Here is a 115,343-nt window from a genome sequence, read left to right on the forward strand (position 1 = left end):
CGCATAAGGAGGTGTAAAAAATGGTAAGTACTTTAAGAAAAATATATGGTTTTTCCGGCAGAATGCAGGGGACCATGAAAACAGCAATCCTGTTTTCTGTGCTTCATTCCATCTTTGATATGATGACTTTTGCAGCCCTTGCCCTGGTTTTTTCCGGCATAATCGATGGATTTGAGACAGCTGCTATCTGGCAGATATTCGGCATTGCTTTTGCCGGCATGATTCTAAAAATCTGCTGCAGCTATATGACTGATTTTAATAAAGTAAAGATCGGCTACTTTATGTGTGCGGAAAAACGCATTCACATTGGGGACCGCATGAAATATATGCCTATGGGCTATTTCAGCGACCATAATCTCGGCAGCCTCACCTCTGCAGTTACCACGACGATGGGAGATATTGAAAACAACGCCTCCATGGTACTGACAAACATTCTGGGAGGTTATATTCACGCTGCGGTCATCACACTCGTTATGCTCTGTATTGACTGGCGGATTGGACTGACGATTTTCTGCGGCATCCTGTTATTCACTTATTGTATCAGCAGCCTGCAAAAGAAATCGGAAAAGGTTTCACCGGAACGGCAGTCTGCACAGGAAGCTCTTGTTTCCAATGTGCTGGAATATGTACAGGGAATGCTCATCGTAAAATCCTTTAACCTGGGGCGTGACTCCAACAGCAAGATAAAGCATGCAATTGTGGAGAGTAAAAATAAAAATCTGAAGCTGGAGCATTTATTCATTCCCTATACGGTTCTTCAGCAGATCATCCTTTATGGAACCAGCGTCATAGTGATTGTGGAGGCTTTGCTTTTCTACCTGAATGGATCCATGAACCTTCCGATGTGCCTGCTAATGGCAGTGGCCTCTTTTATGCTTTTCGGGCAGCTTCAGTCGGCCGGCAATACCTCTTCCCTGCTTCGCCTTTTGGATGCATCCATGGATAAGGTAGAGGAAATTAATAAAACCCCTGTGATGGATGAACAGGGAAAACCCCAAAAGCCCGTTAACTTTGATATTGCCTTTGAGGATGTATCGTTCTCTTATGGAGATCATAAGATCCTGGATCATGTGAACCTGCTGATTCCTCAAAAGAAAACAACAGCCATCGTGGGGCCCTCCGGATCAGGCAAAAGCACCCTCTGTAATCTGATTGCCCGTTTTTGGGATGTGGACAGCGGACGAATTACAATTGGCGGTATTGATGTCAGGGACTACACCTTGGACAGTCTGTTGACGAATATCAGCGAGGTATTCCAAAAAGTATATCTGTTTGCCGATACCATAGAGAATAACATGAAGTTCGGAAGGCCGGATGTTTCTCATAAGGAAGTGGTACTTGCCGCAAAAAAGGCTTGCTGCCATGATTTCATTATGAGCCTGCCAAACGGATACAAAACCGTGATTGGAGAAGGCGGTGCTACACTGTCAGGCGGGGAAAAGCAGCGGATCTCCATTGCACGCGCCATTTTAAAAGATGCTCCCATCATCATTTTGGATGAGGCCACTTCCAGTGTTGATCCGGAGAATGAGAGTCTGCTGATGAATGCAATTGCAGAATTGACGAAAAACAAAACGGTTATTATGATTGCTCACCGCTTAAAGACAGTTCAGAGAGCTGACCAGATCCTTGTTTTAGCCAATGGGCATATTGTGCAGAAAGGGGCTCATGAAGAACTGGTGAATCAGAACGGTATCTATTCTGATTTCATTGGTATACGGAAAAAGGCAATCGGCTGGAAATTAAAATAAGCCAGGAGGAGAAAATATGCTGCTTTATGCATCAGGTGAGGACTATCTGGAGGCAATTCTTGTGTTAAAGAAGCAAACCGGCGCGGTACGCTCCGTCGATCTTGCCCGATACATGGGATATTCAAAGCCCAGCATCAGTCACGCTGTTGCCATGCTGAAAAAAGGAGGTTTTCTGGATACCGACGAGGACGGGTGCCTTCTTTTGACTGACTCAGGGCAGGAGATTGCAGAAAAGATTTATGAACGTCATTGCTTTTTTAAAAATCAGCTTGTATCAGCTGGAATAGACCCTCAAATCGCAGATAAAGAGGCCTGCCAAATGGAACATATCATTAGCGATGAAACTTTTCAAAAAATCAAAAAGCATTTATGCCAAAGAAATAAAGAGGATAGCCATCACCAGGCGTAAAGCTGAGAATTTAAGATGTTTATCTGCGATGCGGATCAATGTACAAGACATAAAGAGCCTGTCCCATTTATAAAAGGACAGGCTCTTTACATAAACATGTTAGGTTTCTGAATTTTGATGGGATGCGTCATGGTTGTACTCATGATACTGCTTTGTATAATGGTTGATTTTATGAGATACTTTTTCAAGATGCTTATTCATTTCCTGAATCTGAGCTTCCACATTCTTCTTATGTTCGATCAATATATCGCACCGCTGTTTGAGTGTCTCTCTGCCTTCTGCACTTAATTCCACAAATTCCTTGATTTGTTTTAAGGACATGCCTGTGTTCTTGAGACAGCAGATCAATCCCAGCCATTCTAAATCATCTTCAGTATAACTTCGGATGCCGCTTGTGCTTCTGTTGATATTGAACAAAAGACCTTCTTTTTCATAGTAACGCAGTACGTGTGCGCTTAGGTTTGTACGTTCCGATACCTGTTTGATTGTATAACCCATATAGATTTCCTCCCCTTATAATGGAATTATAGTTGTTATTCAAAAAATATAAACATCAGAGATAATTCCTGAAAAAATAGCCCCAAATTTCTGCTTTTTGTGGTTAAACCTTTCATTTTAATAATTTTTCAATTTGTTATTGACTTAGAGTTAAGATTAAGGTTTATGATACCAATATACAATCAAAATAACAGTTTGTCAAATTGCAGATTGGGGGAAAATATAGTGAAAACATTAACAGATTGTTATGAACTTTCAGGCGGTGTGAAAATCCCATGTATTGGCTTCGGCACATGGCAGGCACAAAATGGAGATATGGCCGTCACATCGGTGAAAGAAGCTTTAAAATGTGGTTATCGTCATATTGATACCGCCGCAGGTTATGGGAATGAGGAAAGCGTAGGCATAGCTGTAAAGGAAAGTGGTATTGCCCGCGAGGATATTTTTATTACCAGCAAACTTCAAAATGATATGCATGGATATGAAAATACCATGGAAGCCTTTAAAAAGACGATGAAAAATCTTGAAATGGATTATCTGGATCTTTACCTGATTCACTGGCCTAATCCAATCAAGTACCGTGATCAGTGGCAGGAAGCCAATGCCGGCACCTGGAAAGCTTTTGAAGAGCTTCACAAAGCCGGACTCATTCGCGCGATAGGAGTCAGCAATTTCCAACCTCATCATTTTGATGCGCTTATGCAGACGGCGGCAGTTCAGCCAATGGTCAATCAGATCCGGCTTTGTCCCGGCGATACACAGGATAACGTGGTAGATTATTGCAGAAAGCATTCGATTCTTCTGGAGGCATACAGCCCCCTTGGCGTAGGAAAGATTTTTGAAGTTCCGCAGATGCAGTCACTGGCACAAAAGTACGGAAAGTCCATTGCCCAGATTTGCGTGCGGTGGAGTCTGGAACGCGGATATCTGCCGCTGCCAAAATCCATCACGCCCGAACGTATCCGGGAAAATGCTGATGTATTTGATTTCCAGCTTTCCCCTGAGGATGTGCAGGCAATTGCCGACTTAAAAGGCTGCTGTGGATATTCTGCAGATCCTGATACAATCACATGGTAAAACAGACAAATAAACAAACCAAAAAATAAACCAAAAGAAAGGGTAAAAATAATGCTTAACTTTGATTTCTATTCACCGGCACGTATACTATTTGGAAAAGACACGGAGAATCAGATTGGTGCTCTTTTAAAACCCCATGCAACCAAGGTTCTGCTGCATTACGGTGGAGGCAGCATTAAAAAGAGCGGACTATATGACACAGTGATCACTTCACTGAAAGAGAATGGGCTTTCTTATGTGGAACTGGGCGGCGTGGTGCCAAATCCCCGTCTTTCCCTGGTACATGAAGGAATTGCCTTATGCAAAGAAGAAAAGGTGGATTTAATCCTGGCAGTGGGCGGCGGAAGCGCCATTGATTCTGCCAAGGCCATTGCAATGGGTGTATATTATGATGGTGATGTCTGGGAGATTTACGAACAAGGCAAAGCAATTGAAAAGGCGCTGCCCGTAGCCACAATTCTCACCATTCCTGCTGCTGGAAGCGAAGCAAGCGGTGACACAGTTATCACCAATGAGGAAAAACAGCTCAAATACGGTTATGGCAGCCCCCACCTGCGTCCTTTGCTCAGCGTCATGAATCCGGAATTGTTCTACACCCTGCCAAAGAATCAGATCGCAAACGGTGTGGCCGACATGATGAGCCATGTTTTTGAACGTTACTTTACCAACACCACACATACCGATCTGACGGATGGTTTGTGCGAAACAGTATTAAAGACCATCATAAAGAATGCTCCGCTTGTCCTTGAAAATCCCGGGAACTACGATGCATGGTGCGAGGTAGGTTTTGGAGGTACAGTTGCCCATAATGGTTTGGTGGGTATGGGACGTGAACAGGACTGGGCCTGCCATGGCATGGAGCATGAACTCAGTGCCATCTACGATGTGGCGCACGGAGCAGGCCTGGCGGTACTGACTCCTGCATGGATGCAGTATGTATACAAGGACAACGTGAACATGTTCGTGCAGTTTGCGGTTAATGTCATGGGTGTGAAGGGCAGTTATCGCGATCCGGATGCAATGATCCAGGAAGCGATTTTACGTTTGCGTGAATTTTTTTACAAGATGGGACTCCCGGCAACTCTTGAAGAGCTCGGCATCGACGCCAGCCAGCTTGAAATAATGGCTAAAAAAGCGACAGGTGCTGCATTTGGAAATGAGGGGCCCATTGGCGGCTTAAAAAAGCTGTACTGGCAGGATGTACTTGAGATTTATAAGCTGGCCCAATAAAAATTAGTCTGAAATAAGAGAATACAATTTAATTCAGTTAAGGAGGTACAAGGTCATGAGAACAGTTAAATTAGGAAATTTGCAGGTACCGGTAATTGCAGTCGGCTGCATGCGCATCAATAAACTGGATAAGTCCGAAGCAGAGCATTTCGTACAGGAAGCACTGGATTTAGGCACTAACTTTTTTGATCATGCAGATATCTATGGCGGCGGCGTGTGTGAGGAGATATTTGCAGAAGCGGCCCATATGAACGCATCTGTTCGTGAAAAGATGTTCCTGCAATCCAAATGCGGGATTCGTCCAGGCATTGCGTTTGATTTTTCTAAAAAACATATTTTAGAAGCAGTAGACGGCAGCTTAAAAAGACTGAAAACGGATTATCTGGATGCATTGCTGCTCCATCGTCCGGATGCTCTGGTGGAGCCGGAAGAGGTTGCCGAGGCATTTGACATCCTGCAAAGTACAGGTAAGGTACGTAACTTTGGTGTTTCCAATCAAAACCCAATGCAGATACAGCTGCTTAAGAAGTTTGTTAAACAGCCGATTATTGCGAATCAGCTACAGTTAAGCATTACAAACGCCAACATGATCTCCCAGGGGATTCATGTCAATATGCTTGATGATCAGGCCGTGAACCGGGATGGCAGCGTAATCGATTTCTGCCGCTTAAATGACATCACCATTCAGCCATGGTCTCCGTTCCAGTACGGATTTTTTGAGGGTGTATTCCTTGGCAATGAAAAGTTTCCAAAGCTCAATGCCAAGATTGATGAAATTTCTGCTAAATATGAGGTCAGCAACACGACCATCGCCATGGCATGGCTGCTTCGCCATCCGGCCCATATGCAGCCTGTGACCGGGACCATGAATGTGGAGCGATTGAAGGATTGTGTCAAAGCCGCCGATATTAAGCTGACCAGAGAGGAATGGTACGAGATTTACATTAGTGCAGGGAACATTTTACCGTAAGCAAAAAGATGTAAATATAAGCGGTTATCTTCGAACCGCCATTCATAAACCACCCTGCCGAATTACAGTTTTTTATTCGGCAGGGTGCAATGATGAGCTACTATTCCATTTATTTTTCCAGCAGTATAGAAATTGTTGTGTTATCTGCACGATAAGTGCTGCCTGCAACATCTCCAAACACTTCGCATATTCTAAAACCCACATCAGTTGCTTCTTTCATCAACATTTCTCTTGTAAAACAGGTATTCCATAAATAGTAAGAGATAGCCCCTGTATCGTGAACAATAGAAGTTTGTTCTAGCGTTACATTCTCAGGATACCGATAGCAACCGTTAAATGCAATATAGTTCTCTTTACGCCAAAATCCCCCATCCTGACAAATCTCCCATGTTTGTTTCTCTTCAAAATCGTTATATTTAGCCATTGAAAAAACATCCAATAAGAACCTTCCCCCAGGTTTTAGATGACGATATACCGTGGTCATTACTGTTAACCTGTCTTCAGTTGAAAGAGCACCGTAGTCACAATAGATCATTGTTGAAAAATCATAGTTACGATTCAAATCCATGGTTAAATAATTCTGATATAAGTAATGAATATCTAAATTACTTTTTTTCGCAGATTCTATTGCATAATTTATAGATCGTTTGGAAAAATCAATTCCTGTCACCTGATAGCCCATTTGTGCAAATTTTTCCGCATATATTCCTGGCCCGCAGCCAATGTCAAGAAGCTGCCTGCACTTTGACGGTGGTGCAATCTCTTTTATCCAAATAGCAGATTTATCAATGAACGCTAACTTTCTGCTGGCACCTTCAAAGCCAGGATCCAGATGGGCTTTGAGCATTTGCTTGGATATATGCTCATCATCCCAAAATGGAACGGTTGTTTTCGTGTACAGAGGCGGTTTTTCTAAAAATGGAATTAAACTTTTAAGCATTATGTTTTCTCCTTTCAAAATGAACAAAAGAAAAAGCCGTAGATTTTACTCTACGACTAATCTTCCTAAGAAAAAAAGAAGTTAAGAGTAAAATAAAATCAAACATCAGGCACAAAAACAAAACTGTGTAAACAGCTTGTTTTTAAACCTATTGAATTGATTTTATCTGCTCTTTTCCAGTGATATCCATGCCACCGATTATGTGGCATCAGATATGCCGGACTTCCATCACCTTTTCTTTTAAATTTTATGTTTTCATTTTATAGTACATAACTTACTTTGTCAACAATGTCTGACAGATGTATGGGTTCCCTTTTGAGGGTATAATAATCTTAACATGAGATATCAAATAAAAAAGAGTATTCCCATGGGGCGCACTCTATCTATATGATAACCGATTGGAAAGAAAAAGTCTATATTTTTATAAAATTTCATTATATAATTTTCACTGTTGCAAAAAATAAAAGATTAATAGGAGAATAAAAATGACAAAAACAAAGATAGCCAATATCCCTTATGGACCGTATGTTACTGTTTTAGCAGGGGCTTCTGTAAAGGGAAAGCCAAACTATGCCACCATTGGAGCGTATGGAGTTGTAAGTCAAAAGCCTGTACTTTATATTTCTCTAAAGAATACCCATTACACAACAGCCGGAGTCATAGAAAACGGATACTTCTCTGTAAACATTCCCTCTTCCGATGATATAGAAAAAACGGATTATTGCGGGACTGCAACGGGCAATCAAACAGATAAATCAAACATATTCGAGTCTTTTTACGATAATGCAGGTAATGCACCCATGATAAAAGAGTGCCCGGTAAATTATCTTTGTAAAGTAATTCAGACGATTCCAATCTTTGATTTTACAATGTTTCTTGGAGAAATTGTTGCGACTTATGCGAATGAAGATTGTCTGGAAAATGGCAAACCAAATGCTTTAAAGGTCAACCCTACTATCATGATGGATTCCGGGTATTTTGATATAAAGGATAGAGTGGGTTCCATATTTCAAACATGCAGCGGGAATCGTTAGAATCAAAAAGGAAAACAGGTATTTGTCTGAACCGGCTGAAGAAAATTCTAACATCAGGATAAATCTTTCATAAAACGGTTGACATTGACGCCGCGTAATAGTTTATAGTGGTTTTTGCAAGGGGGTGAAAAGATGGAATACACCATAAATAAACTGGCGAAATTAGCGGGGGTTAGTACAAGAACACTGAGGTATTACGATGAGTTAGGATTGCTTTCACCCGCCCGAGTCAGTTCCAATGGATACCGGATTTATGGGCAAAAGGAGATCGATCGGCTGCAGCAAATCCTTTTTTACCGTGAACTGGGGGTATCGCTGGAAGAAATCCGAAATATTCTTGCTTCCAAAGACTTTGACGGACTATCGGCGCTGGAGAGCCATTTGACTGCCTTGCTTGCCAGGCGAGAGCAATTGAATTTGCTTGTCGCCAATGTCGAAAAGACCATTAAGACCATGAAAGGAGAAATGATAATGAGTGATCAGGAGAAGTTTGAAGGCTTCCTTCAAAAGCTGGTGGACCATAACGAGCATCAATATGGAGAGGAAGCCCGGGCAAAATACGGGGATGAGCGCGTAAACCGCTCCAACGCCAAGGTTTTAAATATGAGCAAGGAACAATTCACTGAACTGGAAAGGCTGACGGAAGATTTGAACGAAACATTAAAAGCGGCCTTTGAGCAAGGCGACCCAGCCAGTGAACTGGCGCAAAAAGCCTGTAAGCTGCATAAAAGATGGCTCTGCTTTTATTGGGACGATTACAGCAAAGAAGCTCATAAAGGCGTGACGCAGATGTATGTGGATGATCCGCGTTTTACTGCTTATTACGATAAGATCTCACCCGGATGCGCAGCGTTTCTGCGGGACGCAGTTGCGATATACTGCAAATAAGTTTATAGAAGGTCCAAAAGATAGAAAGCCCACTTGCTGGAAAGCAGGTGGGCTTTTTCGCTTAATATGCGGGGAGGTTTCAAAAGCTTAGAGTCACCTGCTGCGGAAAACTTCCGATTAACTTAAGGGCAATATCATACAAGCATTCTATTAGAATGTCAGCTCGGAAGATAATTAATAAAATTTGCAATCAGAAAGTCTTGACAAGATATATCATAATAATATATCATAATGATATATTAAGCAAACAAAAGGTGCACAGATGAAAGAAAATACAGGGAAATCAAAATATGTAATGCTGGGAATGCTCGCCCGCATGCCGCAGACTGGTTATACCATAAAAAAATGGATAGAGAACGAATACAGCCATTTCTGGCAGGAGAGTTATGGTCAGATCTATCCGACTCTCAAGAAAATGGTGGCTGAGGGGCTTGCCGTCACCTCTAATAACACGCCGACTGGAAATGGGCGGGGACAGATCGTATACAATATCACTGACGCAGGCAGAAAAGAGCTCTCAGATTGGCTGAGGGAGGAGCCGGAAATCGAGAGGATCAGGTACGAACTATTGCTTAAAGTTTCCTTTGGTGAAAACACGGAGCCGGAGGTGCTGCTTGATCATCTGGACAATTTTATCAGAAGAAATGATAAGCTGGTCAAAGAAATGAACGGCTATATGGAGCTCTGCGGGCAGTTTAAGGAACAAGATATTGACTGCTCCTACAGTCAGCTGACCGCACTTTGCGGCGTTTATGTTTATTCTGCAATGAGGGATTGGGCTGTTGAGGCAAAGAAAATAATTATAGAGAAAGAAGATGATAACTGACAGAATAATTTTTACAATATGTAACCATTAACCGTATAGATGAGTTAAGGAGAGAGGGATCTCTCATAAAATCACCCATTCATCTATACCACAAAAAGAATAAGCCTATAACCCATTTTTTTCCGGCTATAAACTTATTATATGAGGAGAATAGCTATGAGCACTCTGGTTGTATATTTTTCGTTTACTGGCAGTACGAAATTCATCGCAGAAAAGATTGCAGAAACGCTGGGCGCTGACATTACGGAGTTAAAAACAAGCAAAAACTATCCGAAAGAAGGATTCCGGAAATACTTTTGGGGAGGAAAGAGTGTCATATTTGGAGATAAGCCAACATTAACAAATGAACTCGTTGATTTAAATCAGTATGACACGATTATAATTGGAACCCCCATCTGGGCCGGGTCATTTACACCGCCAATGAAAAGCTTTATCAGTCAATACAATATCCAGGGCAAACGGATCGCTCTGTTTGCCAGCCATGCAGGAGGCGGAGCCCAAAAGTGCTTTACAAAACTAAAGAAAGAGCTTTCCGGGAACGAATTCATCGGTGAAATAGATTTTGTAGAACCAAAGAAAAGCTTAGAGGAAAATTTGCCGAAAGCTGTCAGTTGGGCCAAGGGCCTTGCCATCTGATAAATACACGCGATTGTCTGCCATAAGGCAGCAGCCGTCTGTCAGTCATTAAAGATGGCGGGAGATAAGGCGTTATCATAACGGATTTTTAATAAGGTAGATTGGAGATACAAGAATGGGGAATACGGATAAGTTTGAAATGATGGCTGATAGATACGACACTCCGGAAAGAATCCAGATTGCAAAGGTATCATCTAATGCCATTCTTGAATACGTGGTTGATGCAAAAAGTAAGAATGCCATTGATTTTGGGTGTGGAACCGGCCTTGTAGGAATGAATTTGCTAAACGATTTTAATTCTATGCTCTTTCTGGACACATCAAAAAACATGATTCATCAAATAGAGCAAAAAATTTTAAGCTTTAATATACAGAATGCAGCTACATTATGTTTTGACGTTGAAAAAGACAGCCTTACAGATTTACATGCTGACTATATTTTTATGGCTCAGGTGCTACTCCATATCAAAGACTTTGATTTAGTCTTATCAAGATTATATGAGACTTTAGAAAAGGATGGGCATTTAATAATTGTAGATTTTGATAAAAATGAAAAAATCGCCTCAGATATGGTTCATAATGGTTTTGACCAGGCAGAATTAACGGATGTTATGTCAAAAATTGGGTACAGGGATATTCAATCGAAAACAATTTATACAGGAAGTAAAATATTCATGGGGCATGATGCTTCCTTATTTGTTCTTGATTCTCATAAATAGAGCCGGAAAAATCAGATTTTTGGGTTTAGTTCATGCCAAAAACGAATAAAACATTAGAAAAACAGCGCAAAACAAAAAAACATCTTGCAAAGTTTAGAAAAAATCGTTATGATAATTTTAATGATACAAAGGGAGGTGGCTTGATGTCGTCTATTCGCTAAGATAATGAACAATAAAATTTAGCTCTCATATCACGAGGGGTTTTTTGTTGTACTTATTTTGCGGATATATGAAGCTCAGGCTGCCTGTAATTCGGTTGAAAAATTATAGGTTTTATTTGCGCAGGCAATGAATCAGGTGAACATCAATGGAAGTTCGCCAGGAGACTGCCGCAATACCGTGGAAACCAGTAAAGCGTGTTTTTTTACGCTAGGGTGCGATAAGTAAGCAGATAGCTCTAAGTGACAGAGTTATCTGTTTTTTATTGTTCAGAATATCACATAATGGAAATAAATTATTTCGCTCAAAAGGAGAATGTATTTTTTATTATGATCAGAGAATTGAAAGAAACCGATATCGATCAGATTATGAAAATATGGCTTGATACGAATATCAAGGCGCATCATTTTATTGACAGCAGCTATTGGTTAAAAAGCTATGTAACAGTTGAAAAAGTTCTGCCCCAGGCAACTGTTTATGTGTATGATTCCAATGGTCAGATCCAGGGATTCCTTGGACTGAACGGGGATTACATTGAGGGGATTTTTGTTGATGCAGACTATCAATCCAAAGGAATTGGAAGAGAACTGCTTGGTTATGCCAAAGAGAGGCATAACAAACTTCTTTTAAATGTTTATAAACGAAATGAAAGGGCAGCAGCGTACTATTTGAGAGAAGGCTTTGTGGTTATGACGGAACAGATTGAGGAGGATACAAAAGAACGCGAGCTCACGATGGTATGGAAGCCGCTTGAAACAGAAAATACCGCTTATAAATAACCTTTACGAGGGGAGGAAGCATTTTATGATATTTAGCACGGTTAGCTATGCGTAGCAAGGGCTATTGCATGGCATCAGAAAATTGATACTTGTATAGCCTTTGCCCATTCCTGAACATATAGATAGGGAGGAGCATAATGAGCTATATCAAAGCAGCCGATGTGCTGCCAAAAGAAATAATAGATTTAATACAAGATTATATTGACGGTGAATATATTTACGTCCCAAGAAAAGAAATCAATCGAAAAGCATGGGGAGAAAACACCAGTAGCAAAGAGATGATTCTTATCAGAAACATGGAGATCTACGAAAAATATACAAAAGGAATATCAATTGACCATCTTTCGGAGACTTACTATTTATCACCAAAAAGCATACAAAAAATTATTGCAAGATTAAAACGGAAGAACCAGTAAACAAAGAAGCACCATGAAACTGTATGGTGCTTCTTTGCTTCTGAAACGTGAAATCGGTTGCTGTTAAATAGAAACAGAACCTATAATATCTTATGAAAAGAGCAAGTGCAGCCACAGTGCTTGTCCCTGATCAGGAGGTAAAACAGGTGAATAAGAAAAAAGAAAATAAAATCAATAAAGGTATAAATACAGATGCTTTTCAGGCTACGGTTGTAAATATCATGAATAAACAAGTGAAAGTTTTATCAAAAGGTGAAGTCTTTTCTTGCCTGCTTCCCGGTTCATTGATCTCGAATAAGAATTCCCTGGTTGTTGGTGATGAGGTTGAAGTAGGAAATGCCGGAAACGGTCAATATAAACTAATACATGTACTCTCTAGAAAAACCGCCTTATATCGGGGAAATCGCCGTTCTCCAGAGGAGAAGGTACTGGTAGCAGCGAATGTCCAATGTCTTTTGGCAATCGTGACCGCAGATTACCTGCTCAATCAGGCTGGTTACCTGGAATCGGCGATCATTGCCGCCAGACGCGCAGAAATTCAAGTCGGCATATTTATCAGCAAATGGGATTTGATCGGAGAAAGCGCTCAGGCTTTGTTGGAAGCCAAACTGGAACTGTATAAAAATACCGCCGGCTTTGTATTTGCAGGTTCCGCTCGTGAGCGGCAGGAAGAACTATTTAAAACAGTTGAGGGAAAAACTGTGGTTGTCATTGGTGACAGGTCCTGCGGAAAAACAACTCTCATACATGGAAGTGATTCCCGCTGCCCGATGCCAAGCACTCATACCAGTGTATTGGAGGTTGGCCTTAAAGGAACCTTATGGATTGATACGCCCGGATTCCGGGATTTTGCCCTGCAGCAAATCTCCGAGGAGGAGCGAAACGCGGTATTCCCTGAACTGGCACGATTTACAGAAGGCTGTTATTTCAGGAATTGCACCCATGTCCACGAAGATGGGTGTCAGGTACTTGAGGCCCTTCGCACAAAGAAACTTAAAAGGGAACGATATGATGCTTATCAGAAGATGACGGATGTCAAAGCTGCTTCAAGCATTACCCCCAAAATTGATTACCGGCATACCGCCTGCACAGAGAGCTTCACCTGCGAAGTTTGCGGAACGCTTGTGGTGCCGGAAGGTGCCGGGAGCCGGCATCGAAACCATTGTCCGAAGTGTTTATCAAGCATTCATATAGACAATGATCCTGGCGACCGCGCTTCCCTGTGTAAAGGAATTATGGAGCCGGTCAGTGTTTGGGTACGCAAGGGGGGCGAATGGGCGATTATTCACAGATGCCGAACGTGCGGTACTTTGAGCTCAAATCGAATTGCAGCAGATGATAATCCAGCCATGCTCATGTCCATTGCAGTAAAGCCGCTGGCTATGACACCATTTCCACTGAATAAACTGGAGAAGCTGTTTGGTCCGTAAGAGAATCGTTATTAGGGCGGTAGATACATACGCCCTAATTTTTTTTACTGCCGTCAAGCTGCCAGCTTCACAGTTCATATGATTGTGAATACTAGACTTGACAGTAAAATAAAGAAATGTTATATTTGTATGTACAAACAAAGGAGGGAATGTTTTGAATTGTAATTGTGAATCAAACGATCAGGAGTGTATGCTTAATGGCTGCTTGTTTTTTACTTCTGCGAAACTCGCCCGGGAATTGGGAAAAATGGCAGATGAAGCCTTCAGCAAAACCGGGTTGTCACCCAGCCATGCAATGCTCCTGTATATTGTAAACCTCAAAGGTGGTATACCACAGAAAGAAATTGGCGAAATGCTGCATTTGACACCGTCAACCATAACCCGCCTGCTTGAGAGGCTTGAGCGAAAAGGACTTATTGCAAAACAAGCGGAAGGAAAGAATGTATATCTCAATACGACACCAGAGGGCCTTACCATGCAAAATGATATTTTGACAGCATGGAATCAGCTTCAAGAGAAATACAAAGACGTTTTGACAGAAGAAGAAACCCTTAAATTTATAGAAATCAGCAACAAGCTTCTTGAAAGCCTGGACGATAAAAAAATTAAATGAGAAATCAAATTAAGGAGGTCATGTCTATGGAAGAAATTTATATCAGAAGAAGTATTCGTAAGTTTAAAGAGCAGGAAGTGGAACCTGAAAAAATCGATAAGCTGCTGCGCGTAGCTATGCAGGCTCCATCGGCTGCCAATCAGCAGCCCTGGGAATTCATTGTGGTAAAGAATAAGGAAAGACTGGCTCAAATTGCTCAAACTTCTCCTTATGCGAAACTGGCTGAGAATTCCGCTGTAACCTTTGTTTTGCTGGCCAATGACAAAGAATTGAAAGTACCCACCGGTTGGGAGCAGGACATGAGTGCCGCGGCACAAAACATGCTTCTGGAAGCGGTTCATCTGGGACTTGGGGGCGTATGGCTTGGCGTTGCTACATCTGATGTTGTTACAGAAAATGTGAGCCGCTTGTTTCATCTTCCGGATAATATCAGGCCCTTTGCGCTGATTTCTATCGGATACCCTGATGGACAGCATAATGAATTTGTTGACCGTTATAAGGCGGATCGGGTGCATTACGAAATTTGGTGAAAAACGAAAAGGAGAGCTAATAAATCAATGATTAAAGTTGTTGCGGAGAATTTTATTAAATCAGAAAAGGTAGAAGAATTTATTGTATTAGCAAAGCAGCTTGTACAGGATACCCGGCAGAACGACGTTGGCTGCATCCGCTATGAGCTGCTGCAGGATATAAAAGACCCACAGCTTCTGACAATGCTTGAGGAATGGGAAGATCAGGAAGCACTGAACAAGCATATGGCGGCAAAGCATTTTAAGGAAGCCATCGCTTTATTTGCGGATCTCGTGGAAAAACCAGGTAATATTAATCTTTATAAGACGTTAGTCTGAAAAGGGAGGGGCAGCAAACTATGAAAATGGATTTCCCTGTTGCTAAAACAGTCAATGCCCGCAGCAGTGTCAGGACTTATGAGAACCGTGATCTTTCAGCAAATGAAAAGGCTCAAATCAACGCCTATATAGATAACTTATCCAATCCTTTTTCCGCAGATGTTACCTTCCGGCTTCTGGAAAAGGCTTCATCGACCGATGGAGAAAAGCTGGGAACCTATGGTGTCATTAAAGGTGCAGGGAATTATATTGTTGCATCGGCAGCAGATAAAGAACTGGCTTTGGAAGCCCTTGGCTATTCTTTTGAAAAACTGATTCTGTATGCCACATCCCTTGGACTTGGTACCTGCTGGCTTGGGGGGACCTTTAACCGCAGCGGTTTTGCTGCGGCCATGAATCTAAAAGAAGGGGATCTTTTTCCTTGCATTTCTCCCATCGGTTATCCTGCAGGTAAAAAAAGTACTATGGAATCATTGATGAGGTGGGTATCAAAGGCAGATCAGAGAAAAGAATGGAGCGAACTATTTTTTAAACAGAATTTCTCACAACCTTTGACGAAAGATGATGCGGGGGAGTTTGCATTCCCGTTGGAAATGGTGCGTCTGGCTCCTTCCGCTGTTAATAAGCAGCCATGGAGAATCGTTCAGGATAATGATGCGTATCATTTTTATCTGGCAAGATCTCTAAAAAGCGACAACGAAAAAGTTGACCTTCAAAGAGTGGATATGGGCATAGCAACCTGCCATTTTCATATGGCCGTATTGGAAAAGGAATTGCCGGGGAAATTTCAAAAGCTTGCAAAACCCGGGATACAAAGCCCGGAACAGATGCAGTACATCTATTCCTGGATTCCAGGTTAATGGCAAAAATCCGCTGATCCCATGTTACAGATCAGCGGATATTTTAACTTAACAGCTTATATATCTAAATTCTATACTGGTTATAGCTACCGCGCCGGCATAATCATTAAAAGCTGGAATACGGGCAATACTTAGTAATGCAAAATCCTCTGCATGAATAAAATCCTCTAAAAAAAATTCTATTACATAATGATTATACTGCTGGCTGCCAGGTGAATTTTGAACAAGGATGTTCTCCCTGTTAACAGTACTTAAATTAGCGATATCAATTACTTCGTTAGCTTTGGTAAATAATGATGAGAGTCTGATTGAGAATCGGTCTCCTATTGGTATGCTTGAATTATCACTTATTAAATGTACAAACACTCTCGATTGACGGAATCCTTTTCGAGCATCTTTTGGTACACTAAAAGTTAGTGAATATTCATCTGTATCACCTTGCGGCATAAGCCAGCCTAGTATAAAAATTCCGGATCCTCCCAGCTGTTCCGTATCAGGTCCAGTAGTATTAGCATCATTCATATTTCCAGAGTTGAATATTAATGATTTATATTTCAGTATTTTATGATCGCTACAATTACTATTTAACATATTAATATATCTCCTTTCATAATATAGTATATTTTGCATGTCCGAGTAATGTTACTAATTATAGGAACCTCGTTTTCGCTGTAAGTTTAACATAAGTATGTATGGAAGAGATCGCTAATTTATGGATAAAAAGCATATTTCAAAATGTATGAAAGCAGAAAATTTTATAGTTAACAAAGATATCTGAAAGGCTGTAAAAAGGTAAGAAATGACAATCTAATTTAAGCTGTTTTTACCCTGCCATAAATCGAAAGAACGTTGACTTATTCCGAAAACGAGTATATAATCAATTTCAGTCTGAAAAAACATTATCTTAGAAAAATTAAATATTTAAGTGATCTAGGGTTCCGCAGTTTAACTGGTTTGTGACCGAGAGAGAACTCGCAGTTATATTGCTGTGTCACGGAAGGATAAAAGCCTGGGAGATATCAAGATGATATCATTCAGGCTTAAATTTTCTGGAATTTTGGGATTAAAGTTTACTTCTGCATAGTTATATTTCTGCAGGAATACCATTCAAGGAAGGGGAGAAACACCAAATGTTTAGAGAAATGAGAAGAAACAAACAATTATTATCGCCTGAGGATACAATCGCAGTAATGGACAGATGCACCAATGGTATCCTGGCATGCTTCGGGGACGACGATTATCCCTACGCTGTGCCGCTGAGCTACGTATATTTCAATGACAAAATATATTTCCATTCAGCAAAGGCCGGGCATAAAGTTGATGCAATCACAAAATATCCTAAGGTATCTTTTTCGGTCATCGATGAAGATACGATTGTAAGTAAGGAATATACTTCTTACTTCCGCAGTGTTATCGCCTTTGGAAAAGCCAGAATTGTGGAAGGCGATGAACGATCGGAGGCATTTAAGGCTTTGGTGCAAAAATATTCAGGCGATCTGCCGGAAGATGTCAGGAACAAGGAAATAGCCGGATGTACCCATGCTTACGTTATTGCAATTGATATTGAGCACATAACCGGCAAGGAAGCAATGGAGTATGTCAGAGCAAAACAACAATGATTCTTATACACATAATATAAAGCGATGACGTTCAGGCCCCTCCATTCATCATGTTTGACGCTGGGCCTATGGGTTGATGAATGGAGAGCGGCTGGGAACGGCAAACAGATTAATCTGCACATTGGTGTTGTTTCCATCAAAACAACCTTTTTCCATCTGAAATATCTATATCAAATTCTTTAGCAGCACTGGTCTGTTTAAATGGATTTATCTTATCCATTACTCCATCATGTTTAAATAGTGAGCCTGTGTTTTTAAACCAAAATGTTATATTTGCTTTTGCACATTGTTCACGGATATTAAGCACCCAATCATAATCACATTCACGAGCATCCCGACCTGTTTCACCACCAACTGTAACATGGTCGACTCCATGAAGATAAGGTGTTAAATCTATCGCTCCTAAAAGCGGTGAACAGGCTATAAATCGCCGTTTTATCGGATAGGATAAAAATAATGGAAGTCTATAGTCTGCCAGTTCTTGATTTTCAACAGTACACCCAATATTTACATTATCATATCCTGCACCCCAATCCGATGGAAGCGACACGAGAAAACGGTCAATTCGCTTTGTCAAAATCAAAAATTCTAAATCTGTTCTTTTCCTGATCATAGCCCAAATCTCTTTACGCCATTCGTCTGCTTCAGGAAGAAAGAAATCAGTGGCAAAACATGTTGCAAGAATTTTATCTCCTTTAATCCTGTATTCGCCTTTTGCATTAGTCCGTATCGGCCAGTCGAATTTATCTGTTTTTTGTATGGTGTTTTGACCATAGCGTTTCGCATGCGGCCCGTAAAAATAGCAATTTGTGCAGCCATCACTTATTTTGTAGCAGCCTGTCCATGGCTCCCAGTTCATAGGCAACCTCCTTATTTGGTTGGGTGTCATTTATCAAAGCACGATTCATACTGTTTCACAACTTCAATGGGAAACATAGTGCGTTTGGCGACTTCTTCAGCCGACATGCCCTGACTGAAAAAGCGCTTTATAACCGTATTCATATCCTCTGCAATTTCTACAATATGCTTATCAGGGTCATATATCCGAATGTCACGCTGCCCCCACGGGTATTCCTTTATTTCATGTAACCATTGCAAGCCAGATATATTTTTTAATTCGGCATATACTATGTCTAAATCTTCCACTTCAAAATAAACTTGAAAGTTATGTGATTGTTCTTTTACACTATCGATTACTACACCGACGAGTTCGGCATATCCCTGTTGCAGAGAAAAGCCCTCAAAGGTTACATGTGAGCCAATATCCATTACAATATTTTGATGAAGAATTGTTTCATAAAAGTGTTTAGAAACGGATATATCCCTGACCGCTAAAAGACATCCTTGATATTTCATATTTCATTCCTCCTTTGAGGATATTGTATTATATATATCAGTTCCGTCATAGTAAAAATCCGACATGGTTTTCATATATTCTTGAGGGGTAATACCACTAATCGCTTTAAAGTCTTTATCAAAGTGGGCCTGATCAAAATATCCTGCTTGTTGTGACAATACTGCAAAGAAGCAAGGCGATTTTTGAATGTGCTTCAACACATAATTAAAGCGGACTAAGCGTGCATAATCCTTAATATTCATTCCGATTTGTGCAAGAAACAAGCGGTTTAGATGACGCTCGCTATAACTGGATTGCCGGGCGACTTCTTTCACTTGTACTTGTCCATGACTATCAGAAATCACTGAAGTCGCTAATAATAAAGCATCCGAAACAATATGATTTTTCATACGTTCATATAAAATTTTTTCACTTGCGTTTACCAATTCTATACCTGTTTTTGATATTATAAATGCTTGATACAGTGAATTAAAAAGTTCATTGTCAATGTCAGCAAGCGAAATGCGTTTGTCGGCAAACTCCCACTGACTTTGACGTGTAATTTGATATAAACCACAGGACGAAAGCTGAATAAGCAATAGGATATGATAACTATTTGGTTCCTTCCCTAAGAAAACAGGCGTCATAGATGCTCCCCAAAGCTCAGCACTTACAGCGTTTCCATCAAAAGCAAGCGACAATGTTCCGCAAGCATTTGGCATGAGCGTATATTGTGCCATGAATGTATCTCTTTCTGGAAAAACAATGTTGTAATAGAGAATATATTTTCTTATGCCTATGTGTGAGGGAAACATATTGAATTGCTTGTTATTTTTGATAATCAAATCATTTCCCCCCGTTTTTTATAGTGAATATAGCGTTGTTGGTTCCTATTTCTGTCTGTGTTTATATCGATTTTTTCCGTATTAAATCTATAATATTTATATTATATGCCCAGTTGTTAAAAACATCAAGGGCGCTATTCAGGGGTGGCCTCCCCAAACCCGGCTTTTTCTGAGTCATTTCGCTATCGCAATTCCTGGGACAGAGAAAACAAAAAACAAGCGTATCGCCCATTGAGAACGATACGCTTGTTTGACATTTTACTTGACAGTTGCCCATAAACAAGATTTATTTAGTGTAATTATCGAAGTAGCCTTGAACTAATACGATAGGTGTTCCTTTGTCACCACTTCCGGAAGTAAGGTCACAGAGGGAACCGATTAAGTCGGTTAACCGGCGTGGGGGAGTTCCCTGAGATACCATGCTTCCAACTAAATTGCTGTCCTTGCTTTGAATATAATTTGAAATGGCAGCCTTTAATTCCGCCCCGCTTAAATCAGCAAAATCGTTATCAGCAAGATATTTTAATTTTACTTCATTAGGCTGGCCTTCCAGACCTTCTGTATATGCCGGAGAAACCACCGGATCTGCCAATTCCCAAATTTTACCCATAGGATCTTTGAAAGCACCGTCGCCATAAATCATAACTTCAATATGCTTTCCAGTCTTTTCAAGGAGTCCGTCTTGAATCTTTTTAACAATGGGTTCGCAGTTGCGGGGGAATAACTTAACGGTGTCTTCGGTAGCTTTATTGCTGCCAAGTAAGCCGTAATTTTCGTTATATCCACTGCCATCAACCGGTGCGGTTAAGATATCATCGAGACCAAAAACAGTCTCTGCGTTGGCAGCTTTTAATAAGCGTTTCGTTCTAAAACGGGTATGAATATCGCAGTTAAGAACATGCTTTGTATAATTTAAGATTGTGCGGCAGTCATTTGCAAGAATAACTTCTACTTCACAGCCTTCTTTTTGGATAAGCTCCTTGTAGTATTCAATGTAATCAACTCCGGTAAAAGTATGCTTACGATAGCCAAAAAGTTCACGGTAATGTGCCTCGGTTAAAACATCAGTCCAGGGGTTAATGCCTTTTTCATCCAAAGCATCAAGATCGATCAGGTGATTCCCTACCTCATCCGAAGGATAACTTAACATGATCACAATCTTTTTAGCGCCTCTTGCAATTCCCTTTAGACAAATGGAAAAACGGTTACGGCTTAAAATAGGAAATACAATACCGATGGTTTCGTTACCGAATTTATTTTTAATATCAGCGGCGATTTGATCTACAGTAGCATAGTTTCCCTGAGCACGGGCAACAATGGCCTCGGTAGCAGCGACGACATCACGGTCACGCAATTCAAAATTTTCGCTTTTGGCTGCATCAAGTACACTAGAAATAACGATATCTGCAATGTCGTCTCCCTGTCTGATAATTGGAGCACGTACACCCCTTGATACAGTACCTATTAATCTCTCCATATGCATGATTCTCCTTTAAACCCATGACAAATGCTGATGGGATGTATTTAATTCACTTTATTATATCATGATAATTGATATTGGTAAACTTAATGCTTTTTATATATGACATAAGTTGTACTTATATCAGAAGCGATTATCAATCTTTTCCTTCATTCATATTTAGCAAGGCAGGAGCATCTTTCTTATAAATTGAATGCTATAATACCATATAAGAAACGTCAGGAGGGATATACATTGAATTACAGGGAACATATAGAAAAAAGTATTGAGTTCATGGAAGATCATATCAGAGAAAACATTACAATAGAAGAAATTGCAAATCAATCCGGGTACTCTCTTTATCATTTTTGCAGGGTTTTCAATCTATGCATGGGTGTATCGGCCATGGAATACATACGGGAGCGCAGATTGTCTTTAGCATCTACGGAACTATTTAAGGGAAGGAAAGTCATTGACATTGCTGTGGATTATGGGTTTGAGACATCCGGTGGTTTTACAAAAGCTTTCCGTAAAGCGTATGGCTATACGCCCACACAGTATGTGGAGCGGATGTCCGGGTATGCTGATGTAAAAAACGCATGTCCTGTTATTGTAAAAAGACCCGCATTTAAGGTAGCCGGATATGGTATTAAAACCGATATTACCGGAGCTGCCTATACAAAGGATATTGCTTCCTTCTGGAGCAATTATAACGGCGAAAATTTAGAGAGTAAAATGTACAAAATTCTGAATCCTGCAAAGCATGGGGAAGTGGGATTGTATGTTCCTTTATCAGAAGATGGCAATGCTATTTATCTTTTGGGCGTGATTGTGGACGATTTTACAAATGTCGGGGAAGATATGCTGACAGCAGAAATCCCAGATGCCGCGTACGCTGTTTTTACAACCAATCCTGTGGATACCACCAATGATAGGGAACAGAAAGAGTTTGCAAAGGTTATTGCAGGAACATGGAAGTATATTTTTGAAGATTGGTTTCGGGACAGCGGCTATGTTTACGACGAAAGTAAATTTGATTTTGAGTTCTACGATGAACGATGTCATCATAGGCAGGATACGGTTATGGATATCTATATTCCTGTTAAAGAGGCATAATGACAGAATGAGTATGATCAGGAAGGAACGGTGATAAAGGATGTTGAACTATTATGGTAGATTGTCTTCCGAAGTGTATGATTTGGATAAGCCTGTGGGCCATTCTTTTGGTGATATAGAATTTTATTCGGATCGGTTAAAGTCGTGTAAAGGCCCGATTCTTGAACCGGCAACGGGAACCGGCCGTGCTTTGATTCCGCTTTTAGAAAAAGGATTCCATGTTGAGGGATTTGACAGTTCAAAGGACATGCTGCGTATCTGTCATGATAATTGCAAAAGGAGGGGCTTAAATCCTAATCTCTTTGAGGCAAAGATGGAGTCTTTTTCACTGGATAAAAAATATGAAGCTATTATAGTATCGACGGGAACCATTCTTTTATTATACAAAAGAGCTGATTCCATAAAAGCATTACAAAACTTCCATGAGCATCTATCTGACGGCGGCCGGTTAATCGTAGATATATTATTGCAAAGTGATATTTCAAAAGGAATTGTATCCACAAGGACCTGGGAATGTCCGAATGGGGATATTATTACATTAGAAAATAAAATTGTAGAAGTTGATTATATTAATCAATATACGATTTCCCACGGACGGTATGAAAAGTGGCGTGATGGCGCGCTTGTACAAACGGAATTAGAGCGTTTTCCGTTACGGTGGTATGGCGTGGAAGAGTTTCGATCCATACTTGAACGTATTGGATTTAAAGACATCGTGATTTCTTCAGACTATAATTTGGGAAGATATCCAACGACATCAGAAGATATCATCACTTTTGAAGCTGTAGCAGCGAAATAACAAATTAACGTGTTTGCATAACGCAATGCAAAGATTATTGACGAATGATCTCATAAAATATATAATAATAACCAGTTGAAAAGAATATTGTTATATAAAGTAAGAGATTAGGTTTTCTAGGGTTCCGCAGTTTTAACCGGTCTGTGACCAAGAGAGAACTCATAGTTTTATAATTGAGGTGCGGAATAATAAAGGCCTGGGAGATATCTGTATGATATCTTTCAGGCTTTATTGTCACTTGCTGCTGATTCGCCGGCATTGGGAAAGGAGATAATAATATGAAGAAAAAATTTGCATTTTTACTGATGGGAGGTCACTATAACCCAGAGATTCATCAGGCCTGTTTTGAGACAGAGAAACAAATCAGCTATGTATTTACCGTCAGAAATTTTACGGAAGCCTGTGATAAGCTTGTTTTCTTAGAAAGTGAAGGTGTTGGGGCAGTTGAATTATGCGGAGCATTTGGTGAAGAAGGTGCGCAAAAATTGATAGAACTGACAAATAATAAAATTGCTATCGGCTATGTCACCCATAAGCCGGAACAGGATCAGTTATTTGCTGATTTTTTTTCTAGCTTTAATCGATGAAAGGAAAGCCATGCACAGTTCACAAAACAGGAGGTACAAGGTTTTATGAGTGTCATCATTAGACCTATTGAGGAAAACGACGCTGAAGCACTTTGGCATATGATGTCCGCACTTGATGCTGAGACAAAATATATGATGTACGAGCCAAATGAACGGGCGAAAAATATGGATAGAATAAAATCCACCATAAAGGAAGCTGCCGCAGGCAATAATCTGTTTTTAGCTGCCGAAGCAGATCATGAAATTGTTGGATATATATCTGCGCAAAAAGGCATTTTAAGAAGAGTAAAACATTCTGCATATATCGTAGTGGGAATTCGCGCAGCCTATCAGCGGCAGGGGATCGGTACCTCATTTTTTAAGCAGCTGGACAAGTGGGCTGATGAGAAAGGGGTTACCAGGCTTGAATTAACGGTAATGTGTATCAATGATGCTGCGAGACACCTCTACGAAAAAAATGGATTTGTCGTTGAAGGAATAAAGAAAAATTCCATGGTTGTGGATGGAACGTATGTGGACGAATATTATATGGCCAAACTATTATAAGCGATGGATATAATATCAGTCCCATTAACAGGAATTTGGGAGGTGATTTCAATTTGAAGCTGTTTATTATAGAAGACGATATCGTTCTGAGAACAGAATTGATTTCGCTGCTGGAAAGCTATAATTATTCTTGTGAAACAAGTGATAACTTTAAAAATATCATATCAGAAGCAACGGATTCAGACGCAGATTTGATTTTGCTTGATATCAATCTGCCTTATTATGATGGATATCACGTATGCCGGGAGATCCGTAAACGATCGGATGTGCCAATTATGGTTGTGACAAGCCGTAACAATGACATGGATGAACTGATGAGCATGAACCTGGGCGCGGATGATTTTATAACAAAACCCTATAACATTCAGATCTTGCTTGCCAGGATCGGAGCCATACTTAAACGCACCAATCAGAAGAATTATTCATCAGAAGTAGAATATAAGGGTTTAACCTTGTCAATGGCAAAAAGCACAGTATATTATGAAAATAAAGAGGTTGAGCTCACGAAAAATGAATTGCGTATTCTCTCTGTTTTAATGCAAAATGCAAACAGCATTATTTCACGGGATGATTTAATGGACGAGCTTTGGCAGTCGGATGAATTCGTCGATGATAATACACTGACTGTTAATGTCAACCGTCTGCGTAAAAAGTTAGAAGAAATCGGTGCTGCAGATTTTATAAAAACAAAACGTGGCCAGGGGTATATGATATGAAGTTTTCAAGCTTTTTAAAGGATAAGATCCTGTTTTTATTGTCGCAAAGCTTTATCATTGTTTTTTTGGCCTTTCTGTTAGATGTCTACCATATCAGCCGTTATGCCGTAATACTTATTTGTACGACTATTATCATAACCTCATTCGTTGCACTGGCTTACGAATATCTGATACGCAGCAGATATTATAGAAGATTAAATAAAACGCTGGAGTCAATGGAGCAAAAGCAGTACATCGCTTCCCTGTTAGAAGAGCCTAATTTTGCAGAAGCGGAAGTTCTATGTGAAATTCTTAAGCATGTTACAAAAGCAATGAACGATGAAATTGCTTCCTACAAGATATCCCAGGATGAATACCGGGAATATATTGAAACATGGATTCACGAGATAAAGATCCCTATTTCCTGCATCGAACTAATCTGCCAAAATAACCGCAATGACATAACAAAGAGAATATCCGAAGAAACTGTGCGGGTGGATTCTTATATCGAGCAGGCTCTTTATTATGCCCGGAGCAAAAACGTTGCGTCTGACTACAGCATCAGAAGGCTTTCTCTTGACAGCTTAGTGAAGGCTGCGGTAAAGAAACATTCAAAGCAGCTGATAGGGTGCGGCGCACAGGTGAAACTGGACAATCTTGATTATACGGTTTATGCCGATGAAAAGTGGCTTGATTTCATTATTGGGCAGATTATTGCAAATAGTATCAAATATAAAAAAGATGCTTTGACGCTATGGTTTTCTGCTTTAGAAAACCAGGAGAATATTATTCTTTTTATCCGGGATAACGGAATTGGAATTTCTGAAGGCGACCTTGGGAGAGTGTTCGAAAAGGGATTTACAGGAGAAAACGGAAGGGCTTTTGCCAAATCTACGGGGATCGGCCTGTACCTATGCAAAGAACTCTGTAATAAAATGTATCTTGGATTAGAAGTCCAGTCAGCCGCCGGAGACGGTACAACAATTAAAATAACATTTCCAAAAGACAGACAGTCATTCCTGCAGTAAAGGGTCTAGGCGCGATAATTGTGAATTTGAAATATGTACGGTATCATTGCGTTTGAAGCAGAGATATGCAGAAACTTATTAATTATAAGACGGAAGAGGGGGATTCATGGTCATGTTTCGCTATGTACACACAAATATTATTGCTAAAGATGCAAAAAAACTGATTGATTTTTATAAAAAGGTATTTCACTGCAAAAGCATCAATGAAACACGTGATCTGCAAGGGGTATGGTTAGACAGACTAACAGGACTGAAGGATGCACATATTACAGGAGAGCATCTTCTTTTGCCCGGATACGTGGAAGACCATCCAACCCTCGAAATATTTTCATATGACATGCTGGAAGGAACCATACCTTCGGAGATTAACCGACCGGGAATTGCACATATAGCTTTTGAAGTGGATGATGTGGAAGCAACCTTGGCAGAAGTCATTAGGGCGGGAGGAAGCAATGCCGGAGAGCTGGTTACTGCGGCATACCCAAACGGCAAGGAAGCGGTATTTGTTTATGCGCGGGACCCTGAAGGAAATATTCTTGAACTGCAAAGCTGGAGACAGATAAATCAAACCTAAAGAATGAGGCGTTAAATTCAATGTATCGTTGTGTCATGGTAACGCTGAAAGAGCGTATAACACACGATACATTACAATCAAAGTAGTGTGTCAACAAAAAAGGCTGTATGTTCCCTCTGCGGGAGCATACAGCCTTTTATCTTACAAATTTGTTCGATTATCGTAAGTAAAATCTATGGTTCCATGATTCTTCTCCTGTTATACTGAGGAAGCAAACCACGAAAGGAGTAATTTTGATGAAAAATAAAACAATTAGTATCAGTATATTGCTACTTGCTGTCATCAGCTTCCTTATGGGTAGTTTAAAAATATCTCCTATAGTTTCTGCCGGATATGAAATGTATAGGAATGCGACAGAAGCCATAAGCGTGCCGGATAAAGTAGAGGAGCTTAAACAGCAAAACAGTTATATTTCATTTGATGAGATACCGGATGGATATAAAGAACAGGTGTTACAATCAGAAGACAAACGTTTTTACTATCATTTTGGCTTTGATCCCATTGCCATGGCAAGGGCTATGGCAAATAATCTGATCGCAGGAAGCTTCGTGCAAGGGGGGAGCACGGTCACCCAGCAGCTTGCAAAAAATATGTACTTTTCTTTTGAAAAGAAATATGAACGGAAGGTGGCAGAATTATTTGTTGCTTTTCAGCTTGAAAAAGATCTTACAAAGGATGAAATACTGGAGCTTTATTGTAATATCGCTTACTATGGGGAAGGATGTTATGGGCTGAAGCAGGCGGCGAATCATTATTACGGTGTTGAGCCTTTAGACCTGACAAACACGCAGATCAAGGCACTTGTATGGACAATTAAAAGTCCAAATAAGTACAATCCCAATGCTTATAAAGCGATTCCTGTATAATAGACGCAAGCGACTGTTATCGTGCTGCATTTGCAAAATGCTGCTTTGCGGCGCTTGGCTCATTGTTTTCCTGGTATAATAAAAAGTGACAAAAATGTTCGTTCCATGTAAGCAAAATCAATGGCTGGCAGAGGCAGATGGAATTATAATAGACATAATTCAGAAATAGAAAAGGAGATTATAAATGTTACAAAAAGGACTCAATAGTTTTCAGATTAAAATAATTGCTTTGGTGCTCATGGTATTCGATCATATTCACTATACTTTTACAGGTGTTTTCCAGGTTCCGCTGTGGTTTACAATACTGGGCAGATTATCAGCGCCTCTATTCATCTTTGCTACAGCCAATGGCATGAGATACACAAGAAACCCGGTAAAATATTTAATGCGTTTATGGTTTGGATTTGTATTTATGAACTTTGGCAATGATCTGATTAATCATTATTTCCCGTTGCCTAATGGGGGTATTATCATAAATAATATTTTTTCCACGCTATTTGTAATATGTCTGATCATATTCAGTATTCAGCGGATTTCTATATGCAGGAAAGAGAACCGTCCGTTTCTGCAATATATATTTTTAATGCTTGTTCCTGTTTTCAGCAGTATCATCATACTGTTGGCCATGTCTGATCCAGGATTATTCTTTATAACAAGAGGGATAATGCTCTTCGTTCCCTCACTTTTATTCTGTGAAGGCGGTATTGTACTGGTTGTTTTAGGCGTTGGATTATATTTATGCAACCAGGATAAAAAGAAAATCGGTATATTTTATTTTCTGCTCAGCCTTTTGATCTTTGCTATGGGTTATAATCCCGAGATCGGTGTGGAGAGCATGTTTTTGGATAATATTCAGTGGTATATGGTATTTGCCTTACCATTTATGCTGCTTTACAATAAGCAGAAGGGCCGCGGAATGAAATATTTCTTTTATGCCTTTTATCCGGCCCATATTTATATTTTAACGATTTTAGCCTATATTATTTCTATACACTAGAGGAAAGGATGGACATTATGAATACAATCTTAAAGGTTGAGAACCTTCAGAAATATTACGGTAATAAAGGGAATGTAACAAAGGCTGTTGACAATATCAGCTTTAATGTTTCAGAAGGAGAATATATCGGTATTATGGGGGCATCGGGAAGCGGAAAAACCACCATTCTTAATTGTGTTTCCACCATTGATGATGCGACCTCAGGTCATATTTATATAGATGGAATGGATGTCACTGAGATGAAAGCAGAAGCCTTATCAAAGTTCAGACGTGAAAAGCTTGGCTTTATTTTTCAGGACTTCAATCTTTTAGATACCCTGACTGCTCATGAAAATATTGCACTTGCACTGGCAATTATGAAAGCTCCAGCAGGAGAAATGGATGAGCGGATCCACCAGGCTGCCTCCCTTTTAAACATCACGGAAGTATTGCATAAGTATCCGTATCAGATGTCAGGCGGCCAAAAGCAGCGTGTAGCTGCAGCTAGGGCAATTATTACAAATCCGACCCTGATTCTTGCCGATGAACCTACCGGAGCCCTGGACTCCAGGTCTGCAAAGATGCTTTTGGAAAGCTTTAAAAATTTAAATGAACAGATTAATGCTGCCATTTTAATGGTAACCCATGATGCATTTACTGCCAGCTATTGCAAGCGCATTTTGTTCATCAAAGACGGAAAGCTGTTTAATGAGCTTATCCGGGGAAAGGAATCACGCAAGGAATTTTTTGACCGGATCATGGAGGTTATGGCTCTTCTTGGAGGTGATTTAAGTGCTGACTAAGCTTGTTTTTAAAAATGTCGGAAAAAGCATGCAGGATTACACGGTATATTTTTTCACTCTTGTATTTGGCGTTTCTATCTTTTATATGTTTAACTCCATCTATGCGCAGCAGGATATCATGGTTGTGACGGAAATACTAACCGATTCCATGGTTGCACTTAGAAAGATATTATCAGTCATATCAGTGTTTGTTGCAGTGATCCTGGGTTTTTTGATCGTGTATGCAAATAGTTTTTTTATCAGGCGCCGTAAAAAAGAAATGGGTATTTACATGACTCTGGGTATGAGCAAAGGTAAAATTTCTGCCATTCTTGTATTTGAAACTTTTCTCATGGGACTCCTTGCTTTAATTGCAGGGCTGATCATCGGTGTTTTCGGTTCCCAGTTTATGTCCGTGTTCACTGCTAAAATATTTGAGGCAGACATGACCGCCTATAAATTCATATTTTCACCAGATGCAGCGGTGAAAAGTATCCTTTATTTCGCGGTTATTTTTTTGACCGTAATCATTTTCAATACAATTGCAGTCAGCAAGTATAAACTGATTGACTTGATCTATGGCGGCCGGAAAAATGAAAGCTTAAAAATCAGAAGTACCAAATTATCGGTGCTGGTTTTCCTGGTATCTATTGTTTTCTTAGGAACCGCCTATGCATTGGTTTTGAAAAATGGAATTATTAATATTAACCGTATCTTCCTTTGGTCCATTATTTTAGGAACGGCTGGTTCATTACTGTTTTTCTTTTCTCTTTCGGGAATACTTACAAAGCTGGTACAATCTAATAAAAAGCTTTATTATAAAAACCTGACCATGTTTGTAACCCGTCAGCTCACCAGTAAGATCAACACAAACTTTATATCCATATCCGTGGTCAGTATTGTCTTGCTTCTGGTAATCGGTATTTTTTCAACCGGTTACAGCATGAAAAATATTCTGTCAGCCGATTTAAAGGAGACTGCGCCCTATGATGTCAGTTTTTATGGCGATGGGAAAGGGAATTATAAGACCATATATGAAAGCCTGCCTTTGTCAATAAAAGGGATTGATGCAATTAGCCATGAATATAGTATTTACCGCGGGGACCTTCATTATAAGGATTTCCCGGTTGATTATTCTTCCCTGTCCTTTGATATCGGGAAACGTGGCCTCGATTTTGTTATGTTTTCTGATTACCAGAAGTTTTTAGAAATGCAGGGAATGGAAAAAGCCGATCTTCCTGGAAATGGGTATTTCATCATTGCGTCCGGCGACGTTTACCAGCATATTGCGCAGCAGTTCCTTGATAGGAATGTAACAATCTCCCTTGGAGGTAAAACGCTCCAGCCAAAGGGGGAAGTACAAAACATAAAGCTTTCCAACAGTGATTCCGGTATCACGTTTGTTGTAAATGACGGGTTTTCTGAAACCCTTAACAAGTCACCGGATCAGGTGCTTAACATGATATGCAAAACTGGGGAAGGATCAAAGGAACTTCAGGAAAACCTAAATCAATATAGTAACAGCGAGGATTATCAGGAAAAGGGCTTTTGGTACTATTCAAGCAGAGAAGAGATCTATGCTTCATCGCTTGCCATGAAAGCCATCATATCCTTTTTAGCTATTTATCTTGGCATTGTGTTTATGGTTGCCTGCGCGGCAATTCTTGCAATCCAGCAGCTTGCCCAGGCATCGGATAACAAGGAACGTTATGCACTGTTAAGGAAGCTGGGTGCTGAAAAGAAAATGCTGGACAGGGCATTGTTTGTACAAATACTTTGTTACTTTTTACTGCCTTTTATACTTGGAATTGTTCATTCCATTGTTGGGCTTACAGCTGTAAATAATGTAATGATGGCCTTTGAACGTGTGAATGTGATGGATAGCGTTTTTATCCCGGCGTTGTTTATTGTTTTTATTTATGGCGTTTATTTTGGATTGACTTATATCGGGTGTAAGCATATTTTAAGAAGAGATCAATATTAAATGTGTTTGAAAGCCTAAAACAGGTCCGTGTTTTTTATATATTGAAAAACATGGACTTTTTGTAATATTGTTTTTCTTTACGAAACGTAAGACTGGTACTATAATTCATCTATAGCATAAATGAAGTGAGGAGAAAAGATGAAGAAAGAATTGTCCTATTTTAGAGTCGGAGATTCCTTTGGCGGAAATCAGGATTGGTTCCGGGACCCTATGATGCATCTGGGTGGATGTGGGGCGGCGGCAGCCTGTGATGCCTGCATCAATATGGCGCTCCATGACAATAAAACCCATCTGTATCCCTATGATATCAAAAGACTTGACAAGGAAGATTATATAAATTTTTCCAAGATAATGAAGCCCTATTTAAAGCCCCGATTTCATGGAATCGATACACTGGATATATTTATAGACGGGTTTTATAAATATTTGCAGGATGTGGGTGCACCGGATATACAGCTGGCAGGCTGTCCGGGAGAGGTTCCGGCTAAGGAAGCAGCCAGGGAAATCATAAGCCAGATTGACAAGGGTATCTCGATTCCTTTCTTGCTGCTGCGGCATAAGAATGTTAATTTTAAGGATCTGGTCTGGCATTGGTTCATGCTTGTGGGATATGAAGAATTCGAAGATGAGTTTTTTGTAAAAATTGCAACCTATGGCGGGTTTCGTTGGCTGTCTTTTTATGAGCTGTGGGAGACTGGCTTCGGGCGCAAAGGTGGAATGGTATTATTAAGAGTTAAGCAGTCACAGTAAGGTGGTGGCCATAAAACCATGAGGGAGTGTTAAGGACAAACAAACGGCTTCGCCATCCTTGACACCCCCTTACGTCATTTTAAGGTAGTCAGGCGGCAACGCTGACAGAGCGTATAACATTCAGCAATAAATTTTTATGGCTATAAATCATAAAATTGACAAATCCTATTTTAGTGCTATATTTGATGTATGATGAATGTTGAGGAGGCGTATGATTTGCCGGTTGTCATTGAGCTTTATTCCCAGTACATCGGCAAAGATTGGCTTGCAGTTATAAAGTATGACCTTTTGAATAAAAGCATAGAAGGAGGAAATTGTCTTGAGTGAAAATTTAAGTTATATAATTGGGATAATGGGGTTCTCATGGGTTCTTATATTGTTTGCTACTGCTTTTACCCCATATTTTATACAAAAAAATATCTGCTTTGGTATTTCTATACCTGTAAGCGAATATAACGATCCTAAGATAAAATTATTGCGGCGCAATTACTGCATCAGCTGTCTTGTGATTGGTTTGGTATTGGGAATTGGAAGCACTATTTGTTATATCTGGATGCCGGAAGAACGGGCGTTATGGCTCCAGCTGAGCGGTATATTCCTGTATCTCGCTGCCAGTACTTTCATATACTTTTTCGCGCGTTCAGAGATCAAGGCGATCAAACAAGAACGTGATTGGCAGATTGATACGGAGACAGTGACAAATATCAGTGAAAAATCTGATAAAACGATTGGTACTGCGTGGTATCTTTTGTATCTTGTCCCGATTGCCATTGCCGTTATTGCAGCCGTGTTTAAATATCCATCTTTACCCGGGCAAATCCCCATGCATTACAACCTTGCAGGAGAAGTGGACCGCTATGCTGCAAAATCCTTAGGAACGTTTGCTGTGATGCCACTGATCCAAAGTTTCACTGGACTTCTGTTTGCAGGAATCAATTTTGGCATTGGCACGTCCAGGAATCAGCAGAGTCACCGGAGAACTCAGGCCTTCCAGGGTATAATGAGTATTTTCTTATATGCTGTCGGATTTATGGTAATGCTGTTATTTACCTGCATTCAACTTACTATGCTGTCCATAATAAATGAAAAGCTGATGATGGTTCTGCCCTTTGCCTTTTTTGCTGCTATTTTCATTAGCTGCATTTATCTTGGGGTTAAGGTCGGCCAGGGAGGAAGCCGGTTGGATATAAGGGATGATGCGACAGGAAACAAGGTGGACGATGACCGTTATTGGCTGGGCGGTTTTCTGTATTGCAACAAAGAAGATCCATCTCTTTTTGTGGAAAAACGATTCGGAATAGGTTATACCTTAAATTTTGGAAATCCTAAAAGTCTCATAGCGATCGCTGCACTTGTAGTCTTTATTTTGGCAACTACATTGCTTCCATTCATGTTAGAATAAACTGGGATGCGTTTCGTTGAGGAGTGAATCATATGGTAAGATATCTTGCAGCATCAACATTGGTTTTGCTTGTAATGCTTGTTATGATCCGGACCTTTCAATTAAAGAGGCTGGGGATAAAAGCAATTCAATTTGGCGAAAAAGATAAAACGGATTTTCTGATCCTGCCATTTGCATTTCTATTATTCTATATCGTATTTGCAAGTGCTTTTGATCTGCCTGGAATAGGAGTTGAATTGTTTGACGTTACATTCACCGGCTGGATAGGCGCGATACTATGTGTTATGGGTATTTTATTGTTTATATACGCACTGATTTCATTTGGAAAAAGCTTTCGTGTAGGTCTTGATGAAGACCATCCGGGGGAGCTTGTGACCACAGGCGCATTTTCCATAAGCCGAAATCCCATATATACCGCATTTGGATTGGTTTTATCAGGCGTATTTTTCATTATCCCCAATTGGATAATCCTTATCTATGTTTTTGTCGGAATGTGGCTATTTAACCGACAAATCCTTCTAGAGGAACAGTCACTAAAAGGAATATACGGGGAAGAATATATGGAATATTGTAAAAAAGTCAGGCGGTTTTTATAATTTAGGAATGGGAAAGGAGGATTAATCTTGTTAGGAAATAAAATAATAGGGCAGCATGAATACAATATCAGGTTATTGTCTGGCGATGATGAGATAGACGTACAGGATCTATGTGAAAGATGCTCCGACTTTTTTGAATTAACTGAAGGAGGGCCGCCCAAAAAGGATGAAGGAAAAAGCATTCTGTCTGACTTGCCGCCGGGTAAAGCAATGAAAGACAAGTTTGTATTTGGAGTATATAAAAAGAATGTTTTAATTGCTGTAATAGATATGGTTAAAGATTATAAAGCGACTGGTGAGTGGATAATAGGCTTACTTATGCTTGACCCAAAGGAAAGAGGAAACAGTTTGGGAAAAAAATTACATGATTCTATAAAAGACTGGGTTCTGGAAGAACATGGCAGGGCATTAAGAATCGGGGTTTTGGAAGATAACCACATGGGGTATAAGTTCTGGTGTAAGATGGGATATATAGAAGTTGACAGAGTGAAAAAGACCTATGGAAATAGGGAACATACCGTAAAAGTAATGAATTTATTTCTTAAATGATCCGCTGCCCTATGTTACAGGGCAGCGGTTTTATGTATGGGCTCTAACCTGAAACAGTTTTTACTCATGCCGCTGGAGTATTATTTAAGCTGATCGTGAAACGTATTCGCCAGCTGATTGGCGGCTTCCTTACCGGTATATAATGCCCCCTGCATCCAGCCGTGCTTAGTGGATAGGTGTTCACCGGCAAAGTAGACCCTCTGATTAAATTCCGGCTTCAGCATCTCATAGGCAAACAGTTCTTTCTGACCTGGAAGTGTCATAGCAAAAGCTCCCCGGTTATTGGGTTGATTATCCCAAACAACAGTCTTATGGTCTTCTACAATGGAATCTAAGAATCTTCTTGGCAATCCGTGAACTTCCTCCACATTTCTTCTTATCTGTTTATACCGGGGGATTTCGTCCATATTTCCCACCCTTGTTGCATTTAAATGATAATTATAGGAAGCCACCAGTACTCCAGGATCATCCGGCGAACAGGAGGAAACATCAGGGCAAAGGATATGATCTCCCGGATAGAAGATGGACTGAATAGGCAGGTCTGTCTGGGAAAATCCCCCCACCATTCTTCCGTAATCGGTATCCTGCTCCCAAAAACGTTTATTGCACATAAAAAGTGTTTTTTGCGAATTAATATAGTTAAACTCTAAAATAGCCTGCATCTTAAGGTTGCTGAAATATGGCTTGATTTCTACTTCTCTAAGAGTAGAGTAGGGAATCGCACATACAATGTAATCAAATACATCGGTAGTTCTCCTGAGATTCCGTACATTGCGGTGAGTTAGAATGATTTGATTATTATAAGGCGACTGATAAATACCGATAACCGTCTGTCCGGGCTGATATTTAACCGTGCCAAGCTGAGATGCTGGAATATTTTGATACTGGGTCGGATTATCTGCGAGAAGAGATTGGACAAATGCATAGGGCAGATTTACCATTCCGCCTTCGATGGTATAGGTGTTACGGTAATCGAGAGTATATTCCTCATGGGTGATTTCATCATAACTGATATTCAGCAAAGCGCCGGTACCTGGGCTGACCCCAGAGATCAAGCTGATCAACCCCTGGCTTAACCCCAGGTTTTCCAGGGTCTGCCGGACGGTATAGTTTGTAAGAGTTAAATATTCCGGGGAATATTCCGGTAAAATTTGTATTAGCTCTGACCGGATATCAGGCGGAAGCTGCATCATCAGATACAAAAAGGCATAGTCATCAAGCTCTGGCCAGGGAGTGCTTCTTTCCTGAGGGGTCAAATCATATAAAGGATAAAGCATCTGTTCAATGGAGTCTGATGTTCTCAGACGGGTATTATGTACGTATAAAAAATTATTTCGCTGCCTTACGGACAGTGGAAATGTGTTAAGGCCTAATAAATTGATGTAATGCCAGGTGGTTTCATGAGTCGCCGGAATTCTATGAGCGCCGAATTCATTGTAGTATTTGCCTTCCGGATCAAAATAATAGGTATAAACTCTTCCCCCGATTCTATTTTCATTGGCTTCCAGAATTGTAATATCGGCTCCCAGCTTACGAAGCTCGAATGCGGCGGCCAGACCGGCCAGCCCTCCTCCGATGACACCTATTTTTACCCCTTTCATTTCTCCCGGCGATGCATAATTTGTGATATCCGGGGGAGGGCTCAGTAAATTAACAATATATTCGTAATCTTCCGGCCGGCCCGCCCTTTCTAATGATGTTCTGATCATTTCGCGCCGTTGTTCATTCGTAGGGTTTATAACTTGATTTAATGGAACAGCCATTGATTATACCTCATAATATCATTACAGTTTAATATATTGGTAACCTTCCCCGAATATAACAAAATAGGGGAGCCATGAGCTGCAGGCCGGCGTAATTTGGTTCTCATGGACGTGCGCATAAGGCGAACGCTGTACAGAGATTAATTTTCTGATTGTAATTTTAATGTTTATTGTGTAAATTAATTACAGAAGATAAATATCTTAGTATGCAGTTCTGATAATGAATGGGAAACATAGGGAAAAATGAGGTTAAACAATGTCAAAAAACGATAATATGCTGGCAATTCTCTGGATGCTGAATTCAGGGACAAAAATTACTGCAAAACAAATAGCGGAAAGACTGGAGATCAATATACGGACTGTTTACCGCTATATTGATTCACTTTGTGCCAGCGGGGTACCGATCGTATCCGATGCAGGCCAGAATGGCGGTTATAGTCTGCTGAATGATTTTATCAATGCGCCCTTATTTTTTGATGTTGATGAACAAAAGGCCATTCTCCATGCAGCAGTATTTGCAAAAGAAGCGGGGTACCCTTTTAATGACGCATTAAGCAGGGCAACGGAAAAGTTGAAAATGTATTCCAACCGGGAACAGGAGCGCATTCTCAATCGACATTTAACCGGTTTTGAAGTGATAAGCCGCGAGATCGACTCTTCCGTTAAGCCGAAATTGGTAGAAATAGAGCGGGCTGTGGCAAACGAGTATTCCGTGGAAATTGAATATCGTACAAGCCGTGAAGAAGAATCCAGACAAAGGGTCATTGATCCTTACGGCGTAATTTACTGGAACAATAAATGGTATACCATTGGATTTTGCCACTTGAGAAATGAAATCCGCAGCTTTCGTGCGGAACGGATATTACAGATAAATCGGACGCAAATGACTTTTAAACGTCCGGAAGCCTTTTCCGCCAAAGAATTCTTCTTACAAAATCTTTTGCCTGACCTGGCAAATAAGGACAGGGTGGTTTCCGTCGTGATCAGGGGCAGGGCAGAGGCCTTGGATGATTTGAGCATTCACTGGTATTTAGGACATCATCTGAAAGAGAGAACTCCAAATCAGGCTGTCTTTTTACTTGATGAAAGAGTAATGAATGGATATGTGCCTCATTTTCTCTTATCCTATGGGAGAGCCATTGAGATCATAGAGCCTGAGAGCTTGAAGAAAAGGCTGGCAGATATTGCTTCGGAGCTAATGGAATATTATCAAATTTAACGATAACACTGACAGCAGCTGTCAGTGTAGATGATATATAATGAGCTCATATTGATGATTTGTATTAAGGAGGAAGAGCAATGGCGAAATACATGGGTGCAACAGGAGATCATACAAATAATGGGATGCCGAATGGGTTTACGTCCATAACACCATTTATCGTAGTAAATAACCCCTCAGAAGCAATTAAGTTTTATCAGTCCGTTTTCCATGCAAGGGTTAAGGACAGCACGGAATTTTTCGATGAAAGCGGCAATAGTATCATTGTTCATGCGGAGCTGGATTTTGGTAACGGCTTTTTGCAGCTGGGAGCGGCGAATCCGGCTTATCAGCTGGTTTTACCGCCAGGAGAGGATAATGCCTGCTATTCTTTGGCAATTTATGTTTCCGATGTTGATGAGGTGTTTGATCATGCGGTGGCAAAAGGAGCAAAAGTCCGGGAGCCTGTTACGAACTTTGTTTCAGGGGATCGGTTTGGAAGTATTCTGGATCCATTTGGAGTGAGATGGTCCATTATGACCAGGATCGAGGATTTATCAGAAGAAGAAAGCAGCCGGAGAGTAGAAGAATGGGCGAAAAGTATGAATAAGGAATAGATCGCGGTTAATATTGGAGATTACAATCCATTTGAAACTGTATCTGATGCAGAAATCAGACTCGCCAATAAAGCGGATAAGGAAGCAATGATCCTCATTGCGGAAAAAAAGTATCGCAGGCATTTACCCGACCCAAATGAGAAGTGGCGTTGGGAAGAAATTAATGAATGAAGGCAGCAGGCTGGTGAAAGAAAAAGGGTATCAGAGAATCATAACTGATTGGAGGATAACCAATCTTGCCTCTTCAACATTTTGGCCAAAGTGCGGATTTAAGCCTATGGCTTATAGAATGGTTCGATATATTGATAATAATTTCACATGGGCAAACTTCAACAATCCGAGTTTGAAGGAGTTAAAGGGATGGCGGCTTTCATAAAAGCCGCCGCTTTTTTTGATCCAATGCAACTCGGCCTGTCCATCAATAAAGCCAAAGACAATAGAAGATAATTATGATATGATATCAATAAATAATTAGGGGGAGGAAACAAACATGAAAACAATAGGACTGATTGGCGGAATGAGTTGGGAAAGCACGGTTACTTACTATAGAATTTTGAATGAAACAGTGAAAAAGGAGCTGGGAGGATTACATTCAGCGAAAGTGCTTTTATATAGTGTGGATTTTTCTGAAATAGAGAAGTGCCAGGCAGACGGTGACTGGGATAAAAGTGCTGTTATTTTAACAGCGGCTGCCAAACGTCTTGAAACAGCAGGGGCGGACTTTATTTTGATCTGTACAAATACAATGCACAAAGTAGTTCCCCAGATTCAAAGCAGCATTCATATTCCTGTCATTCATATAGCGGAGGCTACGGCAGATGAATTGAAGCTTCACAATATTACAAAAGTCGCTTTGCTGGGTACAAAATATACCATGACCCAGGATTTTTATAAAGAAAAGTTGGTGAATGCAGGAATTACAGTCCTTGTTCCAGATGAAGGCGAAATTGAAATTGTGAATGATGTGATTTATAATGAATTGTGTTTGGGAATTATTTCAGAGGCATCGAAAGAAAAATACCTCAGCATTATTCATGGCCTTGTAGAACAAGGTGCTTACAGTTTCTCTGTATGATAAAGAAAAACTGATCGGTTTTGGCAGGGTAGTTGGGGATGGGGGCATCACCTACGTCGTAAGTGATATTATGGTTGATGGAGAATACCGGCGGAGAGGTTATGCGGAACAAATTATGCAGGCCATTGACCGTTACTTTGAAGAGAACACATATGAGGACAGCTATATTTGCCTGATAGCAAATTGTCCTGCTGACCTGCTGTACAATAAGCATCGATTTGAATACTTGCCGGATAACAGATGTGGAATGCTTCGAAATCAGAGTAAAGAACACTTATAATATTCTTAAGCCGGATTCGGAAAAATACAAATATGACAGGAGAATTTTTTAATGGAATTTAGACAACTAACAGATCGTGTGTTTTACAGCATGTTTGATAAAGCGGCCGACAGGCCGGTTCTTGGGTATGTAAAAGGACAGAAGCATTCTTTCATGATAGACGCAGGCAATTCCCAAAAACATGTTGAATTATTTTATGAAGCTCTGTGCAAAGAAGGATTAAAAAAACCAGGCATTACTGCGGTCACTCATTGGCATTGGGATCATACATTTGGTATGCATGCGGTGGAAGGGATTACAATCACTCATAAAAAAACAAATGCTAAATTAGCGGAAATGGCGAAGTGGGAATGGACGGATGTGGAAATGAAAAAAAGACTGGAAGCAAAAGTAGAAATTGAATTTGCTGATACAAGTATCCGTACAGAATATCCCCTTCTTTCAAAGATACAAGTGGTAACCTCCGATCTTTCTTTTGAAGAATTCATGGAAATTGATCTGGGAGATATAACTGCGGAACTTTATCATGTTGAATCTCCTCACAGTGAGGATTGTGTCTGTATCCTGATACCTCAGGAAAGAATATTATTCATCGGAGATGCGGTTGGGGTTGATTATTATAATAACTGCTTCTTAGATAAAGAGAAACTTCGCTCATTAATTACATCGATAGAGGGATTTGATTTTGATATTTGTGTCATGGGACATGCCGAACCAATGAGTAAGGAAAATATCCTCAATATCATGAATTCTCTTATGGAACGCCAGGAAAACGTATGATAATCAAAAGCTGCATAAGTTATACTTATGCAGCTTTTTACATGGAATGTAAAGTTTATTTAAGAAAATCGTTGCTTTACGAGAGTTTGTTTTCATGGTATATTTAAAACGAGAAAGTAAAAAATAACAATGATCATTAAAATTACTTGATACAAATAAAAACAGGAGGTTTTACTATGCTAGGTCATTATTTGATGTTTAATAGAAATTGCGAAGAGGCAATTAAAACTTATGAAAAAGCATTTAACGGTACGATTACTGAGATGCGGAAATATAGTGACATGCCGCCAAACCCCGCTTTCCCTATTCCCGAAGAAAACAAAAATCTGGTTCTGCATGCCCGACTTCAGATTGATGGCATGGAAATTATGTGTGCCGACAGCTCTGAGAGAAGCACAAAAGGCAATAATATGTATGTTTCCATTACAACCAAGGATGAGGCTCTTGTGAAAGATGCCTGGGATCTTTTAAAGCAGGAAGGTGAGGTCTATATGGAGCTTAGTCCATCATTTTTTGCAACATTACATGGATCCTTACAGGATAAATATGGCGTAAACTGGATGTTTACGGCTTTAAAATAGATACTGGTCTGAATCGGAAAAGAACTATTATATTCAACTCAAGCCTGGAGGGAAACACCAGGAGAGCCATTGACTTTCATGAGGGAGAGGAAGTGGACGAGGAGGCGTTTCAGGAGCTGATCCTGGCCGCCGTCGCCATGAACTAGTCAGGCAAGAAGAAATAATCTTTCTGATTTTAAAGAAGATAGAATTTAGCCGGTAATGCAGCACTTGGATACCCGATGAGAAATCTAATTCTGATTTAAAGATAATAAAGGAGATCGTTTATAAAGATGAGAAATAAGATATCAGCAATTTTTATATTAGTGGCAATGTTTATGGTTTTAGTTACCGGATGCAAGAAGACAGAGGGCGGGGGTAATATGCCGGAGGCTCTGAAAGGAGATTTGACCTCAATCATTGGTACTATTTACGAAAAAGCAAAGGTTGATTTAAGCCTGGGAAATACACCCATTGATTTAACAAATAAGGATATGGTGAAATATAATATGGGCCTTGACGATGCTTCTAAAGTAAAGGAAGCTGTTGTGTCCGAGGCGATGATCGGTTCACAGGCCTATTCCCTTGTACTTGCCCGTGTAAATAATGCAGCCGATGCAGAAACAGTTGCAAAGGATATGCTTAATGGGATTGATCAGAGGAAGTGGATTTGTGTTATGGCAGATGATCTCCAGATTGTTACCTACAATGATTTGATAATGCTTGTTATGGTTGATTCCAATTTAAAGGAAGCAGTAACCTCCCAGCAGGTTGCAGATGCCTTTAAGGAAATGTGCGGTGCAGATTTCGACCTTAAGTTATCTAAATAGTGACAGCATGGTATTTTCAAGCATAACATTTTTATATTATTTTTTGCCTTTGGTTATTGGAGTATACTTTGTATGTCCGAAGAAGCTGAAAAACGGTGTATTGCTTTTTTCTTCCCTCATATTTTATGGCTGGGGAGAGCCGAAATACATCATATTTATGGTCCTTTCCATAGTGGTGAATTACATTCTTGGTTTGCTCATCGAGCAATACTCCGTTTCTGCATGGGGGAAGAGATGGCTCCTAGTTTCGGTGGTCTTTTCCCTGGGAATGCTGGGGTATTTTAAATATGTGGATTTTTTTATAGCAAACATCAATTCCATGACCGGATTATCAGTACCTATGCTGAACGTAGTTCTTCCCATTGGCATCAGCTTTTATACGTTTCAAATTCTCAGCTATACCATTGATGTTTACCGAAAAAACACAAAGGCCCAGAAGAATCTGTTGTCATTGGCCACTTATGTGGCCTTCTTTCCTCAGCTGATCGCAGGTCCCATTGTTAGATATACTGATATCGCACAGGCTCTTGACAGAAGGGAGCACAGTCTTTTAAAAGCCCGCATTGGAATACGCAGGTTTTTATTTGGAATTTCAAAAAAGGTACTGATCGCCAATACACTTGGAGAATTGTGCAAAGTCTTTGCAGATTCTCCGGAACGAAATGTTTTATTCTACTGGCTTTATGCAGTGGCCTTTACTTTACAGATTTACTTTGACTTTTCCGGATACAGTGATATGGCAATCGGTTTAGGCAAGATATTTGGCTTTGATTTTCAGGAGAATTTCAATTATCCGTTTATTTCCCAAAGCATTACTGAATTCTGGCGCAGGTGGCATATGTCCCTTGGAACCTGGTTCAGGGATTATTTATACATTCCCTTAGGAGGAAACCGCGTTGGTAGGATGCGCTGGCTCTTTAATATCTTTTTGGTATGGATGCTGACCGGCTTATGGCACGGCGCTGCATGGAATTTTGTCATATGGGGAATGTTATTTGCTGTTCTCCTGATGATTGAGAAGCTGTGGCTTGGCAGTTTCTTAAAGAAAATGCCGGAAAGCATTTCTCATTTGTATGTCATGCTTCTTGTAATCATAAGCTTCGTCATATTTGATGCGCCTGATCTAAGTACATCAGCAGAACGGCTTCGTTCCATGTTCGGGCTGAGCGGACTGCCGCTTACAGGAGTCCAGTCCGCCTATTATTTAAGAAGCTATCTTATCATATTTGTGATAGCCATAACCGGAAGTACTGATTTGCCAAAGAGAATCATCTGCAGAATCCGCAAAACACCATTTGGAGCGATTGCCCTTACTTGGGCAGAGCCTGTGGTATGCGTGGTGATGCTTTTGCTGACAACGGCTTATTTAATCGATGCTTCCTTTAATCCATTTCTGTATTTTCGCTTTTAAGGAGGGCAGGAATGAAAAATAGAAAAACAAATCGGATGATCGTGATTTTGGTAGGAATGGTATGGGTTCTTCTGGCGCTTTCTTCCTGGCTTTCACCAACACAGGAAATATCAGCCAGTGAAAGAAGGAAGCTTGCCGGGTTTCCGGAATTAACCCTTAAAAGTCTTGCCACGGCTGATTTTATGGAGGGCTTTGAGCAATATGCCAAAGACCAGTTCCCCGGCCGCTTTTTATACCGTACCATAAAAGCGTATGTCAAGTTTTATCCATTGGGTCAGAAAGATAATAACGGCATCTATATTCAGGATGGCTACGCCGTAAAAATGGAATACCCCTTGAATGAAGCTTCCATTCAAAAAGCGGCGGAAAAGTTCCGGTATCTGTATGAAAAATATATGGATGGGAAAGACGTAAAAACGTATCTCACCATTGTTCCTGACAAGGGGTATTTCCTCTCCCAGGCAAATGGCTATCCCTCCATGGACTACCAGAAGCTGTTTGAAATGATGAAGGCGGATACAGACTTTGCGAAGTATATAGATCTATCGGATATTTTGGAAATCGAAGATTATTATAAGACAGATATTCACTGGAAGCAGGAGAGGATTACTAAGGCTGCGGATAAAATCCGTAATGCTTTAGGAGAAGAGAAGGAGAGCGCCGGGCAATATAAGGAAATCGAAGTGGAGAAACCATTTTACGGAGTATATTATGGGCATTCTGCCCTTCCCATGAAACCGGACAAACTGAAATACCTTACCTGTGACCTCATAGATGCCTGTACCGTGTATAATTGGGAGACAGGAAAAACTACAGCCGTGTATGATACCCAAAAGCTTACAGGAAATGATCCTTATGATGTGTATTTATCCGGTGCGGCGGCCCTTTTGGAAATCACCAATCCAAATGTAAAAAACGGAAAAGAGCTGGTGATATTCCGGGATTCCTTTGGAAGCAGCCTGGCGCCCCTTTTGCTTGACGGGTATTCCAAAGTGACCATGGTTGATATCCGTTACATTGCCAGTGATTTGGTCGGCGATTATATTTCTTTTGATGATCAGGATGTGCTTTTTGTATACAGTACTTCGGTACTGAATTCCAGTGCAATGTTCAAATAGGGCGGATGATAATCTGCTTATAATAATTCATCGTCGCGATCATACGAAAGGAAGGCTGAGGGGATGAAAAAACTAGACAGAGAATTCTATAACAGGGATTCGGTCCTGGTTGCCAGGGAACTATTGGGGAAGGTGCTTGTCCACGAGATTGAGGGACAGAGACTCGCTGTTAAGATTATAGAGGCAGAGGCATATATGGGCGTTGAAGATAAGGCTGCCCATTCTTACGGCGGAAAGAGGACACCAAGGGTGGAAGTGATGTATGGAGATCCCGGTCATGCTTATATGTTTCTTATCTATGGGATGTACTGCTGCTTCAATGTGGTAACAAGGGAGAAGGGGATTCCACAGGCAGTTTTAATAAGGGCTGCTGAACCATTGGAGGGAATCCAGTGGATGACACAAAAGAGATTTGGAAAGGAGTATGAGCAGCTTTCCAAAAGCCAGCGCAAGGGTCTTATAAACGGACCGGGAAAGTTTTGCAGCGCATTATCATTGGATAGAAGCTTTAACGGCATAGACTTATGCGGGGATCAGGTCTATTTTGAGGAAGGCACAGACAAAAATTTCAATATCATTGCAACAAAACGTGTGGGAATTGACTATGCAGAGGAAGCCAGAGACTACCTTTGGCGGTTTTGTATAGAAGGGAGCGAATAGGCTCCCTTTTTCTCTTTCTGAAAACGTTATTTTTTCCTTGCTGAAATGATCAGCATCATGGGCCTGCGAAGTTCATTTTCCATGCCTTCCACGGTTTGAAGCAGATGCTTAGATGGCTGAGGCTCCACAACACCGGTTAATTCAAAGCCTGCCTGTATCAAACCATTCAAATAGGTGGTAAGGGTCTTATGATATTTCGTAACATTTTCTCCAAGGAAACTGGCCTGTCTCTGTCCCTCGAAAAAGTAATTGTCAACCGGATAATGAAGAATCGTTCCGGCTTCATCGTAATACCATTCCTGACTGCCATTCGCTGTAAAAACCGGATGCTCCACAGAAAAGACGAAATCTCCTCCCTTTACAAGGCAGCAGGATACCTTTTCAACAATCTGTTCAAAAGATTCCAGATAGTGGAACGCAAGAGAACTGATGACTGCATCAAATGAATTTTCACTGAAGGATATCTCTTCAATTGGCATGTGTTGATAACAGATTTTATCACTTGTCTTTTCCTTTGCAATTGCAAGCATTTTTTCGGAAATGTCTATACCTGTAACAGCTTTGGCCCCATGCTCTATGGCATACTGACAATGCCAGCCAAATCCACAGCCTAAATCCAGCACCCGCTTGTCTTTAAATTCAGGCAGCATTGATTCAAGAGTCTTCCATTCTCCAGCTCCGGCAAGTCCTTTTGTGGAGCGGTCCATTTGGCTGTATTTTTCAAAGAATGCTTTGTTATCGTAAGGATTCTGTTTCATTGTTGATGCCTCCTCCTCCTGCCACTTTCATCGCATATCCCCATGGATATGTTTCTTTTTTTAAGATTTAAAGGGATTATAGCACAATAATACGAAAAAAGCTTTTAAATTCCGAACATGAATCATGGATAGTCATACATTTTTCCTATATCATTCTGCCGGTCTGACACATGGAAAAAAAGGATGAATATATAGTATATAAGTAGGAATTACTATTGTTATTATATAAGATTTAGTGTAAAATTTATATAGCATTTATCCCATGGTTTTGGGGATCGGTCCATGCCCGGACTGATTCGCAAAACCACAAGCGGAAGGAGGCCATTATTCTGGAGAAAGAACAATTTTCAATCCGGCGTCCTGGAATGATCGGAGAAGAAAAATTCAGGCAGTATGCGGTTCTGATTCCCCTGATCCATATTTCAGGGGTTACTTATCTGTTATTTGAAAAAAGGTCTAATGAGTTAAAGCGGCAGCCGGGAGAGGTTTGTTTTCCAGGCGGAAAGCTCGAAGCCGGGGAATCCCTTCAGGAATGTGCGGTACGTGAGACTGTTGAAGAACTGAACATATTGCCGCAGCAGATTGAGGTGATGGGACCGGGAGATATCTATCTGTCACCCTTTAACTTAATGATCCATCCTTTTATAGGCGTTATAAGTGATTATCAGGACACATTCAGCAGAGATGAAGTAGAAGAGGTCATAAAAATACCACTGGATTTTTTCCGCAGTCAGGAACCGGAGAGATTTGTGAGTAAACTGATTTCGGAGCCGCCGGAGGATTTTCCGTATGAATGGATACCGGGAGGGGTAAAATACCCTTGGGCAAAAGGAACTTATGACGTCTTGTTTTATAAATATGAAGATTGGATCATATGGGGTATGACGGCTCTGATCGTAAAGTCAGCGGTGAAGCTGATGGAAGAATATCAAATCATTTGATTCCATGACAAAGAAAAAGGCAGTTTTTTATACTTTTTAAGAGAGGTGTTTTCTATGAAGAAAGAAATTTATCTGGCAGGCGGCTGTTTTTGGGGAACAGAAAAGTATCTGGAAAATATCCCGGGCATCCTGTTTACAGAGGTGGGATATGCCAATGGCAGTACAGAGAATCCAACTTACAAGGAAGTATGCAGCCATGATACCGGGCATGCAGAAACGGTGAAGGTGGAATACGACGACAGCATCATAGGTCTTACCTATTTGCTGCAGCTTTATTATGATGTGATCAATCCCATAAGCGTGAACCGCCAGGGAGGCGATGTTGGTTCCCAGTACCGGACAGGTATCTATTTTACGGATGACAGGGATGAGGCGGTGGTCCAGGATTCGATCAATGAGCTTCAGAAAAAATATAAAGAAAAAATAGCGATTGAAGTGAAACCTCTTTCCTGTTACTACCGGGCAGAGGAGTACCATCAGAAATATCTGAACAAAAACCCAGGCGGATACTGCCATATTGGTGCCGATAAATTTGAAAAGGCAAAGAAGGCGGAGGATAAAAGCAAAAAATACGGAAAAAGAACAACGGAAGAACTGAAAGAAAACTTAACGAGCCTGCAGTTTGAAGTAACACAGAACAGTGCAACGGAGCCTCCCTTTCAAAATGAATATTTTGATAAATTCGAAGAAGGAATTTATGTAGATATTACAACAGGGGAGCCGCTTTTTATGTCAACTGATAAATTTGAGTCAGGATGCGGCTGGCCCAGCTTTTCTAAACCGATTGATTCAGAGATTATTAAAACCCATGAGGACCGGAGCTTTGGAAGGATTCGTACGGAAGTGAGGAGCATGCTGGGAGATGCCCATCTGGGTCATGTATTTGATGATGGTCCAATAGACCGCGGAGGATTGCGTTATTGTATTAACAGCGCTTCTTTAAGGTTTGTTCCCAAAGAAGAGATGGAGAGGGAAGGATACGGAGATTATTTAAAGCTGTTTTAACCTCATCAAGCAGCGAGGCGGATTTCAAATATCCGTTTGACTGGCAGAACTGAAATAAAAATGCGGAAGAAGAATGAAGGATGATTAATGAAATACTGAAGTTTAATAAAGAATTTGTTGAAAACAAAGGATATGTAAAATATATTACCAATAAGTTTCCGGATAAAAAAGTCGCGATTGTATCCTGTATGGACACAAGATTAACGGAATTATTACCGATGGCCCTTGGGCTGAAAAACGGGGATGCAAAAATTATCAAAAATGCCGGGGGAATTATATCACATCCATTTGGAAGTGCCATGAGAAGCCTGCTGATCGGTATTTATGAATTGGATGTTAAGGAAATCCTCGTAATCGGTCATACCGATTGCGGGGCCAGACATACGGACAGCAAGAAAATTATTGAAAAAATGAAACAGCGGGGAATTGAACAAAAGAATATCGACCTGGTAAAATACTATGGTATTGATTTTGATACATGGCTGGGAGGATTTAAGGATCTGGATTTATCCATCAAAAAGTCCGTTGAGCTGATACGCAACCATCCCTTTGTCCCGGAGGAGATCATGATACACGGTCTGGTAATAGATTCTGTTACAGGAGAATTAAGAAAGGTCATTTAAGCAGCAGTTCTTGGCGGTTTTCGCATAAAAGGAGGATTTTCATGCTAGTTTATGCAGTGGTATCGATTACTTTGGCATTGGTATTTTATACGATCGGCGTATGGAGCGAACGGATCCAGGGCCAGCTAAAAAAGTGGCATCTGGTAATTTTCTGGTTAGGCCTGGTCTTTGATACCATTGGCACCTTATTAATGGATAAACTCGCCGCTAACGGTTTCCAGCTTAATTTTCACGGAGTAACCGGCCTTCTTGCCATTCTGTTAATGGTGTTTCATGCGGTTTGGGCTACCATAGTTGTGGTAAGGGATAATAAAGAAGCCAGAGCTGATTTTCACAAGTTCAGCATTATTGTATGGATTATCTGGCTGATTCCATATGTGTCTGGTGCAGCATTGGGTATGGTAAGGTAGTGTGGGATAAAGTAACCACTAAATTGTACTTGAGAGGAGATAAGGATGAAATTAGGTATCATTGGATCAGGAAAGATTGTAAAGGAGTTTCTGCCAATCGTTCATTATTTGGATAAGGTAGAGCTTGCGGCCATTTGCTGTACGAAAAGAAGTGAAGCAGTGGGAAGAGAGCTTGGTGAAAAATATAATATAAAACATATTTTTACAGATTATCAGGACTTCTTAAACAGTGATGTGGATACGGTTTATGTAGCTCTGCCTAACCATTTGCACTTCCAGTTTACGAAAGAGGCACTGGAGGCAGGAAAGCATGTGATTGTAGAAAAGCCCTTTACCACAACCTTTAAAGAAGCCCAGATATTAAGCGGGCTGGCAAGAGAAAAAAAGCTGTTTTTATTTGAAGCTGTTACGACCCTGTATCTGCCGAATTATAAAAGAATAATAGAGCTTCTGCCAACCCTGGGAAACATAAAAATCGTTCAGTTCAACTATTCCCAGTACTCCAGTAGATATGACAGCTTCAAAGAGGGCCGCATTCTGCCTGCCTTTGATCCCAATTGTTCCGGCGGTGCGCTCATGGACATTAATATCTATAACATCCATTACGTTGCAGGATTATTCGGAAGACCGCTTAAGGTGGAATACTTCCCCAATGTGGAGAGAGGGATTGATACCTCTGGAATTTTAATTTTGGACTACGGCACTTTTAAATGTACTTGCATTGGAGCAAAGGACTGCAAGGCTCCTGTCGCTAATTATATCCAGGGAGAGAAGGGGGTCATCCGTCAGGATACGCCTGCCAGCATCTGCAGAGGCTTTGAAATCATCATGAATGATGAGACTAAATCCCTTGTAAATGAAGATAATTTCGATCACCGCATGGTGAATGAATTTATGGAATTCCAGGATATGATCTGCGGCAATGATCTTGAAAGGTGCTATCAGCTTCTGGACCACACCCTGCTTGTAAGCGAAATCCAGACAACTGCAAGACATAAGGGAGGAATCCGCTTCCCGGCAGATGAGGAAATTTAAGACCGGGTTATCTGTGGAGATAAATTATTTTTAGTAATTGACAATTCCTCCTGCCTGTGTTATTATTGCGGAAATAGTGAAAAGGCAATGAAGAGAAATAGTACATATACAATAAATTTCAGAGAGAAGATGGTTGGTGCGAATCTTTATTTTAGTATATCGAAGCAGTCTCGGAGCTTTGAACCGAAAAATGGTTTCCCTGATTCCAGGGAGATGGTTTAGTAGGCTTCAACGTATTCCCGCGTTACAGGGGCACGATATGATAGTATCGTAGAGAGTGCAGAGATTTCTCTGAATTTAGGTGGTAACACGGATTGTACATTCGCCCTAAACGTTTCGACGTTTAGGGCGTTTTTTTATTACCTTCACTTATTAAATTACATAGAAAGAGGAGAGCAATGATGAGAAATTTTGAAAAATCCAGTAAGCTGGATCATGTGTGTTATGATATCAGAGGTCCGGTCATGGATGAAGCAAACCGGATGATCGATCAGGGAGTTGATATATTAAAATTAAATATAGGAAATCCGGCTCCCTTTGGTTTTCGTGCGCCAAAGGAGCTGCTTCGGTTAATGAACGAAAACCTGTCCCATACGGAAGGCTACTCGGATTCCAAGGGTCTATTATCAGCCAGAAAGGCCATCGTAAAATACTGTCAGAAAAAAGGGATCGAACAGGTCACTGTGGATGATGTATACACGGGAAACGGCGTAAGCGAGCTGATCACCTTGGCCATGCAGGGGCTGTTAAACAGTGGGGATGAGATTCTGGTCCCTTCTCCGGACTATCCTTTATGGACTGCGTCCGTAACCCTTTCGGGAGGAACCGCTGTCCATTACATGTGCGACGAAGAGGCGGAGTGGTACCCGGATATCAACGATATCAAAAGTAAAATCACAAGCAGAACCAAGGGGATTGTCATCATCAACCCCAACAATCCTACCGGTACCCTGTATCCCAGGAAAGTCCTTGAAGAGATTGTGGAAGTATGCCGGAAACATGGGCTGATCATCTTTGCAGATGAAATTTATGACAGGCTTGTTTTTGACGGTCTGGAACATGTATCCATTGCCTCTCTGGCACCGGATCTTTTGACCATCACATTCAATGGCCTTTCCAAGTCCCATTTAATTGCAGGATACCGCTGCGGCTGGATGAGCCTTTGCGGCGATAAATCCTTTGCAAAAGGCTATGTGGAAGGGATAAACTTGTTGTCTTCCATGAGGCTTTGCTCCAATGTTCCGGCCCAGTCCGTGATCGAGGCTGCACTGGAAATGGAAGAGGAAACAAAACAATTGATGATACCGGGCGGGAGAATATACGAACAGAGAGAATACACCTACCAGGCGTTAAATGAAATTTCGGGAATTTCCGTCATAAAACCAAAAGCAGCCTTTTACATGTTTCCTAAAATCAATACCAGTAAATGCAACATCTATGATGATGAAAAGTTTGTATTAGACTTTTTAAAGGATAAGAAGATTCTGCTGACTCATGGAGGCGGGTTCCACTGGGAAAAACCGGATCATTTCCGGGTCGTTTACCTTCCGGAGCTAAACCAGTTAAAAGTGGCATGTGAAAAGCTGGCGGATTTCATGTCCTATTACATACAAAAATAGTGACAAAAGAGCATTGGAAACAGTCTGTATTCCAGCTGTCCAATGCTCTTTAAATGTTAATGCTGTTCTGTCAGTTTGAGATAATTTTTAAACTCTTTGTTCCAGCCTGCAAACAGATCATTCTTCCGGTGGTCGGTTAAGTCTGTGTGCTCTGATAAATATTTTCCCATATAGTCTGACACTTTTTTTGCTCCAAAGTAGTTTAAGTGATCACCGTCATCGCGGGAATCTTTTGCCCAGTCAATGCCCAGGGTATCGATATCTAAATTTAAGTCAATGTAAGTCAGCTGGTTTTCGTTGGCAAAAGCTGCGGCAGCATTGTGTTTGGCGTAGGACCAGCACTTTGGCGATGGTGCGCTGTATAGGATCAGTTTGATATCCTTATCCCTGCACAGGTTTGCGATTTTGTTTAAGTATAATAAGGGCTGCTCGTCAATCACATAAACATCGTCTGTTTCAGTGACATATGGCCCGCGTTTATAGGGATTCACGATTGCGCTGTACTGATATCCCTTATAAACCGTAATTTGCTCCTGCTTTATCTTATGTCCTAAAGATTTCAGCATATAAAAATGAAAGTATTTCCAGTTATCATGATATTTGTAAATGGGAAATATTTTTTTGACTGTTTCTTCAATGGAAGTTTCAAGGGTATTGATGTATTTGAAATCCCGGTAAAATGCATTGGTTTCAAGGAAAACAACCTTTGGATGCTGGTTTTTAAGCACCCGCTCCAGAAGATAGTAAGTATCCTGAAGCTGCTGGCTTGGGACGCCGCAGTTATATCCTGTGTAGCCGTAATCATTCCATACCTCCATGGGCGAAATGCTGGCGCTGCATTCGCTGTCCCCGATCGCCACATAATCTATGGTATTTTTAGGTTCCTTTAGGATACCGTTTGCCTTTTTATACAGGCTGTCTCCCATGTTATTGTAAGGAATCAGCAGGTAAGAGGCAATGTACAATAAAAGAAAAAGTCCGGTTAAAAATGAAATTGTTTTTATCCTGTTTTTGCTCTTCATCTCATCACCTCTTAAAATCCGGCATAAATTAGTTTTGCAGGTATATATCCGTCGCCGTAAGCCCCCAAAACAATGACAAGAAGGATTGCGGCGTAAAGAAAGCTCCAGCGGGCAAACATATTCCAGCCGGAAATCCTTTCACGGATAGAGATCCCCCGTTCATGGATTACGCCTACGGTATATACCGCTAGAAAACCAAAGAATACCGCAATGAAATCCGGCAAAGACAGACCAAGCTTAAGGAGTGAACCGTCAGTGACCGCAGACCAGTGGAAGCCGGTGAAGATGGACCGGAACATATTCATGCCGGTGGTCAGATTGTTGGCCCGAAAGAAAAGCTCTCCCGTAAATACAATGATAAGCAGCTTCACTGTCTGAAAACTTCTGTACAAGCTGCAGGACCTGTCGATCCTTAAGGTACTTGTAATCCTTTGGACCTCCGGTTCCAACAGATTCTCCATGAGAATGAGGATAAAATAATACATTCCAAAGAAAATATAGTTCCAGCCCGTTCCGTGCCACAGACCGTTTAAGATCCACACGCCAAACAGAGCGACAGAAGAGGAGATAATCTGCCCATAATGCTTTCCGAATTTAGCCCGTGATTTCTTTCCCAGATTCTTGACGAATTTGGTTAAGGATATGGGATAAAAGATATAATCCTTTAACCAGGTGCCAAGGGTGATATGCCAGCGTCTCCAGAATTCCGATGCGGTTTTAGAGAAAAAAGGCTGACGGAAGTTTTCGGGAATGGTTACTCCAAACATTTCTCCGGTTCCAATGGTCATGTCAATACAGCCGGAAAAATCTGCATATAATTGAAAGGTATATAAAACGGCACCTGCGATAACGATGATCCCGCCGTAATGATTAGGGGTATCGAAGATCGTTTCCACAAGCAGATTAAGACGGTCTGCAATAACAAGCTTTTTAAATAATCCCCACATGATCCGCTGAAGGCCGTAAGTGACGTTCTTGTATTCCAAAGGTTTTCCCTGACAGAGGGCTTTGGCAGTCTGCGAGTAGCGGCAGATAGGACCTTCCAACAGGGTTGGAAAAAAGGAGAGATACAAGGCCAGTCTACCCAGATTGTCGTCAGCCTCTATTTTTTCATAATAAACGTCGATCAGGTATGAGACCGCCTGCAGGGTGTAAAAGGAGATGCCGATAGGCAGGGCGAACTTCATGGCAGGCAGAAGCCTTGGGAAAGAGATTGCTTTTAATACCAGGTTAAAGTTTTCAAAAAAGAAACCGGAGTATTTTAAAATCAATAAAATACTAAGCTGCAATCCGATTCCAAGCCATAAGATCCTGCGGCGTTTGGCCTCATAGGCTGCTTTTTCTGCCTTCTTATTCTCAGGGGCGTGAGCCGCCGATAGAAAGTCCTTTTTACAGGAAGTAAGCCATAGACCGATGTGGTGAATGGAAAGGGTGGAAAAAAGTAGGTATACCAGCAGCTTTCCGCTAAAGGATAGGAAAAAGATATAACTGGCAGTAAGAAGTACTTTATAACGGAAGCTTTGGGGCGCAAGCTGGTAGGCCAGCAATACAACCGGCAAAAAGATGAATAGGTACAGGAGTGAATTGTAGGCCATCTTTTATTCCTCTTTTAGCCGATGGATCATATCCCAAATTGCCTTTGCAGAGTTAAAATTAGCGGGTACCATATCTATGGGAGTGATCTCAATGCCAAATGCATCCTCAAGCTCCGGGATGAGAGAGAGAATGGAAAATGAGTCTAAGAGCCCTCCGTCAATGAGCCTTGTTTCTGTTTCATAATCAATGCCTGGGTTAATATCGTTTAAGATCTCTAATAATTGTTCCATGATTTTGTCTCCTTTATAGTTGAAAATAATTGAAAGCATTCGTTTGTAAATGAGGTCTTGCAATGCGGAAGTTCTCTTTTGCAGAATAGAGAAGGATCTGCGGTAAATCCCGGCTTAAAAATAAGGACATGCCTTCTGTTGCCGAATAAGCGCCGGTTTTTTGGAATATGATCCGATCACCGGTCTGCAGGTTTTTGAAAGGGTATTTCTTAACAAGCACATCATTCACCGTGCAAAGAGAGCCGCAGACCGTCCATTCTTTTTTTTCTCCTTCCCGTTGATTAAAATGAAGGACAGGCGGTTTTTTCATGGCCAGCATTTGCCCGTAATAATTCACCTGGTGGATACCGCCGTCAACAATGCAGTAGGGCTCTCCCTTGTTTGTTTTCCGATCCACCACGCTGGTTACGTAGAAACCACAGGGGGCGGCGATAAATCTGCCCATCTCCAGTGCGACCCTGCCGCCGAACGTAAGATTTTTGATAGACTCGGCAAGACCATTTAACATCTGATCTTCCTCATTTTTCTCTTCTTCAAAATAGCAGACAGGAAGCCCGGGACCATATTCCAGCCGTTTGACAGGAAAGCCGTATTCCCGATTTAATTCCCGGCAAAACTGGTCCAGCATAGAAAGTTCGTTTTCCAGTTTTGCTATTGATTTCTTTTGGGTTCCGGAAAAGTACTGGATCCCTTCAATGGTTATAAATTCATGGGCGCCGCCTTCAATGATTTGCCGGATCAGGCTTTCATCCATACCGAACTGATTCCCGGAAGTCAGGCGGAGGAGGACGCGGATGGGTGTTTGAAGCATTGCGCTGCAGTCTGCAAGAAGCTGCCAGTGGGAGAGGGACTCGGCGGTATAAATGATCTTATCTCCATAATGTTTCAGCGCATATTCTATGTCCTCAGGCTTCTTATGTACACCGGACATTATAACTTTCCCCATGTTTATTCCGGCTCTTTCGCAGATGGCGAATTCGCCGGGAGAGCAGACCTCAAAGGAATCCACCACTTCCACTAAATCCTTAATTACAAATGGATTGGCCTTCATGGCATAGCATAATTCCACGTCATCTCCAAGGACACCCCTGATTTTTCTGATCTGTTCAGCCAGGATATCCGTATCAAAAATGTAGAATGGGGTTTGGTACTCATGAATGTCATATTCAAATCTTATCTCGTTCATGGCTGTTTCCTTTACATACTTCCAATAATTTTTTTCTGTCTATTTTTCCGTTGGCGGTAACCGGCAGTTCCGGCAGGGAATAAAACGCGGATGGAATCATATAAACCGGAAGGGATTCCCTCAGCCGTACTGAAATTTCCCTTCCCTCCATCTCGCCAACATAAAATGCCCAGATTCGGTTTTTCTCCTCATCAAAGACGCAGCATGCCCGCTGAATGAGGGGGAAGCTGTTTATGACGGCTTCGATCTCTTCCAGTTCGATGCGGTGTCCCATGTGCTTGATCTGAAAGTCCTTTCGTCCGGCAAAGCAAAGGTCCCCGTTCTCATGATAGAAGGCCAGATCCCCGGTCCTGTAAATCGTTTCCAGGCAGTGAGTGTTAAGGGGATTTTGGATAAATGCCTTATTTGTCTGCTCAGGATTGTTATAATACCCTAGGGCCAAAGCGGTTCCGGATACGCAAATCTCTCCAATCTGGTCCTTTTCTGTGACTAGTTTGTCATCCTGATCCAGGAGGAAGACCTTTTCATTGGGAAATGCCTTTCCTATGGGAAGGATTTCATGGGCTTCAAATTTCCGTTCCACAGGGTAGTAGGTACAATTGCATGTGATTTCTGTAGGTCCGTACAAGTTTACGTATCTCGCATCAGGAAGGTACTTCTGCCAGGTTGTTAAATGCTTAACAGGCATTGCTTCACCGCTGAATAAGACCTTATTAACCCTGGAGGGAACCTTATAGGTGAACCCCTTTAATTGGGGAATCAGGCACAGGGCGGAAACCGCCCAGATCAGGGTCGTTACCTGGTGTTCGCATAAGAAGTCAAGGAGCTCCGTTGGAATGGAGAATAATTTTTTCGGTATAATAATCATGGTGGCTCCCACTTTAAGGGTGGAGTATATATCCTTAACAGACACATCAAAGTCAAAGGGGGCCTGATTCCCGATTTTGTCCTCCCCGGTTATGCCGAACATGGAAGGAAAGTATTCTATAAAATCAATTACCGACCGGTGGCTGACCAATACCCCCTTAGGAACGCCGGTAGAGCCTGAGGTAAAATTACAGTACAGAGGATCGATATCCAGGGACTGATCACGGATAAGCTTTAGGGGCTCTTCCCTTATATCGTTTTTTATAATCTCATGGTAATCAAACAGATTACCGGAAAATTCCACGCCTTCCGGCAGGACTCTGGAATCCCCCAAGGTGATGACAGAATCTGCTTCCAGCACCTTAAGAATCTGGTTGATCCGCACAGCAGGTTGTGCGGGGTTTATCAGTACATAAAAGCATCCGGCATATACAATGCCCATGAATGTTGTAAGAGCCTCCACGCTTTTATCCATAAAAACCACAACAGGGTTTCCAGGTGATTCATAACCGGAAAGAAAGCTGCCGATCCGTTTTGCATGTAATAACAGTTCCTTGTAAGAGCAGCTATTCTCCTGATCTACCGCAGCAATTTTCTCCGGATAGATGTTTGCAGAGTGCTCAAGATACTCCAGTACGTTTCTCATAGGTTGTTACTCCTCTCTGTCTGGTTCGATTGGAAACGTCACACGAACTTCAAAATTTGTCCGGTTTTTTTGTATCTCAAAGGTACCATTCATCTGTTCTACTATTTTCAGGCAGGTTTTAAGTCCAATGTTGGTGCTTTCTAAAAACATGCTGTCCCTGCGGATTTCATTGGAGATGGTAATGATCAGGTCATCTCCGTCTATATGGCTTTTGACAAAGACCGGTCCATCGTTGCCGGCGTATTTTCTTACATTGGAAAACAGATTATCGAATAACCGTCTTAAATATTGGATATCAGCGGTTATGCTGCAGGACTCCTCTACAAATTCTGTTTTAACGTCAAGCCCCAGGTTGCCAAGATCAAATACGTACTCCATAAGCAGCTGCTGGAGAAGGATCTTAGCGTCAAAGGTCTCCATCTGCATCATTATCTTCTCTTTGCCGAACACAAGAAAATACTGGAACAGCCGGTCAGATAAATCCTTTAGCTGAATGGATTTATCTCTGCAGCTTTTGATGTATTTGTCAAACTGTTCTTCCGAATGATAGCTTTTTGAATCCAGTATTTCCAAGTAGCCGATCAGTGAGGTCAAAGGAGTCCGGATATCATGGGACATGGAAGTGATCAGCTCACTGTTTGCTTCCCAGGCTTCTTTTTCGCTTTTATACCTTGTTATGATAGAATTTCTCATGTTATCCGCATTTTTTGCCAGCAATGCAATCTCATCATTCCCTTTATAGAAAATCGGCTGCTCCAAATCCCCTTTTTCTATCAGGGATACCTCTTTTGACAAAAGCATGATCCGGGCAATGATCCGGTGGTTATAGAAAATCAGGATCACAAACAGAAACAGGAAAAAAACTCCCCATGAAATATAAGTTACCAGGTTATACCATTTGATTTCCGAGGAATCGATGATGGACACGGAATAGGTGCCGTCGCTGAAGGAAATATCCCGTATGGCCTGTTTGCTGCTTTCCCCAATGGAACTGGCAGTTTCATAGGGAGCGTATGCATCATTCCAGAATCCGGATTCATAGATGATTTCGTTGCCGTTAAAAATAGTTACGTAGACGTATTTATGGTTTTTTACCCATTTGGAAATGGATCTTACATTTTTTACTGATATGTTATATTTATTAATGTAATTTTCAAAAGAAGTTTGATAACCGGTCAATCGTTTCCAGGCGGCATCCTCATTCATATGGTTCCTGGATACCAGATAATCGCCAAAAGCCTGGGAGGCAAAGTACACCCCAAAGCTGATGACCGCGCCAATGATCAATACAAATACTTGCTTATATCGTAAAGACGAGATCCATTTATGCTTCATCGATCTGATAGCCCTTTCCCCAGACGGTTCGTATGATGGTAGGATTGTTAAAATCCAGTTCCAGTTTTTTACGAAGCTTTAAAATGTGTACCATAACAGTATTAGTGGAAGACGGGAGGAACTTATCATTCCATACGCCCTCGTAGATTGCCTGTGCATCCTTGGCTTTTCCTCTGTTCTTTACAAGATACATCAGAACCTGGAACTCCGTGTCCGTAAGCTCGATTTTTTGATTTTCCCGATAAACGAAATGGCCTGTTGTATCGATCATAAGATCCTGCAGCCGGATTTCTGAACTATTGAAAAGTGGTGTTCCTTTCCCTTTATAAACAACATATCGTCTTAAAAGAGACCGGACCTTCATAAGAAGCTCTGCCTGTGAAAATGGTTTTACAAGATAATCATCGCCGCCGTTTTCATAGGCTTCTGTTTTATCGCATTCCTTTGATTTTGCGGTTAAAAACAAGACGGGAGCTGAAGATATCCTCCGGATCTGGGTACAGGCATCGATTCCTGATAAACCTGGCATCATGATGTCTAAAATAATAAGGTCAATATCAGGATTATCTGTAACGGCTGCGACTGCATCACTTCCGTTTACTGCTTCTGACACGGAATAGCCTTTGTTTTCCAGCTGAATGCGAAGGACTTCCCGGATGTCTGCATCGTCATCCACTACCAATATCTGCTGCAATGTACTCATGGATCGGCAGCCTCCTTTCTATTGTTTTAATATGAAAAATTATATCATTTATGGATAGAATAACAATGAAATTCAGGGGAATTAAGAATTATTAAGATTTGGTCCGTGAGTAAAAAAGACCGGTCAGGAAAGACCGGTCTTTGTGTTCTTTTTAGGGGAATATGCCATGCCCATGTAGGCATCGCCGGACCGCAGCTCATCAAGCATCTGGTCGATCCGCTTTCTGCGGGTTTCCAAACGCCTGGCCCTTGTGATCCAGCCGATATAGTCATTTTTTTGATAGGGAGGACGGTCATTGTAGGCCTCTGTTAAGTCCTCCTTCTGAAGCTTTGCCATTACATCGTCTGGCATGGGATAGCGGGGGCGCAAGGTCTTTTCCTTTGTTTTCCCCGCTTTTTTCTCTTCCATAAGAACGGCCTGTTCGGCTGTCCGAAAGCGGACTATCCTTCCTATGAGTTCAAGGGGAAGGGGCTTATCATATGGAAACTGGACCGTGCCCTTTGAGTAATGGTATTCCTTCAGTTCTTCCTGAAAGGCAATGATTGCGGATGGGGTCGGATGAAATCCGACATGTTTTTTTCCCGCTGAGAAATGTACCAGATTGCCGTAATAGTCAAATGTGGCCATTCCCCAGCTGATTTTTTCCGTTGCTTCCGGTGCTGCTTCTTTTATGGTCTGGTACAGCTTTTCCAGAATGGGCTGTATTTCCATGCTTTGGGCTGCGATGTATTCACCAATGGTAGTTGAGAGCTTATGTTCCATATCATACCTCCTTATTCTGCACTTTGTTATATTTTACCATAAATGCCCTGTTTTAAAAGACTTCTCTATATTTAAAAAATAATACACATTTCCATTAATTTTACCTGAAACCAACACTGGTTATACGAAAATATCATAGAATATGGAAAGACTCTTATTTGGAGATTATAAAATGGGTTATTACGACTACGAAGGCTACCAGCCATATTCTTATGGTTATATTCCGCCATATTGGAATACACCGGCAGCTACCCTGTCATTTCAACAGATGATGAATACTGATATTTTCACATATCCCCAGAATCTTGATGGTGCCCTTGAACTTATTCTGGAAGCACTATCGGGTGAAACAGAGGACAGGGTATTTTATATGTGGCTCATAAACCAGGCTTCCTCAGAAGAGGATAAGCAGATTATATCCGGTATCCGTGACAATGAAATAGGACATTATGCATTGTTCCGGCAAATTTATCAGGATTTAACCGGTGAGATGCCCCCATCTGCGGAAGGAGAAGCTTTTGTGGAGCCAGAAAGCTATTGCGCTGGTTTATCAAGAGCCTTGTTAGGCGAGCAGAATGCAGTACAAAAATACCGTAAGATCCTTTATGCCATGCAGTCACGTCTCCATATAAATATAATGGTTGAAATCATCACAGACGAAATCAGGCACGGAATTTTATATAGCTATCTCTATTCTAAAAATGGCTGCGGAAGCCAAAATCAGAATCAGACAAATAACGCCTAAAATCATATTTACTAAGCAGCCGGATCCTATGAAATCCGGCTGCTTATTTCTCTGCCGCTTTATAAGATATTTCCCAGTGTGAAGGAACTCGTGATATGATAAGCATACCAGAGAAAGCAGCAAAAAACGAAAGGTGGAAAACATATGGCCATGACGGAAAGCAATATTCAAAACTATGGTACCGGGATTATGAAAGAAGGTGAGGAATTAATACGTGAGATGAATGAGAGCGCTCCGGCTTATGGAGAAGCAGCGATCTGGTGGCTAGGGCAGATGGGGTTTGCCGTAAAGCTTGCAGGCAGGACTTTTTATCTGGATGCGTTCTTATCCCAGCATCCAAACAGGAAGATACCGTCCCTTTTAAAGCCTGAGGAAGTGACCAATGCGGATTACTTCTTTGGCAGCCATGATCATACGGACCACATTGACAGGAAGGTCTGGCATCAGCTGTCAGTCAGCTCACCTAATGCCAGGTTCATAGTGCCAAAGCTGCTTATTCCTTCGCTTTCCAATGATCTGCATATAGACCCGGACCGGTTCATTGGCCTTGACGATGGGATCACCCTGGAGCTTTTAGAGGGTATCCGCATAACAGGAATCGCTTCTGCCCATGAATTCCTTGACCAGGACCCGGCTACAGGTTCCTACCCCTATATGGGCTGTGTTCTGGAAGGCGGCGGTTGCTCCCTGTATCATTCCGGCGACACCTGTGTTTATGAAGGAATGTATGGCAAGCTAAGGAGATTCGGGAAACTTGATGTGATGTTCCTTCCTATTAATGGGCGTGACGGCAGGAGATACAGAGAGAACATCATCGGCAACATGACGTATCAGGAAGCGGCGGATATGGCAGGTGCTTTTCGGCCCGGCCTGGTAGTTCCGGCGCATTATGAGATGTTTGCTAAAAACAGTGAGGATCCATTGCTGTTTGCGGATTATCTTGAAGCCAAATACCCTGGAATAAACCACTGGATCGGCAGGCATGGAGAGAAGATTCTGATTAAGCATTGAGGACTGGATAAAAGGCATCCCAAAGGCCATTGGGATGCCTTTTTCTACTAATTTAACGGTTTCTTCACACACCGGTTTTCTGCATGAAAGTTAAAATTTCGTTAAAAAAATGTGTGCTATTTTTGGAAGCCTGTTAAGAAGTTGTATATATTTTTGCAAAAACATATGGTTTATTCTTGTATTTCCCCCTTTTATTCTGATTTGTGGAGAGCTCTCACTTTCTTTTGAACTGGTTTTTTATACTGTGTTTTTTCGTGTAAAAACTGTGTAAATTGTACATAAAACAAAACATTGACAACCACTTTTAGTGTGATATAATGAGCACGAATTAATCGATGATGCGGTAAAGAGGATACAGCTGGAGAATTTTGACGGTATCGTTGATTTTTTTTATTCTCAATTGTGACAGATATAATAAAACAAAAGTAAGGTGATGAGTGTATGGGTGCGATTACAGTATTGATTTTATTTCCATTGGCTGCAGCGTTAGGAATCTTACTGGTCAAAAATGATGGGGTAAGAAATATGATTGTCAGGGTAGGAGCCGTAGGTACGGCTGTTTTGACACTGACAGTTGTAGGGTTATATTTTAAGAGCGGAATTGCTTTGTCCTTCCGTTTGGAAAAAGCAATTGAGGTTATCATGGCAACTACAGAGACGGCAATCGCTGTGTATGTAATATCCATCGGAATCAGGTATAAAAAATATGTTATTTCGGTTTTGTCGTTTGTACAGACGGCTGCAATGCTCTGTTTTGAATTTACGGTAAAGCATAATATTGAAGTTAAGCATGCCATGATTTTCGACAAACTTACGGCAATTATGGTACTGGTTATTGGACTGGTAGGGAGCCTGATTTGTATTTATGCCGTGGGATATATGAAGACTTACCATACCCACCACAAAGAATACAAAGAAAGGAAAAGCTTCTTTTTCGCAGTTCTATTTTTATTCCTTTCTGCCATGTTTGGAATCGTATTGAGCAATGATCTTACATGGATGTATTTTTGCTGGGAGCTTACGACACTTTGCTCCTTCCTGCTGATCGGTTATACAAAAACAACAGAAGCCAGAAACAATTCCTTCCGTGCCCTGGTGATTAATCTGGGCGGCGGAGTTGCTTTTGCAGCTGGGATCATTTTCATCGGCATTTATTATAAAACCCTGGAATTGTCAGTGGTTACTTCCATGAAGCCGGAAGCGGCAATGATGATACCCGTATTTTTCCTGTCCCTGGCTGCACTGACCAAATCTGCCCAGCTTCCATTTTCCTCCTGGCTTCTCGGAGCAATGGTGGCACCTACTCCTTCTTCCGCTTTGCTGCATTCCGCAACCATGGTAAAAGCAGGAGTTTACTTAATCATCCGTCTTGCGCCACTGTTAGGATCGACTCCTGTTGGAAGAACCGTAACCTTTGTGGGAGGAATCACGTTTCTTGCCTGTTCCCTGATGGCTATTTCCCAAAGTGACGCCAAGAAGATTTTAGCTTATTCCACTTTGGCAAACTTAGGGCTCATCGTAATATGCGCCAGCATCGGAACCCAGGAATCCTTATGGGCTGCCATCCTGTTGATTATATTCCATGCAGTATCCAAATCCCTGCTTTTTATATCCGTTGGTTCCATCGAGCATCAGATCGGAAACCGGGATGTGGAAAACATGGATGTACTCCTTGGAATTTCAAAAAAGCTCGCGCTCTATATGATGATCGGTATCGCCGGAATGTTTCTGGCCCCCTTTGGAATGCTGATATCAAAATGGGTAGCCATGAAGGCGTTTATTGATTCCAATAATGTTATTACTGTTATTATTCTTGCCTACGGAAGCGCCGCCACATTGTTTTACTGGACAAAATGGATGGGGAAACTGGTTTCAAGGGCCAATATGAGCCATCAGATTGAAAGCAAATTTCATCTTGATGAGGAGATTCCCATTACAATTCTTGCGGCAATGGTAGTGGTGTCCTGCTTTACCTTCCCGCTGGTATCAAAATATGCTCTGATTCCTTATCTGACGGAGGTATTTGGAAGGACGGCTTTGATCCCCATCGGAACGAATGATATTAAGCTGATGCTGTGTATGCTGAGTATGCTCATCCTTCTGCCCATCAGCTTTATTCCGATGTATAAGAATGATAAAAGAAGAAAAGTTCCGGTTTATATGGCAGGAGAAAACACCGGAGATAACGAAACATTCTATGGAGCCATGAATGAAAAACGAAAGATGGAACTGAGCAACTGGTATATGGAAGATTATTTTAGCCCCAAGAGATTAACTCTGTGGAGTGATGTCATAGCTGCCGCAATATTAGTTGGCGGAGTCATAATGATGATAGGAGGAATGGCGTAATATGAATATTTTAATCATGATTGGGATCGCCGTGCTTGCTCCTGTTGCCGGAGGGCTGCTGACCGGAATTGACCGTATTATATCAGCCAGACTTCAGGGGAGACAGGGACCGCCCTTACTACAACCATTTTATGATGTGCTGAAGCTGTGTCAGAAGGAATCCATAGAGGTAAATTCCATGCACCGTTTCTTCGTGTATATCTCCCTTGCATTCGTGGTATTCACCACGGTGATCCTGCTTTCAGGGGGAGATATCCTGTTAGCTATATTTGCCCTGACTCTTGGTTCTGTATTTTTCGTATTAGGCGGCTATGCATCCAATTCTCCCTATAACACCATTGGTTCGGAAAGGGAATTGCTGCAGATCATGGCTTATGAGCCAATGGTACTGCTTACCTGCGTTGGTCTTTACTATGCTGAGAACAGTTTTTTTGTAAGGGATATCGTAACGGCTCAAACGCCCTCGATCATCTATCTTCCGGGAGTGTTTGTTGGACTTTTGTTTATCCTGACATTTAAGCTTAGAAAATCCCCCTTTGATTTAAGCATGTCCCATCATGGGCATCAGGAAATCGTAAAGGGTATTACCACTGAGTATTCCGGTAAGGATCTGGCTGTGATTGAGGTAACTCACTGGTATGAGGTGATTATTACTCTGGCTCTTGTGTATGTGTTTTTTGCAACGGCTGCGCCGATGAGCCGTGTTTTTGCGGTCATCGTATGCCTGCTGGTTTATTTTCTTGAAATCATCATAGATAATGGAGCTGCCAGGGTGAAATGGCAGCAGGCTCTTAAATCAGCGTGGATCGTAACCGGAATCATGGGTACGGTGAACCTGATCATCCTGTCATTTTTCAGATAATTCCTGGCAGGTCATGAAAGCTGCCAAGAGGCGGAATGGAGGATATTATGAGTGTTGTAAAAAAATCGCCATGGATTCTGCATTATGACGGAACCAGCTGCAACGGCTGTGACATAGAGGTACTGGCATGTCTTACACCTCTTTATGATGTGGAGCGTTTTGGAATCATCAATACAGGCAATCCGAAGCATGCGGATATTTTACTCATTACGGGCAGCGTAAATGAACAGAATATCCCAGTTGTAAAGCAGCTATATGAACAGATGCCTGATCCAAAGGCAGTGGTGGCTGTTGGAATCTGTGCCACCTCAGGAGGCATTTTTGCAGAGTGCTATAACGTGGTCGGCGGAGTAGACAAGGTGATCCCGGTGGATGTTTACGTGCCGGGCTGTGCAGCTCGTCCGGAATCGATTATTGATGGCGTTGTGAAAGCGCTTGATATTCTGGAAGTAAAGAGAAAGAAGCATTGATTCATTAGGAGGCAAATTATGGCTGAACAGATATTAAAGGAGATCTCTGCAAATGATCTGCTGGCGGAGACATTGAAAATAAAAAATGACGGTTACCGGCTTGTTGCTGTTACCTGTACCAATAAAGACGGCATGGAATTGACCTATTCCTATGATAAGGATCATGATCTTATAAACCTGCGGATCTTAACCGATACAGAAACGGAACTGCCTAGTATCAGTATTATTTATCCGTATTCCTTTCTGTATGAAAATGAGATAAAGGAACTGTTCGGAGTAAAGATCACGGGTATAACGCCGGACTTTAACGATAACTTATATAAGATTCCGGTCAAAACACCGTTTCATATGAACGATTAGGTATGATGCCATCTGGCGTCAGAATGGAGGCTACTTATGGGAAACAGGACAATTGTTCCGTTTGGTCCTCAGCATCCGGTGCTTCCGGAACCGATCCATCTGGATCTGGTTTTGGAGGATGAAAGGGTTATTGAGGCGATCCCCAGAATCGGATATATTCACAGAGGTCTGGAAAAACTGGTAGAAAAGAAGGATTATCAGCAGTATGTCTATGTTGCGGAGCGGATCTGCGGCATCTGTTCCTTTATGCATGGCATGGGATACTGTATGTCTATAGAGAGCATTATGGAGGTGGAAATTCCGGAGCGGGCAAAATTCCTGCGGACCATATGGGCAGAGCTATCCCGTCTGCACAGCCATCTTTTATGGCAGGGCCTTCTGGCAGATGCCTTTGGATTTGAAAGTCTGTTCATGCATTCATGGAAGTTAAGAGAGCAGGTTTTAGACATTTTTGAAGAGACTACCGGAGGCAGGGTCATATTTTCCGTATGCGATGTCGGCGGTGTGAAAAAGGATATCTCTTCTGAGACCTTAAACAAGATGAAAGAGGTCTTAACCGGCATGGAGAAGGAATTAAAGGAGGCTGCCGCCGTATTTTTAAACGATTCCACCGTAAAACTCCGCACAAAAGGAGTTGGTGTACTGTCTAAGGAAGCAGCGTTCGAACTGGGAACCGTCGGTCCCATGGCAAGAGCCAGCGGGATTGAAATGGATATAAGGTCTCAGGGATATGCGGCATATGGTCAACTGGATTTTAAGCCGATCACAGATCAGGGCGGGGACTGCTATGCAAGAACCAAAGTCCGGATCGGGGAACTGTTCCAGTCCATTGATCTTATCCGGCAGTGCATTGCCATCATACCCGATGGTGAGGTAAAAAGAAAGGTAACGGGAAATCCAAAGGGAGAGCATTTTACCCGTTTGGAGCAGCCGAGAGGAGAGGTGCTTTATTATACAAAGGCAAACGGAACAAAATTCTTAGACAGAGTCAGGGTCCGTACTCCTACCTTTGCCAATGTCCCGGCCTTGCTGGAGACTTTAAAGAACTGTTCTCTTGCCGATGTGCCGATTCTGATCCTTACCATTGATCCATGCATCAGCTGTACCGAGCGATGATCGGCCCGGTTCATAGATATCATTGCTGGGAAGAACAGCGGAATTGAGGATAGTATGTCTATATTAAGGATGTCAAAGACGCTTTTAAAAAACCTGTTACATGGTCCCTATACGGTTCCATATCCGGTTAAGCGAAAGGAAACATATGAACGCACCAGAGGAAAGATTGAGATATCGGTGGATGATTGTATATTCTGCGGGATGTGCGAAAGAAAGTGTCCCACAGGAGCCATTCAGACAGATAAATCGAAAGCTCTCTGGAGCATTGAGAGGCTTCAGTGTATTCAATGCGGTTATTGCAGTGAAGTATGTCCGAAGAAATGTCTGAGGATGGAAAATCAATACACAGAGCCATCATACGGAAATGTAAGGGATGAATATGTGAAATGCATGAATACCCAATCACCCAGCGAATCATAGAAATTGCCGGAGAATATGCTGAAAAGCACCACGCAGAGGAAGTAAAGGTCATCAATCTGGTGGTGGGAGATACCTGCGGTTATGTGGCCAGTTCCATTGAACTTTATTTTGACATAATAGCGGAAGGAACTCCCTGTGAAAAAGCAAAGCTTCATATTAAAAGGGTAACACCTGAGCTGAAATGCAGCACCTGCGGGATATTATTTGTCCGGAAGCCCTTCATCTTTGAATGTCCTTTTTGTAAAGGAGAAGGACGGCCCACAGATATCGGACAGGAGTTTTATATTAAGTCGATTGAAGTTTAGAAATGGAGGAAACGATGTCTGAGAATAGGGAAATAGAAATCATGCAGTCGGTCTACGACAAGAATGACCAGGTTGCATCACAGATCAATGAATTATTAACAAATAACGGCATTTATGCCATCAATGTAATGGGAGCACCGGGAGCGGGAAAAACCACTTCCCTGATACAGATTATCAAACGCCTTACGGATGTGACCTCTTATGTCATCGAAGGAGATATTGAGGCGGACTTTGATACAAAAACCCTTCAGTCCCTTGGGGTAAAGGCCATTCAGATCAATACTGGCGGAGCCTGCCATCTGGATTCCCCCCTGATCGGAGCTGCGGTGGATGAACTGAAGATCAGCGATGGAATTCTGTTTATTGAAAATATCGGCAATTTAGTGTGTCCTGCCGAATTCATGATCGGAGAACACGCAAAGATGCTGATTTCAACCGTTACAGAGGGCAGTGACAAGCCATATAAATATCCCCTGGCATTTGAAAAGGCCGATTTGATTTTGCTGAATAAATGTGATCTTCTGCCATATATTGATTTTGACGAGGACTTTTTTATGAAGGGAGTCCGGGCTTTGAATCAAACGGCTCCGGTGATCAAGGTATCTGGAAAGACAGAAGAAGGTTACGAAAAGGTAGTAGAATGGATTGTGGAAAAAACAAGGTCATTACAAAAATAATAAAGGTTTACGGCATTGTACAAGGGGTTGGATTCCGGCCCCTTGTTTATCGTGCAGCCAAACAATACGGGATAAAGGGAACGGTCCGCAATGTGGGCGGCTATGTTGAGATCGTGGCACAGTCCAAAGAGGCAGTTCTTGGCCGGTTTCTATCTGACCTTACGGAAAACAAGAGGGGCGGCTATGAAATCATAAAGATGGAAGCAGAGGAACTTCCCTTCGGGGAGTTTAAAGATTTTCTCATTATAAAGAGTGAGTCCAGTGCGGAAATATTCGTGATCCCGCCGGATCTTCCGGTTTGTCCGGAATGCATGAGAGAGCTTTCACAATCATCGGACAGAAGATATCAGAATCCCTTTATCAGCTGTATGTCCTGCGGTCCCAGATATACCATAATGGAAGACCTGCCTTATGACAGAAACCGGACATCCATGGAGGACTTTCCTATGTGCGATGCCTGCCGGGAAGAATATACCTCACCGGAAAGCAGGCGTTTTCACGCACAGACCATTTCCTGCAATGACTGCGGCCCTTACTTAATCTATCAGGATAAGGAAAATGGCTTTCATGAACTGTCAGAAAGAGAAGCGTTTGAAAAGACGGTAAAAGTTCTGTCACAAGGAGGAATTGTTGCGGTTAAGGGGATCGGAGGCTTTCATCTGGTTTGTTCTCCTTTTTTGGAAGAAACCGTGAACCGGCTTCGAAAATTAAAGGGGAGGGAGGAAAAGCCATTTGCAATCATGTTCCCGGGAATTTCGGAGATAAGAAAGTTCTGTCTGGTCTCTGAGGAAGAAAAGACATTGCTGGAATCAAAAGCAAGGCCAATCGTGCTGCTATCCATGAAACAGGATCCTATGGCACCTTCCACGGGGAATGGAAGTCTTTATTGCGGTGCTTTTCTGCCTTATACACCCCTCCAATATATGCTGACTGCAGAACTTGGGCCTCTTATCATGACGAGCGCCAATTTTTCCGGACAGCCTGTTATTCGGGAGGATGGCCCCATGCTGGCTCTCACATCCCCCTATTTAAGCGGAGTATTATATAATAAAAGAAGGATCGTCCGTTCCGTAGATGATTCTGTTGCCAAAATCATAGAGGGTAAGCCTCAGCTGATCCGAAGAAGCAGAGGCTATGTCCCTTACCCTGTTTTTCTTTCTCAGGAAGAAGGAAAGGAAAGTGGGACTAACACCGGTATTTTTGCGGCGGGAGGAGATTTAAAGGCCGCCTTCTGCCTCTGCCAAAAAGGAAATGCAGTGGTATCCCAGTATTTTGGAGACCTGGAGGAAGAAACCGTGATGGAGGAATATCAAAGATCCTATAAAGATCTGACCAGGCTGTTACGAATGGCTCCAGGGTTAACGGTATGCGATCTCCATCCAAACTACCACTCCGCTCGCTTTGCTAAAGCCCTGGGTCTCCCAGTTCTTAAGGTGCAGCACCACCATGCTCATATTGCGTCGGTCATGGCTGAGCACGATTTAAAGGGGCCTGTGATCGGAGTTGCTTTTGACGGGACAGGCTATGGAACGGATGGGAATATATGGGGCGGAGAGTTTCTTATCTGTGAAGGAAGTGGCTTCATACGGGCAGCCCATGTAAGCATGTTTCCCATTCTGGGAGGTGACGGGTCAATGAGGGATGCTAAGAAAACGGCGTCCTGTTTTCTGCTTCACGCAGGCCTTGAAGCTTACAACCAGGATGAGAGAATCCGTGTGATAAAAGCAGCCCTTGAGCATAACGTCAACAGGGTCTTTACTTCCAGCATGGGACGCCTGTTTGATGCGGCAGCGTCTGTTTTAAATATCGGCCATGAGAACCGTTATGAAGGGGAATGTGCCATATTGTTTGAAAAAGAGGCAGTGCTTGCAGAAAGAAAGGATATAAAGCCGGCTGACTTATGTTTTGGCATAAAGGAAAAGGATGGGATCCTGGAATTAGATCCCCGTCCGGTTTTTGAGGCTCTTTGCACCATGAGAAATAAGGCAGAGACAGGTTCTCTGGCACTTGGCTTTCATCTTGCTCTGGCACAAGCCACAGCATCTGTGTGTGAAAGACTGGAGAGAAAATACTTAAGCAATACCGTAGCCTTAAGCGGCGGCGTTTTTCAGAATTCCCTGCTGACAGGGCATACGGTCAGGCTTTTAAAGGAAAAGGGATTTAACGTCTATTTGAACAGTGCGGTTCCTCCAAACGACGGGGGAGTGAGCCTGGGTCAGGCTTATCTGGGAAATAATTATTTAAAATCCGATCATATGGATTTGGAAAGGACAGGATGCCATGTGTGTAGCAGTACCGGGAAAAATAATTCAGATAAAAGGTGATTATGCAAAGGTCAATATTATGGACAACATTACCGATGCCAATATTAAGCTGGTGGATGCGAAAATAGGAGATTATGTTCTCATACATGCCGGCTGTGTTATTGATGTCTTAAAGGAAGACTTAGCCGAGGAAATTCTCACGATATTTTCCCAGCTTCAGGAGGAACAGTAGAATATGATCCACCAGGTGATAGATGAACTGAAAAATTATGACGGAAGGCCGGTAAAGATCATGGAAGTATGCGGGACCCATACGTCCAGCATCTTTAAAAACGGCATCCGTTCCATGATTTCTCCTAAGATCCAGCTGATTTCAGGACCAGGCTGTCCGGTCTGTGTCACCCCCTCCGCCTATATTGATAAGCTGACGGAATACTCCCTAAAGGAGAACCATTGCGTGCTGACCTTTGGAGATATGATGAAAGTAAAAGGAAGCAAGATGACTCTGACTGAAGCAAAGGCGGCCGGAGGCAGGGTAAAGATCCTCTATTCTCCGCTTATGGCAGTTGCGGAAGCGGAACAAAACAGAGAGATCCAATATATCTTTGCTGCAGTTGGGTTTGAAACCACGGTTCCTGTTTATGCCCTGCTTCTTGAGGAAATCCGGCAGAAGAAACTGAATAATTTAAAACTCATGACCTCCTTAAAGACGATTGTACCGGCTCTTTCCTTTATCTGCGAAAATGAGAAAAACATTGACGGCTTTTTAAGCCCCGGACATGTCAGCGTAATCACCGGAAGTATCGCATACCGGGAGCTGGCAGACAGATACCGGAAGCCTTTTGTAATAGCAGGTTTTGAAGGGGAGCATATCCTAGCCGCTATATATGAGATCATGACCCAGATAAAGAAGCAGCGCTTTGAGGTGAAAAATTTGTATGCCAGCGCTGTGACGGAAGAGGGAAACCAGAAAGCAGCAGCTTTTATCAAAGAATATTTTGAAGCTGCGGATGGCTTTTGGCGAGGAATCGGAGTCATAGAAGGATCCGCTCTGAGACTAAAAGAAGAATACGGAGCCTATGATGCAGGAAGCGCGGAAGAAGAGCTCGAAGAGGATATGCCAATCGGCTGCAAGTGTACGGATGTAATACTCGGACGGATCAATCCGTCGGATTGCCCGTTGTTTAAGACCGCATGCAATCCGCTTCACGCGGTAGGCCCCTGTATGGTGTCTCCGGAAGGATCCTGCGGCATCTGGTATCAGAATTCATGATCATAAAAAGAGGAGGCAAAGCAATGAAAATTGATATGTCCTACGGCAGCGGAGGAAAGCAGACCGGCAATCTCATCAATGAGGTATTCTTAAAACACTTTAATAATAAAACCATAAATAAACTGGAAGATGCCGCAGTATTAAATATAAAGGGGAAAATAGCCTATACCACGGATTCCTTTGTAGTCACGCCCCTGTTTTTTAAAGGTGGAAATATCGGTAAGCTAGCGGTATGCGGGACCGTGAACGACCTTTCCATGATGGGAGCTGTCCCCAGATTTCTGACTGCAGGGTTTATTATAGAAGAAGGTGCAGAGCTTGAGACCATCGAACAGATTGCCGCTTCCATGGCCCTGGCAGCAAAAGAGGCAGGAGTTAGGATTGTAGCCGGTGATACAAAAGTGGTGGAAGGAAACGGCGGAATTTATATCAATACCTCCGGAATAGGAGAGATCCGAAAGGGAGGGATCAGCATCTCAAACTGCAAGCCAAAGGATGCCATTATTCTTTCCGGGAATCTGGGAGAGCATCACGCGGCCATTCTGTCTCACCGGATGGGGATAGAAAATCAGATCGCAAGTGATTGCGCTCCCCTCTACTCCATCGTAAAAAATCTACTTGACGAAAATATCCAGGTCCATTGTATGAGAGATGTTACCAGGGGAGGGCTTGCTACGGTCCTTAATGAGGCAGCAGACCAGTCGTCCTGTAAAGTGGAGATATGGGAGGAAGCTCTTCCGGTCAGCGCCCAGGTGAGAGGCTTCTGTGATATTCTTGGCCTGGATCCCCTCTACATGGCAAATGAGGGGAAAATGATAGCAGTTGTTCCAGGAAGCCAGGTGCAAAAGGCTTTACAGTCAGTTCAGAAAAGCAAATATGGAAAAAATGCCAGAATTATCGGAACTGTTTTGGAAGGCAGGGGCGTAACAATGAAAACCAGGCTGCAGGGAAGCAGAACCATTGATGTGTTATATGGAGAGGGCCTGCCCAGAATCTGCTAGAGAAAATCGTGTTTTTGTATGTAATAATAGCCAAAAAACTGGATAAAATGTGGCATTTGCAGGATTATGTCATATATTTATTATAGTTAAGTATGAAAGGAAATGCTAATATGGCTATTAAAATATTTATTGATCAAGGTCATAATCCTAGCGGCTTTTTTAACAGTGGGGCGGAGGCCAATGGTTTAAGCGAGTCTGAAATTAATTTTCAGGTTGGAATTTATCTGCAAGATTTGCTGAACAGTGACCCAAGGTTTGAGGCGCGCGTATCAAGGCCGGAACCCAATACCGTATTAGGAACCAATAATACTACCAGTTTGGCGCAGAGAGTAGCTATGGCAAATGATTGGCCGGCCGATTATTTTATCAGCATACATTGTAATGTGAATCCGAATCCAGCAATTAATGGTACGGAAGTATATATTTATCAATACTATACCCAGTCTCAGTGGCTGGCAGAACATGTTATGGAAGGTATAAACCAGGTGGCAGGAACGGCAAATAACGGGATCAGGGAAAATCCGGCTCTGTATGTATTAAGAAACACAAACATGCCCTCTAACCTTGTTGAACTGGGGTATTTAAGTAACTTGTCGGATGCCGATAAGCTGCGTGATGATCAGTATGGATTTGCTTATGGCATTTTCTTAGGTCTTATGAGGTATTTTGGTTTTGCTTAAGGTTATTAAACAGGCTGCTGCGATATGCTCCCTTTGCGGTAATTGGATGAGGAATCCGTCTATTTGCTGCAAGGAGGGCATTTTTCCGATAAAAGGCATGCGACTCTTACCTGCGGTGGGTAAGAATAAATTCCCTCTTTATCATCAGCAGTTTTTTTGTCTGTTTTAAAATATAGAACAGGATTGCCCTGGCCTCAAATTCTTCCCGGTTGGAAGGAAGCTCATGGCTTTTTAAATCCTGAAACAAAAGGTCTAAATTATTTAAAAGACCTTCAGCCGTATTTTCCCTGTGATACCCCTGTTCAATTCCTTCAAAAAGCAGTGCCACCTGTTTTGCCTGTCTGGGCAGGCAGGTGATGCTTTTAATATTTTCATAGATTTCCTGAAGCACCATGCTTTGCTGCTGGCGCATCTGGATATAATCCACTTCATAAGAATCCTTTTTCCAAAGGGCATTGTTGTAATTATTAAGCGCGCATGTTCTTGCCAGGTCCAGGCTTTCCTTAAGCTGTATCAGACAATCCGGGTTATATCCGCTTTTATCTTCCTCCATCAGCCAGTGGGACATGCGGCTTAAGATCCCCTTTATCTGTGAATCCACATCGTCTGCCAGTTTCTGAAATACTTTTTCCTTTTTCCGTAGATGCATATTGACCAGAACCCCAACCGTAGTGCCGATCAGGAACAGGGCAATCTCATTTCCTATGAGAGGCGCAGACATGGACCGCTCGGACAGAAAATGAGTGATGAGGACAGAATCCATGGCAATTGCTTCCCCCCAGTCCGCATACAGGCAAAGCAGGGCGAATAATAAAAGGTACCAGGCAAATGCAAAAAGAGTGAAACCCAAAAGACGGAAGGAAGCGGCAGCGAGTATTAACGCGCACACAAAGGCCAGCGTCCGGTTTCTGGCGCTTTTAATGGTTTCTCTCTTTGTATTCTGGATGCTGAGCACCGTGATGATGCCGGCCGTAGCAGAATATTTTAAACCAAGCTCAGCCGCAATGGTAATTGCCAACACAGCGGCAGCGGCAATTTTTATGCTTTTAATGATCTTTTCCTTTTCCATGTGTATTACCTCGTAAAAAGCAGTTCGTATTACCAGTATACCATATTTTTAAAAACATCCCATCAGAAAGATTGCTATTTCCTTCACAAATTAGTATAATTCCTATATTGCAGTTTTCATGTAAAAATGTATTTCCTAAGGAGGAACCGTGTGGATAACAACGATATATTAATAAGATTGCGGTATGCGATGGATATTAAAGATTCTGATATGATTGAAATATTCAAACTGGGCGGAATCACAATTACAAAGGAAGGGGTCCGAAGACTTCTTGCAAAGCCTCAAGCCGATTTAATTGATTCCGAAGCGCAAAAGGCAATTGTTGATAAAAACAGGGACATCTGCAATGATTTTACGCTGGAGTCCTTTTTAAACGGTTACATTATTTTTAAACGGGGAAAGCAGGAATCAAAACCGGGAGAGCCGGAAAAACAACTGTTCATGGTGAAGGATCACCGATCAGTCAATAATGTCCTGCTAAAGAAAATTAAAATTGCCTTATCCCTTACCGGTGATGACATGCTAGATATTTTTAAGTCTGTAGGAATCAATCTGTCCAACGGTGAATTAAGTGCACTTTTGCGAAGGGAAGGGCAGCGCAATTATAAGGAATGCCAGGACCGGTATGTCAGAAATTTCTTAAAGGGCCTTGCAATCAGATACAGATAGCCGGCAGAAGATACTGGAGGGGGGGGCCTTGCTTATTATTTTTTTTGTGTTATAATGTAATTAGACGTTAAATCTGAGCGTTGCAGAAGATTTGATGTTTCATGAACAATCATATAATTGACATGTAAAGAACCGTCTTTTTAAGAAGGGCTTTTAGTATTGTGCCAATGGCATGGATATGAAAAGCCCTTCTTTTTTTTGAAAGGAGGAATATTATGCAGTTGGAAGGAATGGAAGTAAGTCATATGAAGTTCGGTGAAGGGAAGGTCATGGAGCTTGAGGAGAAATACATCACCATACTGTTCCCTCAGGGCGAAAAAAAGTTTTTGTATCCAAATTCCTTTAACAAATTTCTGACCCTCAAGGATAAGAAGGTGCAAACAGAAATGAACAATATGCTGAAGCTTATCATGGAGGAAGAAGAAAGCAGACGTGCGGAGGAGATTAGTGAGCAGGAACGTCTGGAGGAAATACAAAACTTGAAGATCCGTCCCGATTCCCAGGCGTCCTTTGGATTTGTAGAGAATAACAAGGAACGTGTTTTTTCTACGTGGTCAGTCTATGCAGGTTCCTATCAGAGCGGAGCCTCCAAAGGAAAGCCCAAGCTTCCGGTAAGGCTTAAACTGAATTCAGCCTGTCTCCTCACGGAATGCCCCAAGGGGGTGGCAGAAAAGAGGCGGCGTATCATAGGGGCCTTTATGCTGCAGGATAATTTTGAAAGCTCTGCTTGCAGAGATGGGATAATTCAAAGCCACGAAAAATTCAGGATTCAGCTGAATGATAAAGAAACTCTGTTCTACTGGGATTATTTTTCCGAAGGAGCGGAGATTTCAAAATGGGGAAATGTAGAACTTAAATATTTTTCCAATATGATCATGCAAAAGATTCTTTTTGATATGCAAAATGGTCTGACTGATGCGGAGCGTCGGAAAGATGCAGAAGAATTTTACCAGTACTTCTGCCTGGTAAACAAGTTAAAGCCTTTGAACCAGTAGAGAGATGGGGAAAGAAAAGGAGTGATGCGTATGGAATATGAGCGGAACAGAAGAAAAGAATATGAAAAACGGAGGCTGCATATGTTTTAGTATGCGGCTCATTGTCATAGGATCATGAGACACCGCCTCCGTTTTTTTAAATGGAGGCGATTTTTTATGAAGAAAAGAATATTGAATACAGCATTCGTCTGTCATAATTGCAAAAGAGAGGTGCAGCCTTTACAAAACGGCAGCTACAGAAACCATTGCCCCTTTTGCCTGTTTTCTCTCCATGTAGATGGTGAAGTCCCTGGTGACAGAAAAAACAGCTGCAAGGGGCTTATGGAACCGACAGGGATCCGATATCATACGAAAAAGGGATTTCAATTGATCCACCGGTGTACCAGGTGCGGGACATACAGGCACAATGTCATTTGTGAAGGTAATTGCCAGCCAGATAATAGAGAATTAATTCAGGAACTTATGTATCTGATTACATAGAACGGGAGAGGTGATTGATTCATTATATGTTATCACAGGTAAATATAGCCTCCATTGCATTCCGGCTTTTTCTGTCCATTATTTTATGTGGGGCAATCGGAATGGAAAGGGGTTTAAGAAACCGACCGGCAGGTTTTATGACTTACCTTCTGGTGGGGTGCGGCTCAGCCCTAATTATGATTACCAATCAATATATTGCAACAATCTATACCAATGTGGATCCTACACGAATGGCATCCCAGGTGGTGAGCGGAATTGGTTTTTTAGGAGCCGGAACCATTATCACCACCGCTAAAAACGAGATCAGGGGCCTGACAACTGCGGCAGGCCTCTGGGCGGCCGCAGCGGTTGGGCTGGCGGTTGGAATCGGTTTTTACGGCGGAGCCATTATAGGAAGTATTTTTATTATTTTTTCCCTGATGTATTTAAAAAAGATTGACCTTTATATAAAAACACATGCAAAAACCATGGAAATATATCTGGAATACAACGAAGAATTTTCCATGCAGAATCTATCTCTGTATACAGAACAATCCCAGTACGAAATTTTTGATATGGAAGCAGGTAAAATAAAGACCTTAAACGGGGAATTTGGCACCCTGACCTTTGATGTCAATTTCCGCCATAAGGTAAATCATGTAAAGATCATAGAAGAAATCAGGCAATTGCCTGGTATTCTTTATGTGAGAGAGGTGGCATAAGCGGGTTAAGAATCTTAGAACCGGACTGATACAATATCTTGCAAAATGGAAGGAATCTGTTATACTGTTTTCCATAGGAAAAACATGAAACCTATGGAAGATTTGTTATTACAGAGAGGAAGAATGACCGTGATAGGGACTATTGTAAATACAGCTGCGATTCTGACCGGCAGTTTAATCGGCACTTGTGTGAAAAAGGGGATCGAAGAGAAATATCAGGATGCATTATATAATGCCATGGGACTTTCCGCCTGCGGACTTGGCATTCATGCAGTCGTACAGAATATGCCAAAAAGCAGCTTTCCTGTGCTGTTTATCATCAGCCTTGCAGCAGGCAGCCTCTTTGGAGCCAGGTTAAATCTGGTGGAGAGGTTTGATCGGGTGGTAGCCCGTTTTTCAAAAGGAGATTTGGGGCAGGGGCTGTCTACGGCCATATTGCTGTTTTGTATCGGAACACTTTCAATTTTAGGTCCCATGGAGAGCGCTCTTCATGGAGACAATACTTATCTTTTTACAAATGCAACTTTGGACTTTGTTACCTCTATGGTTCTGGCATCCACCTATGGGATCGGGATAGCATTGTCCGCTGTGGTTCTGTTTTTGTGGCAGGGAAGCATTTATCTTTTTTCCGGCTGCCTTTCTGTTTTTTTAACTCCCGAATTATTAACTGAAATTTCACTTGTAGGCGGTTTTTTAATCTTTAGCTCCGGCCTTTCTATATTAAAAATCAAAGACTGTAAGGCGTTAAATATGCTTCCTTCATTGCTTGTGCCTGTCTTATGGTTTTTAATAAAAGCCATTCTCTGATGGAAAATGGCTCTAAGTCAGCCGAAAGGAAATTGTTGACAAGCCGGTAAAATAAGTGTATCTTATCGTTAATACAGACATACCTTTACACCCGGTAAAGATGGGCAATAGAGTGAGAAGGAGAAAAGAACGATGGAAAAGAGAATTTCGGGAAAAACAGGTTTGTTAGGTTTGATTGGTTCGCCGGTGGGACATTCCGGTTCACCGGCTATGTATAATTACTGCTTTGAGAAGCTTGGGCTGGATTACGCATATCTTGCCTTTGATATCAAGGTAGAAGAAGTTGAGAAGGCGATCGAAGCCATAAAAACATTCCGCATGAGGGGCTGTAACGTGACCATGCCCTGTAAAAATGAAGCTGTGAAATACATGGATGAGCTATCGCCCGCCGCCCGCATTATAGGCGCGGTCAATACCATAGTAAATGAAGATGGAAGGCTGACCGGACATATTACAGATGGCCAGGGTTTTGTAGATAATCTCCGGGATCACGGAGTAGAAATTGCTGGCAAGAAGATCATTGTCTGCGGCGGAGGCGGAGCGGCTGCTGCAATCCAGGTGCAGTGCGCCTTAGAGGGAGCAAGGGAAATTTCTGTTTTTAACATCAAGGATGCATTCTTTGAAAGAACCCTTCAGACTGCCGAAAAGATCAGGCAGGAAAAGCCGGAATGCGTAGTAAATGTATATGACATTGCGGATAATGAAAAGATGAGGGAAGAGATCGCTTCCAGTGATATTTTAGCGAATGCCACCATTGTTGGGATGAAGCCAATGGATCAGGAGAGCGTTGTAAAGGATGTGACCATGTTCCGCCCTGGCTTAGTCGTGGTTGATGCGGTTTACAATCCAAAGGAAACGAAGATGTTAAGAGAGGCAAAGGCTGCCGGCTGCACATGCATTGACGGACAGGGTATGCTTGTATGGCAGGGGGCTGAGGCTTTTAAACTCTATACAGGCCAGGAGATGCCTGTACAGGAAGTGAAGGAACTGTTTTTTAGTTAAAGAGTTAGTACCGTTTACAGCATGAGAAAAAGTAGAAGTATAAGAAAGGTTCAAAGAATCGGTTGCGGTTCTTTGGACCTTTTTTGCGAGGGGTATTGCTTATTATTTGTTTGTGCTATAATATAATCGGCCTTCAATTCAGACATTGAATGGTATAACGATCTAAGAAATATTAAATAAGAAAAGATGATGAAAATATAAAAATCGTAAAATTCTGTAATAAATAAAAACAGAAAAATGAAGATATTGCCAAAAACCTTAAGATGATTTATTTTTACGCCGGTCCATAAATGTTATACTTTTTATATAACGAAACGCCATAATTCCGCTGTTTTATAGAAAGTGCTTATGGGTTCAAAATGAACGGATATGGGCGTAAAAAAAATTAAGGGGGATCTTTTCTTATGCTTAAAAGCAGCAGGCTTTTCAAAAGAAAAGCGGCTGGCATGATGGCAGCAGTGATGATGATCGGCATCTTGCCCGTGAACATGATCGGATTTGCTGATGTACTGGAAATGTCGCCGGACAGCTATGAAGACTCGGATGAACACAAGGCGACAAGGTCCAATGCCAGCTATGCCACTGCATCCAATGCGCAGAAAACACAGGAACTGCAGGAAGAGGGAACTGTGTATTACGTGGATGCCAAAAACGGCAATGACAGTGGAGACGGAAAAACAGAAGAGACTGCGTGGAAGACCTTTGACAGGGTCAATTCCAAAACCTTTCTACCCGGTGACAAGATACTGCTAAAAGCAGACTGCATCTGGAATCAGGCGCTGAATCCCAAAGGCAGCGGCAGAGAGGGAGCGCCCATCATCATTGATACATATGGAGAAGGCAGCCGCCCTTTGATTAACGGCAATGGTACCTCCGGGCCTTCCATTACCGGCGCGGTGACGATTTACAACGAAGAGTACTGGGAAATTTATAACCTGGAAGTGACGAATCTGGAAGATACGGATAAGATGGGGGAAGCCATGGACAGCGGTACCAGTGAACGTGCCGGGATCCTGATCTATTCTTCCAATCAGAAAAAGATATACAAACACATTACTGTGAAGAATTGTTATGTACACGATGTCAACTCCAACTTCAAGGGCGGAAAAACATCCGGCGGAATTATCGTTATGGGCCATTACCTGGACAAAGACGGAAACAGGGTCACCATTGATGACAGCGGCAATCTGACCGCCAAAGCCATGGGGCGGGCAGCTTTTGAGGATGTGATCATTGAGGGGAATTATGTAAAGAATGTGGCGATTGAAGGAATCCGGAATAAATGCAATACGGATATATCCAGTTCCGGCTGGGGGAAAAACGAATTCCTTAAAAACTATTCCAATGTAACCATTCGTAATAATTATCTGGAAAATGTCGTAGGCGACGGCATCGTTCTGACAGAGACCAAAGGCGGACTGATCGAGGGAAATATGGTAAATTCCTCCTGCGGCTTTGACCGGGGTGCAGTAAACTACGCCCAGTGCTGGACCATGTTTGCTGATGATGTCACCGTACAGTACAATGAAGTTTACGGCAACCGGTATGGGTACGATGACGGCGAGGCCTTTGACTCCGATATGATGAATTTGGACAATATCTTCCAATACAATTTAAGCCATGACTGCGGCGGCGGTGTCATGCTGTTTATGTCGAGCCAGAAAAATACCATATTCCGCTATAATATAAGCATTAATGACGGTACAGGCACTTATCCCGGGGAAAACAGGATGCAGCAGCAGACCTTCCATTATGACAATACATCATCTGCAGGACCCGGCGTAGGCAAAATTTATAACAATACCATCGTTGTCTTTGGGGAAGATAAAAAAACCTCACTGTTTGGCGGAATGAGCAAAAGAACTTGTTTTGTGGATTTCAAAAACAATATCGTTCTAGCCAAAGATGGAGCAACCATAGACTTTGCAGTTTTAGCCCAGGGGTCCATCATCCATGAAGACAGCGTGATAGAAAACAACTGTTTTTACCCGGATACCATTGCAAACACCAGCGCTGGTTCTGTTTTGAATAAGGAGAGCCTGGAAGCCAAAGGAAATATATTTAAGGATCCCATGTTGATCGATTATAAGGCGGGAAAGGATTATTCCAAATTTAAGTATCCTTTGGAGGAGCTGGAAGACCTTATGGATTCTGATTTTACCAAAGACAGGATCCAGATGCTTGCAGAGCCGTATCAGCTGACGGAAGGGTCTCCCTGTATCCGCACCGGTCAGAGACTCGAAGGCATGCCTACCGAGGATATTATGGGCAATATCATTGCCGGACGTGTGGATATAGGCGCTCTGGAATATTCCAGTGAAGATGAGCTGGCAGAAGAAGTGGAGGAGGTTCATATTGTAACGACTCCCGGAGTTGTGCCGAAACTGCCGGCAGCCTTAAAGATCATTCTGGATGGTGAATCCTATGATTATCCGGTTAAGTGGGATGAACTGACAAAGGAAGACTGCATGCAGGCGGGAGTAATCGAACTTGCCGGAGTCCTTCCGGGATTATCCAATCAGGTTGTGGCTTCTATTATTGTGGCAGATGCACCGGAAAGTTTTGAGCCGGTTGATGTATCGACGTTTGCAGGAATCTACCCGGTACTCCCTGATAAGGTTACCGCAGAATTTACAGGCGGTTTGACCCTGGAGCTTGGGGTGACATGGGAAACGCTTACCCTGGAACAGTATTCCCACGAAGGTGAGATCACGGTAGAAGGGACTGTTTCGGGTCTGAAGGAAAGATGCAGGGCAAAGGTAACGGTCATCGGTGATCTGGGAGATGGAACAAGCGTAAAGGAAAAGGTGACTTCCAAGGATGCCTATACCCAGCAAAGCGACGGAAACAAAGCTTACGGAAGCTCCGACCCCAATGTTATTAAGGTCAAAACAGCCAATAACTCGCCTTCCTATACAAGAAATGGGCTGATCGGCTTTGATTTAAGTGATGAAGAGCAGATGCTAAGATCCGCCTCAAGCATTACCATAAAGCTGCAGATGACAAGACCGGTTTCGGATGCGGATTATAAAACCATTAACAATCATTTTTATCTCAAAGTTTATGAGGTGGATGACATTTGGAATGAAGGAACGGTGACGTGGAATTCCTCTCCCAATGCTTCTTTTAAGAACCTGGTGATCAAAGATAAAAAAATCGTGTATGCCAATATCCGGGATGCCCATGAGAATATTGTGGAACTGGATGTGACCGATTGGGTAAAGAATGCCTATGCGAAAAAAGGACAGACAAAGTTTTCCTTCCTTATGACAACCGATTATTTCGGTGAGTATGCTAACGGTGACAACGGCGGTATTGATTTCGCTTCCAAAGAGGCAAGCGGAAAGATGGCTCCTACCATGGTATTAAGCAATGTTTACGAAAGGTCGGTGGAAGCTGTTTCCGTATCAACACCGGCAGGGAAGAGTCCGGTTCTTCCGGAGACGGTATCAGTCAGTTACTCGAGCGGAGAACAGAAGAATGTGACCGTGGAATGGAACAGCATTGATTCTGCAAATTACCAGAGCGAGGGGAGCTTTGTGGTGTATGGGAAGGCAAATGGGGTAAAGCTTCCCATAAGGTGTACAGTTTATGTCATGGAGGCGATGCATAAAGTTGTCTTGGTCAGGGATATTGCTCCGATCATTCAGCTGGTTGGAACGCCATGGGAGGAACTGGGACTTCCGGGGACAGCAGCAGCACTGTTAGATAATGGGCAGGAAGCGGAAGTACCCATTGCATATTGGTTCCCCGATAATGCTTATGACCCGGAAAAGGTGTTCTCCTATACCTGCATCGGATATCTGGATCTTACCGGCCATGAGACAATTGAAAATCCGAATCAGAAGTTTGCCGCGGTAACCGTGAATATAATTGAACCGGAAGACAAGAATGCACTCCTTGTCCTTTATACCGAAGCGGCGGATCTTGTCAATCAAGGCGCATTGGATAAGCTGACCGATGGAGCTAAAAACCGCTTTATAAAGGCGTTCAACCAGGCTGCTTCCGTACTGATTAATGCAAAGGCAACTGAATCAGAAGTACATAAGGCATATGTCAATTTGATGGAGGCAATCTGGTATCTGGATTCGGAAGAGAATTTAAAACCTGATACTTCCGCCCTCCGGGATCTGGCGCTCATAGCGGAATCCAAGAACAAGAAGGATTATACCGAAGAGTCCTATGGGGTATTAAAGGATGCTCTTTCAGTAGCTAAGTCTGTTTTAAAGGATAAAACGCTTACAAAGAGCGACCAGGACCGGGTAGACCAGGCATACGACAATTTGAAAGAGGCTATAGAAGGCCTGGAGTTTAGCGGGAATTCGGGAACGGAAAACAGGATTATCACAGGGATTAATATTATCGCATTACCGAATCAAATTATATATAAAACAGGAGAGCGAATCAGCCATTTCGGCCTAAAGGTGGCCGCCATGTACAGTGATGGCTCATTAAAAGTCATAAACGGCTATGAGATATCAGATGTAAGCACTTCAGTGCCGGGGGTAAAGGATGTGATCATCACTTATCGTACAGCGGTCAATAATGCCATTAAAGTGTTCACAGATGTCTTCCAGATAACGGTGATAAAGGAGACTTCCCAGGGAAGCGGTTCCGGCAGCTCTGGAGGAGGCACGTCCTCTCAAAGGACGGGGGCCAGTATAAGCGGACAATGGCATAAGGTCAATGAAACGGCATGGAGATTTTTAAAGGCTGACAAAACCTATGCTTCCAACGAATGGGCAAAAATTAATGGAAAATGGTACCAGTTCGATAAAGAAGGCATGATGCAGACCGGATGGATCGTGGATCAGGGCATATGGTATAAGCTAAGCCAGAATGGCTCCATGGAGTCGGGCTGGGTAAAAGAAGAATCAGACGGGTACTGGTATTACCTTGATGAGTCCGGCGCCATGAGAACCGGCTGGATTCTTATCAATGGAATCTGGTATTACTTTAACCCTGCTACACAGGGAGAAACCGGCTGGCATAAAACAGAAGACGGCAAATGGGGACATCAGACTGGAGAAAGCGGAAGCAGACCGATGGGAGCCCTTAGTACCAACACCACAACGGCTGACGGATATCGGGTGGATGATAACGGAGCCTGGGTCCAGTGATAATTTAACCTGAAAGAGGGATTTCCCTCTTTCAGGGACCATTTGGGGGAAGCGGTCTTATGAAGGTAAAATGGAAAAAAATATGCGGGGCGGCGCTGATTTGTTCTATACTTATGGAGACTCTTATTTATGCAGCTCCTATACCCGGGAGTCCTGCGTCTGATACGGATCAAAACGCTCTGGAAACGGTTTTAAATGATGGGCTGGTCATGCATTCTTCCTTTGATGAAAGCAGTATATCCGGGAGCAGGGTAAAAGACCAGACCGGAAGAGGAAATGATGGAATCATTTACGGACAGCCGGTCTTTGTAAAGGGGATCCGGGGAAACGGCGTTTCCGTAGATAACGGGAGCAAAGCCGGACAGCCAAACACCAAAGCCGACCATTATATTTCCTATGGTCAGACTGGGGATTTGAAATTTGGAACGGAAGATTTTTCCCTGTCCTTCTGGATGAAGACGGAAAATCACGGGCAGAATAACGGTACCATCCTTTCCAATAAAAACTATATAAGCGGCAGCAATACGGGGTGGGCATTTGGTAATTTTAATAATGTCAGTGATGTGGATATGAGAATGAATTTTTCAGGAACAGGAAACAGCCGGGTGGAATTAAAAGGAATCCCTGCCAACGATGACAAATGGCATCATGTAGCCGGCAGCTTTGACAGGGATGGCGATATGACGGTTTATCTGGATGGAGAGAAATATTCGTCTGTATCTATGACAGGGCACAAAGGAAAATCTGTTGATACGGGACTGGACTTCATCTTAGGCGGCGATGGCAGAGGGTGCTATGGCATGAGCGGCTGTACCGTTGATGAGCTCCGGATATACAAGAAGGCAATGAATGCCTCTACCGTAAAAACAATTTATGAAGCAGAAGGAGTGATGGCAGCAGTGGAACAAATGAAAAAACAGCTGACCTCCATCAAGCCGGGTTCCCAGTATTCTCTGGATGGGATCCGTGCTATGGAGCAGGAAATTGAGAATGTAGAAAAAGAACTGGAGGGCATGACAGCCGCCGCAGCTATGGCCGCCGTCAGCAGTCTGAAAGAGAAATACAATAAATTTTTAGAAGGCAGCGAGCCGCTTTGCAGTTTCCAGGTGGTAGCCGATGTCCATATAAAATCTGATAACCTGTCGGAAACCAATGCAGTGAATTTCATTGCAGGGTTAAAGGATATGAAAACTATAGCTTCTGACTCTCTGGGGGTATTAAATCTGGGTGATTTTACACAGAGCGGCACAGAGGCCCAGTATCGTGGGATTTATAATATCATGGATCAGTATTCGCCGGTTTCTGACGACAAGGTTATTATGGCCCTTGGAAATCACGATGTCAGGGGGTTCAATTCTGCTGACTGGAACAAGGATGAAACTGTTATCAGCGCATACTGGCCAACCGCAAAAGCTCTTTATCTGAAACATAATAAAAGATATATGCCGGGAAGCGGTGAAACCCTTTATTTTGACCGGTGGCTGGGAGGGTATCATTTTATTGTACTCAATACGGAAAACGGCTTAAAGGATACCATGTACCTTTCCGGGGAACAGTTAAACTGGCTGGAAGAGACTCTGGCTGAAAATGCCAGCCTGGATAAGCCAATTTTTGTCATGGGACACAATGCATTAAAGGACAGCCACTGGAGAAGCAATATCCTGCTGGATTTCGGTAACCAGGATTCCAAAGTAAAGGAGATATTTGCCAAATATCCACAGGTGATGTACATGTCCGGTCATATTCACAACGGTTTCGGCGTGGCGGAAGCCATTGACAGGGAATACGGCACCTTGATTGATCTACCCTCTTATAATGAGTCGGAAAACGGAGTAAAAGAAGCCGGAATCGGTTATCATGTAAAGATTTATGAAGACAGTGTGGTATTTAAGGCAAGAAACTTTAAAACCTCTGTTTGGCTGCCGGAGTACGATATAACCGTGGCTTTTCCCGGTCTTCCCTCCCTGTACAAAAAGGCGAAAAGCTTAAATCCCGGCGCTTATACGCCCGAGTCTTATGGGAAAATATTACAGCTTATGGAAGAAGGGAAATCGGTTTTCCAGAAGGAATACGATCAGAGTAAGCTGACCTATGAAAATGTGGCTCCTCCTGGGGTCAGCCTGTTTACCAGAGAGGTGAGGGTCAGGATCAATGAACTTGCGTCAGAACTTTCCGTGGCTATGAATGCACAACCAGTTGATTCCCAATTTCAGGAACTAAGGAAAAAGTGGCTGGTTACGCTGTTAGGCGGAGAGCTTAATACCGGCAATGAGGCAGTCCGCACATATATCCATGGTCTTGATGAAAAGGCCGGGGAATACTGGAATGCCATGATAAAGGGAAACGATGAGTCCAGGACAAATCTCTGGAGCGATCTGGATATGAGCTACATCAAAGGAACCGGCGCAGAAGCCAAGGTCCATTCCGGCAATGTAGCTGTGACCTTCTACCGGTTAAAAGATGTGGCAATCGCATGGGCAACAAAGGGATGCCAGCTGTACCAGAATGAGGAAGTAAAAAAAGAGCTGATCCTGGCCCTGGATTTTATGAATGAACATCATTATAACAGCAGCGATGAAAAGAACCCGGTGTTCGGAAACTGGTGGCACTGGGAAATCGGAGGTCCCATTGCATTTCTGGATACGGCTCTGATTCTATATGAGGACTTGACAGCGGATCAAATTGATCGCTATGCAGCGGCAGTCAACCGGTTTACGAACGTATGTGACCGTCCCTCCGGCTATCCTGGATCCCCGGCCATGACAGGAGCAAATCTAATCGACAAAGGCATGGTAGTGGTCCAAACCGGTCTTTTGACCGGCGACAGGGATAAGCTTTATCATGTGAAAAAGGCATATAAGACCGTATTTGAATATGTGACTACAGGAGATGGATTCTATGAGGACGGGTCCTTTATCCAGCATCAGGCCCTTTCCTATATGGGCGGATACGGTTCCCAGCTGTATGAGAAGCTGAGTATTCTGTTTTCCATATTTTCCGGCACTGATTTTGAACTTACCTATGAGGATCACGCAGAACAGCTGATCTTTGATATGGTATTTGAAGGGATCGAGCCATTTATCTATCATGGGCTGTGCATGGATATGGTATCGGGAAGAGATATTACCAGAAAGACTTCAAATGACAAAACAAGAGGCGCTGGAATCATGGATGCCATGATGCTGATGGGGGATGCCATGCCTGCAGAACAGCAGGATCGCTTTAATAGCATGATGAAATATTTCATTGGGATGGATGAGGATTATTATTACAGCCACAGTACCCATATTGCTTCTTTAATGAAGGCAAATCAGATTATGAACGATGCTTCCATTGAACCGAGGAGTGAGTATGTGCTTCACAAGCTGTTTGCAGGTATGGATAAGCTGGTACATATTATGCCGGAATTCGGATTCGCTTTATCCATGCATTCCAGCCGTACGTACGGGCATGAGCTGATCAACGATGAAGGCAAGCGCACATGGAATGTTTCCGATGGTATGGCATATCTCTACAACCGCGACAGAGACCAGTACGGGGAAGGCTACTGGGCTACTGTAGATCCAAAGCGTCTGGCAGGAACGACCACGGAATATGTCACCCGGCCCAACGGCGCCGGCGACCGGACAAAGAATATTTACAGCTGGGTGGGCGGTTCCAGCCTTGGCAGTTACGGTGCAGCAGGAATGCATTATAAGACCCTGGGCAATAGCGGCAGTACCAGATCAGGCACGGACGCTAAAAAGTCCTGGTTCATGTTTGATGACGAAATCGCAGCAGTGGGAAGCGGGATCACTTCCTCCACCGGTAATTACGTGGAGACCATTATTGACAACCGGAAGCTTAATAAGGACGGAAGCAATGAGGTGCTGTTCGATGGGGAAGCAAAGGATATCAGGGACGATGGTGAGGAACGTGTATCAAAAGGAACTAAAATAGACGGTGTCTCCTGGATCCATCTGGAGGGAAATGCGGCAGGCTCCGATATAGGCTACTTTTTTCCTGGGAAAACCGATGTCATGGCCTTGAAAGAAAAGAGGACCGGTAACTGGAATGCCCAGGGAACCAGTGAAGGGGAGGAAACAAACCAGTTTGCCACATTCTGGTTCGAGCACGGGAAAAAGCCAGCGAATGCGGATTATTCCTATGTGATTCTTCCTGGTAAGAATGCGGAAGAAACGGCGCAGTACTGCGAAAATCCGGATATTGAAGTTCTGGTGTGCAGCGAAGATGCCCATGCAGTCAGAGAAAAGGCCCTGGGAATCACGGCAGTGAATTTCTGGAATAACAAGGCAACGACTGCAGCGGGTATCACATCCAGTAAAGCCGCTTCTGTAACAATGCAGATCAATGGAGACGAAGCAACCGTAGGGGTGTCGGATCCCACCCAGGAGAACCATGGTACCATTGAGATTTCACTCCCATATATAGGCGGAGACATAAAAGAATCCGATGCCAATGTAGAGGTGCTTCAGAAAACACCGTTTATCAAGCTGGCTGTAAGGACAGCAGGAACGGCAGGCCGGACCAGCAAGATCACATTAAAGGTTAAAGAACCTAAGACATGTGAAATCATCGGTCTTTCCGGAGAGCTTGACCGGATCAAGGCAGATCCCGGAACAAAGTTCACGGATCTGCAGCTTCCTAAGACAGTGGAAGTCTATGACAATGCCGGAGGTACCCACACACTGGATATCTTATGGGAGAGAGGGGATTATCAGAAAGACGTATTCGGGACCTATGATTTGACCGGGCAGCTGATATTGCCTGAGGGGCTCTGCAATACGGCAGGATTTACCCCACGGATCCAGGTACAGGTCGGCGACGAATCCACACCAGTCATGGACAATGTTTATGTACAGGGCGGATCGGACAGCAATAAAAATTTCAGCGGTTCTTCCTACCTGATTGTAAAAAATGATGCGGGAGCACAGAATTATACAAGAAAATCCCTTATGAAGTTCAGCTTAGAACAGGTGCCGGAATCCATTCAGGCAGTTTATCTGACCTTTGAGCTGTCCGGTACGCCAAGTGCGGATTTTACCAGCGCGGATATTTATCAGGTGGAGAGTAATTGGGAAGGGGCTACGGTAACCTTTAACAGTTTTCCGACCCGTATGGACACAAATCCGGCAGCTTTCTTTACAAAAGCCATGACATCCGATAGCCTGATCCAGAAGCTTGATGTAGCGGAAGCTGTTAACAGGGCTAAAAAGAATGGAGACACTGAAATCTCCTTTGAGATCAGCATACCAACGGCAGCAAAAAATAATTACCTGGACATTCACTCCTCCAGAACTGCCAAAGAAGGAGCCATAAAGCCGTCACTGGTGTGGAAATCCGATTATGTACCGGAAAAGGTGATAAAAAAGAATTTAAGCTTTATTATTGATATGGCTTCTAATATCAATGCAGAAGATTACAGCAATGTTGATGAGGCAGGTCTGACACAGCTGCTTGAAGAAGCAAAACGTGTTCTCCAGGATCCGGATGCAGAAATGGAAGAAATTCATGAAATGGAGAGACGTTTGACTCAGGAACTGGTAAAATATAGAAGAAAGCTGTAAGAGCAGGGGGAAACAATGAAACAGAAAGCGCGCAGATGGAACGTGATAATGGGAACGGTTGTATTCATAGCTTTATTCATGGCAGGAATCTGGTGGTTAAAAGGCCTTTCCCATGAAGTGCTGAAAGTTGGAAGTTACACCATTACTCAGGACCATCTGGCGCTTTATGAAAATGACTGCCGGGCCGAAGTTACGTCCTATTTTTATAATAAGTATCAGTTAGACCCAAATGAAAACGGATTTTGGGAGACTAAAATCCAGGACGAGGTTCCCGGGGAGGTATTAAAACAAAAGGCAATGGAACGTCTTTACCGGGACACGGTGGAACGGTTAAAGGCTTCCCAATATGGGATCCCTGCCGATATTACTCTGAAGGATATAAAAAGATCCCTGGAGGAAGAGAACAAAAAACGGCAGTCCTCCCAAAGCGTTTCTTACGGTCCCGGTCAATATGGACTGATGGAATATATCTCCAGAACGCAGATGGAAGTGAGGGATGAATTGAAGGGAAAACTCATAGAGGAAAAACTGAAGCCTTCCGAGGATCAGCTGAAGGAGCTCTACGCCAGTGCAGACCCAACCCTGTTTGATAAGGGGTGCAGAGCCAGGATCGGAATCTATATGTATTACGGCATGAAGGCGGGAGAGTATCCGGAGGAACTGAAAAAGGTCTGGAGCTTTGTGGAAAAAGGATTTGCTGAAGAAAAAGAGCCTGCAGATATCGTTAATAAGATCAATGAAGTATCAGAAGTTAAAATTGAATACGAGGAAGTAGAATATGATACAGCGGATTTTCCAAGAGATAATCAGGAAATGACCTGGCTTGCAGAACAGACCCGGTCTATGGAGCCGGGGCAGAGCAGCGGCGTATTGGACTATGGACCCTCCCAGGGAATCTTAAAGGTACTGGATAAGCATGACTACGGAAGGGCGGGTTATGAGGAATCTGTGACGCTTCTAAGGAATCTGTGGCTGGAGAGAGCCTATGAGGAATACATAAAACAGTGTATGGAAGAGTATGGGTATTCCATTTAAAGAATCCTGTTTTATGCGGCAATGAACCTGGAGAAAAGAGCGGAATAACAGAGCGGAATAACAGAGCGGAATAAAAGAACGGAATAAAAGAACGGAATATAAAGTGGACGATTAAGAGATACGAATTACGATACGGGATAATGGAACCGGAATACCAGAAGAGAAGATACCTCGGCCCATAAATCAATGAGATAAGCATAAGGGGAACCAAGGCTGAGGTATAAATGCAGGTAACCGTAAAAATTCTTTTGGAGTAATAAATATGTATCGGATTATGATCGTAGACGACGAACCGCTGATTCTGGCAGGGGTATCTTCTCTTTTAAACTGGGAAGAGCATCAGTGTAAAATAGTTAGAAAGGTTTCCAATGGCCGCCAGGCTCTTGCACAAATGGAAGCTCTCCGGCCGGATATTGTGATAACGGATATTGGGATGCCTGTCATGGATGGGATCAGCTTTATGAAGGCATCTGTTGAACGAGGATATGCTGCATCTTTTATTCTCTTGTCAAACCTGGAGGAATTCTCTCTGGTGAAAGAGGCACTGCGTCTGGGAGCTGTTGATTATCTCGTAAAGCTGGAACTTGATGAGAAGGCGTTAATCGCGGCTCTGGAACGAGCCAAAGACAGATGCAACCTAACCCGTAGGAGGATAGGGTTCATGGAAGGCGGAGAGGTAACCGCCGACGAACGCATTCAAAATTATTTCAGGCATATTTTGATTTGCGATGCGGATGCACATCCGGATGAAAGGCTGTCTGTAATGATCCGGGAACGTTACCCGGTGCTTCTTTTGATGGTAATTCATTTTAATTATAAGCATGAGGGTTTTTCCGAGACATTTACCAAGGCTGACCAGAAAAGAATCATTAATTTTGCGGAAAATATCATTCATGAAATGGTAAAAGGTTTTTTTGACAGATGCTGCCTTTTGAAAAAGGAGCAAAAAGGTTTTATCCTTGTTCTTTCTCTGGAGGGAATGGAGGATTATAAAGAGTCAGTGGAAGCGATGAGCATCAAATTCCGTAAGGTGATCAGGGATTATTTTGATATTCCTGTGTCCTTTGCAGTCAGCCGGCCGGTGAGGGAAGCGGAAGGAGTTCAGGATCTTCTTTACCAGGCTATGAGTGCTATGAAAGAGACGTATGATAACAGTTCCAGCGCGATCGTATATTATTTAGATAATTGTAAAGAGAACTTCTATCACAGCAGCAGCTTCAATATTAATTTTTTAAAGAAGGAATTAACTGTCATTATCCGTCAAAATGACCGGGACGGCTTTTCCAATATCATGAACCAGATCATTCAGCTGTTTGCCCGGTGTAAGCCATCCCGATCCCAGGCGGTTAATGCATGCAGTAAACTTTATTACTATATTACATTCCTTTTGGAAGAGAGAGAGGACCAGAGCTTTCCCTATATTTTAGATGTGGCAGGACAGTTAAACCGTCTGTCTGACTTAAATACCGTGATCGCCTGGCTGGAGGGGTTCCGGGACCAGGTGGCAGAAGCTTTGGAGACCTATAAGGAAAGCAGGAAGGACAAGTATATTGAGCTGGTTCAGGAATATATCCGGGAGCATTACCGGGAAAAGATAACCTTAAATCAGATGTCCGCCCTGTTAAATATCAGCCAGGGACATTTAAGCAGCATTTTTAAAAAACAGACTGGAAAAAACTTTTCAGATTATGTCTCAGAGGTTAAAATTGAAAAGGCAAAGGAGCTGATAGGAACGTATCAATATATGATGTATGAAATATCAGATATGCTTGGTTTTGATACGCAATACTATTTCAGTACCGTATTTAAAAAGATCACGGGCCATACTCCAAAGGAATATGAGAGTATAACAATAAAAAAGAACTGCTCCTGAATGATGCAACGGGCTGTGTCGGGTCTGGCATGATGCGGTATACTGTGAAGAATAGAAAGGGAAAGGCGATCGCCTTTCCCTTAATCTGATTCTGAATTCGTCTTAATGCATGATGACTGCACGAAATAGCCTTAACACATTCATTAGGAGAAGATATAAACTGCATTGAACCGGTCTTTTCTGTAAGGATCATAAAAACCGTCACTGATATCCCAGCCGTGAAATTCTTCCTTGGTAAACAACAGGTGTTCCTCCCGGTGAGAATGCATGGGGATCTCTCCGATCAGCACTCCCTTTTTGGCAACCCGCAGCAGCTCTTTCGTTGCCTTATCTGCATATTCCTTATTATCAAAATATAGGTAGACGCCGTAGCAGATCACCTTATCAAAGGATTTATCCTTAAACGGTAAGTCTGCGGCTTCTCCGGTCAGGACTGAATTCTGCAAAAACTCGATGTGCTTTTGTACAAGAGTAGGGGAATAGTCAATTCCTACGTAATCACAGTCCAGATACTGAGCCAGGGCACCTGCACCGCATCCCACTTCAAGGACTCTGTCGTTTTTATGTATATCCAGCCGCTTGATGATCTGGCTGGCCACTTCTTCCATATCTACCTTGGTGGCTTCATATCCATCGTATGCCAGTAAGTCTGTAACGGAGCTATCTGCCCGGCCCTTCCGGGTCCAGATCTGTTTCCAGGTTTCCTTTGATTCATTTTGCGTATTCATAATAATTACCTCCTTTAATTAGCGTAATATGTGTTTCAGCGCATCCGCCAGACGTTCGTTGTCTGCCTCTGTTCTGACTGCAATGCGGATTATCTCTCTGCCTTCCATTCCTGGTTTACGGGACAGATCCTTTACCAGAATGTTATAGCGGTTTAACAACAACTCCGCAATCTGTGTTGCCAAACAGCCATCGGTGATTTCACACATGATGAAGTTGGCCTGTGAGGGATAAAGCTTCAACTGCCTGATGGGATGAAGGGACTGGTATAATTTTACTCTGGTTCCTTTAAAACGCTCCAGGGCAGCATGATAGTCTGATTGATACTTTTCAAAAATCTGAAGAAAATACTCAGCCAGAGAGTTGATGTTCCAAATGGGCAGTTCTTTCCGGACAAGGCTGATAATTTCCGGATCGCTGCAGGTAAGGAGCCCCAGCCTCAGCCCTGGCACCCCGTAGGACTTTGAAATACTTTTAATAAGAACCAGGTTCGTATACTCATCCAATATTTCCTGACACATAAGCGACGGCGATTCCTCTGCAGAGGAGAAGTCAATAAAGGATTCATCCAGAATGAATGTGATGCCCCTAGCCTTGCAGTACCTGGCAAGAGAAAGAACCTCTTTCTTTGGAATGTAATTTCCCGTGGGATTATCCGGGTTGACTAAAACCAGAGCATCCAGTTCCTTATCGTTGTAAAAGTCCATGATATCCTGGGCGGTATAAGTATAATCCGGAGTTGTGACGGAAAAATAAACGGCATTTTGGGAACAGGCCCCATATTCTTCAAAGGAAGGGCGCAGGACTCCGACGGCATTTTTAAAGCTGCGGAGCAAAGGCTTTATTAATTCTGCGGCCCCGTTTCCGGTGAGAACCTGGTTTCTGTCCAGGCCCAGGGATTTTGCAGCCAGCAGGTTATTAACATCAAGGCCGGAGGGATAGCTGGTGGTAAGGGCTTCAAAGCTGGCCTTGATTTCTCCCATGAAACGGCTGTTTGGAAAATAGGGATTGACCAGGTAACAGAAGTCCAGAAGGCCGGGGTACCGCCAGTAGCCGCCAAAGCGCTTTGATAACCGGGACAATCTGCTTTGGGAATCCGTAAAAATGGATTCCGCAATATCTAAATCCTGTTCATCGTCGATTTCATACCAGAAGCCGTTTTCCAGTCTGGTGGCTTTTAAATCATGGTCATCCAAAAGTGATATGACCTTTAATACCTGTTCATAATACTCATTGTTTCCTAAAGCCTTGCTGTACGCTTCCAGGAAGGGAACGTAGTGGGTGGTGGAAAAATTGCGGCTGAACTTATAGATGTTGACAGTCTTATAATAGGAATGAATATCCTCGAAACGGAAATCCTTTCGTGTGAGGAACTTCATAATATTGTCCTGTTCATCAAGCAGAACCACTGTCCCATCCATCCAGCTTTCAAAATGGGCCACAAGTGCCAGATTGGGATAGGGGTCGTTTATGATCTGTGTCAGCACTTCCTGTTCGAAAATCAGGTCAGATTCCAGCAAAATGGTATCATCTTTAAGAAGCTGGTCCTTAGCAAGGTAAAGGGAGTAAATGTTGTTTGTTGTTTTGTAAACCGGATTGTCTATGTAGGTAACCGGAGTGGAGAGGGGGAGAGAGGATACAAAGGATTGCAGCTCTTCGCCCTTATGTCCGGTAACAATGATGATCCGTTCCAAATGGCAATGATCCAACTGTTTCATCATGCGTTCGATCATAGGAATGCCATTTACGGTGACCATGCATTTTGGCTGGTCCTCTGTTAGCTTTTTTAAACGCCGTCCCATACCGGCGGCCAGAATAATTGCCTGCATCGCATACTCCTTTGTTCAAAAATATAATATTTTATAAATTATTGAACATAATACCAGATTAATGATAATCTGTCAATAGATGTGAAATAAAAATATATTCCCCAAAAATATTATGGTGGACCTTACGGTTGATATTCGGCGTTTCATGATTTATCATTGTAGTATCCGTTTCAATTAAAAGGAAAGAAGAAAGGGTGGAATGACCATGAACCAAAAGGAAAGAATGCTGGCTGGCCTGCCTTACAAGGCCTGGCTGGATGGGCTCCGCGAGGAGCGAATGGAGAATAAGCTTAAGATATACCAGTATAATCAGCTGTGCCCGAATGACGAAGAAAAAATGGAAGAGCTGATCCGGAGTATTCTTGGAAAGGCAGGAAAGGATGTTCATATTGAGGCGCCGTTTCACTGTGATTACGGGACCAATATTGAGGTAGGGGATTATTTTTATGCAAATTATAACTGTACGATCCTTGATGTAGGAAAAGTGATAATCGGGGACAATGTAATGTTTGCGCCCAATGTTTCTATCTATACTGCCGGTCATCCCATACATCCGGATTCCAGAAATTCAGGATATGAGTACGGCATTCCTGTCACCATAGGGAACAATGTGTGGATCGGAGGCAACGTTATCATTAATCCAGGCGTTACCATAGGAAATGATGTGGTGATCGGAGCCGGAAGCGTTGTGACAAAAGATATCCCGGATCGTGTGGTGGCTCTGGGGAATCCCTGCCGAGAAGTCCGGCAGATTGTAGAGGATGACAGAAAATACTATTATAAAAATAAAGAATTTGATGTGCAGGATTATCTTTGATTCCGGTTTTAGCCTTGACGTTCAAATTTGGACAGGATTTTCGGTTAGAATATAATAATTATTTTCCAAAAGCGTATACTAACTATGGATCAAACAAGCAGAACGTGACTATATGAACCAGAGAAGAAAATTCATGAAAGGAGACGGTGCGGATGAAAGAGATTTGTAAGTGTGCCGATGCATTTGTGCAAAAGTGCAGCATAAAAGATTTTGCACTATTAAAGATATGCCTGTGTGCAGTGGGGATCATGGTTGGATTATCGATCCCGGAAAAAAAGAGGAAATGGCCTCTTATGGCCGCAGGTTTTGTTTTCATTTTCAGTTATATATTGATTATGGCGAAATTTGTGAAGATTTGTATGGAAGAACGTTAAAATGATTCCGAATGATTAATGCCAATTGTGGCACTGTTTCTTGGTAGGACTGGCTGTATCAGCATTTTGGGAGAGACAAATTGCTGATATGGCCGTTTTTATTATGGAAAGAAAATAAAATCCAAGTATGTTGTTATAACAACGGACATAACTTTATTCCAGTGGTATCCTTTAAAAAGAAAGCAGGAGCACTAAAAAAAGGTGCTATGCATAGAAAATATACATTAGGAGGTAATGGAATATGAGCATGTTTTGCTATCAGTGTCAGGAGACAGCAAAGAACACAGGCTGTACCATCAAAGGTGTCTGTGGCAAGAATGAGGAGGTTGCAAAGCTTCAGGACCTGCTTGTTTACGCAGTAAAAGGAATTTCCGAAATTGTTGTAAAGACAAAAACCAATGCGGCAGAGCTACATACAATCAATCACGAGGTGCTTACAAGCCTTTTTATTACGATCACAAACGCAAACTTTGATGCGGATGCAATTGAAAAGCAGATCGTAAAGGTTCTCGGATTAAGAGACCAGCTTGCAATGGATACAGGATACAACGGAAATCAGGATGCAGCTGTATTTACTGTGGACTCCAGAGAATCCATGCTTTCCAAGGCTTCTTTGGTAGGAGTTCTTGCTACGGAAAATGAAGATATCCGTTCCTTAAGAGAGCTGATCATCTACGGAATCAAGGGTCTGGCTGCTTACACAGAGCATGCATTTAACATCGGAAATGAAGATGTGTCCATTTATTCCTTCATATACGAGGGAATGGCTGCAACTCTTGACGACAGCCTTACAGCCGATGATCTGGTTGCCCTGACCTTAAAGACTGGTGAATACGGAGTAAAAGGAATGGCTCTTCTCGATGAGGCTAATACATCACGCTATGGAAATCCGGAAATCACTTCCGTTAATATCGGTGTCAGAAAGAATCCTGCCATTCTTATCTCCGGCCATGATCTGACAGATATGGAACAGCTTTTAGAGCAGACAAAGGGAACAGGAGTGGATGTTTACACCCATGGTGAGATGCTTCCTGCCCACTACTATCCGGCATTTAAGAAATATGAAAACTTTGTTGGTAACTACGGAAACTCCTGGTGGATGCAGGTTGGCGAGTTTGAGTCCTTCCATGGACCGATTCTCTTTACCACAAACTGTATTGTTCCTCCAAAGACTCCTGAAGTTGCAGGCAGAATCTTTACAACAGGCGCTGCAGGCTTCCCTGGATGTCCAAACATTCCTGCGGATGAAAACGGAAAGAAGGATTTTTCAGCTATCATAGAGATGGCAAAGAAGCTTCCTTCTCCTGATGAAATTGAAACAGGCAGTATTGTAGGCGGATTTGCTCATAATCAGGTACTGGCACTTGCAGATAAGGTGGTTGATGCTGTAAAGTCCGGAGCCATTAAAAAGTTCTTTGTTATGGCAGGCTGCGACGGTAGAATGAAATCCAGAGAGTACTACACAGAATTTGCAAAGCAGCTTCCAAGCGATACCATCATTCTTACGGCTGGCTGTGCAAAATACAGATACAATAAGTTAGAACTGGGCGACATCGGCGGAATTCCAAGAGTTCTGGATGCAGGACAGTGTAATGACTCCTATTCTCTGGCAGTAATTGCTCTGAAATTAAAGGAAGTCTTTGGTCTTGATGATGTCAATGAGCTTCCAATCGCTTATAACATCGCCTGGTATGAGCAGAAGGCTGTTATCGTACTCCTTGCACTGCTTTACTTAGGAGTGAAGAATATTCACTTAGGGCCTACATTACCTGGTTTCTTATCTCCAAACGTTGCCAAGGTTCTTGTTGAAACTTTTGGAATTGCAGGAATTGGTACTGTAGAAGATGACATCGAATTCTTCATGAACGCATAATAACCGGATACAGGCATAATAAACAGAGAGGCTGCATAACGAACGGGAGTTGGTTATGCAGCCTCTCTTTTTTATTTCTCATAGGGAAAATAATGTTCTGCTTTCGATTGAAATTCTTTCAATTCTTTGATTTTCCCATTATCATCAAAGTCAATCATTGAAACTCCGTCAAATCCATCGATTACATTGTTATAATTGCATTTAAAATACCATTCCGCAACAATTGTATTTCCTTCTGAAACAAACCGTTTCATCGACCACTCTAAAACAGTTCCCGTCTTATTCCAATCATCAAACCACTTTAAAACCTGTTCGATTCCATGATATTCCGGACCATAACATTCGCTGTATATAATGCCATCTGATAAGACTGTCCTTAGTACGTCCGCATCATTTTCGATCCATGCCTGAAAATAGCTTTCAACTAATTTTTTCTGCCACATTACATCTCGCTCCATATGTTCATCAATTTTGCTCCTTTACCAAATATATTCAATACCTATCAACATTTCCTGTTATCAAAAATGTATCATATTTCTTCTCATACTTCCATACATTTATTAATACTTTACTAAAAAATGGAAAATGTTGTAATTACAACATACATGAAACCATGGAAGTGGTATTCTGAAAAAAATAAACATATCTTTGGAAAATGGATAATTTTTAAAGAAATTACCAACAATAAAGATATCTTTGGGAAAGGAGTTGTTGATATGAAAGCAACGGTAGATAGAGAGGGTTGTATTGAATGCGGGCTGTGTGCATCGATTTGTCCCGAGGTGTTCCGAATGGGGGATGACGGACCTGCAGAAGCATATGTTGATGAAGTGCCGGAGTCTGCGGAGCAAACGGCAGTTGAAGCGCAGGAGGGCTGTCCTGTTTCAGTAATAACAGTAGAATAATCGGAAAGAGCGCTTCCTTCTGAGGGAAATGATCCAATCAGACGGGGGCGTTTTTTATACAGTGGGAAGTGGATTCAGGCCGTGGAAGAAGGAGGAATACTATGAGTGAATATATTAACAATCGCGAAATGAGGCAAAATGCGATTAAAGAGATCATTAAAAAGCTTCATGAAGGAAAATCAGTGGAAGAGGTAAAGCAGCTGTTTGAGGAGGCTTTTCAAGGTGTGTCTGCCTCTGAAATTTCTGCGGCTGAGGCTGCTCTGATCGCAGATGGTCTGCCGGTGGAGGAGGTACAGAAGCTTTGTGATGTACACGCCTCGGTTTTTAAAGGCTCTATTGAAGAAATCCATCAGCCGGATGATCCAACCTTAATTCCTGGACATCCGTTAAATGTGCTGGTCAGAGAAAATAAGAAAATTACTCATATTATTGAAAACGGAATCCGTCCGAATCTGGTTCTTACAAAAGAGAATGTTAAGGAAGAATTTTCAAAGCTTAGGGAAGGCGTAAATCAATTAAAAGACTTGTCCGTTCATTATGGGAAGAAAGAAAATCTGCTGTTTCCATACATGGAGAAATACGGAATCACGGCACCTCCAAAGGTCATGTGGGGAGTGGATGATGAGATCAGGGATCAAGTGAAAGAAACCGTGGAATTGCTTGATCAGAACGGAAAAATCAATGAGTCCCTGATACAGAAGATTGAAAAATTACTGGATAAGATCACGGAAATGATTTTTAAAGAAGAAAATATCATGGTTCCAATGCTTTTAGAACAGCTGACTCAGGAAGAGTGGAAAACAATAGCTGATGAAAGCGGAGAAATAGGTTTTATGATCGACCATGTTCCGCAATGGAATCCGGCCGCAGCCGACAAGGAAAAGGATAAGACAGGGATAAAAGGAGCAGGAGAAGCAGGTCTTGTAAAACTTCCTTCCGGAGAATTTAAGTTAGAAGAGCTGACTTCCATGTTAAATACGCTCCCCTTTGACATTACCTTTGTAAATAAGGATGATGTGGTAAAGTATTTTTCAGAAGGAAAGGAGCGGGCTTTCCCGAGAACAAAAGCCATTATCGGAAGAAATGTTTCCAATTGTCATCCGCCGGCCAGTGTTCATATTGTTGAAAAGATTGTTGAGGATTTCAAAACAGGAAGGAAAGACCAGGAAGACTTCTGGATCAAAATGGCTGGAAAGTATATTCTGATCCGTTATTATGCGGTGAGAAGTCATGAAGGAGAATATCTTGGCGTTCTGGAAGTAACCCAGGACATAAAACCAATACAGGAGATTACCGGAGAAAAGCGGTTGATTTCTGAATAGAAATTCCATATGAATAGCCGTCCGGCCAGAGTTTTTTTATGCTCTGGCCGGTTTTTTGAGTCCTTCTTTTGACTGGGGATGGGGGAAATTTATTATAATAATCAGAATATATATGAAAAAGTCTGTATGGTTTATGGGGAATTTATTTAATTAACACAATAAATTAAATAAAAAGACGCAGTATATTTGGTACTGCGGTTACAAAATTATGTATATTTCGACAATATTCATTATACAACAGAAAAATATTATTTGTCAATTATCAAATAAATTTATAATTGAGGCAATAAAAAAGAATTTTTGTTTGAATTATTGTGCCGGATTGAGAATATTTTTTTGGAAAGTTGTATATCAGCCGTCAATAACATCGTCATTTGGCGGGTCTATGTATTTTTCCTTTTCCATGTGATGATAATAAAATATACTGTGTCTGCGCTTTTCTGTTTTGAAAATGTAACTTTGCTGTAGGAGACTTTACCACAATAAATTCTGCTTGCAGAAATTAAAAGCCGTCATATTCACCGTCATGGCCTTCTGTAACCTTTAAATATCATATTATTTCTTCTAAACCGCAGTACCAAATATACTGCGAATACGTTCTGCCAGGACAGCATTGCGCTCCCGGATAGGGAAGCCGGATTGTCCTATTTTTAATCATACCTAAGAAAACAGGGAGGAAATAAAATGAAAAGCTTTAAGGATTTCAGTATTTCGCGAAAACTGGCGACGGGTTTTTTAGGCCTGACGCTTATTATGTTGCTGGTCGGGGGTGCAGGAATTGCCGGACTTGCCAGGATCAGTCAAATGGATACATACATGTATAAAGGGCAGACAGCTCCAATGAAAGATTTATTTGAGGCACTTGAAAGCCTTTATCAGTTCCGGGTGGACTCAAGAGCCATGGTAATTTATACGGGAGATGCCCAAAAGCTTGATGATCTGAAGCAAAGCTTTGACAGTGGGTCGGAGAAGTTTTTAACCAGCATAGAGGCTTACCGCAAGACTATAACCAATCCGGAATCCTTTACCCTTTTAGATGAGTCTGTTTCGCTGTTTAATGAATCCTTTAAGCCAGCCGTGGAGAAGTGTATGTATGAGGCAAAGGCAGGTAATGAGGTTGCCGCTTGGGAGGCACTTCTTCAGGAAACAAATAATATTCAGAAGATGTTTGATAATTTCAACAAATTAATTGACAACCGGATGGATGAAGCCGGAAGGACCAATGATTCCAATCATGATACTGCATTGTGGCTGACCGCTGTTCTGGTTCTTTTTGTTGCATTTGGAGCCGGTACAGCAGTATTTTTAGGGGCAAGAATCTCAAAAATGATCAGTCAGCCAATTGAGCAGGTTGTGGATGCTGCAAACCGGATCGCATTAGGGCATGTGGATGTGGAGCTTGGCAGTATTGATTCAAAGGATGAAACCGGCCAGCTTGCCAATGCCTTTACTAAGATGATCGACAGCATTGGAAAACAGGTGGATGCAGCCGACAGGATCAGCAATGGAGATTTTACCAATGAGGTCCCCCTTCGTTCTGACCAGGACATCCTTGGGCTTGCACTGCAAAAAATCAGAAAAGATTTAAACCACACACTGTTATTAATAAGCACAGCATCCGATCAGGTCAATGCAGGGGCAGAACAGGTTTCCTCTGCGGCACAGGCTCTGGCTTCCGGAACTGCGGAGCAGGCAGCTACGATTGAGGAACTGAATGCTTCCGTCAGCAGCGTGGCGGAGCAGGCAGAAGAAAATGCAAAAAATGTTCAAAGGGCTGCTGATTATGTTGGGCAGGCCGGTGCCGGGGTCAACGAGAGCAATGAATACATGCGGAAGCTGAATGAGGCGATGAAGGAAATCGGTTCCGCCTCTGATAAAATATCAAACATCACGAAAGTGATTGAAGATATTGCATTCCAGACGAACATTCTTGCGCTCAATGCGGCTGTGGAATCTGCCCGCGCTGGAGAGGCTGGCAAAGGATTTGCAGTGGTTGCAGATGAAGTCAGGAGCCTCGCCGGAAAATCTGCGGAAGCAGCCAAGCAGACGGCTGATTTGATCAGATATTCGGTGACCAGTGTTTCAGAGGGTGAGAAATTAGCCGATGAGACGGCAAAGGTTCTTCAGGGAGTTGCGGAGCAGGCGCAGTTTGTGGAACAAGCGATTAGAGGGATCGAGGAATCCTCTTCCCAGCAGGTACAGGTGATAGAACAGATCAATCAGGGCTTATACCAGGTATCTGCAGTTGTCCAGACAAACGCTGCGACCGCAGAAGAAAGTTCTTCATCCAGTGAAGAACTGGCTGCCCAGGCGCAGATGCTCCAGCAGGAAGTGGGCAGATTCAGACTCTTTAAAGAAGATTCACTGCATACTCGTTGAAACAGTTTTATAATTCAGAAAACGGATGAAGCGATATAACTTATTCGCATCATCCGTTATTTGTATCTTTATTTGTAACTTTACCTTTATTAGTACCTTATTTACAAATGCTCGTATTACCGTAAAGTTTTCTATTCTAAAAATGCATCTCTCATATTACTTGATAATCGGATAGCGAATTATTGTCTTCAATTTTTCTGTAGATGTTTTACACGGGTCGTTTAGATACAATTCATGATGTTTGCGCGTGTCCGAAAGATCAATCCTATAACCCGAATCCGCAACAAATGTTTTTAGGGCGAGAATTGTTGCCGGTTCGTTATCATAGGAGCCGGTGTGCATAACCTGAGCGCAAAGCCCCTCATTGAAAACTTCAAGCCGCACAATAGATAAATCAAGACTGGGCTTCTTTTTTAAAAGGTTGACTTTCGCCTCTTCAATGACTTCTGGTGTAACAAACTCCGGCATTCGTATCATGGAGGTCCAACAAAATGCACTCTTATCTGTTATACCAGATTCAACGACGCCTGTATCCGTTGACCACAAACCTTCCAATGGGGGAACAACAAAGTCATAATACCCTTTGGGCTGTCTGCCGCCCATTTTGCTCATTTTTACAGCATAAGCCAAACCATAGAGGACTTCCAATGCAGTCTGATATACCTCACTGGTATTTGGATCACCGTTCCCATCAATCATAATGAAAGTCATTTCCGGCACTTCGATGATGGCTGGTTTCGCGCCGGGTTGGTATAAATCCTTTTCCATCTTTTTGAAATCAATTGCCATAAGTCATACCACCTTTCGTGCATATGATATACTTCTCAAAAATAAATTATATCACGTTTACCTGCCTCCAAACAACGAATTTATATGAATAATGAGTAAATTTGTTCCATTGACCAGAAAAATTCCTGACAAAACAATCCGAAAGAATTGCTTTACAGCTTGCCTCCATATTATGTATAATGTAAAAAATATAAAGGAACGATAAGATAAAAATGGAGAGACAGTATGAGAGAGCTGAATGAAATAAAAAAAGATTTGAATCGCTGTGATATGGAAATTTTAGACCTTTTGATGCGGCGGCTTAGTTACGCAGCAGAGATCATGGAATACAAGAAGGAGCAAGGACTTCCTATATTCCAGATGGAAGAGGAGAAACTCCGGCACGAAACGTTACTTGCTGCAATAGGAGATCATGATTATTGTAACGAACTATCAAGAATCTTCAAACAAATCGATGAGGAAAGCAAATGTGTACAGAGCAAAAGACTGTTTGATCATAACATTGCTTTGATCGGATTTATGGGAACAGGAAAAAGTACGGTATCCAAATACTTAAAGGATATGCTGGCCATGAAGGAAGTGGATGTAGATGCCATGATCGTGGAAGACCAGAAGATGCCGATCCGGGATATATTTGAAAAATACGGAGAAGAGTACTTCAGGGACTGTGAAAGCAATGCGATCCTTAACCTGCAAAACTGCAGCCAGACTATTATTTCCTGTGGGGGCGGAGCGGTAATACGTGAGGAAAATGTTAAAAATCTTAAAAAGGGAAGTTGTGTCGTACTTCTAACTGCCAGCCCTGAAACCATTTTGGAGAGAGTAAAGGATGATGGCGGGCGTCCAATATTAAATGGAAATATGAACGTGGAATTTATAAAAGAGCTTATGGCAAAACGTAAGGATTTTTATGAAAAAGCAGCGGATATAATCGTAGAAACGGATCATAAAAGTGTACAGCAGATATGTGAAGAAATGATTGTTTCCCTCATTCAATTTGAACATTGACTTGTATCCGAATCGTGCTATAATACAGGCATGAGCAAAGATTTCAAACGAATGATAAAGAATATACCGGCTTGATGAGCCGGTATATTTTAAAGAAAGGACAGGATAACGATGCTTTGGAAGGATAAATATGAGCTGGGAGTTCCGTTGATTGATGTACAGCATATGGAACTGTTTCAGCGGGTAGAGATTTTTATGAAAGTATTACGTTCCTCCGCTTCCTGGGATGAAAAAGTAGAAAAGGTAAATGAAACATTAGAATTTATGAATGCGTATGTGGTAGAGCATTTCCGTGACGAGGAGGCATACCAGGAGAAAATCGGTTATCCGGGCAGAGAAGAGCATAAGAAGATCCATACCGACATGGTAAATTATGTCCTTGCAGTTACGGAAGAATATGAGCGCAGCGGTTATGACGAGCAGCTGATGCAGACGTTCGCAGGAAAGCTTATGGCATGGCTTATCAACCATGTTGCAGCAGAAGACCAGCGCATAGCCACTTATGCGATTTCAAAGGGGGTAGCTAAGAATGACTGATTTATATGGCCCCTTTTTAGAAGCAACCCGGAATGTATTTAAGCTGATGCTTGAACTTAACGATGTTTCCGATCACCCGGCAGATTCTTTTGCATGCGAGGAGGAACTAGACGTTTCCATCGGCTTTATTGGAGATCTTAAGGGGGAGGTGATTTACCGCCTTCCTCATGAGACATCTCTTGGCATCGTAAATATCATGAGCGGCATGGAATTTGATGCAGTGGATGAGTTTGTTACCTCTGCCGTATCTGAAGTTGCCAATATTATCAGCGGAAATGTTCTTACCATGCTTGCTGGTGAAGATCTGACCTGTGATATCCTTCCGCCGGTTTTACGTAAGCCGGACGAGAGTGGAGAATATACATTCCATACTGCCTGCTGTGTGACTACAGCCATCGGTGATGTTTGTCTGGATATAAGGCTTAGTCAGGCTGAGTAATTTTAAATACATAATTGACACGTGTATACCATTTGAATGAGTGGTATACACGTTTTTTTTGAAAAAAATCTTATCTACACAACTTCTACAAATCGCCCTGCTATTCTTTGTTTCAGAAATTGAAAAAGGAGGACAGACGATGGGATCTGCTGTAAGAACTAAAAAATTACGGATCGGCGGGATGACCTGTATCAGCTGTCAAAATAAAATTGAAAAAAAATTGCGCAACACGGCTGGAATCGAAAAAGCAGAAGTAAGTTACAGCGCTGGAACTGCTGTTATCACCTTTGATACGGATATTATTTCGTATAAAAGCATTGTAGGGATTATTGAAGGTCTGGATTACAAGGTATTAACAGATCATGAAAAGCAGGGACCGGATAGCAGTCGGGTCATAGGAATCCTGCTTATCATTGTTTCCTTATATATGCTGATCCAGCAGTTCGGTCTTTTAAACCTGCTTGCGCCCAGCCAGCTGGCAGACGAAAAGATGAGTTATGGAATGCTGTTTGTCATCGGCCTGGTTACATCCGTTCATTGCGTGGCAATGTGCGGCGGAATCAATCTGTCCCAGTGCATTCCAAAAAGCGGAGATGCTGTCTCAGAAAAGAGCCGTTTTTCTACATTCCGGCCAACTTTTCTTTATAACCTGGGACGGGTGATCTCTTACACTGCGGTAGGCTTCCTGGTGGGAGCGCTGGGTTCGGTGGTTACGTTCTCAAATACTCTTCAGGGAGTATTAAAGCTGGCAGCCGGAGTGTTTATGGTCATTATGGGCATAAACATGCTGGGGATTTTCCCGTGGCTGCGCAGGCTGAATCCGAGAATGCCTCAAATATTTGCGAGAAAAATTGACAAAGAAAAATCAAAAAGCAGCAGTCCTCTGATTGTGGGTCTGCTAAACGGCCTTATGCCATGCGGCCCCTTACAGGCGATGCAGATCTATGCATTGTCCACCGGAAGCCCCTTTTCCGGCGCGCTTTCCATGTTCCTGTTCAGCCTCGGCACCGTACCTCTGATGTTCGGACTTGGAGCACTTTCCTCAGCACTGGGAAAAAGGTTCACAAGCAAGGTCATGACAGTGGGAGCGGTTCTGGTTGTGGTACTGGGTATGTCCATGTTTTCCCAGGGGTTGAGTCTGTCAGGATTCCAGACACCGGACTTATTCTCAAGTGGCGGTAACAACGCCTATGCAGCCGGAGGGCAGGAGAAAAAGGAAGATATAAAAATAGAAGACGGAGTTCAGATCATAAACAGTACACTTTCTCCAGGTAGATATCCCAACATCAATGTTCAGAAAGGGATTCCGGTAAAATGGATCATCGATGCGCCCCAGGGAAGCGTAAACGGCTGTAACAACCGGATGATTATCCGGGATCTTGGCATTGAATATTCCTTTAAGACCGGAGAAAATGTCATTGAATTTACTCCTGAAAAAACAGGGAAGATCTCTTACAGCTGTTGGATGGGGATGATCCGTGGGTCCATTAATGTGTCGGAAGAAGGAGATGTAAAGAACAGCACAGGCTCTGATGGAGAGGGCGTATTAAAAGAATATGCGCCGGAAGAACCGGTAGCAGCCGGTTATACGATTCCAACGGATGAGATAGCAGTTGCGGAAGACGCCACGGATGAATACGGAAACAGCATTCAGAGAATAACGATGGAACTTACGGATGAAGGTTTTAAACCGGCAGCGGCAGTGGTGAAATCCGGTGTGGATGTGGAATGGAATATTATTGACAATACGTCTGGTGACACCTATGGAACCCTGCTTCTAGTTCCGGATTTTGCAACCCAGCTTCCTCTTGAAGAGGGAGAAAACAACCTGTATTTTACACCCGCAGGAAGCTTTGATTTTTCCACCGGGGACAATGCTTTTTATGGGTATATCAAGGTTGTGGATGATTTAGATAACTTAGATATGGATGCCATTAAGAAAGAAATAAGCAGTTTTAAGACTCTTATCTGGCCTGAAGATACCTTCCAGGGAGCCGGCGGTTCCTGCTGCGGATAAACACAGGGAATCGATCTGTTTCGGCTGAGGAAATCCCTTCCAGGGATACCTTTATGCCCTGGGAATAGGGAAAGGAAAGAGGAAAGGAGAATGGATTGATGAGTTTATTATTAAGTCACTGGCACTGCATACTCCCGGTCTTTGGTATTATCATAGCAATGTTTTTTATGGGAGACAAACAGAAAAAGAATTAACAAAGTATAAATTCAGGAGGACATTTACATGTTACAGAAATTTCAGAACGGATATGTCAAAAGAAACGGAAAGAAACGCAGTGGGCTTCCAATGAAGCTTGCACTACTGATGATAGCTGCCGTAGCCCTTACTGCATGCGCTCCCAAGAAAACGGCGGAGAAAACAGAATCAACCAAAGCAGCGGCAGAAAGTGCACAAAAGGTAGAGAATGGAGAGACCCTTGTAATTCCGGTAAAGGATATTTCAAGTACGGCCCAATTTTATCCGGTTGATGTAGACGGTACTCAGATGGAGGTCATTGCTGTCCAGGCTCCGGATGGAACGATCCGGACAGCGTTTAACACCTGCCAGGTATGCTATGATTCAGGAAGAGGATACTATAAGCAGGATGGAGATGTTCTTGTGTGCCAGAACTGTGGAAACCGTTTTCCTATGAACCGGGTAGAAGTGGAGGCAGGCGGCTGCAATCCCTGGCCTATTTTTGACAAGGAAAAGACCGTGACAGACGAGTCCATCACGATCTCTTATGATTTCCTTAAGGAATCCAAGGAGATATTTGCTAACTGGAAAGCTTCTTATTAAAAATCTTTCGTGGGGAATTTCATGGAGCAGCTTACGGTAAGGCCATTCTGCCTTAAGTAATCTGCTCCCCAATTATACATGGTTTCCAGAATAGGACGGATACTGTTTCCAAGATCCGAAAGCATATACTCTACCTTTGGCGGCACTACCGGATATACGGTACGGATAATCAGATGATCTTCCTCCAGTTCCCGCAGCTGCTGGGTGAGCATTTTGGGTGTTGCCTGGGGAATGAGCTTGCGAAGTTCTCCAAACCGAAGGGTATTGTTAATTAAGTGCCATAAGATGAGGGCTTTGTATTTCCCTCCGATCATATCCAATGTGGCATCTACGGGGCAATGATAAGTTGTGCAGTCGCTGTTCATTTAAAATCTCCTCCCTTAGTATCGTTTTGGGTACTATAACACAAAAAAGTGCATACTTGCAAATTTCGCAATTAGTGCCATAATAATAACATGAGTACTCGAAAAATACAAGATAACAGGATAGCATATTTTTGGAGGCCATGGAAAAAACTAGTATTATTGTGATCTTTGCCGACGCCGGAGGGGACGCCCAAAGGAAGGGGCAGTAAAAAATAGTGAGGTGAATCAGAATGGAAAGTCAAATTTTAAATATAAGGGGCATGACCTGTGCAGCCTGTGCGCAGAGAATTGAAAAAACAGTGCGGAAGCTTTCCGGTATCAGCCAGGCGAATGTAAATCTGGCAAGTGAAAAGCTGTTTGTGGAATATGACAGCAGTGCCCTTGAACTTTCTGCGATTAAAGCAGCAGTATCAAAAATCGGATATGAAGTGGTGGAAAAATCCGAAAATGCCAATGTGACCATACCAATCGGCGGAATGACCTGTGCGGCCTGCGCGAAACGTATAGAAAAAGTTGTGGGAAAACTGGATGGTGTGATAAGTACATCGGTTAATTTTGCAACGGAAAAAGCTACGGTTGCCTACGATCCTCAGAAGGTCAGGATGTCTGCCATACGGGCAGCCATTGAAAAGGCAGGCTACAAGGCCCTGGAAGTAAATAAAGCAGATGCAGCGGATGAGGACCGGGCACGCAAGCAGCGGGAGATTAAGACCCTATGGACGAAGTTCATCGTATCTGCGGTGTTTTCCATACCCCTTCTCTACGTTGCCATGGCACCCATGATCAAGATCGTCAGTCTGCCTTTCCCGGCCGGGATCGCTCCCATGGAGTATCCCCTGATCTATGCTCTGGTGGAACTGCTGCTGGTGGTTCCGGTCATAGGCGTTGGATATAAATTCTATACCATTGGTTTTAAAGCCCTGTTTCAGAGAAGTCCAAACATGGATTCCCTGATCGCTATTGGAACTACGGCTGCTGTTCTTTACAGCATCTACAACACGTTCCAGATTGCAGAAGGACATTTTATGGCAGTGGATTCCCTGTATTATGAATCGGCGGGAGTTATCATCACCCTTATTCTGCTGGGAAAATCCCTGGAAGCAGTTTCAAAGGGAAGAACCAGTGAAGCGATCAAGAAGCTGATGGGCCTTGCGCCCAAGACAGCAATCATTCTTGAAGACGGCGTGGAAAAAGAGATTCCTATTGACGAAGTAGAAATCGGTGATATGATTTTAGTAAAGCCCGGCGAAAAGATCCCGGTAGACGGGATCGTGATAGGCGGCCATACTGCCATCGATGAATCCATGCTGACCGGTGAAAGCATGCCGGTGGATAAAAAAGAAGGGGATCAGGTTTATGCCGCTTCCCTTAACACCACAGGAACCATTCGGTTCAGAGCGGAAAAGATCGGCAGCGATACGGCCCTTGCTCAGATCATCAAGCTGGTAGAGGACGCTCAGGGCTCAAAGGCTCCAATCGCTCAGATGGCAGACATTGTTTCCGGATATTTCGTTCCGGTCGTTTGTGTGATTGCCCTGCTTTCCGGTATTGCCTGGTATATCGGCACCGCCGGAGACTTAAAGTTTGCACTTACCATATTTATTTCAGTTCTGGTTATCGCCTGCCCATGTGCCTTAGGTCTTGCGACACCTACTGCTATCATGGTTGGAACCGGAAAGGGTGCAGAAAACGGTATCCTGATCAAGGGCGGAGAGGCTCTTGAGACAGCCCATAAAATCAGTACGATCGTATTTGATAAAACAGGCACCATTACCGAAGGGAAACCGACGGTGACTGATGTACTGGCTGTAGAAGGGGTTTCCAAAGAACTGCTGCTTCAGCTTACGGCTTCAGCAGAAAAGGGCTCTGAGCATCCTCTGGGGCAGGCAATTGTCCACGGTGCGGAAGATGCCGGACTTTCCTTATCTGCAGCGGAACATTTTGAGTCCTTAACCGGACGGGGGATAGAAGCGAAGATAGACGGAGAAGATATCCTTGCCGGGAACCGGAAGCTGATGATGGAACGCAGCATTTCCTTAACAGGAATGGAGGAAGCGTCAGACCAGCTGGCCGGGGAAGGAAAAACACCGATGTATGTAGCCATTAACGGCAAGCTGGCAGGTATTGTAGCCGTTGCGGACGTTGTAAAGGAATCCAGCAGGGCTGCCATTGAACGCCTGCATAAGATGGGCATAGAAGTAGCCATGATTACCGGTGACAATAAGAGAACTGCAGAGGCTATTGCAAAACAGGTAGGAATCGACCGGGTATTGTCCGAGGTGCTTCCTCAGGATAAATCCGATGAGGTCAGGAAGCTGCAGGCCGAAGGCCGCAAGGTAGCCATGGTAGGTGACGGAATTAACGACGCTCCGGCTCTTGCCCAGGCGGATATCGGCATCGCAATCGGTTCCGGTACAGACGTAGCCATGGAATCCGCTGACATCGTTCTCATGCGTTCTGATTTAATGGATGTGCCCACGGCAATTAACTTAAGCAAGCAGACCATCCGAAATATCAAGCAAAATCTTTTCTGGGCCTTCGGTTATAATGTGATTGGAATCCCCATCGCTGCAGGGCTTTTACATCTGCTCTTTAACGGGCCGCTTCTTAACCCGATTTTTGCAGCAGCAGCCATGAGCTTAAGCTCAGTTTCCGTGCTGACGAATGCATTGCGGCTGAAACGATTCAAACCAACCACAGGAACGAGGTGAACCGGATATGAACAAAAATGGAAAATTAATTGCAGCGGTGGGAGCCGCCGCAGTATTGGTGGCAGTGATCGTTGTAGCGGTTATACAGACAGCGGGGGGAAATCTGGATGTAGTCGGAAAACAATCTGCCACATCCTTTGAAACAATTTTAAATACGATTCCCGACAATGTGAAAGCTGACGAAATCAATGGAGGCTGGTCCTTAACTGCCCCGGATGGCGGTGTACGCTTTATCTGGAGCGGAGATTACAGCCAGAGCCCACTTCATGATGTAATGCTGGAGCTTGATGCGGCCCCATTTACCGATGCAGGGCTTGATACGGATAAACTGCCGGATAATTATGCAGCCTATGATGGAATGCTGATGGTAGGAACAAAGCTCGGAACTGAAAAACCGGTTTCTGAGGGAGAGGCAACTCCTCTTGCTGCCTATGAGCAGATCGTAAATAAGCACCGCAGCTTTATCAACTACCATATGGACATGGATCACTATGGGGTAAAGCTGGGAGACGGCAATATGTTTGAATGGGCAAAAAATATGGAAACAAATACCGTGAAAAACCTAGATCAGGATAAGGACATTGTTTTTGTATTAAATCCCGAACCTCTCATTGCAGCCGGTGTTGATCCGGAAAAAGTGGAAGGCTGGGTATATGCCCCGGTTTCAGTAATGGAAGGCGGAAAGACTTTAGAGGTTTATAAATTATTAAAACCCTTTAATTTAAAATAAAAATATAACGGAGGTAACTCAAATGGCAAAATCAGTTATAAATGTAGATGGAATGGCATGTGAACACTGTGTAAAGGCGATCACAAATGCGGTTGGTGCTTTATCAGGCGTATCCGGTGTTTCGGTGGACCTGGAAGCAAAAACCGTAACCGTGGATCATGACCCGGATCAGGCATCCGTAGATAAGATTAAAGCTGAGATTGAAGATCAGGGCTATGATATCATTTAGCAGTAAGTAAAGAGGACGGGAACCGCACAATTGAGCGGTTCCCGCCTTTCGCGTTTTAATTTCTATTAGATAGAGGTGCTAAAATGCTTAAAAGCAGCAAAAATGTATTGGTTGTAGATGATGAACCTAAAATACTGGAGGTTGTCTGTCTGCTTTTGGAAAGCAAGGGATTCCGCACATTCCCTGCCGAAAACGGCAGGAAAGCCCTGGAGATATTTGATTCGGAAAATATTTCTCTTGTTATTCTGGATCTTATGATGCCGGATATCTCAGGAGAAGAGGTGTGCATTGCTATCCGTAAAAAATCCCGGGTTCCCATCATCATGCTGACCGCCAAGGTAGATGAAGGTGATGTGGTGGAAGGGTTAGGCCTTGGGGCAGATGATTATGTTACTAAGCCCTTTGGTTTAAAAGAACTGTATGCCAGAGTTGAAGCTGTTCTCCGCAGGACAGAAAGCGACCTGGTGCCCCTTGTTAAACGGAATTCCTGGAGAAACGGAGATCTGGTCATTGATTTTGAGAAGAATGAAGTTCGTAAAAAGGGAATCAGCCTGACTCTGACGCCCAGCGAATTGAAAATCCTGTCGGTGCTCATCAAATACCCTGGGAAGGTCTTTACCAGAGAGGAACTGATCGAGGCGGCTCTGGACAAAGGCTTTGCCGGATATGACCGGGCGATAGACAGCCACATAAAAAACATTAGAAAAAAGGTTGAGGACGATCCCAAAAACCCGGTGTATGTGCGGACGATCCCGGGGCTGGGATATAAATTCGGAGGGGATGGAGATTGAAGAGCCTAAGAAAACAGCTGTCTCTTTCTATTTTGCTGACGCTTCTGGTCACTATTGGACTGATTGGCCTTCTTTCCAACTGGGTTATTAACCGGGAGTTTGAGAAGTATATCACGGAACTTGGGCGGGAGCGCAGGGAAAATATTGTAGATGATTTAAGCAGGCAGTACGATGGATTCAAACGGAACTGGAAGCTTGACTACGTTCATGCCATCGGCATGAATGCCTTGTATGACGGGTATATCGTGAAACTGTACGACGCAGGAGGAAACATGGTATGGGATGCGGAAAACCATGACATGAGCCTATGCGGTCAGATTATGAATGAGATATCAGCGCGTATGGAAGAGAGGGGCACTGAGGGCGGCTTTGTGGACCACACCTTTGAAATTGATCAGAATGGGAAAAAGGTGGGAGCAGTCTCTATTAAGTATTACGGTCCGTTCTTTATGAATGAGGCTGATTTCAATTTTATCAATGTCATGAATACAGTCCTTCTTGTCATAGGAATCTTGTCCAGCGCCTGCTCAGTGGTGGTAGGGTGTCTCCTTGCCCGAAGAATATCCCGTCCAGTCACAAAAACGGCTTATATTGCCAAACAAATATCTAAAGGCAACTATGACATCCGGTTCGAGCCAGGTACAAGGATACGGGAGCTTGATGATCTTGCAGACGCAATCAATCATCTCTCCGATGCCCTTAAAACACAGGAAGGACTGCGCAAACAGATGACTGCAGATGTGGCTCATGAACTGCGTACACCGCTGACTGCCTTGAGTTCCCATTTGGAAGCCATGATCGAAGGTTTATGGGATGCAACCCCTGAACGGCTGAAAAGCTGCCATGAGGAGGTAATGCGTCTTGGAACGCTGGTTGAGGATTTGGGGCAGCTGGCGAAGATAGAGAGTGAAAACCTGGTCTTAAATAAAACCCGGATCGATTTGCTGGAGATTGTACAAACGGTGTCAGATACGATGGAGGGAGAAATCAGCAAGAAGAACTTATCTCTTTCCATAGAGGGCAGTCCGGTCTTTGCTGAAGCGGATAAAAACAGATTCAGCCAGGTCGTGGCCAATCTGCTTTCCAATGCCGTCAAATACACGCCGGAGGGCGGAGCTATAGAGATTAAAGTATATGAAACGGACCGGTGGGGGATTGTTAAGGTAAAGGACACGGGAATTGGAATTCCTGAAGCGGAGTTGCCGTTAATCTTTGAGCGCTTTTACAGAACCGACAAATCCAGGAACCGGAAATTCGGAGGCGCCGGAATCGGTCTTGCTATTGTTAAGTCCATTGTCGCCGCCCATGATGGAACTGTGACGGCGGAGAGCGTAAAAGAGCAGGGCAGTTGTTTTACAGTAAGCATTCCAAAGGAAGGCAAATGAAACCAACGGTATGAGAGATTATATTGATAAGTTTTGGGCAGTTAGGGAAACGTTATTGATTTATTCATGTGATTTGGTTTATACTTGATAAAATAAGTATCAAATAACCAGAGGAGGAAATGAATATGTTCGAAAATATGGTTGCCGCATTGAAAGTTCAAAAAAGAAAAATCGTATTTACCGAAGGCACTGATCCAAGAATCCTGGAAGCAGCCAGCCGCCTTTACAATGAAGGTGTTCTTACGCCGGTCCTTCTTGGCAATCCTGGTAAAATAGACGCAGCTGCAAAAGAATTTGGCTGGCCCGTCGATGGCATTGAAAAAATTGATCCACTTAATTATGAAGGATTAGAAGAAATGGTAGCCAAAATGGTAGAATTGAGAAAGGGTAAGATGGATGAAGCAGCCTGCCGGGCAGCACTTGAAAAATCCAATTATTTCGGAACCATGTTGGTCAAAATGAGAAAAGCAGACTGTTTGTTAGGCGGAGCAACCTATTCGACTGCTGATACGGTAAGACCGGCTTTGCAGCTGATTAAAGCCAGACCTGGCAGCAAAATTGTTTCCAGCTGCTTTATTCTATACCGGCAGACAGAAAGCGGCAGTGAAATGTATGCGATGGCTGATTGCGCCATTAATGTTGATCCCGATGAAAACGAGCTGGTAGAAATTGTATTGGAGACAGCCAGAACAGCCGGTACTTTCTCCATTAATCCCAATGTCGCACTGCTTTCCTACAGTACGCTTGGTTCCGGAAAAGGCGAATCCGTTGATAAAATGCACAATGCGGCTGAGAAATTGAAGGCAATGAATTTAGACTTTCCGGTAGATGGTGAGCTGCAGTTTGATGCCGCTTTTTCTCCCACAGT

116 protein-coding genes, 1 riboswitch and 1 other annotated feature (2 of these 118 cut by a window edge) are annotated in these 115,343 nt (G+C 42.6%); of the genes, 93 read left to right on the forward strand and 23 right to left on the reverse strand.

Annotated elements, in window-relative coordinates; all coding sequences use genetic code 11:
* The 3 genes in view from BMW45_RS16230 to BMW45_RS16240 are tightly spaced (at most 16 nt apart) and all read left to right on the forward strand, a layout consistent with a single transcriptional unit that may run on beyond the window.
* Positions 1-7: the final stretch of an ABC transporter ATP-binding protein gene (locus BMW45_RS16230; protein ID WP_092245755.1), read on the forward strand. The gene continues 1,733 nt to the left of window position 1, outside the view; the window shows 7 of its 1,740 coding nt (coding positions 1,734-1,740); its start codon lies beyond the left edge, outside the window; its stop codon occupies positions 5-7.
* Positions 8-20: 13 nt separating this feature from the next.
* Complete coding sequence (locus BMW45_RS16235) at positions 21-1,751, forward strand: ABC transporter ATP-binding protein (protein WP_092245758.1); 1,731 nt, start codon at positions 21-23, stop codon at positions 1,749-1,751.
* Between the two features lie 16 nt (positions 1,752-1,767).
* A complete protein-coding gene (locus tag BMW45_RS16240) occupies positions 1,768-2,160 on the forward strand; it encodes a metal-dependent transcriptional regulator (RefSeq protein WP_092245761.1) in 393 nt (130 codons plus the stop codon).
* Between the two features lie 99 nt (positions 2,161-2,259).
* Here the strand turns inward: BMW45_RS16240 and BMW45_RS16245 are convergent, their stop codons facing one another.
* Positions 2,260-2,658 carry a MerR family transcriptional regulator gene (locus BMW45_RS16245; protein WP_025233899.1) on the reverse strand — a complete coding sequence of 133 codons (399 nt, stop codon included), beginning with the start codon at positions 2,656-2,658 and terminating at the stop codon, positions 2,260-2,262.
* A 225-nt stretch (positions 2,659-2,883) separates the two neighbouring features.
* Between BMW45_RS16245 and BMW45_RS16250 the strand changes: the two genes are divergently transcribed.
* Genes BMW45_RS16250 through BMW45_RS16260 form a run of 3 tightly spaced genes read left to right on the forward strand, consistent with a single transcriptional unit; the run spans position 2,884 to position 5,935 of the window.
* Positions 2,884-3,735 (forward strand): aldo/keto reductase, encoded by an 852-nt coding sequence (locus BMW45_RS16250; protein ID WP_092245764.1) that lies wholly within the window; start codon positions 2,884-2,886, stop codon positions 3,733-3,735.
* A gap of 51 nt (positions 3,736-3,786) precedes the next feature.
* Entirely contained in the window at positions 3,787-4,965 is a 1,179-nt protein-coding gene (locus tag BMW45_RS16255; protein ID WP_092245768.1) for an iron-containing alcohol dehydrogenase, read from the forward strand.
* A gap of 55 nt (positions 4,966-5,020) precedes the next feature.
* Positions 5,021-5,935 carry an aldo/keto reductase gene (locus tag BMW45_RS16260; RefSeq protein ID WP_092245771.1) on the forward strand — a complete coding sequence of 305 codons (915 nt, stop codon included), beginning with the start codon at positions 5,021-5,023 and terminating at the stop codon, positions 5,933-5,935.
* A 109-nt stretch (positions 5,936-6,044) separates the two neighbouring features.
* Here the strand turns inward: BMW45_RS16260 and BMW45_RS16265 are convergent, their stop codons facing one another.
* Complete coding sequence (locus BMW45_RS16265) at positions 6,045-6,875, reverse strand: class I SAM-dependent methyltransferase (RefSeq protein WP_092245773.1); 831 nt, start codon at positions 6,873-6,875, stop codon at positions 6,045-6,047.
* 485 nt (positions 6,876-7,360) lie between these two features.
* Here BMW45_RS16265 and BMW45_RS16270 point away from each other — a divergent pair, with 485 nt between their 5' ends.
* The 12 genes from BMW45_RS16270 (at position 7,361) to BMW45_RS16325 (ending at position 16,082) form a co-directional block, all read left to right on the forward strand.
* Positions 7,361-7,909 carry a flavin reductase family protein gene (locus BMW45_RS16270; RefSeq protein WP_092245776.1) on the forward strand — a complete coding sequence of 183 codons (549 nt, stop codon included), beginning with the start codon at positions 7,361-7,363 and terminating at the stop codon, positions 7,907-7,909.
* A gap of 132 nt (positions 7,910-8,041) precedes the next feature.
* Positions 8,042-8,797, forward strand: coding sequence for a MerR family transcriptional regulator (locus BMW45_RS16275; protein WP_092245779.1), 756 nt, complete (start codon positions 8,042-8,044; stop codon positions 8,795-8,797).
* Between the two features lie 262 nt (positions 8,798-9,059).
* Positions 9,060-9,623: a PadR family transcriptional regulator gene (locus BMW45_RS16280; RefSeq protein ID WP_092245782.1), complete on the forward strand. Its 564-nt coding sequence runs from the start codon at positions 9,060-9,062 to the stop codon at positions 9,621-9,623.
* Positions 9,624-9,779: 156 nt separating this feature from the next.
* Positions 9,780-10,259 (forward strand): flavodoxin family protein, encoded by a 480-nt coding sequence (locus tag BMW45_RS16285; protein ID WP_025233891.1) that lies wholly within the window; start codon positions 9,780-9,782, stop codon positions 10,257-10,259.
* 115 nt (positions 10,260-10,374) lie between these two features.
* Entirely contained in the window at positions 10,375-10,977 is a 603-nt protein-coding gene (locus BMW45_RS16290; protein ID WP_092245785.1) for a class I SAM-dependent methyltransferase, read from the forward strand.
* 488 nt (positions 10,978-11,465) lie between these two features.
* Positions 11,466-11,915 (forward strand): GNAT family N-acetyltransferase, encoded by a 450-nt coding sequence (locus BMW45_RS16295; protein WP_092246601.1) that lies wholly within the window; start codon positions 11,466-11,468, stop codon positions 11,913-11,915.
* A gap of 137 nt (positions 11,916-12,052) precedes the next feature.
* Positions 12,053-12,331, forward strand: coding sequence for a CD3324 family protein (locus BMW45_RS16300; RefSeq protein ID WP_092245788.1), 279 nt, complete (start codon positions 12,053-12,055; stop codon positions 12,329-12,331).
* Between the two features lie 146 nt (positions 12,332-12,477).
* Positions 12,478-13,761 (forward strand): RNHCP domain-containing protein, encoded by a 1,284-nt coding sequence (locus BMW45_RS16305; protein WP_242883074.1) that lies wholly within the window; start codon positions 12,478-12,480, stop codon positions 13,759-13,761.
* A 247-nt stretch (positions 13,762-14,008) separates the two neighbouring features.
* Entirely contained in the window at positions 14,009-14,374 is a 366-nt protein-coding gene (locus BMW45_RS16310; protein WP_166433379.1) for a MarR family winged helix-turn-helix transcriptional regulator, read from the forward strand.
* Positions 14,375-14,400: 26 nt separating this feature from the next.
* Positions 14,401-14,904, forward strand: a complete 504-nt coding sequence (locus tag BMW45_RS16315) for a nitroreductase family protein (RefSeq protein ID WP_092245794.1) — start codon at positions 14,401-14,403, stop codon at positions 14,902-14,904.
* Between the two features lie 27 nt (positions 14,905-14,931).
* Positions 14,932-15,222 (forward strand): putative quinol monooxygenase, encoded by a 291-nt coding sequence (locus BMW45_RS16320; RefSeq protein WP_025233884.1) that lies wholly within the window; start codon positions 14,932-14,934, stop codon positions 15,220-15,222.
* A 20-nt stretch (positions 15,223-15,242) separates the two neighbouring features.
* Positions 15,243-16,082: a nitroreductase family protein gene (locus tag BMW45_RS16325; RefSeq protein WP_092245797.1), complete on the forward strand. Its 840-nt coding sequence runs from the start codon at positions 15,243-15,245 to the stop codon at positions 16,080-16,082.
* Positions 16,083-16,130: 48 nt separating this feature from the next.
* On the opposite strand, the gene BMW45_RS16330 is transcribed toward BMW45_RS16325, so the two are convergent.
* Positions 16,131-16,673, reverse strand: a complete 543-nt coding sequence (locus BMW45_RS16330) for a hypothetical protein (protein ID WP_092245800.1) — start codon at positions 16,671-16,673, stop codon at positions 16,131-16,133.
* Between the two features lie 328 nt (positions 16,674-17,001).
* Positions 17,002-17,100: riboswitch (guanidine-I (ykkC/yxkD leader) on the forward strand.
* A gap of 112 nt (positions 17,101-17,212) precedes the next feature.
* Between BMW45_RS16330 and BMW45_RS16335 the strand changes: the two genes are divergently transcribed.
* Entirely contained in the window at positions 17,213-17,701 is a 489-nt protein-coding gene (locus BMW45_RS16335; RefSeq protein WP_092245803.1) for a pyridoxamine 5'-phosphate oxidase family protein, read from the forward strand.
* A 136-nt stretch (positions 17,702-17,837) separates the two neighbouring features.
* Here the strand turns inward: BMW45_RS16335 and BMW45_RS16340 are convergent, their stop codons facing one another.
* From BMW45_RS16340 to BMW45_RS16355, 4 genes are all read right to left on the reverse strand, one after another.
* The gene (locus BMW45_RS16340; RefSeq protein ID WP_465220282.1) at positions 17,838-18,590 is read right to left on the reverse strand and encodes a DUF5131 family protein; all 753 of its coding nucleotides are present in this window, start codon (positions 18,588-18,590) and stop codon (positions 17,838-17,840) included.
* Entirely contained in the window at positions 18,587-19,057 is a 471-nt protein-coding gene (locus BMW45_RS16345) for a VOC family protein (RefSeq protein ID WP_092245809.1), read from the reverse strand. Before BMW45_RS16345 ends, BMW45_RS16340 begins: the two co-directional genes overlap by 4 nt.
* A 3-nt stretch (positions 19,058-19,060) precedes the next feature.
* Complete coding sequence (locus tag BMW45_RS16350; protein ID WP_092245811.1) at positions 19,061-19,882, reverse strand: helix-turn-helix domain-containing protein; 822 nt, start codon at positions 19,880-19,882, stop codon at positions 19,061-19,063.
* 286 nt (positions 19,883-20,168) lie between these two features.
* On the reverse strand, positions 20,169-21,359 hold the full coding sequence (locus tag BMW45_RS16355) for a coenzyme F420-0:L-glutamate ligase (RefSeq protein WP_092245814.1): 1,191 nt from the start codon (positions 21,357-21,359) through the stop codon (positions 20,169-20,171).
* Positions 21,360-21,596: 237 nt separating this feature from the next.
* Between BMW45_RS16355 and BMW45_RS16360 the strand changes: the two genes are divergently transcribed.
* From BMW45_RS16360 to BMW45_RS16430, 15 genes are all read left to right on the forward strand, one after another.
* Positions 21,597-22,457: an AraC family transcriptional regulator gene (locus BMW45_RS16360; RefSeq protein ID WP_092245817.1), complete on the forward strand. Its 861-nt coding sequence runs from the start codon at positions 21,597-21,599 to the stop codon at positions 22,455-22,457.
* A gap of 40 nt (positions 22,458-22,497) precedes the next feature.
* Complete coding sequence (locus BMW45_RS16365) at positions 22,498-23,256, forward strand: class I SAM-dependent methyltransferase (protein ID WP_092245819.1); 759 nt, start codon at positions 22,498-22,500, stop codon at positions 23,254-23,256.
* A 278-nt stretch (positions 23,257-23,534) separates the two neighbouring features.
* Positions 23,535-23,843, forward strand: coding sequence for a DUF6506 family protein (locus BMW45_RS16370; RefSeq protein ID WP_092245822.1), 309 nt, complete (start codon positions 23,535-23,537; stop codon positions 23,841-23,843).
* 45 nt (positions 23,844-23,888) lie between these two features.
* On the forward strand, positions 23,889-24,389 hold the full coding sequence (locus BMW45_RS16375; protein WP_092245825.1) for a GNAT family N-acetyltransferase: 501 nt from the start codon (positions 23,889-23,891) through the stop codon (positions 24,387-24,389).
* A gap of 53 nt (positions 24,390-24,442) precedes the next feature.
* The gene (locus BMW45_RS16380) at positions 24,443-25,105 is read left to right on the forward strand and encodes a response regulator transcription factor (protein ID WP_054791571.1); all 663 of its coding nucleotides are present in this window, start codon (positions 24,443-24,445) and stop codon (positions 25,103-25,105) included.
* Positions 25,102-26,112, forward strand: coding sequence for a sensor histidine kinase (locus BMW45_RS16385; RefSeq protein WP_092245828.1), 1,011 nt, complete (start codon positions 25,102-25,104; stop codon positions 26,110-26,112). Before BMW45_RS16380 ends, BMW45_RS16385 begins: the two co-directional genes overlap by 4 nt.
* A 112-nt stretch (positions 26,113-26,224) precedes the next feature.
* On the forward strand, positions 26,225-26,686 hold the full coding sequence (locus BMW45_RS16390) for a VOC family protein (RefSeq protein WP_092246606.1): 462 nt from the start codon (positions 26,225-26,227) through the stop codon (positions 26,684-26,686).
* 236 nt (positions 26,687-26,922) lie between these two features.
* The gene (locus BMW45_RS16395; RefSeq protein WP_092245831.1) at positions 26,923-27,552 is read left to right on the forward strand and encodes a biosynthetic peptidoglycan transglycosylase; all 630 of its coding nucleotides are present in this window, start codon (positions 26,923-26,925) and stop codon (positions 27,550-27,552) included.
* Between the two features lie 184 nt (positions 27,553-27,736).
* Positions 27,737-28,549, forward strand: a complete 813-nt coding sequence (locus BMW45_RS16400) for a TraX family protein (RefSeq protein ID WP_092245834.1) — start codon at positions 27,737-27,739, stop codon at positions 28,547-28,549.
* 17 nt (positions 28,550-28,566) lie between these two features.
* Positions 28,567-29,331, forward strand: a complete 765-nt coding sequence (locus BMW45_RS16405; protein WP_092246609.1) for an ABC transporter ATP-binding protein — start codon at positions 28,567-28,569, stop codon at positions 29,329-29,331.
* Positions 29,321-31,294 carry an ABC transporter permease gene (locus tag BMW45_RS16410; RefSeq protein ID WP_092245837.1) on the forward strand — a complete coding sequence of 658 codons (1,974 nt, stop codon included), beginning with the start codon at positions 29,321-29,323 and terminating at the stop codon, positions 31,292-31,294. The genes BMW45_RS16405 and BMW45_RS16410 overlap by 11 nt, the downstream gene beginning before the upstream one ends.
* Positions 31,295-31,432: 138 nt before the next feature.
* Positions 31,433-32,044, forward strand: a complete 612-nt coding sequence (locus BMW45_RS16415; RefSeq protein ID WP_092245840.1) for a hypothetical protein — start codon at positions 31,433-31,435, stop codon at positions 32,042-32,044.
* A 319-nt stretch (positions 32,045-32,363) separates the two neighbouring features.
* Positions 32,364-33,446 carry a DUF1648 domain-containing protein gene (locus BMW45_RS16420; protein WP_092245843.1) on the forward strand — a complete coding sequence of 361 codons (1,083 nt, stop codon included), beginning with the start codon at positions 32,364-32,366 and terminating at the stop codon, positions 33,444-33,446.
* Between the two features lie 32 nt (positions 33,447-33,478).
* Positions 33,479-34,042, forward strand: a complete 564-nt coding sequence (locus BMW45_RS16425) for a methyltransferase family protein (RefSeq protein ID WP_092245846.1) — start codon at positions 33,479-33,481, stop codon at positions 34,040-34,042.
* Positions 34,043-34,069: 27 nt separating this feature from the next.
* Complete coding sequence (locus BMW45_RS16430) at positions 34,070-34,591, forward strand: GNAT family N-acetyltransferase (RefSeq protein ID WP_092245849.1); 522 nt, start codon at positions 34,070-34,072, stop codon at positions 34,589-34,591.
* An 80-nt stretch (positions 34,592-34,671) separates the two neighbouring features.
* On the opposite strand, the gene BMW45_RS16435 is transcribed toward BMW45_RS16430, so the two are convergent.
* A complete protein-coding gene (locus BMW45_RS16435) occupies positions 34,672-36,354 on the reverse strand; it encodes a flavin monoamine oxidase family protein (RefSeq protein WP_092245851.1) in 1,683 nt (560 codons plus the stop codon).
* A gap of 256 nt (positions 36,355-36,610) precedes the next feature.
* On the opposite strand from BMW45_RS16435, the gene BMW45_RS16440 reads away from it, so the two are divergent.
* The 11 genes from BMW45_RS16440 to BMW45_RS16495 all read left to right on the forward strand — a co-directional run bounded on the left by BMW45_RS16440 (position 36,611) and on the right by BMW45_RS16495 (position 44,883).
* On the forward strand, positions 36,611-37,573 hold the full coding sequence (locus tag BMW45_RS16440) for a helix-turn-helix transcriptional regulator (protein WP_092245854.1): 963 nt from the start codon (positions 36,611-36,613) through the stop codon (positions 37,571-37,573).
* Positions 37,574-37,653: 80 nt separating this feature from the next.
* A complete protein-coding gene (locus BMW45_RS16445; RefSeq protein ID WP_092245857.1) occupies positions 37,654-38,169 on the forward strand; it encodes a VOC family protein in 516 nt (171 codons plus the stop codon).
* Positions 38,170-38,332: 163 nt separating this feature from the next.
* On the forward strand, positions 38,333-38,545 hold the full coding sequence (locus tag BMW45_RS28240) for a hypothetical protein (protein WP_207649078.1): 213 nt from the start codon (positions 38,333-38,335) through the stop codon (positions 38,543-38,545).
* Between the two features lie 114 nt (positions 38,546-38,659).
* Positions 38,660-39,244, forward strand: coding sequence for an aspartate/glutamate racemase family protein (locus tag BMW45_RS16455; protein ID WP_092245860.1), 585 nt, complete (start codon positions 38,660-38,662; stop codon positions 39,242-39,244).
* Positions 39,222-39,524 (forward strand): GNAT family N-acetyltransferase, encoded by a 303-nt coding sequence (locus BMW45_RS16460; protein WP_092245863.1) that lies wholly within the window; start codon positions 39,222-39,224, stop codon positions 39,522-39,524. The genes BMW45_RS16455 and BMW45_RS16460 overlap by 23 nt, the downstream gene beginning before the upstream one ends.
* Positions 39,525-39,575: 51 nt before the next feature.
* Positions 39,576-40,304: an MBL fold metallo-hydrolase gene (locus tag BMW45_RS16465; RefSeq protein WP_092245866.1), complete on the forward strand. Its 729-nt coding sequence runs from the start codon at positions 39,576-39,578 to the stop codon at positions 40,302-40,304.
* A 176-nt stretch (positions 40,305-40,480) separates the two neighbouring features.
* Positions 40,481-40,885 (forward strand): VOC family protein, encoded by a 405-nt coding sequence (locus BMW45_RS16470; RefSeq protein ID WP_092245869.1) that lies wholly within the window; start codon positions 40,481-40,483, stop codon positions 40,883-40,885.
* A gap of 272 nt (positions 40,886-41,157) precedes the next feature.
* Positions 41,158-41,694 carry a hypothetical protein gene (locus tag BMW45_RS16480; RefSeq protein ID WP_092245872.1) on the forward strand — a complete coding sequence of 179 codons (537 nt, stop codon included), beginning with the start codon at positions 41,158-41,160 and terminating at the stop codon, positions 41,692-41,694.
* A complete protein-coding gene (locus BMW45_RS16485; RefSeq protein ID WP_330390767.1) occupies positions 41,642-43,105 on the forward strand; it encodes an MBOAT family O-acyltransferase in 1,464 nt (487 codons plus the stop codon). Before BMW45_RS16480 ends, BMW45_RS16485 begins: the two co-directional genes overlap by 53 nt.
* Positions 43,106-43,116: 11 nt before the next feature.
* The gene (locus tag BMW45_RS16490) at positions 43,117-44,223 is read left to right on the forward strand and encodes a DHHW family protein (RefSeq protein WP_092245875.1); all 1,107 of its coding nucleotides are present in this window, start codon (positions 43,117-43,119) and stop codon (positions 44,221-44,223) included.
* Positions 44,224-44,286: 63 nt separating this feature from the next.
* On the forward strand, positions 44,287-44,883 hold the full coding sequence (locus BMW45_RS16495; protein ID WP_092245878.1) for a DNA-3-methyladenine glycosylase: 597 nt from the start codon (positions 44,287-44,289) through the stop codon (positions 44,881-44,883).
* A 26-nt stretch (positions 44,884-44,909) separates the two neighbouring features.
* Here BMW45_RS16495 and BMW45_RS16500 read toward each other — a convergent pair whose 3' ends face one another.
* On the reverse strand, positions 44,910-45,641 hold the full coding sequence (locus tag BMW45_RS16500) for a class I SAM-dependent methyltransferase (protein ID WP_092245882.1): 732 nt from the start codon (positions 45,639-45,641) through the stop codon (positions 44,910-44,912).
* Between the two features lie 365 nt (positions 45,642-46,006).
* Here BMW45_RS16500 and BMW45_RS16505 point away from each other — a divergent pair, with 365 nt between their 5' ends.
* The 6 genes from BMW45_RS16505 (at position 46,007) to BMW45_RS16530 (ending at position 51,274) form a co-directional block, all read left to right on the forward strand.
* Entirely contained in the window at positions 46,007-46,582 is a 576-nt protein-coding gene (locus BMW45_RS16505; protein ID WP_035287376.1) for an NUDIX hydrolase, read from the forward strand.
* A 54-nt stretch (positions 46,583-46,636) separates the two neighbouring features.
* Positions 46,637-47,587: a peptide-methionine (R)-S-oxide reductase MsrB gene (gene msrB, locus BMW45_RS16510; protein ID WP_092245885.1), complete on the forward strand. Its 951-nt coding sequence runs from the start codon at positions 46,637-46,639 to the stop codon at positions 47,585-47,587.
* 80 nt (positions 47,588-47,667) lie between these two features.
* Positions 47,668-48,210 (forward strand): beta-class carbonic anhydrase, encoded by a 543-nt coding sequence (locus BMW45_RS16515; RefSeq protein WP_025233846.1) that lies wholly within the window; start codon positions 47,668-47,670, stop codon positions 48,208-48,210.
* A 41-nt stretch (positions 48,211-48,251) separates the two neighbouring features.
* The gene (locus tag BMW45_RS16520) at positions 48,252-48,620 is read left to right on the forward strand and encodes an HsmA family protein (protein ID WP_092245888.1); all 369 of its coding nucleotides are present in this window, start codon (positions 48,252-48,254) and stop codon (positions 48,618-48,620) included.
* Between the two features lie 45 nt (positions 48,621-48,665).
* On the forward strand, positions 48,666-49,655 hold the full coding sequence (locus BMW45_RS16525) for a Gfo/Idh/MocA family protein (RefSeq protein ID WP_092245891.1): 990 nt from the start codon (positions 48,666-48,668) through the stop codon (positions 49,653-49,655).
* Between the two features lie 78 nt (positions 49,656-49,733).
* Positions 49,734-49,988 (forward strand) — a binding site (T-box leader).
* Between the two features lie 68 nt (positions 49,989-50,056).
* A complete protein-coding gene (locus tag BMW45_RS16530; protein ID WP_092245894.1) occupies positions 50,057-51,274 on the forward strand; it encodes a pyridoxal phosphate-dependent aminotransferase in 1,218 nt (405 codons plus the stop codon).
* A 56-nt stretch (positions 51,275-51,330) separates the two neighbouring features.
* Here BMW45_RS16530 and BMW45_RS16535 read toward each other — a convergent pair whose 3' ends face one another.
* The 8 genes from BMW45_RS16535 to BMW45_RS28850 all read right to left on the reverse strand — a co-directional run bounded on the left by BMW45_RS16535 (position 51,331) and on the right by BMW45_RS28850 (position 59,621).
* Positions 51,331-52,296 carry a hypothetical protein gene (locus tag BMW45_RS16535; RefSeq protein WP_092245896.1) on the reverse strand — a complete coding sequence of 322 codons (966 nt, stop codon included), beginning with the start codon at positions 52,294-52,296 and terminating at the stop codon, positions 51,331-51,333.
* A gap of 11 nt (positions 52,297-52,307) precedes the next feature.
* Positions 52,308-53,891, reverse strand: a complete 1,584-nt coding sequence (locus BMW45_RS16540; protein ID WP_092245899.1) for an MBOAT family O-acyltransferase — start codon at positions 53,889-53,891, stop codon at positions 52,308-52,310.
* Between the two features lie 3 nt (positions 53,892-53,894).
* Positions 53,895-54,122 carry an acyl carrier protein gene (locus BMW45_RS16545; RefSeq protein WP_025233840.1) on the reverse strand — a complete coding sequence of 76 codons (228 nt, stop codon included), beginning with the start codon at positions 54,120-54,122 and terminating at the stop codon, positions 53,895-53,897.
* 13 nt (positions 54,123-54,135) lie between these two features.
* Complete coding sequence (locus BMW45_RS16550; RefSeq protein WP_092245902.1) at positions 54,136-55,308, reverse strand: diaminopimelate decarboxylase family protein; 1,173 nt, start codon at positions 55,306-55,308, stop codon at positions 54,136-54,138.
* Positions 55,289-56,821: an amino acid adenylation domain-containing protein gene (locus BMW45_RS16555; protein WP_092245905.1), complete on the reverse strand. Its 1,533-nt coding sequence runs from the start codon at positions 56,819-56,821 to the stop codon at positions 55,289-55,291. Before BMW45_RS16555 ends, BMW45_RS16550 begins: the two co-directional genes overlap by 20 nt.
* A 6-nt stretch (positions 56,822-56,827) precedes the next feature.
* Positions 56,828-58,156 (reverse strand): HAMP domain-containing sensor histidine kinase, encoded by a 1,329-nt coding sequence (locus BMW45_RS16560; RefSeq protein WP_092245908.1) that lies wholly within the window; start codon positions 58,154-58,156, stop codon positions 56,828-56,830.
* Entirely contained in the window at positions 58,146-58,859 is a 714-nt protein-coding gene (locus BMW45_RS16565; RefSeq protein WP_092245911.1) for a response regulator transcription factor, read from the reverse strand. The genes BMW45_RS16560 and BMW45_RS16565 overlap by 11 nt, the downstream gene beginning before the upstream one ends.
* Positions 58,860-58,982: 123 nt before the next feature.
* Positions 58,983-59,621, reverse strand: coding sequence for a DUF1801 domain-containing protein (locus BMW45_RS28850; RefSeq protein WP_092245914.1), 639 nt, complete (start codon positions 59,619-59,621; stop codon positions 58,983-58,985).
* 172 nt (positions 59,622-59,793) lie between these two features.
* Here BMW45_RS28850 and BMW45_RS16575 point away from each other — a divergent pair, with 172 nt between their 5' ends.
* The 15 genes from BMW45_RS16575 to BMW45_RS16645 all read left to right on the forward strand — a co-directional run bounded on the left by BMW45_RS16575 (position 59,794) and on the right by BMW45_RS16645 (position 73,154).
* Positions 59,794-60,366, forward strand: a complete 573-nt coding sequence (locus BMW45_RS16575) for a ferritin family protein (RefSeq protein WP_092245917.1) — start codon at positions 59,794-59,796, stop codon at positions 60,364-60,366.
* 144 nt (positions 60,367-60,510) lie between these two features.
* The gene (locus BMW45_RS16580; protein WP_242883075.1) at positions 60,511-61,377 is read left to right on the forward strand and encodes an MBL fold metallo-hydrolase; all 867 of its coding nucleotides are present in this window, start codon (positions 60,511-60,513) and stop codon (positions 61,375-61,377) included.
* Between the two features lie 441 nt (positions 61,378-61,818).
* Positions 61,819-63,726: an NADH-quinone oxidoreductase subunit 5 family protein gene (locus BMW45_RS16585; protein ID WP_092245920.1), complete on the forward strand. Its 1,908-nt coding sequence runs from the start codon at positions 61,819-61,821 to the stop codon at positions 63,724-63,726.
* A gap of 1 nt (position 63,727) precedes the next feature.
* A complete protein-coding gene (locus BMW45_RS16590; protein WP_025233832.1) occupies positions 63,728-64,588 on the forward strand; it encodes a respiratory chain complex I subunit 1 family protein in 861 nt (286 codons plus the stop codon).
* A gap of 47 nt (positions 64,589-64,635) precedes the next feature.
* A complete protein-coding gene (locus BMW45_RS16595; RefSeq protein ID WP_092246618.1) occupies positions 64,636-65,058 on the forward strand; it encodes an NADH-quinone oxidoreductase subunit B family protein in 423 nt (140 codons plus the stop codon).
* Positions 65,059-65,076: 18 nt separating this feature from the next.
* The gene (locus BMW45_RS16600) at positions 65,077-65,418 is read left to right on the forward strand and encodes an NADH-quinone oxidoreductase subunit C (RefSeq protein ID WP_092245922.1); all 342 of its coding nucleotides are present in this window, start codon (positions 65,077-65,079) and stop codon (positions 65,416-65,418) included.
* 36 nt (positions 65,419-65,454) lie between these two features.
* Positions 65,455-66,534: a hydrogenase large subunit gene (locus BMW45_RS16605; RefSeq protein ID WP_092245924.1), complete on the forward strand. Its 1,080-nt coding sequence runs from the start codon at positions 65,455-65,457 to the stop codon at positions 66,532-66,534.
* 69 nt (positions 66,535-66,603) lie between these two features.
* Positions 66,604-66,954, forward strand: coding sequence for a 4Fe-4S dicluster domain-containing protein (locus tag BMW45_RS29000; protein WP_242883124.1), 351 nt, complete (start codon positions 66,604-66,606; stop codon positions 66,952-66,954).
* Complete coding sequence (locus BMW45_RS16615) at positions 66,921-67,259, forward strand: hydrogenase maturation nickel metallochaperone HypA/HybF (protein ID WP_092245927.1); 339 nt, start codon at positions 66,921-66,923, stop codon at positions 67,257-67,259. The genes BMW45_RS29000 and BMW45_RS16615 overlap by 34 nt, the downstream gene beginning before the upstream one ends.
* Positions 67,260-67,273: 14 nt before the next feature.
* On the forward strand, positions 67,274-67,936 hold the full coding sequence (hypB, locus tag BMW45_RS16620; protein ID WP_092245930.1) for a hydrogenase nickel incorporation protein HypB: 663 nt from the start codon (positions 67,274-67,276) through the stop codon (positions 67,934-67,936).
* Entirely contained in the window at positions 67,900-70,260 is a 2,361-nt protein-coding gene (gene hypF, locus BMW45_RS16625) for a carbamoyltransferase HypF (RefSeq protein WP_092245933.1), read from the forward strand. The genes hypB and hypF overlap by 37 nt, the downstream gene beginning before the upstream one ends.
* The gene (locus BMW45_RS16630; RefSeq protein ID WP_092245936.1) at positions 70,217-70,432 is read left to right on the forward strand and encodes a HypC/HybG/HupF family hydrogenase formation chaperone; all 216 of its coding nucleotides are present in this window, start codon (positions 70,217-70,219) and stop codon (positions 70,430-70,432) included. The genes hypF and BMW45_RS16630 overlap by 44 nt, the downstream gene beginning before the upstream one ends.
* Positions 70,433-70,435: 3 nt before the next feature.
* On the forward strand, positions 70,436-71,473 hold the full coding sequence (hypD, locus tag BMW45_RS16635; protein ID WP_092245938.1) for a hydrogenase formation protein HypD: 1,038 nt from the start codon (positions 70,436-70,438) through the stop codon (positions 71,471-71,473).
* 23 nt (positions 71,474-71,496) lie between these two features.
* Positions 71,497-72,474: a hydrogenase expression/formation protein HypE gene (gene hypE, locus BMW45_RS16640; RefSeq protein WP_092245941.1), complete on the forward strand. Its 978-nt coding sequence runs from the start codon at positions 71,497-71,499 to the stop codon at positions 72,472-72,474.
* 110 nt (positions 72,475-72,584) lie between these two features.
* Positions 72,585-73,154, forward strand: coding sequence for an N-acetylmuramoyl-L-alanine amidase family protein (locus tag BMW45_RS16645; protein ID WP_025233821.1), 570 nt, complete (start codon positions 72,585-72,587; stop codon positions 73,152-73,154).
* Positions 73,155-73,260: 106 nt separating this feature from the next.
* On the opposite strand, the gene BMW45_RS16650 is transcribed toward BMW45_RS16645, so the two are convergent.
* A complete protein-coding gene (locus BMW45_RS16650; protein ID WP_092245944.1) occupies positions 73,261-74,223 on the reverse strand; it encodes an aromatic acid exporter family protein in 963 nt (320 codons plus the stop codon).
* A gap of 150 nt (positions 74,224-74,373) precedes the next feature.
* On the opposite strand from BMW45_RS16650, the gene BMW45_RS16655 reads away from it, so the two are divergent.
* From BMW45_RS16655 to BMW45_RS16700, 10 genes are all read left to right on the forward strand, one after another.
* Positions 74,374-74,892: a YehS family protein gene (locus tag BMW45_RS16655; RefSeq protein WP_025233819.1), complete on the forward strand. Its 519-nt coding sequence runs from the start codon at positions 74,374-74,376 to the stop codon at positions 74,890-74,892.
* Between the two features lie 215 nt (positions 74,893-75,107).
* Positions 75,108-75,887 (forward strand): hypothetical protein, encoded by a 780-nt coding sequence (locus BMW45_RS16660; RefSeq protein ID WP_092245947.1) that lies wholly within the window; start codon positions 75,108-75,110, stop codon positions 75,885-75,887.
* 156 nt (positions 75,888-76,043) lie between these two features.
* Positions 76,044-76,367, forward strand: coding sequence for an RNHCP domain-containing protein (locus BMW45_RS16665; protein ID WP_092245950.1), 324 nt, complete (start codon positions 76,044-76,046; stop codon positions 76,365-76,367).
* Positions 76,368-76,381: 14 nt separating this feature from the next.
* The gene (locus tag BMW45_RS16670) at positions 76,382-77,068 is read left to right on the forward strand and encodes an MgtC/SapB family protein (protein WP_092245953.1); all 687 of its coding nucleotides are present in this window, start codon (positions 76,382-76,384) and stop codon (positions 77,066-77,068) included.
* 93 nt (positions 77,069-77,161) lie between these two features.
* Entirely contained in the window at positions 77,162-77,875 is a 714-nt protein-coding gene (locus BMW45_RS16675; RefSeq protein ID WP_330387713.1) for a DUF554 domain-containing protein, read from the forward strand.
* A gap of 132 nt (positions 77,876-78,007) precedes the next feature.
* A complete protein-coding gene (locus BMW45_RS16680) occupies positions 78,008-78,877 on the forward strand; it encodes a shikimate dehydrogenase (RefSeq protein ID WP_092245956.1) in 870 nt (289 codons plus the stop codon).
* Between the two features lie 404 nt (positions 78,878-79,281).
* Positions 79,282-83,997 (forward strand): Ig-like domain-containing protein, encoded by a 4,716-nt coding sequence (locus BMW45_RS16685; RefSeq protein WP_092245959.1) that lies wholly within the window; start codon positions 79,282-79,284, stop codon positions 83,995-83,997.
* 59 nt (positions 83,998-84,056) lie between these two features.
* Positions 84,057-89,564, forward strand: coding sequence for a polysaccharide lyase family 8 super-sandwich domain-containing protein (locus BMW45_RS16690; protein WP_092245962.1), 5,508 nt, complete (start codon positions 84,057-84,059; stop codon positions 89,562-89,564).
* 15 nt (positions 89,565-89,579) lie between these two features.
* Positions 89,580-90,599 (forward strand): hypothetical protein, encoded by a 1,020-nt coding sequence (locus BMW45_RS16695; protein ID WP_092245965.1) that lies wholly within the window; start codon positions 89,580-89,582, stop codon positions 90,597-90,599.
* Positions 90,600-90,861: 262 nt separating this feature from the next.
* The gene (locus BMW45_RS16700; protein WP_092245968.1) at positions 90,862-92,472 is read left to right on the forward strand and encodes a response regulator transcription factor; all 1,611 of its coding nucleotides are present in this window, start codon (positions 90,862-90,864) and stop codon (positions 92,470-92,472) included.
* Positions 92,473-92,615: 143 nt separating this feature from the next.
* Here BMW45_RS16700 and BMW45_RS16705 read toward each other — a convergent pair whose 3' ends face one another.
* Both BMW45_RS16705 and BMW45_RS16710 read right to left on the reverse strand, forming a co-directional pair.
* Positions 92,616-93,200: a class I SAM-dependent methyltransferase gene (locus tag BMW45_RS16705; protein WP_092245971.1), complete on the reverse strand. Its 585-nt coding sequence runs from the start codon at positions 93,198-93,200 to the stop codon at positions 92,616-92,618.
* Positions 93,201-93,218: 18 nt separating this feature from the next.
* Complete coding sequence (locus tag BMW45_RS16710) at positions 93,219-95,027, reverse strand: aminotransferase class I/II-fold pyridoxal phosphate-dependent enzyme (protein WP_092245974.1); 1,809 nt, start codon at positions 95,025-95,027, stop codon at positions 93,219-93,221.
* A 205-nt stretch (positions 95,028-95,232) separates the two neighbouring features.
* Between BMW45_RS16710 and BMW45_RS16715 the strand changes: the two genes are divergently transcribed.
* The 3 genes from BMW45_RS16715 (at position 95,233) to hcp (ending at position 98,091) form a co-directional block, all read left to right on the forward strand.
* Positions 95,233-95,844 carry a sugar O-acetyltransferase gene (locus BMW45_RS16715; RefSeq protein ID WP_092245977.1) on the forward strand — a complete coding sequence of 204 codons (612 nt, stop codon included), beginning with the start codon at positions 95,233-95,235 and terminating at the stop codon, positions 95,842-95,844.
* 152 nt (positions 95,845-95,996) lie between these two features.
* Positions 95,997-96,218, forward strand: a complete 222-nt coding sequence (locus BMW45_RS16720) for a hypothetical protein (RefSeq protein WP_025233807.1) — start codon at positions 95,997-95,999, stop codon at positions 96,216-96,218.
* A gap of 241 nt (positions 96,219-96,459) precedes the next feature.
* A complete protein-coding gene (gene hcp, locus BMW45_RS16725; protein WP_092245979.1) occupies positions 96,460-98,091 on the forward strand; it encodes a hydroxylamine reductase in 1,632 nt (543 codons plus the stop codon).
* 71 nt (positions 98,092-98,162) lie between these two features.
* On the opposite strand, the gene BMW45_RS16730 is transcribed toward hcp, so the two are convergent.
* Entirely contained in the window at positions 98,163-98,534 is a 372-nt protein-coding gene (locus BMW45_RS16730) for a nuclear transport factor 2 family protein (protein WP_092245982.1), read from the reverse strand.
* Positions 98,535-98,807: 273 nt separating this feature from the next.
* Here BMW45_RS16730 and BMW45_RS16735 point away from each other — a divergent pair, with 273 nt between their 5' ends.
* The 3 genes from BMW45_RS16735 to BMW45_RS16745 all read left to right on the forward strand — a co-directional run bounded on the left by BMW45_RS16735 (position 98,808) and on the right by BMW45_RS16745 (position 102,697).
* A complete protein-coding gene (locus tag BMW45_RS16735; RefSeq protein WP_024346194.1) occupies positions 98,808-98,996 on the forward strand; it encodes a ferredoxin in 189 nt (62 codons plus the stop codon).
* Positions 98,997-99,097: 101 nt separating this feature from the next.
* Entirely contained in the window at positions 99,098-100,318 is a 1,221-nt protein-coding gene (locus BMW45_RS16740; protein ID WP_092245985.1) for a DUF438 domain-containing protein, read from the forward strand.
* Positions 100,319-101,002: 684 nt separating this feature from the next.
* Entirely contained in the window at positions 101,003-102,697 is a 1,695-nt protein-coding gene (locus tag BMW45_RS16745; RefSeq protein ID WP_092245988.1) for a methyl-accepting chemotaxis protein, read from the forward strand.
* Positions 102,698-102,853: 156 nt separating this feature from the next.
* Here the strand turns inward: BMW45_RS16745 and BMW45_RS16750 are convergent, their stop codons facing one another.
* The gene (locus tag BMW45_RS16750; RefSeq protein ID WP_092245990.1) at positions 102,854-103,486 is read right to left on the reverse strand and encodes a GyrI-like domain-containing protein; all 633 of its coding nucleotides are present in this window, start codon (positions 103,484-103,486) and stop codon (positions 102,854-102,856) included.
* 225 nt (positions 103,487-103,711) lie between these two features.
* On the opposite strand from BMW45_RS16750, the gene BMW45_RS16755 reads away from it, so the two are divergent.
* From BMW45_RS16755 to BMW45_RS16775, 5 genes are all read left to right on the forward strand, one after another.
* Positions 103,712-104,494: a shikimate kinase gene (locus BMW45_RS16755; RefSeq protein WP_092245993.1), complete on the forward strand. Its 783-nt coding sequence runs from the start codon at positions 103,712-103,714 to the stop codon at positions 104,492-104,494.
* A gap of 111 nt (positions 104,495-104,605) precedes the next feature.
* On the forward strand, positions 104,606-105,031 hold the full coding sequence (locus BMW45_RS16760) for a bacteriohemerythrin (RefSeq protein ID WP_092245996.1): 426 nt from the start codon (positions 104,606-104,608) through the stop codon (positions 105,029-105,031).
* Positions 105,024-105,470 carry a chemotaxis protein CheX gene (locus BMW45_RS16765; protein WP_092245999.1) on the forward strand — a complete coding sequence of 149 codons (447 nt, stop codon included), beginning with the start codon at positions 105,024-105,026 and terminating at the stop codon, positions 105,468-105,470. Before BMW45_RS16760 ends, BMW45_RS16765 begins: the two co-directional genes overlap by 8 nt.
* A 139-nt stretch (positions 105,471-105,609) precedes the next feature.
* Positions 105,610-107,487, forward strand: a complete 1,878-nt coding sequence (locus BMW45_RS16770) for an urease accessory protein UreH domain-containing protein (protein WP_025233798.1) — start codon at positions 105,610-105,612, stop codon at positions 107,485-107,487.
* A 222-nt stretch (positions 107,488-107,709) separates the two neighbouring features.
* Positions 107,710-108,264, forward strand: a complete 555-nt coding sequence (locus tag BMW45_RS16775; RefSeq protein ID WP_092246002.1) for a DUF2318 domain-containing protein — start codon at positions 107,710-107,712, stop codon at positions 108,262-108,264.
* On the opposite strand, the gene BMW45_RS16780 is transcribed toward BMW45_RS16775, so the two are convergent.
* Positions 108,261-108,629 carry a winged helix-turn-helix transcriptional regulator gene (locus tag BMW45_RS16780; protein ID WP_025233796.1) on the reverse strand — a complete coding sequence of 123 codons (369 nt, stop codon included), beginning with the start codon at positions 108,627-108,629 and terminating at the stop codon, positions 108,261-108,263. The two genes, BMW45_RS16775 and BMW45_RS16780, sit on opposite strands and share 4 nt — an antisense overlap.
* A gap of 230 nt (positions 108,630-108,859) precedes the next feature.
* Here BMW45_RS16780 and BMW45_RS16785 point away from each other — a divergent pair, with 230 nt between their 5' ends.
* The 6 genes from BMW45_RS16785 to pta all read left to right on the forward strand — a co-directional run.
* Positions 108,860-111,340, forward strand: a complete 2,481-nt coding sequence (locus BMW45_RS16785; RefSeq protein ID WP_092246005.1) for a heavy metal translocating P-type ATPase — start codon at positions 108,860-108,862, stop codon at positions 111,338-111,340.
* Between the two features lie 7 nt (positions 111,341-111,347).
* Positions 111,348-112,070, forward strand: coding sequence for a hypothetical protein (locus tag BMW45_RS16790; protein WP_092246008.1), 723 nt, complete (start codon positions 111,348-111,350; stop codon positions 112,068-112,070).
* A 22-nt stretch (positions 112,071-112,092) separates the two neighbouring features.
* On the forward strand, positions 112,093-112,299 hold the full coding sequence (gene copZ, locus BMW45_RS16795; RefSeq protein WP_025233793.1) for a copper chaperone CopZ: 207 nt from the start codon (positions 112,093-112,095) through the stop codon (positions 112,297-112,299).
* Between the two features lie 83 nt (positions 112,300-112,382).
* A complete protein-coding gene (locus BMW45_RS16800; RefSeq protein WP_025233792.1) occupies positions 112,383-113,090 on the forward strand; it encodes a response regulator transcription factor in 708 nt (235 codons plus the stop codon).
* Positions 113,087-114,475, forward strand: coding sequence for a HAMP domain-containing sensor histidine kinase (locus BMW45_RS16805; protein ID WP_092246011.1), 1,389 nt, complete (start codon positions 113,087-113,089; stop codon positions 114,473-114,475). The genes BMW45_RS16800 and BMW45_RS16805 overlap by 4 nt, the downstream gene beginning before the upstream one ends.
* A gap of 125 nt (positions 114,476-114,600) precedes the next feature.
* Positions 114,601-115,343, forward strand: the 5' portion of a protein-coding gene (gene pta, locus BMW45_RS16810) for a phosphate acetyltransferase (RefSeq protein WP_092246014.1). Its footprint extends 229 nt past the window's final position; 743 of the gene's 972 nt are visible here — the first part of the coding sequence; it begins with the start codon at positions 114,601-114,603; the stop codon falls past the right edge of the window.

The organism is Lacrimispora sphenoides (assembly GCF_900105215.1).
Taxonomy (GTDB): Bacteria; Bacillota; Clostridia; order Lachnospirales; family Lachnospiraceae; genus Lacrimispora; species Lacrimispora sphenoides_A.

Excerpts from the sequence above, each read along its gene's own strand:
- BMW45_RS16235 (WP_092245758.1), top strand. The coding sequence starts at position 21 with ATGGTAAGTACTTTAAGAAAAATATATGGTTTTTCCGGCAGAATGCAG.
- BMW45_RS16240 (WP_092245761.1), top strand. The coding sequence starts at position 1,768 with ATGCTGCTTTATGCATCAGGTGAGGACTATCTGGAGGCAATTCTTGTG.
- BMW45_RS16245 (WP_025233899.1), bottom strand. The coding sequence starts at position 2,658 with ATGGGTTATACAATCAAACAGGTATCGGAACGTACAAACCTAAGCGCA.
- BMW45_RS16255 (WP_092245768.1), top strand. The coding sequence starts at position 3,787 with ATGCTTAACTTTGATTTCTATTCACCGGCACGTATACTATTTGGAAAA.
- BMW45_RS16260 (WP_092245771.1), top strand. The coding sequence starts at position 5,021 with ATGAGAACAGTTAAATTAGGAAATTTGCAGGTACCGGTAATTGCAGTC.
- BMW45_RS16265 (WP_092245773.1), bottom strand. The coding sequence starts at position 6,875 with ATGCTTAAAAGTTTAATTCCATTTTTAGAAAAACCGCCTCTGTACACG.
- BMW45_RS16270 (WP_092245776.1), top strand. The coding sequence starts at position 7,361 with ATGACAAAAACAAAGATAGCCAATATCCCTTATGGACCGTATGTTACT.
- BMW45_RS16275 (WP_092245779.1), top strand. The coding sequence starts at position 8,042 with ATGGAATACACCATAAATAAACTGGCGAAATTAGCGGGGGTTAGTACA.
- BMW45_RS16280 (WP_092245782.1), top strand. The coding sequence starts at position 9,060 with ATGAAAGAAAATACAGGGAAATCAAAATATGTAATGCTGGGAATGCTC.
- BMW45_RS16285 (WP_025233891.1), top strand. The coding sequence starts at position 9,780 with ATGAGCACTCTGGTTGTATATTTTTCGTTTACTGGCAGTACGAAATTC.
- BMW45_RS16290 (WP_092245785.1), top strand. The coding sequence starts at position 10,375 with ATGGGGAATACGGATAAGTTTGAAATGATGGCTGATAGATACGACACT.
- BMW45_RS16295 (WP_092246601.1), top strand. The coding sequence starts at position 11,466 with ATGATCAGAGAATTGAAAGAAACCGATATCGATCAGATTATGAAAATA.
- BMW45_RS16300 (WP_092245788.1), top strand. The coding sequence starts at position 12,053 with ATGAGCTATATCAAAGCAGCCGATGTGCTGCCAAAAGAAATAATAGAT.
- BMW45_RS16310 (WP_166433379.1), top strand. The coding sequence starts at position 14,009 with ATGGCAGATGAAGCCTTCAGCAAAACCGGGTTGTCACCCAGCCATGCA.
- BMW45_RS16315 (WP_092245794.1), top strand. The coding sequence starts at position 14,401 with ATGGAAGAAATTTATATCAGAAGAAGTATTCGTAAGTTTAAAGAGCAG.
- BMW45_RS16320 (WP_025233884.1), top strand. The coding sequence starts at position 14,932 with ATGATTAAAGTTGTTGCGGAGAATTTTATTAAATCAGAAAAGGTAGAA.
- BMW45_RS16325 (WP_092245797.1), top strand. The coding sequence starts at position 15,243 with ATGAAAATGGATTTCCCTGTTGCTAAAACAGTCAATGCCCGCAGCAGT.
- BMW45_RS16330 (WP_092245800.1), bottom strand. The coding sequence starts at position 16,673 with ATGTTAAATAGTAATTGTAGCGATCATAAAATACTGAAATATAAATCA.
- BMW45_RS16335 (WP_092245803.1), top strand. The coding sequence starts at position 17,213 with ATGTTTAGAGAAATGAGAAGAAACAAACAATTATTATCGCCTGAGGAT.
- BMW45_RS16340 (WP_465220282.1), bottom strand. The coding sequence starts at position 18,590 with ATGACACCCAACCAAATAAGGAGGTTGCCTATGAACTGGGAGCCATGG.
- BMW45_RS16345 (WP_092245809.1), bottom strand. The coding sequence starts at position 19,057 with ATGAAATATCAAGGATGTCTTTTAGCGGTCAGGGATATATCCGTTTCT.
- BMW45_RS16355 (WP_092245814.1), bottom strand. The coding sequence starts at position 21,359 with ATGGAGAGATTAATAGGTACTGTATCAAGGGGTGTACGTGCTCCAATT.
- BMW45_RS16365 (WP_092245819.1), top strand. The coding sequence starts at position 22,498 with ATGTTGAACTATTATGGTAGATTGTCTTCCGAAGTGTATGATTTGGAT.
- BMW45_RS16370 (WP_092245822.1), top strand. The coding sequence starts at position 23,535 with ATGAAGAAAAAATTTGCATTTTTACTGATGGGAGGTCACTATAACCCA.
- BMW45_RS16375 (WP_092245825.1), top strand. The coding sequence starts at position 23,889 with ATGAGTGTCATCATTAGACCTATTGAGGAAAACGACGCTGAAGCACTT.
- BMW45_RS16385 (WP_092245828.1), top strand. The coding sequence starts at position 25,102 with ATGAAGTTTTCAAGCTTTTTAAAGGATAAGATCCTGTTTTTATTGTCG.
- BMW45_RS16390 (WP_092246606.1), top strand. The coding sequence starts at position 26,225 with ATGTTTCGCTATGTACACACAAATATTATTGCTAAAGATGCAAAAAAA.
- BMW45_RS16395 (WP_092245831.1), top strand. The coding sequence starts at position 26,923 with ATGAAAAATAAAACAATTAGTATCAGTATATTGCTACTTGCTGTCATC.
- BMW45_RS16400 (WP_092245834.1), top strand. The coding sequence starts at position 27,737 with ATGTTACAAAAAGGACTCAATAGTTTTCAGATTAAAATAATTGCTTTG.
- BMW45_RS16405 (WP_092246609.1), top strand. The coding sequence starts at position 28,567 with ATGAATACAATCTTAAAGGTTGAGAACCTTCAGAAATATTACGGTAAT.
- BMW45_RS16415 (WP_092245840.1), top strand. The coding sequence starts at position 31,433 with ATGAAGAAAGAATTGTCCTATTTTAGAGTCGGAGATTCCTTTGGCGGA.
- BMW45_RS16425 (WP_092245846.1), top strand. The coding sequence starts at position 33,479 with ATGGTAAGATATCTTGCAGCATCAACATTGGTTTTGCTTGTAATGCTT.
- BMW45_RS16435 (WP_092245851.1), bottom strand. The coding sequence starts at position 36,354 with ATGGCTGTTCCATTAAATCAAGTTATAAACCCTACGAATGAACAACGG.
- BMW45_RS16440 (WP_092245854.1), top strand. The coding sequence starts at position 36,611 with ATGTCAAAAAACGATAATATGCTGGCAATTCTCTGGATGCTGAATTCA.
- BMW45_RS16445 (WP_092245857.1), top strand. The coding sequence starts at position 37,654 with ATGGCGAAATACATGGGTGCAACAGGAGATCATACAAATAATGGGATG.
- BMW45_RS28240 (WP_207649078.1), top strand. The coding sequence starts at position 38,333 with ATGAATGAAGGCAGCAGGCTGGTGAAAGAAAAAGGGTATCAGAGAATC.
- BMW45_RS16455 (WP_092245860.1), top strand. The coding sequence starts at position 38,660 with ATGAAAACAATAGGACTGATTGGCGGAATGAGTTGGGAAAGCACGGTT.
- BMW45_RS16465 (WP_092245866.1), top strand. The coding sequence starts at position 39,576 with ATGGAATTTAGACAACTAACAGATCGTGTGTTTTACAGCATGTTTGAT.
- BMW45_RS16470 (WP_092245869.1), top strand. The coding sequence starts at position 40,481 with ATGCTAGGTCATTATTTGATGTTTAATAGAAATTGCGAAGAGGCAATT.
- BMW45_RS16480 (WP_092245872.1), top strand. The coding sequence starts at position 41,158 with ATGAGAAATAAGATATCAGCAATTTTTATATTAGTGGCAATGTTTATG.
- BMW45_RS16485 (WP_330390767.1), top strand. The coding sequence starts at position 41,642 with ATGCCTTTAAGGAAATGTGCGGTGCAGATTTCGACCTTAAGTTATCTA.
- BMW45_RS16490 (WP_092245875.1), top strand. The coding sequence starts at position 43,117 with ATGAAAAATAGAAAAACAAATCGGATGATCGTGATTTTGGTAGGAATG.
- BMW45_RS16495 (WP_092245878.1), top strand. The coding sequence starts at position 44,287 with ATGAAAAAACTAGACAGAGAATTCTATAACAGGGATTCGGTCCTGGTT.
- BMW45_RS16500 (WP_092245882.1), bottom strand. The coding sequence starts at position 45,641 with ATGAAACAGAATCCTTACGATAACAAAGCATTCTTTGAAAAATACAGC.
- BMW45_RS16505 (WP_035287376.1), top strand. The coding sequence starts at position 46,007 with ATGATCGGAGAAGAAAAATTCAGGCAGTATGCGGTTCTGATTCCCCTG.
- msrB (WP_092245885.1), top strand. The coding sequence starts at position 46,637 with ATGAAGAAAGAAATTTATCTGGCAGGCGGCTGTTTTTGGGGAACAGAA.
- BMW45_RS16515 (WP_025233846.1), top strand. The coding sequence starts at position 47,668 with ATGATTAATGAAATACTGAAGTTTAATAAAGAATTTGTTGAAAACAAA.
- BMW45_RS16520 (WP_092245888.1), top strand. The coding sequence starts at position 48,252 with ATGCTAGTTTATGCAGTGGTATCGATTACTTTGGCATTGGTATTTTAT.
- BMW45_RS16525 (WP_092245891.1), top strand. The coding sequence starts at position 48,666 with ATGAAATTAGGTATCATTGGATCAGGAAAGATTGTAAAGGAGTTTCTG.
- BMW45_RS16530 (WP_092245894.1), top strand. The coding sequence starts at position 50,057 with ATGAGAAATTTTGAAAAATCCAGTAAGCTGGATCATGTGTGTTATGAT.
- BMW45_RS16535 (WP_092245896.1), bottom strand. The coding sequence starts at position 52,296 with ATGAAGAGCAAAAACAGGATAAAAACAATTTCATTTTTAACCGGACTT.
- BMW45_RS16540 (WP_092245899.1), bottom strand. The coding sequence starts at position 53,891 with ATGGCCTACAATTCACTCCTGTACCTATTCATCTTTTTGCCGGTTGTA.
- BMW45_RS16545 (WP_025233840.1), bottom strand. The coding sequence starts at position 54,122 with ATGGAACAATTATTAGAGATCTTAAACGATATTAACCCAGGCATTGAT.
- BMW45_RS16550 (WP_092245902.1), bottom strand. The coding sequence starts at position 55,308 with ATGAACGAGATAAGATTTGAATATGACATTCATGAGTACCAAACCCCA.
- BMW45_RS16555 (WP_092245905.1), bottom strand. The coding sequence starts at position 56,821 with ATGAGAAACGTACTGGAGTATCTTGAGCACTCTGCAAACATCTATCCG.
- BMW45_RS16560 (WP_092245908.1), bottom strand. The coding sequence starts at position 58,156 with ATGAAGCATAAATGGATCTCGTCTTTACGATATAAGCAAGTATTTGTA.
- BMW45_RS16565 (WP_092245911.1), bottom strand. The coding sequence starts at position 58,859 with ATGAGTACATTGCAGCAGATATTGGTAGTGGATGACGATGCAGACATC.
- BMW45_RS28850 (WP_092245914.1), bottom strand. The coding sequence starts at position 59,621 with ATGGAACATAAGCTCTCAACTACCATTGGTGAATACATCGCAGCCCAA.
- BMW45_RS16575 (WP_092245917.1), top strand. The coding sequence starts at position 59,794 with ATGGGTTATTACGACTACGAAGGCTACCAGCCATATTCTTATGGTTAT.
- BMW45_RS16580 (WP_242883075.1), top strand. The coding sequence starts at position 60,511 with ATGGCCATGACGGAAAGCAATATTCAAAACTATGGTACCGGGATTATG.
- BMW45_RS16585 (WP_092245920.1), top strand. The coding sequence starts at position 61,819 with ATGGGTGCGATTACAGTATTGATTTTATTTCCATTGGCTGCAGCGTTA.
- BMW45_RS16590 (WP_025233832.1), top strand. The coding sequence starts at position 63,728 with ATGAATATTTTAATCATGATTGGGATCGCCGTGCTTGCTCCTGTTGCC.
- BMW45_RS16595 (WP_092246618.1), top strand. The coding sequence starts at position 64,636 with ATGAGTGTTGTAAAAAAATCGCCATGGATTCTGCATTATGACGGAACC.
- BMW45_RS16600 (WP_092245922.1), top strand. The coding sequence starts at position 65,077 with ATGGCTGAACAGATATTAAAGGAGATCTCTGCAAATGATCTGCTGGCG.
- BMW45_RS16605 (WP_092245924.1), top strand. The coding sequence starts at position 65,455 with ATGGGAAACAGGACAATTGTTCCGTTTGGTCCTCAGCATCCGGTGCTT.
- BMW45_RS29000 (WP_242883124.1), top strand. The coding sequence starts at position 66,604 with ATGTCAAAGACGCTTTTAAAAAACCTGTTACATGGTCCCTATACGGTT.
- BMW45_RS16615 (WP_092245927.1), top strand. The coding sequence starts at position 66,921 with ATGCATGAATACCCAATCACCCAGCGAATCATAGAAATTGCCGGAGAA.
- hypB (WP_092245930.1), top strand. The coding sequence starts at position 67,274 with ATGTCTGAGAATAGGGAAATAGAAATCATGCAGTCGGTCTACGACAAG.
- hypF (WP_092245933.1), top strand. The coding sequence starts at position 67,900 with ATGGATTGTGGAAAAAACAAGGTCATTACAAAAATAATAAAGGTTTAC.
- BMW45_RS16630 (WP_092245936.1), top strand. The coding sequence starts at position 70,217 with ATGTGTGTAGCAGTACCGGGAAAAATAATTCAGATAAAAGGTGATTAT.
- hypD (WP_092245938.1), top strand. The coding sequence starts at position 70,436 with ATGATCCACCAGGTGATAGATGAACTGAAAAATTATGACGGAAGGCCG.
- hypE (WP_092245941.1), top strand. The coding sequence starts at position 71,497 with ATGAAAATTGATATGTCCTACGGCAGCGGAGGAAAGCAGACCGGCAAT.
- BMW45_RS16645 (WP_025233821.1), top strand. The coding sequence starts at position 72,585 with ATGGCTATTAAAATATTTATTGATCAAGGTCATAATCCTAGCGGCTTT.
- BMW45_RS16650 (WP_092245944.1), bottom strand. The coding sequence starts at position 74,223 with ATGGAAAAGGAAAAGATCATTAAAAGCATAAAAATTGCCGCTGCCGCT.
- BMW45_RS16660 (WP_092245947.1), top strand. The coding sequence starts at position 75,108 with ATGCAGTTGGAAGGAATGGAAGTAAGTCATATGAAGTTCGGTGAAGGG.
- BMW45_RS16665 (WP_092245950.1), top strand. The coding sequence starts at position 76,044 with ATGAAGAAAAGAATATTGAATACAGCATTCGTCTGTCATAATTGCAAA.
- BMW45_RS16675 (WP_330387713.1), top strand. The coding sequence starts at position 77,162 with ATGGAAGATTTGTTATTACAGAGAGGAAGAATGACCGTGATAGGGACT.
- BMW45_RS16680 (WP_092245956.1), top strand. The coding sequence starts at position 78,008 with ATGGAAAAGAGAATTTCGGGAAAAACAGGTTTGTTAGGTTTGATTGGT.
- BMW45_RS16685 (WP_092245959.1), top strand. The coding sequence starts at position 79,282 with ATGCTTAAAAGCAGCAGGCTTTTCAAAAGAAAAGCGGCTGGCATGATG.
- BMW45_RS16690 (WP_092245962.1), top strand. The coding sequence starts at position 84,057 with ATGAAGGTAAAATGGAAAAAAATATGCGGGGCGGCGCTGATTTGTTCT.
- BMW45_RS16695 (WP_092245965.1), top strand. The coding sequence starts at position 89,580 with ATGAAACAGAAAGCGCGCAGATGGAACGTGATAATGGGAACGGTTGTA.
- BMW45_RS16700 (WP_092245968.1), top strand. The coding sequence starts at position 90,862 with ATGTATCGGATTATGATCGTAGACGACGAACCGCTGATTCTGGCAGGG.
- BMW45_RS16705 (WP_092245971.1), bottom strand. The coding sequence starts at position 93,200 with ATGAATACGCAAAATGAATCAAAGGAAACCTGGAAACAGATCTGGACC.
- BMW45_RS16710 (WP_092245974.1), bottom strand. The coding sequence starts at position 95,027 with ATGCAGGCAATTATTCTGGCCGCCGGTATGGGACGGCGTTTAAAAAAG.
- BMW45_RS16715 (WP_092245977.1), top strand. The coding sequence starts at position 95,233 with ATGAACCAAAAGGAAAGAATGCTGGCTGGCCTGCCTTACAAGGCCTGG.
- BMW45_RS16720 (WP_025233807.1), top strand. The coding sequence starts at position 95,997 with ATGAAAGAGATTTGTAAGTGTGCCGATGCATTTGTGCAAAAGTGCAGC.
- hcp (WP_092245979.1), top strand. The coding sequence starts at position 96,460 with ATGAGCATGTTTTGCTATCAGTGTCAGGAGACAGCAAAGAACACAGGC.
- BMW45_RS16730 (WP_092245982.1), bottom strand. The coding sequence starts at position 98,534 with ATGTGGCAGAAAAAATTAGTTGAAAGCTATTTTCAGGCATGGATCGAA.
- BMW45_RS16735 (WP_024346194.1), top strand. The coding sequence starts at position 98,808 with ATGAAAGCAACGGTAGATAGAGAGGGTTGTATTGAATGCGGGCTGTGT.
- BMW45_RS16740 (WP_092245985.1), top strand. The coding sequence starts at position 99,098 with ATGAGTGAATATATTAACAATCGCGAAATGAGGCAAAATGCGATTAAA.
- BMW45_RS16745 (WP_092245988.1), top strand. The coding sequence starts at position 101,003 with ATGAAAAGCTTTAAGGATTTCAGTATTTCGCGAAAACTGGCGACGGGT.
- BMW45_RS16750 (WP_092245990.1), bottom strand. The coding sequence starts at position 103,486 with ATGGCAATTGATTTCAAAAAGATGGAAAAGGATTTATACCAACCCGGC.
- BMW45_RS16755 (WP_092245993.1), top strand. The coding sequence starts at position 103,712 with ATGAGAGAGCTGAATGAAATAAAAAAAGATTTGAATCGCTGTGATATG.
- BMW45_RS16760 (WP_092245996.1), top strand. The coding sequence starts at position 104,606 with ATGCTTTGGAAGGATAAATATGAGCTGGGAGTTCCGTTGATTGATGTA.
- BMW45_RS16765 (WP_092245999.1), top strand. The coding sequence starts at position 105,024 with ATGACTGATTTATATGGCCCCTTTTTAGAAGCAACCCGGAATGTATTT.
- BMW45_RS16770 (WP_025233798.1), top strand. The coding sequence starts at position 105,610 with ATGGGATCTGCTGTAAGAACTAAAAAATTACGGATCGGCGGGATGACC.
- BMW45_RS16775 (WP_092246002.1), top strand. The coding sequence starts at position 107,710 with ATGTTACAGAAATTTCAGAACGGATATGTCAAAAGAAACGGAAAGAAA.
- BMW45_RS16780 (WP_025233796.1), bottom strand. The coding sequence starts at position 108,629 with ATGAACAGCGACTGCACAACTTATCATTGCCCCGTAGATGCCACATTG.
- BMW45_RS16785 (WP_092246005.1), top strand. The coding sequence starts at position 108,860 with ATGGAAAGTCAAATTTTAAATATAAGGGGCATGACCTGTGCAGCCTGT.
- BMW45_RS16790 (WP_092246008.1), top strand. The coding sequence starts at position 111,348 with ATGAACAAAAATGGAAAATTAATTGCAGCGGTGGGAGCCGCCGCAGTA.
- copZ (WP_025233793.1), top strand. The coding sequence starts at position 112,093 with ATGGCAAAATCAGTTATAAATGTAGATGGAATGGCATGTGAACACTGT.
- BMW45_RS16800 (WP_025233792.1), top strand. The coding sequence starts at position 112,383 with ATGCTTAAAAGCAGCAAAAATGTATTGGTTGTAGATGATGAACCTAAA.